The following is a 110,239-nucleotide window of genomic DNA, read 5'->3' as shown; positions in this document are numbered from 1 at the left end:
TCATGTTCGCCACCAGCGTGCGGGACAGGCCGTGGAGGGCCTTGTTCTGACGCTCGTCGTTCGGGCGGGTGACGTTGAGAACGCCGTCCTCACCCTTGGTGACCTCGATCGGCGACGCGACGGTGTGCGTGAGGGTGCCCTTGGGGCCCTTCACCGCGACCGTGCGGCCATCGATGGTGACGTCCACACCGGCGGGAACCTGGATGGGGAGCTTGCCGATACGCGACATGAGCTATTCCTCCGTTCCCGACTACCAGACGTAGGCGAGGACTTCCCCACCTACGCCCTTCTTCTGAGCCTGCTGGCCGGTCAGGAGACCGTGGGACGTGGAGATGATCGCCACGCCCAGGCCGCCGAGGACCTTCGGCAGGTTGGTGGACTTTGCGTAAACACGCAGACCCGGCTTCGAGATGCGCTTGATGCCGGCGATCGAGCGCTCGCGGTTCGGACCGAACTTCAGCTCGAGGACGAGGTTCTTGCCGACCTCGGCGTCCTCGACCTTCCAGCCGGTGATGAAACCCTCCTGCTTGAGGATTTCCGCGATGTGCGACTTGATCTTGCTGTGCGGCATCACGACGGAGTCGTGGTACGCCGAGTTCGCGTTGCGCAGACGCGTGAGCATGTCTGCGATGGGATCAGTCATGGTCATGAATTGGCCTTCGGCCTCTCTCGCCGGGGTTTCCTGTATGCGCCATCCCTCTCCCCACTCAGTGGCGGGACGGGTGCGGTGCGGGGACCTACGGCGTAGTAAGTCGGTCATGGGCGGCAGGCGCCCAACCCTTCAAGCCTACGGCATGAAAGGCGGGGCTCCTGCCGACCAGATGCTTACCGAGAGCTTCCGGGTACTTCCAACGCCCGGGGGGCGGAGGAGAGTTACCAGGAGCTCTTGGTCACGCCCGGCAGCTCGCCACGGTGAGCCATCTCACGGAGGCACACGCGGCACAGGCCGAACTTGCGGTAGACGGAGTGGGGCCGGCCGCAGCGCTGGCAGCGGGTGTACCCGCGGACGCCGAACTTCGGCTTACGGGCGGCCTTAGCGATCAGAGCCTTCTTCGCCACGGTCAGTTCTCCTTGAACGGGAAGCCGAGGTGACGAAGGAGAGCACGACCCTCGTCGTCGTTGGTCGCCGTGGTGACCACGGTGATGTCCATGCCCCGGACCCGGTCGATCTTGTCCTGGTCGATCTCGTGGAACATGACCTGCTCCGTGAGACCGAAGGTGTAGTTGCCACGGCCGTCGAACTGCTTCGGCGACAGACCGCGGAAGTCACGGATACGCGGCAGCGCGAGCGACAGCGTACGGTCCAGGAACTCCCACATCCGGTCACCGCGGAGGGTGACGTGGCAGCCGATCGGCTGGCCCTCGCGCAGCTTGAACTGCGCGATGGACTTGCGGGCCTTGGTGACGGCGGGCTTCTGGCCGGTGATCGTGGTGAGGTCGCGCACGGCGCCGTCGATCAGCTTGGAGTCGCGGGCGGCGTCGCCCACACCCATGTTGACCACGATCTTGACCAGGCCGGGGATCTGCATGACGTTCTCGTAGGAGAACTCCTCACGCAGCTTGCCGGCGATTTCCTCGCGGTAGCGCGTCTTGAGACGCGGCGCAGTGGTGGCAGTCATCAGATGTCCTCACCGGTCCGCTTGGCAACGCGGATCTTGTTGCCCTCGTCGTCGAAGCGGTAGCCGACGCGGGTGACGACCTTCTTGCCGTCCTTCTCCACAACCAGCTGTACGTTGCTGACGTGAATCGGGGCCTCGGTGGTGACGATGCCGCCGGTCTGCGAACCGCGAGCCGTCTGACCGGCCTTGGTGTGCTTCTTGACCCGGTTGACACCCTCGACGAGGACACGGTCCTGAGCCGGGTAGGCCACGATGACCTTGCCCTGCTTGCCCTTGTCCTTACCGGTGATGACCTGGACCAGGTCGCCCTTCTTGATCTTCATGCTTACAGCACCTCCGGCGCGAGCGAGATGATCTTCATGAACTTCTTCTCGCGCAGTTCCCGGCCCACGGGGCCGAAGATGCGGGTGCCGCGGGGGTCACCGTCGTTCTTCAGAATGACGGCGGCGTTCTCGTCGAAGCGGATGTACGAGCCATCCTGACGGCGACGCTCCTTGACGGTGCGAACGATGACGGCCTTGACGACGTCACCCTTCTTCACGTTGCCACCGGGGATCGCGTCCTTGACGGTGGCGACGATGACGTCACCGATGCCCGCGTAGCGGCGACCCGAACCACCGAGAACACGGATGGTGAGGATTTCCTTCGCACCCGTGTTGTCGGCGACGCGAAGTCGCGACTCCTGCTGGATCACGTCTATCTCCTGATCGTCTGCCGGTTCCCGGCGGGGGCTGCGCAAGTCGATGTGCGCAGCTCCCCGCCGAGCCTGGCGGAACTTGCCTGAGGGGAATGCCCCTCAGGAATTACTTGGCCTTCTCGAGGATCTCGACGACGCGCCACCGCTTCGTGGCGGACAGCGGCCGGGTCTCCATCAGGAGGACGCGGTCGCCGACGCCGGCGGCGTTCTGCTCGTCGTGCGCCTTGAGCTTGTTCGTACGGCGGATGACCTTGCCGTACAGCGCGTGCTTGACACGGTCCTCGACAGCGACGACGACGGTCTTGTCCATCTTGTCGCTGACGACCAGACCCTCACGGGTCTTGCGGAAACCGCGGTCGGTGTTCGTCTCAGTCACAGTCTTCTCGCTCATCAGGCGCTCTCCACCGTCTCGATGCCCAGCTCGCGCTCGCGCATCAGGGTGTAGATCCGGGCGATGTCCTTACGGACGGACTTGAGCCGACCGTGGTTCTCGAGCTGCCCGGTCGCCGCCTGGAAGCGGAGGTTGAACAGCTCTTCCTTGGCCTCGCGGAGCTTGTTGAGCAGCTCCTCGTTGCCCAGCTCGCGCAGCTCGGACGCCTTGGTTCCGGCCGACATCACGCCTCACCTGCCTCGCGCCGAACGATGCGGCACTTCATCGGAAGCTTGTGAGCAGCGCGGGTGAGCGCCTCACGAGCAATCTTCTCGTTCGGGTAGGACAGCTCGAACATCACCCGACCGGGCTTGACGTTCGCGATCCACCACTCGGGAGAACCCTTACCGGAACCCATGCGGGTCTCGGCGGGCTTCTTCGTCAGGGGGCGGTCCGGGTAGATGTTGATCCAGACCTTGCCGCCACGCTTGATGTGGCGGGTCATCGCGATACGAGCTGCCTCGATCTGGCGGTTCGTCACGTACGCCGGGGTCAGCGCCTGGATGCCGTACTCGCCGAACGCAACCTGCGTGCCACCCTTGGACATACCGCTGCGCTTCGGGTGGTGCTGCTTGCGGTGCTTGACCCTACGGGGGATCAGCATTTCGGTCAGGCCTCCGTTCCGGTGCTCTCGGCGGCCGGAGCGGCAGCGGCGGGAGCCTCGGCCTTGGTGGCCTCGGCAGCCGGAGCCGACTGCTGCTGCGGCTTGCGGCCGCGACCGCCACGCTCGCCACCGCGGCCACGACCGGCCGGACGGTCGGCGCCGCCACGGGCCGGGCGGTTGCCGGCGCGGGCAGCGGCGTTCTCGGCGCGGACCTCGGCGATGTTCTTGACGTCGCCCTTGTAGATCCAGACCTTCACGCCGATGCGGCCGAAGGTCGTCTTGGCCTCGAAGAAGCCGTAGTCGACGTTCGCGCGGAGGGTGTGCAGGGGCACACGGCCCTCGCGGTAGAACTCCGAGCGGGACATCTCGGCGCCGCCGAGGCGGCCACCGCACTGGATCTTGATGCCCTTGGCGCCGGCCTTCATCGAGCTCTGCATGCTCTTGCGCATGGCCCGACGGAAGGAGACGCGGGAGGAGAGCTGCTCGGCGACGGCCTGGGCCACCAGCTGGGCGTCCACCTCGGGGTTCTTGACCTCGAGGATGTTCAGCTGGACCTGCTTGCCGGTCAGCTTCTCCAGCTCGCCGCGGATGCGGTCGGCCTCGGCGCCGCGGCGGCCGATGACGATGCCCGGGCGAGCGGTGTGGATGTCAACGCGGACGCGGTCGCGGGTGCGCTCGATCTCCACCTTGGAGATGCCGGCCCGCTCCATGCCCTTCGTCATCATGCGACGAATGGCGACGTCTTCCTTGACGTAGTCCTTGTACAGCTTGTCGGCGTACCAACGGGACTTGAAGTCCGTGGTAATGCCGAGTCGGAACCCGTGCGGGTTTACCTTCTGGCCCATTACCGGGTTCCTTCCTTGCTGCTGACGACCACGGTGATGTGGCTGGTCCGCTTACGGATCCGGTAGGCACGGCCCTGGGCACGCGGACGGAACCGCTTCAGGGTCGGGCCCTCGTCCACGTACGCCTCGCTGATGACCAGCGTGGAGGCGTCGGTGTGGTCGTAGTTGTGTGCGGCGTTGGCGATGGCGCTGTCCAGCACCTTGCCAACCGGCACGCTCGCGGCCTGCGGGGCGAAACGCAGGACCGCCTGAGCCTCCGTGGCATCCATGCCACGGATGAGGTCCACCACGCGGCGGGCCTTCATGGGCGTGACGCGGATGTACCGCGCCTGGGCCCTGGCTTCCATGGTTGTCCCTTCGGTGTAAGTCATCAGTCGTTCCACTCCGCGGTTAGCGGCGCTTCGACTTCCGGTCGTCCTTGACGTGGCCTCGGAAGGTGCGAGTCGGCGAGAACTCGCCGAGCTTGTGGCCGACCATCGACTCGGTGACGAACACCGGGACGTGGATCTTGCCGTTGTGCACCGCGATGGTGTGACCCAGCATGGCCGGGACGATCATCGAGCGACGGGACCAGGTCTTGATGACGTTCTTGGTGCCTGCCTCGTTCTGTGCGTCCACCTTCTTGATGAGGTGGCCGTCGACGAAGGGCCCCTTCTTGAGACTGCGCGGCATCTAAACCCGCTCCTAGCGCTTCTTGTTCGTCTTGCGGCGGCGGACGATGTACTTGTTCGATGCCTTCTTCGGCGAACGAGTACGACCCTCCTTCTGACCCCACGGCGAGACCGGGTGGCGACCACCGGAGGTCTTGCCCTCACCACCACCGTGCGGGTGGTCAACCGGGTTCATCGCGACACCGCGGACGGTCGGGCGGACGCCCTTCCAGCGCATGCGGCCGGCCTTGCCCCAGTTGATGTTCGACTGCTCGGCGTTGCCGACCTCGCCGATCGTGGCGCGGCAGCGGGCGTCGACCAGGCGGATCTCACCGGACGGCATGCGGAGGTGGGCCATGGAGCCCTCCTTCGCCAGCAGCTGCACGGAGGCACCCGCGGAGCGGGCGAACTTCGCGCCGCCGCCGGGCCGCAGCTCGATGGCGTGGATGGTCGTACCGACCGGGATGTTGCGCAGCGCCAGGTTGTTGCCGGGCTTGATGTCGGCGGCCGGGCCGTTCTCGACACGGTCGCCCTGCGACAGGCCACGGGGGGCGATGATGTAGCGCTTCTCGCCGTCCGCGTAGTGCAGGAGCGCGATGCGCGCGGTGCGGTTGGGGTCGTACTCGATGTGCGCGACCTTGGCCGGCACGCCGTCCTTGTCGTGACGACGGAAGTCGATCACTCGGTAGGCGCGCTTGTGGCCACCGCCCTGGTGGCGAACGGTCACACGACCGGCGTTGTTACGGCCGCCCTTGCTGTGCAGGGGGCGGACCAGCGACTTCTCCGGCGTGGACCGCGTGATCTCGACAAAGTCGGCGACGCTGGAGCCACGACGGCCCGGGGTCGTCGGCTTGTACTTGCGGATACCCATTTCTCAGTCCTCGTCCGATTCCGGACGACTCGACCTCCGTCAGGAGGTCGGGCCGCCGAAGATGTCGATACGGTCGCCCTCGGCGAGGGTCACGATGGCGCGCTTCGTGTCGGCGCGCTTGCCGAAACCGGTGCGGGTGCGCTTGCGCTTGCCCTGCCGGTTGATCGTGTTGACCCCGGTGACCTTGACCGAGAAGACCGCTTCCACGGCCTGCTTGATCTGGGTCTTGTTGGAGCCGGGCGCGACGATGAACGTGTACTTGTTCTCGTCGAGCAGCGCGTAGCTCTTCTCGGAAACAACCGGCTTGACGAGAACGTCGCGCGGGTCCGTGAAGGTCTTGCTGGTAACGGTCGCCTCGCTCATCAGGCGTCGCTCCCTTCGGTCTCAGCGGTCTGGGGGCCAGACACGAAGGACTCGAAGGCGGCCTGGGTGAAGACCACGTCGTCAGAGACGATCACGTCGTACGTGTTCAGCTGGCCCGGCTCCAGGATGTGCACCTGGGGCAGGTTGCGGGCGGACAGCCACGCGGCCTCGTCGGAGCGGTCGGCGACCAGGAGCAGGTTCTTGCGCTCCGAGATCTTGCCGAACAGCGTCCGGGCGGCCTTGGTGGAGACGGCACCCTCGACCACGCCGGTGACGACGTGGATGCGGGAGTGACGGGCCCGGTCCGAGAGGGCACCGCGCAGGGCGGCGGCCTTCATCTTCTTCGGGGTCCGCTGCGAGTAGTCACGCGGCACGGGGCCGTGGACGACGCCACCGCCGGCGAACTGCGGAGCGCGGGTCGAACCCTGACGGGCGCGGCCGGTGCCCTTCTGGCGGTACGGCTTCTTGCCGCCACCACGGACTTCGCCGCGGGTCTTGGTCTTGTGCGTGCCCTGACGGGCAGCTGCCAGCTGCGCGACAACGACCTGGTGGATCAGCGGAACGCTGGTCTTGGCGTCGAAGATCTCCGCGGGGAGCTCGACGGTCCCGGCCTTGTCGCCTGCCGGCGAAAGGATGTCAATGGTGCTCATCGGTTCCTCAAGCCCCCTTGGCCGCGGTACGGACCAGGACGAGGCCGCCGTTCGGACCGGGGACTGCGCCCTTGATGAGGAGCAGGCCCTTCTCCGCGTCAACGGCGTGAACGGTCAGGTTCTGGGTGGTGACCCGCTCGTTGCCCATGCGGCCCGCCATGCGGAGGCCCTTGAACACACGGCCCGGGGTGGCGCAGCCACCGATGGAACCGGGAGAGCGGTGCTTGCGCTGGGTGCCGTGACCGGCGCCGAGGCCCTTGAAGTTGTGACGCTTCATGACACCGGCGAAGCCCTTGCCCTTGCTCTTGCCCGTGACGTCGACCTTGACGCCGGACTCGAACACCTCGGCGGTGACTTCCTGGCCGAGCGTGTACTCGCTGGCGTCGGCGGTGCGGAGCTCCACCAGGTGGCGGCGCGGGGTCACGTCGGCCTTGGCGAAGTGACCCTTGAGGGGCTTGTTCACCTTGCGGGGGTCGATCTCGCCGAAGGCGATCTGGACTGCCTCGTAGCCGTCGGTGTCGTTGGTGCGGACCTGGGTGACGACACAGGGCCCGGCCTTGACGACGGTCACCGGGACGACCCGGTTGTTCTCGTCCCAGACCTGGGTCATGCCGAGCTTCTCGCCCAGGACGCCCTTAATGTTCTTAGCCATCTCGCGCGTCACCTCAGAGCTTGATCTCGATGTCGACGCCCGCCGGCAGGTCGAGACGCATCAGCGAGTCAACCGTCTTCGGCGTGGGGTCGAGGATGTCGATGAGGCGCTTGTGCGTGCGCATCTCGAAGTGCTCGCGCGAGTCCTTGTACTTGTGCGGCGACTTGATGACGCAGTACACGTTCTTCTCAGTGGGCAGCGGCACCGGGCCCGCGACCGACGCACCAGTGCGGGTCACCGTCTCGACGATCTTCTTCGCCGAGGAGTCGATGACCTCGTGGTCGTAGGCCTTGAGCCGGATGCGGATCTTCTGTCCCGCCATGGCTACTAGTAGTCCTGTCTCTCTCTAACGCTCTGGGACCCGAGGGTTCTTACGACTCCACCTCCGACCCACGCGGTCGGGCGTGTCGCATCCCCTCTACGCAGATCTCCCGAAGGATTTCCCAACCAAGGGGGTGCGGGCCCGAGGACCGCAGGACCGGGGGCGAAACACCCACCGGGCGCCTGGCCGATGCCCCGCTGACGCTTCCCGGAAGATTCCCGTACGTCCGACCCGCAGGGGGTCGACGAGTACTGTGGGACTCGCTTCCAGTCCTCCCGGCGGGAGGCGCGCAGCATTGACACTCAACCGAGCAACCTGGTCAGTGTGCCACACGGGGTGTGGGCCTGGCCAATCGGGCGGAGGATCTTACCCCGCGTGGTCGCCCGGTCAAACGCGGGCACGTGGCGACGGCCCGGAGGCTCCGCTTCCGCCGCCGCCCCACCGACCGCGCCGAGTGTCGCGAGCCGACACCCCACCGACCGCACCGGGTGGCATGAGCCGCCGCTCCCCCACCAGCCGCGCCAGGTGTCGCGAGCCGACACCCCACCGACCGCACCGGGTGGCATGAGCCGCCGCTCCCCCGCTCGCCCGGCCCGCCGCTCCTCCGTCCGCCCCGCCCTCCGCCGCTCCCGGAAATCCGGTCGAGCGCCGTGCCGCCCCGTCCTACAGTGACCGGTCGGGCACACCGTCGGCACCAGGGGCTTCCATCATGCGTACGCACTATCCGCGCACCGCGCACCTGCCCTGGTCCCCCGGCGCCGCCTCGGACGACGTGCGGATCGCGGACCTCTCCGGGCTGACCGGCCGCGAGGTCGTCGTCACCGAGAAGCTGGACGGCGAGAACACCACGCTCTACCCCGACGGGCTCCACGCCCGCTCCCTCGACTCCGCCCACCACCCCTCGCGAGGCTGGGTGAAGGCCCTCCAGGGCCGGATCGGGGCCCGCATCCCCGCCGGCCGGCGGATCTGCGGCGAGAACGTGTTCGCCCGCCACTCCCTGCCGTACGACGGTCTGGAGAGCTACTTCTACGGCTTCTCCGTCTGGGACGGGGAGCGGTGCCTGGACTGGGACCGGACCGTGGCGTTCCTGCGCGACCTGGGGATACCGGTGCCGCCCGTGCTGTGGCGCGGGGTGTTCGACGCCCGTGCCGAGAAGACCCTGCGGGCGCTGCGGCCGGACACCGGGCGGCAGGAGGGGTACGTCGTGCGCCCCGCCGACGGCTTCGACGCCCCGGACTTCGGCCGCCTGGTCGCGAAGTGGGTGCGCCCCGGCCACGTACGGACCGACACGCACTGGATGCACGCCGCCGTGGTGGAGAACGGGCTCGGGCCGGCCGCCGCCCTGTGGGCCGTACGGTCCGGGGCCCCCGTCGACGCGGCGGCGCTGGCCGCCGCGACGGGCACGGAGCCCGGGGCCGCGGACGCCGGCGCCGCCCGCGCGACGGCCGCGGCCCTCGACGCGGCGGGCCGCACCGGCGACGACCGGCTCGCCGGGGTGCTGGCCGCGCTGCTGCGCCGCTCGCCCCGCGCCGCGCTGGCGCCCGCGCTGGCCCGGACGGTGGGGATGCCGCTGGCCCGGCGCGTCGCCGACCTCGTCGGCCTCCACCCCTCGCTGCACCGCCCGTACCCGGACGAGGAGCGCCGCACGGGCCTGGTCCGGATGTCGTTCGCCGCCGATCTGCCCCTGCTGCACGCGCTGGCCGCCGCGGTCGCGGAGGACGACGGGGCCCGCGATCAGGTGGAGTGGTCGGCGCTGCACGCGGAGGAACTGCGGGAGCCCGAGGGGCTGCGGGAGGCCTTCGCGGACCTGGCGCCGGACGCCGCCGACCGCTGCCTGGCGCAGGCCCGCGAGGCGTACGCGCTGGGCCGGGTCAGCACCGCCGAGGAGGCGGTCGCGGCGACCTGGCGGTGGCGGTCGGGGGACTTCCCGCGCCTGGTCCACATGGTCGGCCCGTCCGGCAGCGGCAAGAGCACCTTCGCGCGCGGGCTGCCCGGGGTCGGCGCGTACGTCTCGCTGGACGACCTGCGGCTGGCCCGGGGTTCGCGCGCCGACCAGAAGGCCAACGGCGAGGTGCTGCGCGAGGGGCTCGATCGGCTGGACGCCGCGCTCGCCGCGGGCGGCACGGTCGTCTGGGACGCCACCTCGCTCAACGCGCACCAGCGCTCCCTGGTGCACGCGGTCGCCCGGCGCCGGGACGCGCTGCTCACGCACGCCGTGGCCCTGGTCGACGAGGCGGAGCTGCTGCGCCGCAACGGCCTGCGCGACCACCCCGTGCCCCCGGAGGTGCTGACCTCCCAGCTGCACCGGTTCGTCCCCCCGTACCCCGGCCAGGCGCACCGCACCTGGTACATCGGCGCGAGCGGAACCGTGGAGGACAGGGCGTGACGGAGGACAGGGCACGGTAATGAAGGGCGACACGTAGATGCGTACCAGCGAGGAGATCTACCACCGGGTCCGCTGGGACGCCCGGTTCGACCCGGCGCGCTTCGTGATGGGCGTGGCGCAGCGCGGGACGGTGCCCAAGCGGGTGCCGCTGCCCCGGTTCACGCCGGGCGGGGAGATCCCCTGGCACCGGGTGCTGTTCTTCGAGGCGGACGGCGAGGTGGTGTGGGACCGGGCCTCGGGGGTGGACCGGATCGACGCGACGGACGCAGGGCGGGTGCGCGCCCCGCGCCGTCTGCCGTCCCCGTACTTCACCTCCCGCACGCCCCACGCGTACGCCGCCTCGCGGGCCGCCTGGACGCCGGTGCCCGAGGACGCGCCCGCGCCCCCGCCGGCCTCCGCTCCCCCGCTCCTGCTGACCTGGAACACCCTCTGGGACCGCTACGACAGCGACCGCATCGACACCGCCCGCCGCAGGCCGCTCCTGCTCGACGCGCTGCGTGCGGCGGACGCCGACGTCATCGCCCTCCAGGAGGCCGAACCCGCCCTGCTCGCCCTGCTGCTGGCGGCGCCGTGGGTCCGCCGGGACTACACGTTCTGGGCCGATCCGGCGGGCCGGGACGTGGCCGACTGCGGTCTACTGCTGCTCAGCAGGCTTCCGGTGCGGGAGGCGGGGCTGCACGCGCTCGGCCCGCACAAGGCGGTCGCGGCCGTCGTCGTGGAGACCTCGGAGGGGCCCTGCACGGTCGCGGTCACCCATCTCAGCAGCGACCACTCGTCGAACGGCGCCGCCCGGCGCGATGCCGAACTGACCGATCTGGCAACGGGGTTGGCGGCGGTCGAGGGCGATGTGGCGCTGCTCGGCGACTTCAACGACGGCGGGGACACCCCGCAGGAGCGGCTGGGCATGGCGGACGCCTGGAGCCGGGTGCACGGCGCCGGCGACCGGACGCCGACCTTCGACCCCTCGGTCAATCCGCTGGCCGCGGTCTCCTCGCTGACCGGGCGCGCGTCCCGGCTGGACCGGGTGCTGCTCCGCTCGGAGCGGCTGCGCCCGGTGTCGGCGGTGCTGCTGGGCGACACGGCGGCGCCGGACGGGCTGTACGTCTCGGACCACTTCGGGGTCCGGGTCGAGCTGGCCCGTGCCGCCGGGACGCCCGGGGCTGATGATCCGGCGGAAACGGAAGCCGCCGCCGCGGAAGCTGCCGCGTCGGAAGCTGCCGCCGCCGCGGAGGGCGCGCTCGCGGCGGAGGGCGCGCTCGCCGCGGAGGACGTGCTCGCGGCGGAGGACGTGCTCGTGGCGGAGATCGTGCGCCGGGTGGCCGCCGCCCTGCCCGAGGGGTGCGTCCACCTGGTCGGTTCGCGCCGGACGGGGTGCGCGCTGCCCGGCGCCGACGTGGACCTGGTCGCGGCGCTGCCGGGCGACGGGGACCTGCCGGGGTGCGGGCGCGCCTGGCCGCCGCGCTGCCGGAGGCCGTCGGGGCGCGCGAGGTGACCGGGGCCCGCGTGCCCGGCCTGCGCTTCGAGGTGGACGGGCTCGGAGTGGACCTGGTGACCGTCGCGACGGGCGACGTGCCCCGGCCGAGGCGGTCGCCCGCCGCGCCGGGCCGGGTGCGGCGGCGGCCGTCGCGCTCAGCGCGGTGAGCGACGCGGACGCCGTGCTCGCGGCGGCGGAACCGCACCGGGAGGCGTTCGTCCGGCTCGCCCGCGACGTGAAGGCGTGGGCGCGGGCGCGCGGCCTGGACTCCGCCCCGTGCGGCGGGCTGCCCGGCCTCGCCTGGTCGGTGCTCGCGGCCCGTACCGCCCACGAGGCGGGCGACCTGCCGCCGCTCGCCCTGCTCCGGCACTTCTTCGCGACCTGGGCGGCGTGGGACTGGGCCCGCCCGGTCGGCGGCGAACCGCCTTCCGGCGACACCGGCGGCCTCCCCCTCACCGTGCTGACCCCGACCGCCCCCGTGCGTTCCTGCACCACGCAGGTCTCGGCGGCGGGCCGCGACCTCGTCGCCGAGGAGCTGTTCCGCGCCTGGGAGATCCTGGACTCCGCCGCCGACTCCGGCCCCGTGCCGCGTTCCCGGCTCTGCGCCCCGCCGCCCCTGCGCGAACGGCACGCGGCCTGGGCGGTCGTCCCGGTACGGCGGGGCGAGGACGAGGGCCGTTTCCGGGGCCGCCTCCTGGCCCTGCTCGCCGCCCTCGCCGACGCGGGCTCCCCGGACGCCCACGCCTGGCCCCGGCCGTACGCCACCGACGCCTCCCACGTCCAGTACGCGATCGGCCTCGGCCGCACCCCGCCCGACGCCTCACGGCTCGCGGAGATCGGCGGCGAGCTGCTGCGCGGCATTCCGGGGGCGGAACTGCGCCGGGTGGACGGGGTCGAGGTGCGGGGGCTGCGGTGAACCACGGAACCACGCCCGCCACGGTCTGGTCCCTGCGCCCCGCGCGGCCCGGGGACGTCGAGGAGCCGGCCGAGCTGCGGGCCGTCGTGATGCGTCCCGACCTGGGGCGGCTCGGGCGCTACGACGAGCACCGGGTGCGGCAGCGGTTGCGGGACTGCTACGCGCCGGAGCACACCTCGATCGTGGTCGTGGACGGCGCCCTCGCGGGCTCGGTCACCCTGCGCCCGGTCGAGGACGGGCTGTGGCTGGAGAACTTCTACCTCTCCCCCGCCCTCCAGGGGCGCGGCATCGGCACCGCCGTGCTCCGTCCGCTGCTCGCGCGGGCCGACGAGGAGGGCGCGACCGTCCGCCTGGACGTGCTCCGGGGCAGCGCCGCCCGCGCGCTCTACGAGCGCCACGGCTTCACCGAGGAGCGGCGGGACCCGATCGACGTGTTCATGATCAGGCCGCCGGCCCGCCCGGCCTGATCGGATCCGGGCCCCGAAGAACCGCCCGGCCGCCGGGAACGTACGACCCGTTCAGCTGCCGCAGACGTACGAGACGAAGCCTTCCCACGCCCCCGCCGTGAAGGAGAGCCGGGGCCCCCGGCAGTCCTTGGAGTCACGGACCCGCACCGCCCCCGGCGCGGACGCGACCTCGACGCAGTCGTTCCCGTCGCCGCTGCTGCTGTAGCTGCTCCTGAACCACGCCGGCTCGGAGCCGTTCCCGACAGAGGTCTTCCGGATCATGTCTCCCCCAGCAGTTTTTCGATGAAGGCCAGCGATTCCCGTGGCGTCAGCGCCTGGGCCCGGATCATCCCATAGCGCATCTCAAGGATCCTGACCTGCTTCGGGTCGGAGACCGGACGGCCACTGAACGCTCCCTCGGAACGACCCACGGCGGTGCCATCGGGAAACCTCAACACTTCGATCAGCCCGCCCGTTCCGGGGTGTTCCTCGCACAGGGTCGGCAGCGCCTGGATCACGACATTCCGCAACTGCCCCATCTCCAGGAGGTGTTCGAGCTGTCGGCGCCACACCGTTCTGCCTCCGACCGGACGACGGAGTGTCACCTCTTCCTGTACGAAACTGAGCGCCGGGAGGGAAGCCCGGTCGAAGATCGAACGACGTGCCATGCGGGCGGCCACCACCCGCTCCAACTCGTCCACCGTGTAGGCGGGAAGCCACGATGCGAACAGGGCCCGCATGTGCTCCTCGGTCTGCAGGAGGCCGTTGATGTTGTGGTTGTGGTAGGCCTCCAGCTCCACGGCTTTCGCTTCCAGCTTCGCCAAGTCCCGGATCTTCTTCGGGTACCGGACCTCCGCCACGTCCTCCTTCATCGCGGCGATCTTCCCGCCCGCCCCGAGTACCTCGTCCGCCATGTCCAGGAACTCCGGCCGAGGGATGCGACGCCCGCCCTCCACCTTGTAGACCAGGTCCTCCCCGTACCCGATCGCCGCGCCGAACTCGCCGGCCCGCAGCCCCGCGGCCTCCCGCCACGCCTTGATCTGCCGCCCCACGGTGGCGACCACCGCGACGCCCGACTCGTCATCGGGGTCGACGTCCCAGCCCGGCTCGTCCGCCCCGCGGTCCCCGCGTTCCGCACCCACTTCATTCACGCTCATCCGTGCCCCGCTTCCGACGCGCCTACCGTTCCTGGCCCAACGGCCGGTGTCCCCGCCACGTCACCCCGGACAGCCGGGACAGCACTGGACAAGCCCCGGACAACCTCCGCACACATTTAAGAACCTGGGGAAACAACCCTCCCCAACCAAACCCCACCCTGTCACCCACTCAGGTGACATGGGACAACTCAGCTGGATTTCGGGTGGGTTGATCAATTTATGCTCGCCGCGACAACTCCAGACACGCGAGGGACCCACTGAAAACCCTGTCCGCCGCACTGCGGGACGCACCGGAAACCATCGCCAACCCCATCGTCGAACTCACCGCACAGGGCCTGGGCAACCGCCCGGCCGCACAACAGTGGAGGAACCTGGTGGCCGTGGACCTCTCTTTCTACAAGTCCTTCATGTCGGAAGAAATCCGGGACGAAGGCCGAGCCGAAGGCCGGGCACAAGGCCGCGCCGAGGACGTCCTGCTCGTACTGGAGCAGCGCGGCATCGCCGTCACCGACAGGGTTCGCGAGCGGATCACCGATTGCGGTGACCCCGAGGTTCTGCGCCGGTGGCTCATGCGAGCCGTCACCGCCACCTCCACCGGGGAGATCTTCGCCGAGGAGTAACCGCCTCCCGGTGGCGCTTCCGCACAGCGGGGAACTCTCAAGCGAAGCGACGCTGCGTCAGAAGTGGCCGTGCCCGACATCCGAAGTGGCCGGACGCCACCGGTCCGTTTCTCTCGCACCGCCCCGCTGGGCGGAAGCGCCAACTTCTTCCTGGCCCGCCCTCCTTGGACATCAGCCGTTGTGCTCCTCGTGCTCGGCCGGCACATCGAAGAAGTCGGCGATGTCCTCGTCGAGCAACTGCTCGTTGCTCCGTTCCGGATCCAGATCCGGATCCGGTGCCTGGGCCTGGGCCTGACCGAGCCCGAGCCCGGGCCCCCGCCCTGCCCCCTCCGGTGGCGCCGACCAGGCAACCTTCCCCCGTCGATCTCCGTCTATCCCCCCGCGGCAACCGCTCACCCCCCTCCGGCGGTCCGCACGCGAATCGGCACGCAGCGCAGGGTCCGCCCGGCCGCCCGCTGCGGGGGAACGGACGGAGCACGGTGTGACGGATCGACCCTTGTCGCGCGCATCCCGCACGGGAACGACGCGGCGCACCCTGATGACGGCGGCGGTCGGCGCGAGCGGACTCGCGGCCCTCACCGCCTGCGCGGCGCCCTCCTCGCCCCGCCGTCGCGATCCGGCCGCGAACCCCCTGCCCGGCCTGCCGATCAGCACCGCGCACCCGGCCCTGATGATGCAGTTCCTCGCCCACCCGGACGACGACCTGTACTTCATGAACCCGGACACCCAGCAGGCCCTGGACGCCGGTACGCCCCTCGTCTGCGTCTATCTGACCGGTGGCGAGGCCAACGGCGTCAACCGAATACCCGGCCGCCCGCTGCCCCCGCCCGACAAGGCCGCGTACTCCTCCTCCCGCCACCAGGGGCTCCGCCAGGCGTACGCGACCCTGCTCGGCCTCGACCGGTTCACCGCGTGGGACAAGTCCGTCGCCGAACTGCACGACGGTCACCGCGCCGAGATCAACACCCTCTCCTCCGGCGGCCGCAGGGTCGAACTGATCTTCCTCAACACCGCCATGCACACCTCGTACGGCCGTCTCGGGCTGCCCAGCCTCTGGCAGGACCGGCGGCTCGTCCTGCGCACCGTCGTCGCCGAGGGCTCCCCGCTGGAGAAGGCGGGCTCGTACACCTACGACGGGCTGATCGACGTCCTGGTCGGGCTGCTGGGCCGGTACCGGCCCAGCGTCGTGCACACCCTGGACCCGGACCCGGACATCCAGCACAGCAGCGAGGCCGTCCGCCGCCGGGACAGCGAGCAGCCGGGCTACTCCGACCACCCCGACCACACCGCCGCCGCGTCGTTCACCTGGGCGGCGCTGATCCGATGGGTGGCGCGGTCCACCCGGGACGGCAACGGGATACCGGCCTTCGCCACCACGTCGTTCCGGGCCTACTACAACCGGCACTGGCCGAAGAACCTGCCGCCCGCGGTACTGGCCGAGAAGGCCTCGCACCTGGTGCCCTACGGCGGCTCGGTGGACTGGCGGTGCGGCAACCCCGCGGGCTGCGGGGACTACAACGTGGGCGGCGACCGGCCGTTGACCAACCGCAAGGGCTGGGTGCGGTCCACCCACCACCGCCACCCGGGCCCCCGAGCACGGGTCGCCGCCGGGGCGGACGGCCGGCTCACCCTGTACGGGGTGCTGGGGCTGCGCGCGGCCCGGTGGCGCGAGAGCGCACCCGGCAGCGGGCTCTTCGAGGCAGCGGACGACCTCGGCGGCGGTCCGCTCGCCCCGGTGCTGGGCTCGGCGGCGACGGCGGACGGGCGGCACCTGCTGTTCGGGCTGCGGTTCGCGGCGCTCGGCGGGCGCGGTTCGGACAACGAGCGCGAGATCGTGCTGCTGGAGCAGGGCGCACCGGGCGGCCCCTTCCGCGCCTGGCGCGGGCTCGGCAACCCCTCCGCCGGAGCGGACCACGGGCGGCGGATCGGCGTGCCCGTCGCCGTGGCGGCCCCGGACGGCCGCGTCCACCTCTTCGTACGGAACGCGGAAAAGGGGCTGAGCACCCGGGTGCGCGACGCGGGGTCGGGGCGCTGGAGCGAGTGGCGCGATCTGGGCGGCGGCGAGGTGCAGGACGGGCTGACCGCAGTCGTGGACACGGCGGGGTGCGTCCATGTGTACGCGGCCGGGCACCACTTCGTGCACCACTGGACCCAGGACACCCCGGACACCGACGTCACCGCCCGTACCCAGCTCACGGACGCTCCCACACCGGCGCACGCCCCCGGCGCGCTCCCCGCGCCGGACGGGTCCGTGGAGCTGTACTACCGGCCTGCCGCACAGTCAGGACTCGCCGTCGTACGGTCCGGTGGCGGTCCCGCGCCCCGCTTCGGGGGGTACGGTCCGGTGACCGCCGCCGCCGCGCCGGGCGGCCTGGTCCTGCTGGGCCGGACCCCGGAGGGCCACATCCGGCTGCGGACCGCCGAGGGCTCCGCCGTACGGTCGCGGGGGCCGGTCGCCCTGGACGGCACCGCGCTCCACGTCGGCGCTGGCGGGCAGCCGGTCGTCGTGGGGTTCGGGGCGGACGCCGCACCCTGGGCGTGGCGCCCGTAGAGGCGGGCGACTCCGCCCCAACTTCCTTTCCATAAGGCCGTGTTATTCCCAAACGCTAGTACCTCTGCCTCGTCGCGCTCCGGCACCCTGTTGCCCACCATCCCCCATGGACACGCCCACCCCAGCGTGTCGCGCGAAACGAGGAAGCATGCGTATATCCAGGCTCGTGCCCGCTGCCGCCGCCGCAGCGGCCTGTGTCCTCGCCCTCTTCGCACCATCCGCGTCGGCCGCCCCGGAGCCCCCGCTCCAGGACTCCCCGCCGCCCACCACCCAGATCATCGGCGGCGGTCAGGCGACCAACGCCCCCTGGGCCGCCCGCCTCTTCTCGAACGGCAGGGAGACCTGTTCGGCGACGATCATCGCGCCGACCTGGATCCTCACCGCCAAGCACTGTGTCGCCGGCGGCGGCCTGTCGTTCCGCATCGGCAGCCTCGACCAGCACAGCGGCGGTGTGGTCGCCAACGGCACCCAGACCTACACGCACGGCTCGGACCTGGCACTGGTGCGCCTGGACCGTTCCGTGCAGACGACCTACTCCCGCCTCGGCTCGCCCGGCTCGGTGAGCATCGGGCAGAGCGTCCAGGTCTGGGGCTGGGGCGCCACCTCGCAGTGCGGCTCCGAGGCCAACTGCCAGTCGCGCTACCTGAAGGTCGCCAACGTGACGGTCACCGGCGGCTGCAGTGACGCGTACGGCGGCTCGGCGATCTGCGCCCGGCGCGGCAACGGCATCACCGCGGGCGGCGACTCCGGCGGCCCGATGACCGCGAACGGCATCCAGGTCGGCGTGGCCTCCACCAGCGACCGGCAGACCACGACCGCGTACACGAACGTCACCGCGTACCGGTCCTGGATCCAGTCGATCGCGGGCGTCTGACCCACGCCGCCGACCGGGACGGCGGGCACCCGACCGCACCGCCGTCCCCGTGAACCGCAGGGCCCCGGTACCTCGCCGCTCCGAGGTACCGGGGCCTGCGCCCGTTCCTGGCCCCGCATCCGGGGGTCGACGCCCCGGCCGCCCGCGGCAGTCCGCCGGATGGCGGGCGGTCTGCGCGGGGTGGCGCTCCTGAGCAGGCACCCGGCGGCCCCGCGCACCGTACTCGTCGGCCTGTCGGGCCTCGACGGGTACGGTGCGGTGGCCGCGGCCCGCACGCCGCGCGGCCCGGTGCTGCTCGGCCGCACCGCGAAGGGCCTGATCCGGCTCCGTACGTCCGACGGGACCGTCGTGCGTCGGACGGGCCCGCGCTCCACGTCGGGAAGGACGGGCGGCCGGTGGTGGCCCTGGGCCCCGACGCCCTGCCCCGGGTCCGGCGGCCCGGACAGGCCGCCCGGCCCCCGATCCGGGCCCCCCTCGACTCCGGCCCCCGAGCCGGGGTTGACCCTCGACCTGGTCAAGGGCCCAGAGTTCCGGACGTGGAGAACGACATGCGCAGCATCGGCGAGATGGCCCGTGACAGCGGACTGGGCGTGAGCGCCCTGCGGTTCTACGACCGGGCCGGCGTGCTGGTCCCGGCCCGGGTGGACCCGGACAGCGGCTACCGCTGGTACGGGCCCGAACAGCTCGCGGAGGCCGTGCTGCTGGCCGGGCTGCGCCGGACCGGCATGCCGCTGGCGGACATCCGGCTGGTGCTGGCCGGGTGGTCCGCCGCCGACACCGAGCTGATCCGGACGCTGCTGCGGACGCATCTGCACCGGCTCGAAACAGGTCTGTCCGAGGCCCGCGCCGAGTTCTCCAGGATCCGAGCCGTACTCGAACGCAGGGAGAACCCCATGGCCTCGCTCCGCACCACGACGCTCCGGTCGGCCGTTTCCGGCCCCGGGCTGGCCGCCGCCCTGGACGCGGTCCGCTTCGCCGCCGGTACCGACCCCGAGCTCCCCATGCTGCACGGCGTCCTGTTCGACTTCGAGGACGACGGTCTCCGGGTCGTGGCCACCGACCGGTACCGGCTGGCCGTCGCGCACACCGGTGCGACCGGGCACGAGGGCCCCGGCGTGCAGGTCGTCGTGCCGTCCCCGCTCGTCGACGCCATGCGGGCGCTGCTCACCGACGACGCGGTCACCCGCCTCACCGTGGACGGCGACCGCGTAACCCTGGAGGCGGGCGACCGCCAGGTGGCGGGCCAGTGCCTCGACCACGGCTTCCCCGACTACCGCCGCCTCGTCCGGCTGCCGGCCGGGCGCCGGGTGACCGTCGACGTCCCGGCCTTCCGGCGGGCCGTCGAGAACGGCCCCGTCCGCACGGACCCGGGCCACGAACAGGACGGGCCGCGCGGCGCACTCACCCTGCTCGCGCCGGCCGACGACGGCACCGTGGCCGTGCACGGAGACGCCGACGGCCACCGGGACGGCCTCGTCGCCCTCAACCGGGAGTTCCTGCTGCACGCCCTCGCCGCCGGGGCCCGGGACCGGCTGGTCCTGGAGCTGGGCGCGCCGACCGCCCCCGTCGCGATCCGCCGGACCGACTCCGAGGACACCTTCTCCCTGCTGATGCCCGTCCGCCTGGAGAACTGACCCGAGGCCTCCGCCCCGTACCCGTACGCACCGAACGGGCCCCGGACCCACCGCAAGAACTTCCGGACACACCGAAGGGCCCCGGTCCACCGCTCGCGCGGCGGGCCGGGGCCCTTCTTGGTGCTCTGTGCGGAGCAACCAGGTCAGACAGTCGAGTAATTACTTAATTACTTGACGATCTTGGTGACCTGGCCGGCGCCCACGGTCCGGCCACCCTCACGGATGGCGAACTTCAGGCCCTCCTCCATGGCGACCGGCTGGATCAGCTGGACCGACATGACGGTGTTGTCGCCCGGCATGACCATCTCGGTGCCCTCGGGGAGGGTCACGACGCCGGTCACGTCCGTGGTACGGAAGTAGAACTGCGGGCGGTAGTTGTTGAAGAACGGGGTGTGACGGCCACCCTCGTCCTTCGACAGGATGTAGGCCTGGGCCTCGAACTCGGTGTGCGGCGTGACCGAACCGGGCTTGATGATGACCTGGCCGCGCTCGACGTCCTCGCGCTTGATGCCACGGAGGAGCAGACCGACGTTCTCACCGGCCTGGCCCTCGTCGAGCAGCTTGCGGAACATCTCGATGCCGGTGACCGTGGTGGTGGTCTTCTCGTTCTTGATACCGACGATGTCGACGGTCTCGTTGACCTTGAGGACACCACGCTCGATACGACCGGTGACGACGGTGCCACGACCGGTGATCGTGAAGACGTCCTCGATCGGCATCAGGAACGGCTTGTCGACGTCACGCTCGGGCTGCGGGATGGCCTCGTCGACGGCCTTCATCAGCTCGAGGACCGAGTTGCCCCACTCCTTGTCGCCCTCGAGGGCCTTGAGCGCGGAGACCTTGACGACCGGAACGTCGTCGCCCGGGAACTCGTACTCGGAGAGCAGCTCACGGACCTCGAGCTCGACGAGCTCCAGGATCTCCTCGTCGTCCACCATGTCGGCCTTGTTCAGGGCGACGACGATGTACGGAACGCCGACCTGGCGGGCCAGGAGCACGTGCTCCTTGGTCTGCGGCATCGGGCCGTCGGTGGCGGCGACCACGAGGATGGCGCCGTCCATCTGCGCGGCACCGGTGATCATGTTCTTGATGTAGTCCGCGTGACCCGGGCAGTCGACGTGCGCGTAGTGACGCGACTCCGTCTGGTACTCGACGTGCGCGATCGAGATGGTGATACCGCGCTGGCGCTCCTCGGGAGCCTTGTCGATCTGGTCAAAGGCCGAGGCCTCGTTCAGGTCCGGGTACGCGTCGTGCAGCACCTTGGTAATGGCGGCCGTGAGGGTCGTCTTACCGTGGTCGATGTGACCGATGGTGCCGATGTTGACGTGCGGCTTAGTCCGCTCGAACTTCGCCTTCGCCACTGGGTCCTCCTGTGGAGTGGTTCTGTACGCCTTGCTTCATCGGCGCCAGGTGATCTTTGCTGGGATGCCGGGCCCGGGGGCATTCAACGCATTGCTCTCGCTCTGCGAGGAATGCCCCACCAGGCTCCGGTGACAAGCCTAAAGCGTGAGCTCGGGAGAGTTACTCGCCCTTGGCCTTCGCGATGATCTCCTCGGCGACGTTCCGCGGAACCTCGGCGTAGGAGTCGAACTGCATCGAGTAGCTTGCGCGACCCGAGGTCTTGCTGCGGAGGTCTCCGACGTAGCCGAACATCTCCGAGAGGGGCACGAGGCCCTTCACGACGCGAGCGCCGCTGCGCTCCTCCATGGCCTGGATCTGGCCACGGCGGGAGTTGATGTCGCCGATGACGTCACCCATGTAGTCCTCGGGCGTGGTGACCTCGACGGCCATCATCGGCTCGAGGAGAACCGGGGACGCCTTCCGCGCGGCCTCCTTGAAGGCCTGCGAACCGGCGATCTTGAAGGCCAGCTCGGAGGAGTCGACCTCGTGGTAGCCACCGTCGAGAAGAATGACGCGAACGCCCGTCATCTCGTAGCCGGCCAGGATGCCGAACTGCATGGCTTCCTGGGCACCCGCGTCCACCGAGGGGATGTACTCCCGGGGGATGCGGCCACCGGTGACCTTGTTGACGAACTCGTACGAGGCCTCGCCGCCCTCGATGGGCTCGATCGCGATCTGCACCTTGGCGAACTGACCGGTACCACCGGTCTGCTTCTTGTGGGTGTAGTCGACGCGCTCGACGGCCTTGCGGATCGTCTCGCGGTACGCGACCTGCGGCTTGCCGACGTTCGCCTCGACGCGGAACTCGCGCTTCATGCGGTCGACGAGCACTTCGAGGTGGAGCTCGCCCATACCGCCGATGACGGTCTGGCCGGTCTCCTCGTTGGTGTGCACCTGGAAGGAGGGGTCCTCCTCCGAGAGACGCTGGATGGCGACACCCAGCTTCTCCTGGTCGCCCTTGGACTTCGGCTCGATCGCGACCTCGATGACCGGCGCCGGGAAGTCCATGGACTCCAGGATCACCGGGTTCTTCTCGTCGCAGAGCGTCTCACCGGTGGTGGTCTGCTTCAGGCCCATGACGGCGATGATGTCGCCGGCGCCCACCGAGTCGATCTCCTCACGCTTGTTCGCGTGCATGCGGTAGATCTTGCCGATGCGCTCCTTCTTGCCCTTGACGGAGTTCAGCACCGAGGTGCCGGACTCCAGGCGGCCCGAGTAGACCCGGACGAAGGTGAGCTTGCCGAGGTGCGGGTCGCTCATGATCTTGAACGCCAGCGCCGCGAGGGGCTCGTCCTCGGACGGCTTGCGCTTGACGACGACCTCGGGGTCCTTGACGTCCTGGCCCTCGATGGCCTCGACGTCCAGGGGCGAGGGGAGGTAGCGCACGACGGCGTCGAGCAGGGGCTGAACGCCCTTGTTCTTGAACGCGGTGCCGCAGAACACCGGGGTGACGGTCGTCTCGCCGCCCTTGCCGGAGTTGATGGTGATGCGACGGATGCCCTCGTAGAGCTGCTCCGCGGAAGGCTCTTCGCCCTCCAGGTAGAGCTCCATGAGCGCCTCGTCGTTCTCCGCGGCGGCCTCGAGGAGCTTGGCGCGGTACTCCTCGGCCTGCTCCGCGAGCTCGGCGGGGATGTCGACGATGTCGTACGCCTCGCCCTTGGTGGCTTCCGCGGGGTAGACGAACGCCTTCATCGTCACGAGGTCGACGACACCCGTGAAGTCGGCCTCGGCACCGATCGGGAGCTGCATGACGATCGGGGTCGCACCGAGGCGGTCCGTGATCATGTCGACGCAGCGGAAGAAACTGGCACCGGTGCGGTCGAGCTTGTTGACGAAGCAGATGCGCGGCACGCCGTAGCGGTCCGCCTGACGCCAAACGGTCTCGGACTGCGGCTCGACGCCCGCGACACCGTCGAACACGGTGACGGCGCCGTCGAGGACGCGGAGCGAACGCTCCACCTCGACGGTGAAGTCGACGTGACCCGGGGTGTCGATGATGTTGATGGTGTGGTCAACATCGTTGAGCGGCCAGTGGCAGGTCGTCGCGGCGGACGTGATCGTGATGCCGCGCTCCTGCTCCTGCTCCATCCAGTCCATCGTGGCGGCGCCGTCGTGGACTTCACCGAGCTTGTACGAAACGCCGGTGTAGAACAGGATCCGCTCGGTGGTGGTCGTCTTGCCCGCGTCGATGTGGGCCATGATCCCGATGTTGCGGACCTTGGCCAGGTCAAGCGAAGTGGTGGCCATAAGGCTCAGTCTTCTCTCGGTCTCGATGTGGGTAGCGACTACCAGCGGTAGTGCGCGAAGGCCTTGTTGGACTCGGCCATCTTGTGGGTGTCCTCGCGCTTCTTGACGGCAGCGCCAAGACCGTTGGAGGCGTCGAGCAGCTCGTTCATGAGGCGCTCGGTCATGGTCTTCTCGCGACGGGCGCGGGAGTAACCCACGAGCCAGCGCAGCGCGAGGGTGGAGGCGCGACCGGGCTTGACCTCGATCGGCACCTGGTAGGTGGCGCCACCGACACGGCGGGACTTGACCTCGAGCGAGGGCTTGACGTTCTCAAGCGCGCGCTTCAGCGTGATGACCGGGTCGTTGCCGGTCTTCTCGCGGAGGCCTTCCATGGCGCCGTACACGATCCGCTCGGCGGTGGAGCGCTTGCCGTTGAGCAGGATCTTGTTGATCAGCGAGGTGACAAGAGGAGAACCGTAGACCGGGTCGATGATGACCGGGCGCTTCGGGGCGGGGCCCTTACGAGGCATTCTTACTTCTCCTTCTTGGCGCCGTAGCGGCTGCGGGCCTGCTTGCGGTTCTTGACACCCTGGGTGTCGAGCGAGCCGCGGATGATCTTGTAACGAACACCCGGCAGGTCCTTCACACGGCCACCACGCACGAGCACGATGGAGTGCTCCTGCAGGTTGTGTCCCTCACCCGGGATGTAGGCCGTGACCTCGATACCGGAGGTCAGACGCACACGCGCGACCTTGCGGAGTGCCGAGTTCGGCTTCTTCGGGGTGGTCGTGAACACACGCGTGCAGACGCCGCGGCGCTGGGGCGAACCCTCGAGTGCGGGCGTCTTGTTCTTTTCGACCTTGTCCTGCCGGCCCTTGCGGACCAGCTGCTGGATCGTAGGCACTACTTCTCCGGTTTCTGTGTGCCGTTCGTGAAACTAACCTGGAACGTCACCGACCCACGCGGTCGGGTGTGTCGAATGCTGCAGACTTCTGCCGCAAGGCAGAGGGAGCGCAGATCACGGTGGCCCCTGACGGACTCGCCATGCGGTTGAGGACACGCACACGAGCCCAGGCACACCCCAGGCACAAGGTCTGAGCGTACCTACCTCACCGACTCCGGTCAAAACAAATGCTGTCCACCGGAACACGCCGGACGCCCAGGACACACGGCGGGCGGAATCGAGACAGGGGGCGGCGGCCCGGCGGCAGGAATACGACCTTGCCGGTACGGGCACGGACGTTCTCAGTACATTGAACCGCTGATGGGCGACCGGGGGGACGGGATGGCGGCGACGTACGTACCCGAGGGCGACGGACTCGACGACCAGGTGCCCTTCCTCGCCCGTCTGGAGCGTGCGGACCGGGTGGCCCTGCTCGCCCTGGGGCGCGAGCTGCGCTTCGCCTCCCGGACCGCCCTGCTCCGGCAGGACGAACCGTCCGCACACGTCCTGCTGATCCTCCACGGCTGGACGAAGATCACCACCTCCGCGCCCAACGGCTACGAGGCGCTGCACGCCCTGCGCGGCCCCGGCGACATCGTCGGCGAGTCGGCCGCGCTGACCGGGCGGCCGCGCTCGGCGACGGTGACCGCGCTCTCCCCCGTGCGGGCCGCGGTCGTGACGCACGAGAAGTTCCGCACCTTCGTGGCCGGCTCCCCCGAGGTGTCGCTCTCGCTCCTGGCACTGACCTCCGACCGGACGCGGGCCGCGGACCGGCGCAGCCTGGAGTTCGCGGCGATGACGGTGCGCGAACGCTTCGCCGTCCTGCTGCTGGACCTGGCGCGCACCCACGGGGCCCGTACGGACGAAGGCATCGAGCTCGACATACCGCTCAGCAAGCAGGAGCTGGCCGGGGCGGTCAGCGCCTCCCGGGAGATGGTCCAGCGGCTGCTGAAGGACCTGCGCGAACGGGGAATCGTACGGACCGGGCGGCGGGCGCTGGTGATCGTGCGGCCGGACGCGCTCCGCCGGATCGCCCGGACCGGGGAATCCGCCCTCCCGGCCGTCCGCCAGGAGGCCCCGCAGGCTCCGTAGCGCGGGCGGCCGGAGCGGCCGACGGCCGTCCCTCTGTGCACACGGTCACACACCGAGTGCGTCATCGTTCCTCACCGCCGCACCCCGCCCTGGCCCACGCTCGTGTCCCGGCCCACGGAGACCCGAGCGAGAGGCACCCCATGAACGATCCGGTGAACAGCACGATCCTGCTGCTCGACATCGAGAAGTACAGCGAGCGGGACGACGTGGAGCAGGCGTATCTGCGCCGCATGCTCTACGACCTGACCGACCGGACCCTGCTGGCCGCCGGGATCGACGAGACCCGGCGGCGGCGGGCGGACCGCGGTGACTCCGTGATGGAGCTGATCGACGCCAACTGCTCGGTGATCGCCCTGCTGCGGGCGCTGCTGACCGAGATGCCGGCCCGGTTGCGCAGCCAGAACCGGCGTGCCTCCGCCGCCGCGCGGATGCGGCTGCGGGGAGTGGTGGCCTCGGGGTACGTCGCGGTGGACCCCGACGGCTGGGTGGGCAGCGACCTCAACCACGCGTGCCGGCTGCTGGACGCGGACGCGCTGCGGGCAGCGCTGCGGGACCGCAGGGACGACTTCGCGCTCTGCGTGTCCGACCCGGTGTACCAGGGGGTCGTACGGCACAGTCACACGGGCGTCCCGGCGGAGGAGTTCCGCTCCGTCACGGTGGACAGCAAGAACGGGCCGCTCGACGCATGGCTGCACGGCCCGCTCCCGCAGGAACTCCCGCAGGCCGCGGACGCACACCCGGCCGCCCCGGCGGCGCCGATCCCCGCGCCCGGTCCGGGCGGTGCCCCGGTCAACGGCGGCGTCTTCGGCGGGACCAACCACGGCATCGGCGGCGGCGTCTTCCACGGAACCGTCCAGTTCGGCGGCGGCCGCGGGGACCACCGGTGAGCGCCGGGGAACCGGCGCAGGAAGCCCCGTCCCCGCCCGGGGACGACCAGGGCGACGGGCCGGAGGGCCCGCAGACCGAGGAGGAGGGTGCGGACGCGGAGAAGAGGACCGACCAGCCGCAGCCCGCCTGGGCCGCCCGGCGGGACCTGGCGAGCCACACCCCGCGGACCATGGGGTTCGGCGACGGCTCCCAGGTCGGTGGAGGGATCTTCGGCGGGACCAACCACGGCATCGGCGGCGGCACGTTCTACGGGGACGTCCTGCAGCGGACCGAGATCATCTACCAGTTCGACGCACCCTCCGCCCTCCGTGCCCCGGGCGCGATCGCGCCGTCCGCCCTGGCGGGGCTCGCCGCGTGCTTCGTCCCCGGGCGGGACGACTTCGAGGCGCTGGCCGACCGGCTCCGCGACGAGCACGTGCTGGTCCTCTCGGGGCCGTACTACTCGGGTCGTCGGACCGCCGCGCTCATGCTGCTGCACCGGATCGGCGCCGCTCCGGTCCGGGCGATGAACCGGGACACCACCCCCGAACAGCTCACGGCCGGCCTCAAGGGCGGTGAGCCGGACGGCGGCCGGACCGGGCACGTCCTGTGCGACCTGGTCACCTCGGCGGGCCGGCCGCTGCGAGAGGCCGATCTGCTGGCCGCCCGCGAGGAGCTGGGCGAGGACGCGTACCTGGTGATCACCACGGGACCGGCCGCCCTGCTGGAGGACGTGCCGGTGGTGGAGTGGCGGGCGCCCGCACCTCGGGACGTCCTCGCCGGGCACCTGAAGGCGCTGCTGGACGGCGAGGAGCGCGTGCCGGAGCTGCTGGCGCTGCCCGCCGCGGCCGCTTTCCTCGAACGTCACCATCAGCCGCGCGAGGCCGCCGAGTTCGCCCGGCTCCTGGCCGGATGCGCGGACGGCACGGCCGACACCGCGCGTCTCGACAGCTTCTCCCTGCTCGCGCTGGAGAGCCAGGTCCAGGAGTGGTTCGAGGACGACGGGACCGTACTGCACCTGCGCGAGAAGGCGTTCCTCGTCGCGCTGGCCGCCTTCGACGAAGGACCGTACGCCCTGACGGCCGAACTGGGCGATCTGCTCTACGCCGCCCTGGAGAGGACCGAGAGCCGGCTGCACCCCGCCGTCCCGGTCTTCGGTACGCACATCGGCAAACGGCTCCAGCTGGCACGGGCGCACCGGTTCGAGGCCGAGGAACCCACCGAGTGGGGCCCGGTCCGGCAGGTGAAGGCCGCCTTCCGCGACGAGCGGGCCCCGCTCGTGCTGCTGCGCGAGATCTGGACCGGGCACCCCTCGGCGCGGCCCGCGCTCGTGCAGTGGCTGCGGCAGCTGGCCGGGGACGGGCGGCCCTTCGTCCGCACCCGGGCCGCCTCCACCGTCGCCGTGTTCGCCCACACCGACCTGCCGTCCGCGATGGCGCTGATCGTCGAGCCGTGGGCGTCGTCCCGCCTCTACCGGCACCGGAGCGTCGCCGTCGGCGCGCTCACGCTCGCCCATGTGCTGGGCACTCCCCATGTGCCGCGCATCCTCGACGCCTGGTGCGAGAGCGAGGAGCCGTCGCTGCGCTGGGTGGCCATCCGGGCACACGGGATGATCGGGCCGGAACGCCCGGTGCAGGCCCTGGCCGCGCTGCGCGCGGCGGCCCGGCACGAGGCGGGGCGGCCGGAGCCCGATCCGGAGCTGACGGGGCAGCTCGCGGAGTCCGTGGAGCTGTTGCTGCTGTCGCCGGCGGGCGAGGAGGTGATCGCGGAGCTGGTGCGGACGGTGCACGACGACCGGCCCGCGACCGACCTCGCGCTCGGCGGCTTCCTCGGCGCCTGCCGCCGCGTCGAGCAGGACGAACGCCATGGCCTGCCGAGCATGCTGGCCCGGTACGCGCGGGCGTCGACGGCACACGCCTCCGAGGCGTCCGGCATCGCCGGGCTCTGGCGTACCGCCCTGGGCAGCCGGGACCACACCCGGGACGCCCTCGACGTGCTCCGCCGCTGGGTGCTCGCGGCGGACCTCGCCGCCGCCACCGAGTGGGCGCTCGCCGCCCTGCTGCCCATGCTCGTCACCACACCGTCGGAGTACCAGCGGATCAGCCACCTCCTGCGGACGATGCCCGGCGAGGACGGTGCCGGTCCCCCGCTCGTGGCTGCCCGGCTGCTGACCGTACTGCCGCGCTCCTGACCCCCGTCCCGTCCCTTTCCTCCGCGACAGGAGAACTCCCATGCCCGAATTCCGCCGAGCACCCGACTGGGACCAGCGGGCCGACCGCGGGACGCGGTTGACCGACCCGGTCGTCACCGTCCGGCAGCTGTCCCGCTTCGGCTTCTCCCGCCGTCCGCTCACCCGGATCGACCATGCCCTGGTCTTCTCGGCCCGGGACGGTTCGTACGACCCCTATCTCCCCCCGCTGAGGCCCAGCAGGGCCGAGGCAGCCGCGAAACGCTACACCGCGGTGTACGAGGTCGACATGGGGGTCCACCCGGTACGCGAGGAGATCGCCCTGCCCAGCGACGACGACGCCTTCGAGTTCGTGGCGGCCGTCGAGCTGGCGTGGCGGGTCGTCCGTCCCGAGCTGTTCGTGGCGAGCCGGTACCGGGACGTGCCTCGGCTGCTGATCGGCGAACTGGAGCAGGCGGCCCGCGCCGTCACCCGCCGCTATCCCGCCTCCCGGAGCGCGGCGGCCGAGGAGGCGCTGCTGCGGGAGGTCGCCGCCCGGGGAACGCTCGGTGCCCGGGTCGGGCTCACGGCCGACTGGACGGTTCGGCTCCGCGGCGATCAGGAGGTCGTCGACCACGTCCGGCGCATGCGCTCCATCGACCACGGGGCCACCGAACAGATCCGGACCGAACTCCTCGGCAGGGAAATCGATGCCGCGACCGACCGGCGGGCCAGGGAGCAGGACGTGCTCCGGTCGGGCCGCGCGGCCGAGTTCGAGGAGCAGCAGCACCGGCTGAGGCTGCGCCGGCAGCGGTGGCAGCACACCGAGGAGGTCGACCGGGCGCGGGCCCTGCTGGAGCTCCAGCAGGTGAACGCGGAGAAGATCGCGTTCTACGAGAAGTACCTGGAACAGGGCGGAATCCGGGCGTGGGCCCTCCACCTCGTGGACCATCCCGGCGACACCGAGCTCGTGGCGTCCAACCTCCGCCAGGAACAGCTCCAGGTGATCAGGTCCCAGTTGGAGCTGGCGAAGGAACTGCTGAAGGGCGACAGCGCGGAGAGCCACGAGCTGGAAGCGCCGAAGCAACATGCGTTCCAGGCCGTCATCGACGTACTGGACCAGTACCTTCCCGGAGTCACCGCCCACAGCACGGCCGCGGGGCGGCTGACCGTGTCGATGTCGAAGGACCCCGTGGAGGCGGCACCGGGCGTGCGGCTGCCGGGCATGCGGTCCGACGCGCCCACGACGTTCCCGGACTGGCAGCCCCCGCCCGGCTACGGCAGCGCCCCCCTGGCACCGGCCGACGACGAGGACGCGGCGGAGGCAACGGGTGGGCGGAAGGCGGGCGAGGAAGGAGCGGGCACATGACCGGCCGCACGCCGGAGCCCCCCACCACGGCCGGGGAACGGCTCCTCCTCAATCTGCGGGCCGAGATCGCGCGGGCCGACAGCAAGGCATCCGTACTGGTCGCCGCGCTCGGCATGACGGCGGGCGTGCTCAGCGGCTGGCTGGCGGGCCGGGGCTGGCGACCGGGCTCGCTCGACGCCCCCGGGACGGCCCTGTGGTGGACGGGCGTCGGCGGTCTGGCGGCCGCGCTGGTCGCCCTGCTGATGGCCGTGATCCCGCGCTACCGCCGCAGCGTCTGGATCCCCGGGGAGCCACTCACCTACTTCGGGGACATCCAGGACGCCGCCCGGCGGGGCCGGCTGCCGGAAGCGCTCGACGCCACCGCGAACTCCCGGACCGCCGCGCTCGTCACGGCCCTGGCCGAGACCAGCCGGATCGCCCTGTGCAAACACCGGTGGATACGGGCCGGGCTGCTCGCCTACTCCGTGGGCACCGTCCTGCTCCCCGCCTCGCTGCTCCTCGGCTGACGCCCCGACCGCCAAAGGATGATCACGATGTCTCCGACCTCCGGGACCCCGGACCCGGGCGACGGCCCCGTACCGCCGCCGTCCCCGCCGCCCGAACCCGATCCGGCCGCCGGCGCCCCGCCCTGGCACGACGACCTGGTCCACGAGCACGGCCCCGGCCGGCGTGTGTACTACACGGCGCACCAACGGCGGATGGACATCACCGCGCTGGGACAGCTGGCGCTGGCCCTGCCCGCCTTCCTGACGAGCGCGCTGGTGGTACTGCTCGTGGGCGTGCTCCTGGAGATCGGGACCGGGGTGCCGTTCTGGATACCGGTCGCCCTCTGGGCGGCGTCCGGCGCCCTGGTCTTCCACCGGCCCACCGAGGACCTGCTCGCCCGCTACCTGTTCGGGCTGCGGCGTCCGATGCCCCAGGAGGCCGCCCGGCTGGAGTCGGTGTGGCGGGAGGTGACGGCGATCGCCGGGGTCGAGGGGGGCCGGTACCGGCTCTGGGTCGAGGAGAGCGACGGCATCGACGCGCTCGCTGCCGCGGGGCACGTCGTGGGGGTCACCCGGTATGCGCTGGAGCACCTGTCGAGCCGTCGGCTGGCCGCCGTGCTCGCCCATGAGCTGGGGCACCACACCGGAGGCCACGCGTGGTCGTTGCTGCTCTGCCACTGGTACGGGCTGCCCGGCCGGCTGGTGCGGCGGGTGCTCCGCGCGACGGCGCTGTCCCTGGTCACGCCCGTCCGGTGTGCCGCCTACCTGACCGGGGGCGTGCTGCTCCTCGCGCTGGGCGGGCTCGACTCCACCGCCGCCCGGATTCTCTACGGGCTCCCGCTGCTGCTCGTGCTCCCGTACCTGTCGGCGGCCGTGGGGCGTCGCTCCGAGCTCCGTGCCGACCGGCATGCCGCGGTGCTCGGGTTCGCCCCGGAACTCGCCGACGTGCTGGAGACGCTGCACGCGGACGGTCCGCCGGAGCACGAGTCGGTACCCGCCCGGCTGCTCTCCAGCCACCCCGACGTCCCGACCCGGCTGCACCACCTGCGGCGCTACCTGTAGTCCCGGGCACGCCGGAGGGCGGCCACCCCGTGCGATACGGGGTGGCCGCCCTCCGGTTCGTTCAGGCGACTCGCATCTGCCTACTGGTTGTACGGACCGTAGTCGTAGTCCTCCAGCGGAACGGCCTGGCCGGAGCCCGTGCCGAACGGCGAGTACTCCATGTCGTCGTAGCCGACGGCCGAGTACATCGCGGCCTTGGCCTCCTCGGTCGGCTCGACCCGGATGTTGCGGTAGCGGGACAGGCCCGTACCGGCCGGGATGAGCTTACCGATGATGACGTTCTCCTTGAGGCCGATGAGGCTGTCGGACTTGGCGTTGATCGCCGCGTCCGTCAGGACTCGGGTCGTCTCCTGGAAGGAGGCGGCCGACAGCCAGGATTCCGTCGCCAGCGAGGCCTTGGTGATACCCATCAGCTGCGGACGGCCGGAGGCGGGGTGACCGCCCTCGGTGACCACACGACGGTTCTCGGTCTCGAACTTCGAGCGCTCGACGAGCTCGCCCGGCAGCAGTTCCGCGTCGCCGGACTCGATGATCGTCACGCGGCGCAGCATCTGCCGGATGATGATCTCGATGTGCTTGTCGTGGATCGACACGCCCTGCGAGTTGTAGACCTTCTGGACCTCGCCGACCAGGTGGACCTGGACCGCGCGCTGGCCGAGGATGCGGAGCACGTCGTGCGGGTTGGTGGCACCCACGGTGAGCTTCTGGCCCACCTCGACGTGGTCGCCCTCGCCCACCAGCAGACGGGCGCGCTTCGAGATCGGGAACGCCGTCTCGTCGCTGCCGTCGTCCGGGGTGACGACGATCTTCTTGGTCTTCTCGGTCTCCTCGATGCGGACGCGGCCGGCCGCCTCCGAGATCGGGGCGACACCCTTGGGCGTACGGGCTTCGAAGAGCTCGACGACTCGGGGCAGACCCTGGGTGATGTCGTCACCGGCCACACCACCGGTGTGGAAGGTACGCATCGTCAGCTGGGTACCGGGCTCACCGATGGACTGGGCGGCGATGATGCCGACCGCCTCACCGATGTCGACCAGCTTGCCGGTGGCGAGCGAGCGTCCGTAGCAGAAGGCACAGGTGCCGACCGCGGACTCGCAGGTCAGGACCGAGCGGGTCTTGACCTCCTCGACGCCGTGCATGACCAGCTGGTCGATGAGCACGTCACCGAGGTCGACGTTGGCGGGCGCGATGACCTTGCCGTCGACGACGACGTCCTCGGCGAGCATGCGGGCGTAGACCGAGGTCTCGACGTCCTCCGTCTTGCGGAGCACGCCGTCGGGGCCCTTCTCCGCGATCTTCAGCTTCAGGCCGCGGTCGGTGCCGCAGTCCTCCTCGCGGATGATCACGTCCTGCGAGACGTCCACCAGACGACGGGTCAGGTAACCCGAGTCGGCGGTACGCAGGGCGGTGTCCGCCAGACCCTTACGGGCACCGTGCGTGGAGATGAAGTACTCCAGAACGGTGAGGCCCTCGCGGAAGGACGCCTTGATGGGACGCGGGATCGTCTCGTTCTTGGCGTTGGACACCAGACCACGCATACCGGCGATCTGACGCATCTGCATCATGTTTCCTCGGGCACCCGAGTCAACCATCATGAAGATGGGGTTCGTCTTGGGGAAGTTCGCGTTCATCGCCTCGGCGACCTCGTTGGTCGCCTTGGTCCAGATCGCGATGAGTTCCTGCGTGCGCTCGTCCTTGGTGATCAGACCGCGCTCGTACTGCTTCTGGACCTTCTCGTCCTGCGCCTCGTAACCGGCGACGATCTCCTTCTTGGCCTCGGGGACCACGACGTCGGAGATGGCCACGGTGACGCCGGAGCGGGTCGCCCAGTGGAAGCCGGCCGCCTTCAGGTTGTCGAGCGTCGCCGCCACGATGACCTTGGGGTAGCGCTCGGCGAGGTCGTTGACGATCTCGGAGAGCTGCTTCTTGCCGACCGAGTAGTCGACGAACGGGTAGTCCTCGGGCAGCAGCTCGTTGAAGAGCGCGCGGCCCAGGGAGGTCCGCAGCCGGAACGAGTCGCCCGGCTGGAACTCGCGCTCCCCGACGCCGTCGTCCCCTTCCTCGGAGACCGGCGGCACCCAGCCGCGCGGCGGGATGGTGCCCACCGGGAAGCGGATGTCGACCTTCGCCTGGAGCGACAGCTCGCGGGCGTCGAAGGCCATGATCGCCTCGGCCGTGGAGCCGAAGGAGCGGTCCTGTCCGACGACGTCGCGCTCGTCCTCGTCCGTGGTGAGGAAGAACAGGCCCAGCACCATGTCCTGGGTCGGCATGGTGACGGGACGGCCGTCGGCCGGCTTCAGGATGTTGTTCGAGGACAGCATCAGAATGCGGGCCTCGGCCTGCGCCTCCGCGGAGAGCGGCAGGTGGACGGCCATCTGGTCACCGTCGAAGTCCGCGTTGAACGCGGTGCAGACGAGCGGGTGGATCTGGATGGCCTTGCCCTCGACCAGCTGCGGCTCGAAGGCCTGGATGCCGAGGCGGTGCAGCGTGGGCGCACGGTTCAGCAGCACCGGGTGCTCGGCGATGACCTCTTCGAGGACGTCGTACACCACGGTGCGACCGCGCTCGACCATGCGCTTGGCCGACTTGATGTTCTGCGCGTGGTTCAGGTCGACCAGGCGCTTCATCACGAACGGCTTGAAGAGCTCCAGCGCCATGGCCTTCGGCAGACCGCACTGGTGCAGCTTGAGCTGCGGACCGACGACGATCACGGAACGCGCGGAGTAGTCCACGCGCTTGCCGAGCAGGTTCTGACGGAAGCGGCCCTGCTTGCCCTTGAGCATGTCGGACAGCGACTTCAGCGGACGGTTGCCGGGGCCCGTCACCGGGCGGCCACGACGGCCGTTGTCGAAGAGCGCGTCGACGGCCTCCTGGAGCATGCGCTTCTCGTTGTTCACGATGATCTCGGGCGCGCCAAGGTCGAGAAGCCGCTTCAGGCGGTTGTTGCGGTTGATCACGCGGCGGTACAGGTCGTTCAGGTCGGAGGTCGCGAAGCGGCCACCGTCCAGCTGCACCATCGGACGCAGGTCCGGCGGGATGACCGGCACGCAGTCGAGCACCATGCCCTTGGGCTTGTTGCTGGTCTGCAGGAACGCGGAGACGACCTTGAGGCGCTTGAGCGCACGGGTCTTCTTCTGGCCCTTGCCGGTGCGGATGATCTCGCGGAGGCGCTCGGCCTCCTCGTCGAGGTCGAAGGACTCCAGGCGCTTCTGCAGGGCGGCGGCGCCCATGCAGCCGTCGAAGTACGTGCCGAAGCGGTCACGCAGCTCGCGGTAGAGCAGCTCGTCGCCCTCCAGGTCCTGGACCTTGAGGTTCTTGAAGCGGCTCCACACCTCGTCGAGGCGGTCGATCTCGCGCTGCGCGCGGTCGCGCAGCTGCTTCATCTCGCGCTCGGCGCCCTCGCGCACCTTGCGGCGCACGTCGGCCTTGGCGCCCTCGGCCTCCAGCTCGGCCAGGTCGGTCTCGAGCTTCTTGGCGCGGGCCTCGAGGTCGGCGTCGCGGCGGTTCTCGATCTGCTGACGCTCGACGGAGACGTGCGCCTCCAGCGAGGGCAGGTCGCGGGTGCGGCGCTCCTCGTCCACGAACGTGATCATGTACGCGGCGAAGTAGATGACCTTCTCGAGGTCCTTCGGCGCGAGGTCGAGGAGGTAGCCCAGGCGCGACGGGACGCCCTTGAAGTACCAGATGTGGGTGACGGGAGCGGCGAGCTCGATGTGGCCCATGCGCTCGCGGCGCACCTTGGCGCGCGTGACCTCGACGCCACAGCGCTCACAGATGATGCCCTTGAAGCGGACACGCTTGTACTTGCCGCAGTAGCACTCCCAGTCCCGGGTCGGACCGAAGATCTTCTCGCAGAAGAGTCCGTCCTTTTCGGGCTTGAGGGTGCGGTAGTTGATGGTCTCCGGCTTCTTCACTTCGCCGTGCGACCAGGTCCGGATGTCGTCCGCGGTGGCGAGGCCGATCCGCAGCTCGTCGAAGAAGTTGACGTCGAGCACTTGTCGTCAATCCCTCTTTCGGGGGTTCGAGCCCCCTCGCGTCAAGCGAGAAATGGGGCACTTCAGCAATGGTCTGAACGGGTCCGGGGAGAGCCGGCCGGATCACGGGGATCCGGCCGGCCAACCCGTCAGACCTCTTCGACGCTGCTCGGCTCGCGCCGGGACAGGTCGATACCGAGCTCCTCCGCCGCGCGGAAGACGTCCTCGTCCGTGTCGCGCATCTCGATGGACATGCCGTCCGAGGACAGCACCTCCACGTTGAGGCAGAGCGACTGCATTTCCTTGATGAGCACCTTGAAGGACTCGGGGATGCCGGGCTCGGGGATGTTCTCACCCTTGACGATGGCCTCGTAGACCTTCACGCGGCCGGTCACGTCGTCGGACTTGATCGTCAGGAGCTCCTGGAGGGCGTATGCGGCGCCGTAAGCCTCAAGGGCCCACACCTCCATCTCACCGAAGCGCTGTCCACCGAACTGGGCCTTACCACCGAGCGGCTGCTGGGTGATCATGGAGTACGGCCCGGTCGAACGCGCGTGCAGCTTGTCGTCGACCAGGTGGTGCAGCTTGAGGATGTACATGTACCCGACCGAGACCGGGTCCGGGAACGGCTCGCCGGAGCGGCCGTCGAACAGCTTGGCCTTGCCGGAGGGCTGGACCAGGCGGTCGCCGTCGCGGTTCGGGATCGTGGCGCTGAAGAGACCGGAGATCTCGTCCTCGCGCGCGCCGTCGAAGACCGGGGTGGCGACGTTGGTGCCGGGGGCGACCCGGTCGGCGCCGATGGCCTGCAGGCGCTTGGCCCACTCGTCACCGAGGCCGGACACGTCCCAGCCGCGGCTGGCGAGCCAGCCGAGGTGGATCTCCAGGACCTGTCCCGGGTTCATTCGGGACGGGACACCCAGCGGGTTGAGGATGATGTCGACCGGGGTGCCGTCCTCCAGGAACGGCATGTCCTCGATCGGCAGGATCTTCGAGATGACGCCCTTGTTGCCGTGGCGGCCGGCGAGCTTGTCACCGTCGGTGATCTTGCGCTTCTGCGCGACGTAGACGCGGACCAGCTGGTTCACGCCGGGCGGCAGCTCGTCGCCCTCCTCGCGGTCGAAGACGCGGACGCCGATGACCTTGCCGATCTCGCCGTGCGGCACCTTCAGCGAGGTGTCGCGCACCTCGCGCGCCTTCTCACCGAAGATCGCGCGGAGCAGGCGCTCCTCGGGGGTCAGCTCGGTCTCGCCCTTGGGCGTGACCTTGCCGACGAGGATGTCGCCGGCGACGACCTCGGCACCGATCCGGATGATGCCGCGCTCGTCGAGGTCGGCGAGGACCTCCTCGGAGACGTTCGGGATGTCCCGGGTGATCTCCTCCGGGCCGAGCTTGGTGTCACGGGCGTCGACCTCGTGCTCCTCGATGTGGATCGAGGAGAGGACGTCGTCCTGCACGAGGCGCTGCGACAGGATGATCGCGTCCTCGTAGTTGTGGCCCTCCCACGGCATGAACGCCACGAGCAGGTTCTTGCCGAGCGCCATCTCGCCGTTCTCGGTGGCCGGACCGTCGGCGAGGACCTGGCCCTCGACGACCCGGTCGCCCTCGGAGACGACGACCTTCTGGTTGACCGAGGTGCCCTGGTTGGAGCGCGAGAACTTGGCGATGCGGTACGTGGTGTACGTGCCGTCGTCGTTGGTGACGGTGATGTAGTCCGCGGAGACCTCCTGGACCACACCGTCCTTCTCGGCCTTCAGCACGTCACCGGCGTCGGTGGCGCAGCGGTACTCCATGCCGGTGCCGACGAGCGGGGCCTCCGACTTAATCAGCGGCACCGCCTGACGCATCATGTTCGCGCCCATGAGGGCACGGTTGGCGTCGTCGTGCTCCAGGAAGGGGATCATCGCGGTGGCGACGGACACCATCTGGCGCGGCGAGACGTCCATGTAGTCGACCTCGCCGGCCGGCACGTAGTCGACCTCGCCGCCGCGACGGCGGACCAGGACGCGGGGCTCGGTGAAGCGCAGCTCCTCGGAGAGGGTCGCGTTCGCCTGGGCGATGACGAAGCGGTCCTCCTCGTCGGCCGTGATGTAGTCGACCTCGTCGGTGACCTGGCCGTCGACGACCTTGCGGTACGGCGTCTCGATGAAGCCGAAGGCGTTGACCCGGCCGTACGAGGCGAGCGAACCGATCAGACCGATGTTCGGGCCTTCGGGGGTCTCGATCGGGCACATGCGTCCGTAGTGGGACGGGTGCACGTCTCGGACCTCGAAGCCGGCCCGCTCACGGGACAGACCACCGGGGCCCAGTGCCGAGAGACGACGCTTGTGCGTCAGACCCGACAGCGGGTTGTTCTGGTCCATGAACTGGGACAGCTGGCTGGTGCCGAAGAACTCCTTGATGGAGGCGACGACCGGCCGGATGTTGATCAGGGTCTGCGGCGTGATCGCCTCGACGTCCTGGGTGGTCATGCGCTCGCGCACGACGCGCTCCATGCGGGCGAGACCCGTACGGACCTGGTTCTGGATGAGCTCGCCGACGTTGCGCAGGCGGCGGTTGCCGAAGTGGTCGATGTCGTCGGTCTCGACGACGATCTCCCGGCCCGACTCGCCGATCGTCTCGGTCTCACCGGCGTGCAGCTTGACCAGGTACTTGATGGTCGCGATGACGTCGTCGGTGGTGAGGACCCCGGCGTCCAGCGGCTCGTCCGCGCCGAGCTTCTTGTTCACCTTGTAGCGGCCGACCTTCGCCAGGTCGTAGCGCTTCGGGTTGAAGTAGAGGTTCTCCAGCAGCGTCTGGGCGGCCTCGCGGGTGGGGGGCTCGCCCGGACGGAGCTTGCGGTAGATGTCGAGCAGCGCGTCGTCCTGGCCCTGGGTGTGGTCCTTCTCCAGGGTGGCGCGCATGGACTCGTACTCGCCGAACTCCTCCAGGATCTGCTCGGTCGTCCAACCGAGGGCCTTGAGCAGGACGGTCACGGACTGCTTGCGCTTGCGGTCGATGCGCACACCGACCATGTCGCGCTTGTCGATCTCCATCTCCAGCCAGGCACCCCGGGACGGGATGATCTTGGCGGAGAAGATGTCCTTGTCGGACGTCTTGTCGATGGAGGAGTCGAAGTAGACACCCGGCGAACGGACCAGCTGCGACACGACGACACGCTCGGTGCCGTTGATGACGAAGGTGCCCTTGTTGGTCATGAGCGGGAAGTCGCCCATGAAGACCGTCTGGGACTTGATCTCGCCGGTCTCGTTGTTGGTGAACTCGGCCGTGACGAAGAGCGGGGCGGCGAACGTGAAGTCGCGCTCCTTGCACTCGTCGATCGAGTTCTTCGGGGGCTCGAAGCGGTGGTCGCGGAACGTGAGCGACATCGACCCGGAGAAGTCCTCGATCGGGGAAATCTCCTCGAAGATTTCCTCCAGGCCGGACTTGGTGGGGACGTCTTGTCCACTGTCCAGAGCAGCCTCGACGCGAGCCTTCCAGGCGGCATTGCCGAGGAGCCAGTCGAAGCTCTCGGTCTGCAGCGCGAGGAGGTTCGGAACCTCGAGGGGCTCCTTGATCTTTGCAAAGGAGATGCGCAGCGGGGCGGTGCTGGCACCGTTGTTCGTATTCGCGGTCGAGGCGTTGCGCGAGGCGGCCAAGAGGGGGTCCTTCCGAGGGCTCGGACTCACTACGCGCGTACCGGTCCCAAGCCGGCCACGTAGACAGTCCGTTCCTGAGTCGGCCGGAAAAGGCCAGGTCAGGGGCGTTCGGTCATCGGTGCTCTAGCGTGGGCATGCCCCTGGTGACGGGCAGGGGGCAGCTAACAGGCAGCGCAAAGGGTCAGTGTAGCCAAACGGCACACTGATGTCCAGTCGGGGTTCTCAGAGACCCACGTTGCTCTCAACAGCTGTTTCAACACCCATGACTCGGTTGTCGCGCGTGGTGCGCTCTTCTTTACTGCCCGCTCCGCCCACGATCCATGCCTCGGATTCGGATCGATGTGGCGACGCGTCCTGAGAATTGCGCGCCGCGTGCGGTTCGTCAAGGCCCCCCAACGGGGTCGGCCGCCCCGAGGTCCGCACCCGGGCGCCTCCCGGCGCCGGCCGGCCGTCCCGAGAGGCAACGGCGATGATCACCATACTCGTCAACGCGGGAAGAGCAAGGCAGCCGCCTCGGGTACGCCGAAGGGCGATCACCCCGATGGGTGATCGCCCTTCGTCAGATGACGTCCGTGCCGTGCGGCACGGGGCGCCAGGAGGAGTCAGAGGACTCCCTGAGTCACTTGACCTCGACGGAAGCGCCGGCGGCCTTGAGGGACTCGGCAGCCTTCTCGGCGGCCTCCTTGGCAACCTTCTCGAGGACCGGCTTCGGGGTGCCGTCGACGAGGTCCTTGGCCTCCTTCAGACCCAGCGAGGTCAGCTCACGCACGACCTTGATGACCTGGATCTTCTTCTCGCCGGCGCCGGTGAGGATGACGTCGAACTCGTCCTTCTCCTCGACGGCGGCGGCCTCGCCACCAGCGGCGCCACCGGCGGCGGCAACGGCGACCGGGGCAGCGGCGGTGACCTCGAACTTCTCCTCGAAGGCCTTCACGAACGCGGCGAGCTCGATGAGGGTCATCTCTTCGAACTGCGCGAGCAGGTCGTCCTGGGACAGCTTCGCCATGATGGCGTCCTTCCACTAATTCGGCTGGTGCCGGATGTACATGTAGGCGGGCGTACGTTCGGCCCGCTGCGACCGCCGCCCGGATGGGCTGCGATCAATGCGCGAGCCGAATTACTCGGCACCGCCCTGCTCGGCCTGCTTGGCACGAAGCGCCTCCGCGGTGCGGACGAACTTCGAGGGAAGCGCCTGGAAGAGCGCGGCAGCCTGGGACTGCTTGCCCTTCATGGCGCCCGCCAGCTTGGCGAGCAGAACCTCGCGGGACTCGAGGTCCGCGAGCTTCTTGATCTCATCGGCGGACAGCGCCTTGCCGTCAAGGACACCGCCCTTGATGACGAGGTTGGGGTTCTCCTTGGCGAAGTCACGAAGACCCTTCGCCGACTCCACCGGGTCACCGGTGACGAAGGCAACCGCCGTCGGACCCGTGAACAGGTCGTCGAGCGCGTCGATCCCGGCCTCGTTGGCCGCAATCTTGGTCAGCGTGTTCTTCACCACGGCGTACTGGGCGTTCTCACCGAGCGAACGGCGCAGCTGCTTGAGCTGAGCCACGGTGAGACCCCGGTACTCGGTCAGCACGGCGGCGTTCGAGCTGCGGAACTGGTCCGTCAGCTCGGCCACCGCGGCAGCCTTGTCGGGCCTTGCCATGAGCGTCGGCCTCCTTCCGGGTGATGAGGACCGCTCAGAAGGGGCCGGGAAAGACGAAACGCCCCGGCGCAGGCGCCAGGGCGTAGCTCGACCGAACGTCATCCGGGAGCTTTCCACAGTCACCTGCGCAGGTCGCCCGTACTCAACGGATCCTTCGGTTGCCATCTCCCTCTTGCGAGGGCACGGCAACGACCAGCGGTCTTTGGCTTCTGCAGAAGGTTACGCGACCGGGGTCGCGTCGAGCAAATCCGTCCCTCCGCGGGTGGTCCGGGAGGTTCAGGAGGCGCCGCCGGCGGCTCCCTGCTGCTGCTTCAGGAGCTCCTTGAAGTCGACCGTGTCGGAGGCCGCGGGCATCTCGACCGAGGCGTCGACGCCGTAATCGCTGTAGTACACCGTGGAGTTGAGCTCCCCGGTCTTCATCTGGCCGCGTTCGGTCTTCTTGACCAGGAGGTCGTTCTTGTCGACCCAGATGTCGACCTGCTCCGTGGTGATGCCGGCGTCGCTCAGCTGCTTCTTCAGCTGGGCGAGCTGGTCGGCGTCGAGCTCGGAGTTCTTCGCGGTCAGCTCGGCGACGTCGACCGTGCCCGAGTAGTGCGTGGTGGGGACACCGCGCACGTCCTCCTCGCCGACCTTCTTCACGTCACCGGAGGCCAGCAGCGACTTCACGCCCTGGTCGGGGGTGGTGTTCTCCATCTGCTGCTTCATCGCCTCGCCGGAGGCGCCCGCCATCTCGGCGATGTCGGCGTAGCTGTAGTTGATCCAGTGCTTGCCGCCGCTCTGCCGGGCGAAGGCGTCGCCCATGTTCACGACGTAGCCGTTCTTGAAGTACCGGGCCTGCATCGTGCCGTTGCCGCCGGACTGCTTGATGGCGTCCGCCATGGTGCCGCCGGTGTACGTGATCTCCATGGCGCCGGTGAGGCCGTCGGACCAGTCGATGGAACCGGTCTGCTTCATGGACATGGTGGTGCCCATCTGCGTGGTGCCCTCGACCTTGGCCGAGCTCTGCCCCTGGGTCTTCTTCTGGACGTCGAGCAGCGCGGCTATGGGGTCGGCCTTCGTCACGCCGCTGCTGCGGTCCGTGCCCTTGGCGCCCTTGTCGCCGTCGGACCCGCTGCAGGCCGCGACCGACGTCAGCGCCGCCGCCACCGCCACCGACAGGCACACGCGTCGTACGGTATTGGTCCTCATGTCAGCTTCCACCCCTCGTTCGGCTCTGTCGGGGGCTCACGCTAACGCACGGGTCCGACAGCGCCCTTCGGTACGTGCATACGAAGACGGACCCCGCACCTCGAAAGGTTGCGGGGTCCGTCGATGTCACACGTGACACGGCGTGCTGTCGAGCGCGAGGGCTCAGACGGCGGCCGGGTCCTCCTCGACGAGGAGGTTACGGGTGCGGTTGGCGTCCAGCGGGATGCCGGGGCCCATCGTGGTGGTCAGGGCGGCCTTCTTGATGTAGCGGCCCTTGGCGGCGGACGGCTTCAGACGGAGGACTTCCTCCAGCGCCGCCGCGTAGTTCTCCACCAGCTTGGTGTCGTCGAACGAGACCTTGCCGATGATGAAGTGCAGGTTCGAGTGCTTGTCGACGCGGAACTCGATCTTGCCGCCCTTGATGTCGGTGACGGCCTTGGCGACGTCGGGGGTGACGGTGCCGGTCTTCGGGTTCGGCATCAGACCACGCGGACCGAGCACGCGGCCGAGGCGGCCGACCTTGCCCATGAGGTCCGGGGTCGCGACGACGGCGTCGAAGTCCAGACGGCCCTTCGCCACCTCGTCGATGAGCTCGTCGGCGCCGACGATGTCGGCGCCCGCGGCTTCCGCGGCCGCAGCACGGTCACCGGTCGCGAAGACCAGGACCCGGGCGGTCTTGCCGGTGCCGTGCGGGAGGTTCACGGTGCCACGGACCATCTGGTCGGCCTTGCGGGGGTCGACACCCAGACGGAAGGCGACCTCGACAGTGCCGTCGAACTTCGTGGTCGCGGTCTCCTTGGCGAGGCGGACGGCCTCGAGCGGGGCGTAGAGGCGCTCCCGGTCGACCTTGGCGTCCGCAGCCCGGAGGTTCTTGCTGCGCTTCACTTCTGCTCCTGTGGTTTCAGGTGTGGAGTCGTGGTGCGGGCCAGCGCTTGGCCCTACCACTGAGGACGTGCGGGGCTGATTCAGCCTTCGACCGTGATGCCCATGGAACGGGCGGTGCCAGCGATGATCTTCGACGCGGCGTCGAGGTCGTTGGCGTTCAGGTCGGGGAGCTTCGTCGTGGCGATCTCGCGGACCTGGGCAGCCGTCAGCTTGGCGACCTTGGTCTTGTGCGGCTCGCCGGAGCCCTTCTCCACGCCCGCGGCCTTGAGGATCAGCTTGGCGGCCGGCGGAGTCTTGGTGACGAAGGTGAAGGAACGGTCTTCGTAGACCGTGATCTCCACCGGCACGACCATGCCGCGCTGCGACTCGGTCGCGGCGTTGTAGGCCTTGCAGAACTCCATGATGTTGACGCCGTGCTGGCCGAGCGCGGGGCCGACCGGCGGGGCCGGGTTGGCGGCGCCGGCGTTGATCTGGAGCTTGATAAGCCCCGTGACCTTCTTCTTCTTGGGAGGCATTGCTCTCTCCGGGTCCTAGTGAGAGTGTTTCGCCGCCGTCCGGTCATCCGGATGGAGGCATACCGCACAACGATAACGGGTATGGCTGCGCGTCCAAAAACCGAGCAGGTCAGACGGGCTTCTCAGCCGGTCTGACCTGCTCGGTAGGCATGTGCCCAGAAACTGCCGCCGGTGGCGTCAGTTCTTCTGGATCTGGTCGAAGCTGAGCTCCACCGGGGTCTCGCGGCCGAAGATCTCGACGAGGCCCTTGACCTTCTTCGAGTCGGCGTTGATCTCGTTGATCGTCGCCTGCAGCGTGGCGAACGGGCCGTCGGTGACGGTGACCGAGTCGCCGACCTCGAAGTCGAGCACCTGGACCTCGACCTTGCGGGCCGGAGCCGGCTTGCCCTCGGCCTCGGCGGCCTCGCGGGCGGCCTTCTCCTCGGCCTCCGGGGCGAGCATCTTGACGATCTCGTCCAGGGTCAGCGGGTAGGGGTCGTAGGCGTTGCCCACGAAGCCGGTGACGCCGGGGGTGTTGCGGACGACGCCCCAGGACTCGTTCGTCAGATCCATGCGCACCAGGACGTAGCCCGGGAGCTTGTTCTGGCGGACGTTCTTGCGCTCGCCGTTCTTGATCTGGACGATCTCTTCCTCGGGCACTTCGGCCTGGTAGATGAACTCCTCGACGTTGAGCGAGACGGCGCGCTGCTCCAGGTTGGCCTTCACGCGCTTCTCGTACCCGGCGTACGTGTGGATGACGTACCACTCGCCGGGAAGGCCGCGCAGCTCCTCGCGCAGGGCCGCGACGGCGTCGACGGGGGCGGCCGGCTCGGCCTCCTCCGCCTCGTCCTCGTCGCCCTCGGTCTCCGCCTCGTCGTCCTCGGTGTGCAGGGCTGCCTGCTCGGCGGGCTCGCCCGCGGCGGCGTCGGCAGCCTCGGCCTGGTCCGGCTCCTCGGCGTCCGCCGCCTCGACGATGTCGAGCTCGTCCTCGGCGGACTCGAAGGCGCCCGCCGTCGGCTCGACGGCGTCGTTCAGGTTCGGGTCAGACACGGTGGCTGCTTCTTCCTGGATACAAATGGGTGGAACATGCGAAAGGGGCGCCCTGAGAGGCGCCCTCCGCGGGATCAGCCGAAGACGTACTTCATGACCCGCTGGAAACCGAAGTCAACCACGGTGACCAGACCGATCATGACGACGACGAAAATAATCACCACTGTGGTGTACGTCGTCAGCTGGCTCCGGGTGGGCCAGACGACCTTGCGCAGCTCGGCGATGATTTGGCGGTAGAACAGCGCGAGGCGGCCCAGGGGGCCCTTCTTTCCGCGCTTCCCGCCCTTCCGGGTCTTCTTCTTCGACTCGGGTACTTCGTCCTCGGCATCAGGCATGTCGATGGAGCCCACGGCGTCCGTCACGCTTCTCACCTGATTCCGGGTCATGGCCGTGCCGCGCCCGGTGGAGCCGCACGGCGGTGCATTGAAGTACGTACATGCGCACACATCCTGGCGAAGGAGTGTGTAGCAGGGCCGGAGGGACTTGAACCCCCAACCGCTGGTTTTGGAGACCAGTGCTCTACCAATTGAGCTACGACCCTTTGTGGTTTCCACCAACCTACCGCATCTCCCCGGACGACCCGAGTGCAGGAACGGTGCGGCTGGTGAAGGCCAACGACAGGTGAGTGTACGTGCTCAGCGGCCCGGCGTCGAACAGATAGCTCCGGGCGGCTCACGAGCGGGGCCCGTCCGCATGCTGTCCGGTCCCTGAAACCCGTGTGCCGCCCGGGATCGGGGTCTGGGACCATGGGGCCATGAGCGCTGCAACTTCTCCCTCCGAGCGCCGGGTCTCCGCCCGCATCGGTGCGATCTCCGAATCCGCCACCCTCGCCGTCGACGCCAAGGCCAAGGCCCTCAAGGCCGCCGGTCGTCCGGTGATCGGCTTCGGCGCCGGCGAACCCGACTTCCCGACCCCCGACTACATCGTCGAGGCCGCCGTCGAGGCCTGCCGCAACCCGAAGTACCACCGCTACACCCCGGCGGGAGGGCTCCCGGAGCTCAAGGCCGCCATCGCGGAGAAGACGCTGCGCGACTCCGGTTACGAGGTCGACGCCTCCCAGATCCTGGTGACCAACGGCGGCAAGCAGGCCATCTACGAGGCGTTCGCCGCGATCCTCGACCCGGGCGACGAGGTCATCGTCCCGGCCCCGTACTGGACCACCTACCCCGAGTCGATCCGCCTCGCGGGCGGCGTCCCGGTGGAGGTCGTGGCTGACGAGACGACCGGCTACCGCGTCTCGGTGGAGCAGCTGGAGGCGGCGCGCACGGAGCGGACCAAGGTCGTCCTGTTCGTCTCCCCGTCCAACCCGACCGGCGCCGTGTACAGCGAGGCCGACGCCGAGGCGATCGGCCGCTGGGCCGTCGAGCACGGCCTGTGGGTGCTGACCGACGAGATCTACGAGCACCTGGTCTACGGGGACGCGAAGTTCACCTCGCTGCCCGCGATCGTGCCCGAGCTGCGCGACAAGTGCATCGTGGTCAACGGTGTCGCCAAGACGTACGCGATGACCGGCTGGCGGGTGGGCTGGGTCATCGGCCCGAAGGACGTCGTCAAGGCCGCGACCAACCTCCAGTCGCACGCCACGTCCAACGTCTCCAACGTGGCCCAGGTCGCCGCACTGGCCGCCGTCTCCGGGAACCTGGACGCGGTCGCCGAGATGCGCACCGCCTTCGACCGGCGCCGGCGGACCATCGTCCGGATGCTCAACGAGATCGACGGCGTGCTGTGCCCGGAGCCCGAGGGAGCGTTCTACGCGTACCCGTCGGTGAAGGGGCTGCTCGGCAGGGAGATCCGCGGAAGGCGCCCGGCCACCTCGGTCGAGCTGGCCGCGCTGATCCTGGACGAGGCCGAGGTCGCGGTCGTGCCGGGCGAGGCCTTCGGCACGCCGGGGTACCTGCGCCTCTCGTACGCCCTGGGCGACGACGACCTCGTCGAGGGCGTCTCCCGGATCCAGAAGCTGCTGGCGGAGGCCAAGGCGTAGGCGTTCCCGGGAACTCATGGGCGACCCCCGGCCCCGGCCGGGGGTCGCTCGTTTGTTCCGACTTCACCCCCGATTGCCGAAGCGGCTACCGGAGCACCCCGCGCATGCGGCAAGATCCGGGGATGGAGCGTGATGTACGGCTGTTGCCCAAGGCCCACCTGCACTTGCATTTCACCGGGTCGATGCGGCCCACCACCCTGCTCGAACTCGCCGACAAGTACGGCGTGCACCTGCCGGATGCGCTGACCGGCGGCGAGCCGCCCAAGCTGCGGGCCACGGACGAACGCGGCTGGTTCCGCTTCCAGCGGCTCTACGACATCGCCCGCTCCTGTCTGAGGGAGCCCGACGACATCCGGCGGCTGGTGCGCGAGGCCGCCCAGGAGGACGTCGCGGACGGCTCCGGCTGGCTGGAGATCCAGGTCGACCCCACCTCGTACGCCCCGCTGCTGGGCGGGCTGATCCCGGCCATCGAGATCATCCTGGACGCGGTGGACTCCGCGTCGCGCGAGACGGGGCTGCCGATCCGGGTGGTGATCGCGGCGAACCGGATGAAGCACCCGCTGGACGCCCGGACGCTCGCCCGGCTCGCGGTGCGGTACGCCGACCGGGGCGTGGTCGGGTTCGGGCTCTCCAACGACGAGCGCCGCGGGATGGCCCGGGACTTCGACCGGGCCTTCGCCATCGCCCGCGAGGGCGGTCTGCTGGCGGCCCCGCACGGCGGCGAGCTGTCCGGCCCCTCCAGCGTGCGGGACTGCCTGGACGACCTCGACGCGGCCCGGATCGGGCACGGGGTGCGGGCCGCCGAGGACCCGCGGCTGCTGCGCAGGCTGGCGGAGCGCGGGGTGACCTGCGAGGTCTGCCCGTCGTCGAACGTGGCGCTCGGCGTCTACGACAAGCCCGCCGACGTCCCCCTGCGCACGCTGTTCGAGGCCGGGGTGCCGATGGCGCTGGGCGCGGACGACCCGCTGCTCTTCGGTTCCCGGCTGGCCGCGCAGTACGACCTCGTGCGGCACCACCACGCGTTCACGGACGAGGAACTGGCGGAGCTGGCCCGGCAGTCGGTGCGCGGGTCCGCCGCCCCGGCCGCGGTGCGGACGGAACTCCTGGCGGGCATCGACGCCTGGCTGGCGAAGCCCACGGGCTGAGGTCCCGGCCCCGGGGCCGCCCGGCCGGAAAGGGGCCGCCCGGCCGGAGCGGGGCGGTGCTTCCCGCCTACGCCCCGACGCCGCGCATCAGCACCCGGGCCAGGGAGGCGGCGAACTCGTCGAGGGGCTGCGGGGGTTCCCCGCCCGCCAGGGCGTCGTAGGCGAACGCCCGCTGCGCGCAGGCCCCGATCAGCAGCGACGCGGCCGCGTACGTGTCCGCATCGGCCCGCACCCGTCCGGCGGCCTGTTCGGAGCGCAGATACGCGTCCAGGCCCCGGATGGGCATGTGCGGGCCGGTACCGAGCTCCCGCATCGCCTCGTGGTGGCGTTCCTTGAGCCGGGGGTCGGCGTACAGCGAGGCGGCGATCGGGAAGCTCTGCTCGTAGAAGAGGGCGGCCTGGCGGGCGATCTCGGTGAGGTTCTCCTCGACGCTCCGCTCCCCCGCCCCCGGGGAGACCAGGAGCTGCTTCAGCAGCGGGTTGAGCCGGGGCAGCCGCTCCTTGAGCACGGTCACGAACAGCTCCTCCTTGCTCGTGAAGTGCTTGTAGAGCGCGGCCTCCGAACAGCCGGCCGCGCGGGCGATCTCCTTGGTCGTGGCGCGGGCCAGGCCGATGGTGAGCATCAGCCGGTGGGCGGCGTCGACGATCCGGGCGCGGGTCGGCTTCTGCTCCATGTGCGCTCCCGAGGCTTGACGAGGTGGTGAGTGTCCACTCACTCTAGAGGTAAGTGAATACTTACTCACCTTGGGAGAGTGCGCAATGAGGATCACGGTGTTCGGCGCGACGGGCGGTGTGGGGCAGGAAATCGTGCGCCAGGCAGTGGCGGCGGGGCACGAGGTGACGGCGGTGGTCCGTGATCCGGCGGGCCTGCCCGTGCCGCTCTCCGACGTCCAGGTGTGCGCGGTGGCGCGGCTGGACGATCCGGAGGCGCTGCGCGAGGCGGTCGCGGGCCGGGACGCGGTGTTCTCCGCCCTCGGGTCGCGCACCCGGAAGGCGGACGGCGTCGCCGAGCGGCTCACCGGTTCGGTGCTGGCGGCGATGGAGGCGGCGGGGACGCGGCGGCTGCTGGTGGTCAGCGCGTCCCCGGTCGGCCCCTCGCCGGCCGACGACCCGCTGCTGGACCGGCTGATCCGCAAGGGGGTCGGGGCGGTCCTGAGGGAGGTCTACGCGGATCTGGCGCTGATGGAGGCCGCGCTGGCCCGCAGCGCGACGGACTGGACGTCGGTGCGGCCGCCGAAGCTGACCGACGGGCCGCTCACCGGGAGGTACCGCACGGTCGTCGGCGGCTTCCCGCGCAGCGGCCGGACGCTCTCCCGGGCCGACGTGGCGCACGCGATGCTGGCGCTGAGCGACGACCCGGCGACGGTGAAGCAGGGCGTGGGAGTGGCGTACTGAGCCGGCACGGCGGATGGCCCGAAGCCCCGGGAGCGGCACGGCGCGAAGCCCGGGAGCTGCGCGGTGGGCGGCGGGCCCGCCACGGCCCGTGGGGCCGAGGGGCCGGTTGCAGGCGCTCAGCCGGTCACAGGCTCACGCCGACCGTCACGGGCTCGTTGACGAGCGTGACGCCGAACGCCTCGTGGACCCCGGCGACGACCTCGCGGGCGAGCGCGAGGAGGTCCTCGGTGGTCGCCTCGCCGCGGTTGGTGAGGGCGAGGGTGTGCTTGGTGGAGATGCGGGCCGGGCCCGTGCCGTATCCCTTGGTGAAACCGGCCCGGTCGATGAGCCAGGCCGCGGAGGTCTTGACGCGTCCCCCGTCCGCGGGGAAGGCGGGGGGCGTCACGTCGGGGCCGAGCCGGTCCTCGACGCGGGCGAGGAACGCCTCGTACTCGGCCTGTTCCAGAATCGGGTTGGTGAAGAAGGAGCCGGCCGACCAGGTGTCGTGGTCCTCGGGGTCCAGCACCATGCCCTTGCCGGCGCGGAGTCCGAGCACCGTCTCGCGGGCGGCCGCGGCGGGCACCCGGTCACCCTGTTCGACGCCCATGGCGCGGGCCGTCTCGGCGTACCGCAGCGGTGCGGACAGCCCGCCCGCGTCCTCCAGCCCGAACCGGACCCGCAGCACCACGAAGCGGTCGGGATCGGCCTTGAAACGGCTGTGCCGGTAGGAGAACGCGCAGTCGGCGTTCGGGATGGTGACCGTCTCGCCGGTGCGGCGGTCGTGGGCGACGACCTCCGTGATGGTGGCGGAGACCTCCTGCCCGTAGGCGCCGACGTTCTGGATCGGCGTCGCCCCCGCGGAGCCGGGGATGCCCGCCAGGCACTCGATGCCCGCGAGGCCGGCCTCGACGGTGCGGGCCACGGCGTCGCTCCAGACCTCGCCCGCGGCCAGCTCCAGGGTCGTGCCGTCCAGGGCGAAGCCCTTGGTCGCGATGCGCAGGGCGGTGCCCTCGAAGCCCTTGTCCCCGATGACCAGGTTGCTGCCGCCGCCGATGATCAGGAGCGGGGTACCGGCGTCGTCGGCCTCGCGCACGGCTTCGATCACCTCGGCGTCGGTCGTCGCCGTGATCAGGCGGGTGGCCGGACCGCCGAGCCGGAAGGTGGTCAGGGGGGCGAGGGGGGCGTCATGGAGTTCCTGCACGGGGACAAGAGTACGGTCCGGTGCCCCGCCGCTCGGGCGGGGCACCGGACCGTACCCGGGGGGAACGCGGCTCGGGCGACGGCCGGGAGGGGCCTCCCGGCCGCCCCGGGCCCCGGTGCCGGGGCACTGCGACGGCGCGGGAGCGACGGAGGCGGGGGCGGCGTCCGACGCCACCACCGCCTCCGTCGCGCGGTGCGGCCTCAGGCGAGCTGCACCACGGCGCGGGACATGCCCAGCACCTTCTTGTCCTCGCTCGTCACCGTCAGGTCCACCCGCACCCGCCGGTCGTCCAGCAGGGCGGCGACCTTGGCGCCGACCTCGATCAGGGCGCCCTCGTCGTCGTTCGGCACGACGACCGGCTTGGTGAACCGCACCCCGTACTCGACGACCGCGCCCGGGTCGCCGGCCCAGTCCGTGACCACCCGGATCGCCTCGGCCATGGTGAACATGCCGTGCGCGATGACGTCCGGCAGGCCGACCTCACGGGCGAACTTCTCGTTCCAGTGGATCGGGTTGAAGTCGCCGGAGGCACCCGCGTACTTCACCAGCGTCGCCCGGGTCACCGGGAAGGACTGCGCCGGCAGCTCCGTACCGACCTCGACCGACTCGTATGCGACCTTCGCCGTCATCACGCCTCCTCGGCGGCACGCGCCACCAGCTTCGTCCACGCGGTCACGACGTGCTCGCCGGACTCGTCGTGGACCTCGCCGCGGACGTCCAGGATGTCGTTGCCCGCCATGGACTTGATGGCCTCGATCGTCGAGGTGACCGTCAGCCGGTCCCCCGCCCGCACGGGGCGCGTGTAGGCGAACTTCTGGTCGCCGTGCACCACCCGGCTGTAGTCCAGGCCCAGCTGCGGGTCGTGGATCACCTGACCGGCGGCCTTGAAGGTGATGGAGAAGACGAACGTCGGCGGCGCGATCACATCGCTGTGGCCGAGCTCCTTGGCGGCCTCGGGGTCGACGTACACCGGATTCGTGTCGCCGACCGCCTCGGCGAACTCGCGGATCTTCTCCCGGCCGACCTCGTAGGGCGGGGTGGGCGGATAGGTCCGCCCGACGAAGGACTGGTCGAGCGCCATGGGCTCGCTACCTCCTGGTGAAAGATGAACAGGCCGAAGTACAGCCTTCATACGAAGTACAGCCTTCATACAACGACACGAGGCCGCCCCCTGAGGGGGCGGCCTCGTGTACGAGCCTGATTCAGCGCGTTTCGCGGTGCGCGGTGTGCGAGTTGCAGCGCGGGCAGTGCTTCTTCATCTCAAGACGGTCCGGGTTGTTGCGCCGGTTCTTCTTGGTGATGTAGTTCCGCTCCTTGCACTCCACGCAGGCCAGCGTGATCTTCGGGCGGACGTCGGTGGCAGCCACGTGAGTGCTCCTTGGACGGACGGATGGACGGATGAACGCAAAGAAGAGTAGCCGATCGAAGGACCGACCCCACAATCGGCTACCGTAAGTAGCGGTGACCGGACTTGAACCGGTGACACAGCGATTATGAGCCGCTTGCTCTACCGACTGAGCTACACCGCTTTGATGAAACAGGTCCCCTCGCCGAAGCGAGGATTCCCGATCACCAGAGCCCCAATGCGGAATCGAACCGCAGACCTTCTCCTTACCATGGAGACGCTCTACCGACTGAGCTATTGGGGCGAGCGATGAAGACATTACACGGTCTTTCGCCGATCGCCCAAATCCGTATCCGGGCCCCCGCCGGAGCCCTTGATCGACGTCCCGCCGATCCCCCGCCGATCCGTTGTCGGCCCCTCTCGGATTCCGCGGCCGCCGGTCCCCGTACCGCCCCGGCAGCGCCGTGAGCAGCGCCTCCGCCGCCCCGCGGCGCACGCCCTCCCCGGCCGTGCACCGGCGCCCCAAGTACCCCTGCGGCCACACCGGTACGACTATTTCGCTCCTCCTCGAACCGGACCGAACACGCCCCTAGGCTCGACTCACTCTGCGTGATCTTGTCCCCATATTTCTCAGGAGCGCGATGCCCGACAGCCAGCCGTGGCAGCCGGACGACCACCCCGCCGACGCGGCCGACGACACCGACCCCGCGGCCGGGACCGGCACCCTGGTGCTCTGCGGGGCCCGCCTCACCGACGGACGCGTCGTGGACGTACGGCTCGGCGGCAGCCGCATCGAGGCCGTCGGCACCGCGGGCAGCCTGACCGTGTCCGGTCCATGCCTGGATCTGCGCGGCTACCTGCTGCTCCCCGCCCCCGCCGAACCCCACGCCCACAGCGACACCGCGCTCACCGCCGCCGGGGCGGGCCCCGGCGGCCCCGGACCGGTGTCGCACCGCCCCGAGGACATCCGGCGCCGCGCCACCGAGGCCGCCCTCCTCCAGCTCGCCCACGGCGCGACCGCGCTGCGCTCGCACGTACGGATCGGGGACGTCCGGGGCCTCACCTCCTTCGAGGCCGTCCTGCAGGCCCGCCGCTCGCTGCGCGGGCTCACCGACCTGACCCCGGTGGCCGTGCCCCGGCTGCTCACCGGCCTCGCGGGCGCCGACAACCTCGCCCTGCTGCACGATGCGGTGCGGATGGGGGCCGGGGCGGTCGGCGGCTGCCCCGACCTCGATCCCGACCCCGCCGGGTACACCGAGGCCGTCCTGGGGATCGCCGCCGAGCAGGGCTGCCCCGTCGACCTGCACACGGACGGCGAGGACCCCGCCCGGCTCGGCCGGCTCGCCGCCATGGCCGGCGGGCTGCGGCCCGGCGTCTCCATCGGCCCGTGCGCGGGCATCTCCCGGCTTCCCGCGCACGCCGCGGCCCGGGTCGCCGACCAGCTGGCCGCGGCCGGTGTGACGGTGATCTGCCTCCCCCAGGGCGGCTGTTGCGGGGTGGAGGGGTCGGGCACCGCGCCGGTGCGGCTGCTGCGCGCGGCCGGGGTGCGGGTCGCGGCGGGCGGCGGGGCGCTGCGCGACGTCGCGAACCCCGTGGGGCGCGGCGACCCGCTGGAGGCCGCCTACCTGCTGGCCTCGCAGTACGGGCTGCGGGCCGGCGAGGCGTACGGAGCGGTGTCCTCGGTCGCACGGAAGGCGATGGGGCTGCCCGAGGTCAGGGTCGAGGCGGGTTTCCCGGCCGAGCTGGTCGCCGTGCGCGGGGAGGAGCTCTCCGGGGTGCTCTCGCTCGCCTACAGCCGGATCGTGGTGCACCGCGGCCGGGTGGTGGCGCGGACGAGCGCGGTGCGCGAGTACTGCGACTCGGAGGCCGTCGTCGCCCTCGATCTGCCCCGCCAGGGAAGATCCGATCCCGGCCCCTGCGGCGGGCCCTGAGCACGGTCGGCCGGTGCGGCGTACGGTCGGGAGCATGCGCATTGTCATCGCAGGTGGACATGGTCAGGTCGCGCTGCGGCTGGAGCGGCTGCTCGCCGCGCGCGGGGACGAGGCCGTGGGCGTCATCCGCAGTCCGGAGCAGGTCGGGGACCTGCGGGCGGCGGGTGCCGAGCCGGTCGTGCTGGATCTCGAATCGGCCTCCGTGGAGGAGACCGCGCAGGTGCTGCGGGGTGCCGACGCGGCGGTCTTCGCGGCGGGCGCGGGCCCGAACAGCGGCGCGGAACGCAAGGGGACGGTGGACCGCGGGGCGGCGGTGCTGTTCGCGGACGCGGCGGTGCTGGCGGGCGTACGGCGGTTCCTCGTGGTCTCGGCGATGGGCGCCGACCCCGATCATCCGGGCGACGAGGTCTTCGACGTGTACCTGCGGGCGAAGGGCGCGGCGGACGCGTACGTGCGCTCCCGGGAAGCGCTCGAGTGGACGATCCTGCGCCCCGGCATGCTGACGAACGACGCGGGCACGGGGCTGGTCCTGCTGACCGCCTCGACCGGGCGCGGCCCGGTGCCGCGCGACGACGTGGCGGCGGCGCTGCTGGAGCTGCTGGACACCCCGGCGACGGCGGGGCTGACGCTGGAGCTCATCTCGGGGAACGTGCCGGTGTCGGTCGCGGTGAAGGACATCGCGGGGAACTGACCGCCGGGACCGGGCGGTGACGGCCGACCGGGGCCGCGCCCCGTGGTTCCTGTAGTTCCTGTGCTTCCCGGTCCTTTTGGGCCGCCGGTCCCGGGTACAGGGCTTTGCGGCCCGGTTCAGTCGCGCCGGTTCAGTCGCCCGGGGCCGGGCGGACCGTGATGCCGTGGCGTTCCAGCAGGGCGACGGTGACGCCGTCGCCCTCGCGGAGCGTGCCCGTGAACGTGCCGTCGTAGAGCGTTCCGCACCCGCAGGACGGGCTGCGGGGCATCAGCAGCGCCTCCGTGCAGCCGGCCCGGCGCGCGGCCTCCAGGGCGCGTTCGGCACCGTCCACGAACTGCGCCGTCACGTCCTGTCCGGTGTCGTCGACGACGCGGGCGCGGCCGTCGAGCACGTCGTGGCCGTCGCCGCCGACGATCTCCGCGGGACGGCGCGGGGTGGACAGTCCGGCGGCGACCTCGGGACAGAAGGCGACGGGACGGCGGCCGGCGAGCACCTCGGCCACCGCTCCGGACGCCCTGCCCCGGCCGTCGTAGCGGCAGGGCACGCCGCGCAGACAGGCGCTGACCAGTACGGGTTCCATGTCCACGCCCTTCGTGGTCCGCCCCTTCGCGGGGGCTCGCGGGGAAACGAAGAAGGCCCCTGTCCTGGGACAGGGGCCTTGTTCCGTGGCGGCGCCAGGATTCGAACCTGGGAAGGCGAAGCCGGCAGATTTACAGTCTGCTCCCTTTGGCCACTCGGGCACACCGCCGGGAATTGCTGCCGTGAGAACCGTTTTTCGCGGTGCTCCCTGGCAACGACGTAAACGATACCTGATGCCCAGGGGTGCTACGCCACCGGATTGATCAGCGGTCCGATCGGGCGCGGGTGGCTAGGCTTTGAGCGGCGGGGCCGGGCGGACAGGCCCGCCGCCGCCGCTGTTTGTGCACCCCGTTTCCAGCACCCCCGATACAAGGAGCCACACGTCATGGCCGACTCCAGTTTCGACATCGTCTCGAAGGTCGAGCGGCAGGAGGTCGACAACGCCCTCAACCAGGCCTCCAAGGAGATCTCGCAGCGCTACGACTTCAAGGGCACCGACGCCTCGATCTCCTGGTCCGGCGAGAAGATCCTGATGCAGGCGAACGGCGAGGAGCGGGTCAAGGCGATCCTCGACATCTTCCAGTCCAAGCTGATCAAGCGCGGCATCTCGCTGAAGTCGCTGGACGCCGGTGAGCCGCAGTTGTCCGGCAAGGAGTACAAGATCTTCGCCACGATCGAGGAGGGCATCTCCCAGGAGAACGCCAAGAAGGTCGCGAAGACCATCCGCGACGAGGGCCCGAAGGGCGTCAAGGCGCAGGTCCAGGGCGACGAGCTGCGGGTCAGCTCGAAGAGCCGGGACGACCTGCAGGCCGTGCAGGCGCTGCTGAAGGGCAAGGACTTCGACTTCGCGATCCAGTTCGTGAACTACCGCTAGTCCGCGCGGTTCACCGGTTCGTCCGTGCCGTCGTCCGGGGCCGGGGTGGGGCCGTCCGCGGCTCCACCCTCCCGCCGGGACGCGATGTCCGAATACCGCCGGTCCCGGCGCGGCGGGCGACGCAGACTGGGGCGTGCCGGAGGGCGGCCGGGCCGAACGGCGACCCGGCCGGGCCCCGGCCCGAGGGGCGAGGAGAGGGACGAGCCATGACCATGTACGCGACGGTCGACAGCCCGCTGGGCGAACTGCTGCTGGTCGGCGAGGAGACCGCGGACGGCGGGATCGCGCTCGCCTCGCTCTCGCTGCCCGGCCAGAAGGGCGCGGCGGTCGTCGAGGAGGGCTGGGTCCACGCGCCGGACGCCTTCGCCGGGATCGCCGCGCAGCTGCGCGAGTACTTCGAGGGGCGGCTGACCCGCTTCGACATGGTGTACGCGGACGGCGCGGGCACCGACTTCCAGCGCCGGGTGTGGGCCGCGCTGGACACCGTCCCGTACGGGGAGACGGTGTCGTACGGGCAGATCGCCGAGCGGGTCGGCGCTTCCGGCGCGGGTGTCCGGGCCGTGGGGACGGCGATCGGGCGCAATCCGCTGCTGGTGGTCCGGCCCTGCCACCGGGTGATCGGTGCCGACGGGGCGCTGCGGGGCTACGCGGCGGGCGTGGAACGCAAGGAGCGGCTCCTGGGGCTGGAAGGCGCCCTGGCGGTGCGCTGAGGTGTCCGGGCTCTTCCCGCGTCCGCGGACCGTCGTCGCACCGGGGGCCGTGCACGTACCGGAGTGGCTCCCGCCGGAACGCCGTCGGCAGCTGGTGGCGGCCTGCCGGGAGTGGGCGCGCGGTCCGGTGCCGCTGCGGCATCCGGTGCTGCCGGGCGGCGGGGTGATGTCGGTGCGGACGGTCTGCGTGGGCCGGCACTGGCAGCCGTACCGGTATGCGCGCACGGCCGACGACGTGAACGGCGCGCGGGTGGCCGAGTTCCCCGACTGGCTGGCGGAGCTGGGCCGGGAGGCGCTGGTGGCGGCGTACGGGGACGGGGACGGGAGCCCCGTGGAGACGTACGCGCCGGACACCGCGATCGTCAACTTCTACGACGGCGCGGCGCGGATGGGCATGCACCAGGACAAGGACGAGCGGTCGGGCGCCCCGGTGGTGTCGCTCAGCATCGGTGACACCTGTGTCTTCCGCTTCGGGAACACGGAGAACCGCGGGCGCCCCTACCGGGACGTGGAGCTGGCCTCCGGCGACCTGTTCGTCTTCGGCGGGCCGTCGCGCTTCGCGTTCCACGGCGTGCCGAAGGTCTTTCCGGGGACGGCCGGTCCCGAGTCGGGGATGAGGCGCGGCCGGCTCAATCTGACCCTGCGCGAGACCGGCCTGGACTGAACCGGATCGTGCCGGGCAGGGGCGCCCTTGTCCGGACCGTGCCGGTCGGGGCCGGTCGGACGGGGGCGGCGGGGCTTGGTGATCATTCGGACGGGGCGGCGGGGCTTGGTGATCATGGGGTCGTACGGTCGTGGCAACCGTACGGCCCCGGAGTGCGTCTTGCCCCGGACGCCGTTTCGTCGCGGCGTGCGGGCCAGGGGGCCGGGAAGGCCGGGGCCGGGGTCGTCCTCCAGTGCGTCCGGGCGCTCCGCGGCTCTGTTCCGGTTCCCGTCGTCCGCGCCCGGGACCGATACTGACGATGCACAGCGACGACGGGCAACACCCGTGGAAGGCGAGTGACCATGAAGCTCCTGCAGCTGATCCTGAACATCCTGTGGGTGGTGTTCTGCGGATTCTGGATGGCCCTCGGGTACCTGGTCGCCGCGATCATCTGCTTCGTGCTGATCGTGACGATCCCGTTCGGCATCGCGTCCCTGCGCCTCGCGGGCTACGTGCTGTGGCCGTTCGGGCGGACGACCGTGGAGCGGCCCGACGCGGGTGCGCCCTCCTGCGTCGGCAACGTGATCTGGCTCGTCTTCGCCGGGTGGTGGCTGGCGCTGGGGCACCTGCTCACCAGCATCCCGCTGTTCGTGTCGATCATCGGCATCCCCTTCGGCTGGGCGAACCTGAAGCTGATCCCCATCTCGCTCATGCCGCTGGGCCGTGAGGTGGTCCCGAGCGACCAGCCCTTCGGGGCCCGGTAAGGACCTTCCCGCCACCGCCCGTGATGGTGTTCGGCCGCTGCCCCCGGGGGCAGCGGCCGAACACCATCACGGGCGGTGGCCCGCCATTTGTTCCAGTCTGGCGATCCGCTCCGCCATCGGCGGGTGGGTCGAGAACAGCTTGGACATGCCCTGTCCGGGCCGGAACGGGTTCGCGATCATCATGTGGCTCGCGGTCTCGATCCGCGGCTCCGGGGGCAGCGGGAGCCGCTTCGTGCCCGCGTCGAGCTTCCGGAGGGCACCGGCCAGGGCGAGCGGGTCGCCGGTCAGCTGGGCCCCGGAGGCGTCCGCCTCGTACTCCCGGGAGCGGCTGACGGCGAGCTGGATGACGGAGGCGGCGACCGGGCCGAGGATCATGATCAGCAGCGTGCCGAGGAAACCGGGGCCCTCGTTGTCGTTGGACCGGCCCGCCGGGATCAGCCAGGCGAAGTTGACCAGGAACATGACGACGGAGGCCAGCGCCCCGGCGACGGACGAGATCAGGATGTCGCGGTTGTAGACGTGGCTCAGCTCGTGGCCGAGCACCCCGCGCAGCTCCCGCTCGTCCAGGATCTGCAGGATGCCCTCGGTGCAGCAGACCGCCGCGTTGCGCGGGTTGCGGCCGGTGGCGAAGGCGTTGGGGGCCTGCGTCGGGGAGATGTAGAGCCGGGGCATGGGCTGCCGGGCGGCCGTGGACAGCTCCCGGACCATGCGGTAGAGCTGTGGGGCCTCGAATTCGCTGACGGGCCGGGCCCGCATGGCCCTGAGCGCCAGCTTGTCGCTGTTCCAGTACGCGTAGGCGTTGGTGCCGACGGCCACGAGGACCGCGACGATCAGACCCGTACGTCCGAAGAAGCTCCCGATGACGATGATGAGGGCGGACAGGCCCCCCAGGAGTACGGCGGTTCTCAGCCCGTTGTGCCGGCGGTGCACGGTACGCCCTCCAAGTGGTGCGGCAGGGGAACCCTTTGCTCGGTGGTCTCCACTCCCCCAGTGGAGCCTCCCGTACAGGTCAACGCCAGGCGGGAGGAGCTGGTTCCCCGGCTCCGCGCTGCCGCGGGGCGGGGCCGGTGCGGCGCTCACGGCCCGGAGAGGGCGATGGGCCGTACGGGTCGGCTGACCGCGCGTACGCCCTCCGGCACCGGGACACCCGGCACCGGGCGGTGTGGTCCGGTGCCGGGTGTCCCGGTGCCGGAGGGGGTGGCTCAGCGCTGGGCGGGGAGTCCGGCGGCCGCGAGGGCCTCGGGCTCCGGCGTGACCTCGCTGGTGCAGTGGGCGCAGCGGGAGGCGATGGCCGGGATCTCGGTGTAGCAGCGGGGGCAGTCGCGCAGGGCGGCCTTGATGTCGGCCTTCTCCTCCGCCTTGGTGAAGCGGTTCTGGACCTTCGTCATGGGGACGACGACGCCGAAGTAGAGCACCGCCGCGGTGATCAGGAACGCGATGGCGGCGGCCAGGAACTTCCCGTAAGGGAAGATGGCGCCCTCGACCGAGAACTGGGCCGAGCTGAAGTCGCCGACGGACCCGGTGGCGAGGCCGATCAGCGGGGTGATGAAGGCCGTGCTGAACCCGGTGACCACTGCGGTGAACGCCGCTCCGACGGCCAGACCGATGGCCATGGAGATGATGTTTCCGCGCAGGATGAAGTCCTTGAACCCGTTCAGCACTGCTCTTGCTCCTCTTGGAATGGCTCTGGTGGGGGGATGTGCGGGCAAGACCATGCCCTGTATGAGCCTTTCGGGGCAAACCGATCTTCAGTAATTCGGAAGAGTCGGGTGCGTGCGGGAGAGCGTCAGAAGAGGCTGCCGGCGGCGAACCTGAGAACGGTCTGCGGGACGCCGGAGAGCACGATGCCGGCCACGGCGGTGAGGGCGATCGCCGCGGTGAGGGAGGCCGGGACGCGGTGCTCGGCGGAGGTGGGGGCGGGGGCGGTCGCCGGGGTCGTGGTCACGGGTTCCGGGGCCTCCTCCCCGGCCTCCCCGGGGACGCCCTCCGGGGAGCGGAAGAGCGTCGCGGTCCACTGGAGGTAGTAGTAGAGCGCGATCACGACGTTGACGGCCATGACGACGGCGAGCCAGCCGAGTCCGGCGTCCACCGCCGCGGAGAAGACCGTGACCTTGGCGAAGAGGCCGATGATGCCGGGCGGCAGGCCGGCCAGGCAGAGCAGGAAGAAGGCCATCGCCAGGGCGGCGAGCGGGCGGGTGGCGTACAGGCCGCGGTGGTCGGTGATCCGGTTGCCGGGGTTCGTACGGGAGACGAGGGCGGCCACCGCGAAGGCGCCGAGGTTCACGACGGCGTACATGAGGGCGTACGCGACGGTGGAGCCGATGTGCTCGTCGCTGGAGTACCCGGCCGCGGCGATCGGCACCAGGAGGTAGCCGGCCTGGGCGACGGACGACCAGGCGAGCAGCCGTACGGCGCTGCGGGCGCGGCCGGCGTCCTGACGCAGGGCGGCGACGTTGCCGACCGTCATCGTGAGCGCGGCGAGGACGGCGAGGGCCGGTCCCCAGACGTCGGCGTACGCCGGGAACGCGATCACGGTGACGAGGACGAGGCCGGAGAAGCCGACCGCCTTGCCGACGACCGAGAGGTACGCGGCGATCGGCAGGGGGGCGCCGACGTAGGTGTCGGGGACCCAGAAGTGGAAGGGCGCGGCGGCCGTCTTGAACGCGAAGCCGACCAGGGTGAGGGCGACGCCCGCCCCGGCGAGGGTGGTGAGCCGGCCGGGCACGTCGTCGAGCCGGGCGGCGATCTCGGTGAGGTGCAGGGTGCCGGTGGTCGCGTACACGAAGCTGACGCCGAGCAGCATGACGGCGGTCGCGACGACGGAGGAGAGGAAGAACTTCAGCGCGGCCTCGGAGGAGCGCCGGTCGCCGCGCTTGATGCCGACGAGGGCGAAGGCGGGCAGCGAGGCGACTTCGAGGGCGATGACGAGGGTGGCGAGGTCGCGGGCGGCGGGCAGGAGGGCGGCGCCGGCCGCGGAGGACAGCAGCAGGAACCAGAACTCGCCCGCCGGGAGCCTGCGGGTGTCACCGGCCGAGAGCAGGGCGGTGAGCAGGGCGCCGCCGAGCACGAGGGCCTGGATGACCAGGGCGAAGTGGTCGGCGGTGTAGCTGCACGCGGTGCCGCCCGTCGCGGCGGCGGCCTCGGTGAGGCAGAAGGTGGAGCGGTCGCCGGCGCGCAGCGGGACGAGGAGGGCGAGTGCGGCGACGAGCCCGGTGATGGTCAGCGGGCCGAGGAGCGGCTTGCGTTCCTCGGGCAGGAACAGGTCGGTGACCAGGACGATCAGGGCGAAGGCCGCCACGACGACGGGGGGCGCGATGGCGAGCCAGTCGACGGACTGGACGAGGCCGGTCACGCCCTCGGCCGCGGTGGTGACGAGGTCGGGGGTGCTCCCGGCCGCGGTGGTGAGGACGTCCGGGGTGACGGCGTCCGAGGTGACGAGGTCCGGTGTGAGGACGGCTGCGGTCACGACTTGCCTCCTGCGAGGAGCTTCTGCACGGCCGGGTCGGTGAGGCCGAGGAGGACGGCGGGCCACAGACCGGCGAGGACGGTGAGCGCGACGAGCGGGGTCCAGGCGGCGAACTCGTACGCCTGGACGTCGGCGAGCCGCGGCTCCTCACGCTTCTCGCCCATGCAGACCCGGCGCACGACCATGAGCATGTACGCGGCGGTGAGCAGGGTGCCGAACGCGGCGATCGACATGAAGGTGAGGAAGGCCGGGCGGCTGAGCCCGTCGGCGGGGTCGAAGGAGCCGAACAGGGCGAGCATCTCGCCCCAGAACCCGGCGAGGCCCGGCAGTCCCAGGGAGGCGACGGCGGCGAAGGCGAGGAGGCCGCCGAGGCGGGGGGCCCGGCCGTAGAGGGCGGCTCCGGTGGCGCCGGAGAGGGTGTCGAGGTCGGCCGTGCCGTACCGGTCCTTGACCGCGCCGACCAGGAAGAACAGCAGGCCGGTGATGAGGCCGTGGGCGATGTTGGCGAAGAGCGCGCCGTTGACCCCGGTGGGTGTCATGCTCGCGATGCCGAGGAGCACGAAGCCCATGTGGCCGACGGAGGAGTACGCGATCAGCCGCTTGAGGTCGCCCTTCGAGCCGGGGCGGACCAGGGCCAGGCAGGCGAGCGATCCGTAGATGATGCCGACGACCGCGAAGGCGGCGAGGTAGGGCGCGAAGGTCCGCATGCCCTCGGGGGCGACGGGGAGCAGGATGCGGACGAATCCGTAGGTGCCCATCTTCAGCAGGACGCCGGCGAGGAGGACGGAGCCGACGGTCGGGGCGGCGGTGTGGGCGTCGGGCAGCCAGCTGTGCAGCGGCCACATCGGGGTCTTCACCGCGAGCCCGATGCCGATCGCCAGAACGGCGATGACCTGCACGGACGTGGTGAGCCCACGGCCGTTGTCAGTGGCGAGTGCCACCATGTCGAAGGTGCCGCTCTTCAGCCCGACGAGGAGCAGGCCCAGCAGCATGATCACCGAGCCGAGCAGTGTGTAGAGGATGAACTTCCAGGCCGCGGCCTGCTTCTGCGCACCGCCCCAGCGGGCGATGAGGAAGTACATCGGGATGAGCACCATCTCGAACGCCAGGAAGAACAGCATCAGGTCGAGGACGGCGAAGGTCGCGAGGGTGCCGGACTCCAGGACGAGGAGGAGCGCGACGAATGCCTTCGGGGAGGGGCCCGAGGGCATCTTGAAGTAGCTGTGGAGCGCGCAGAGGAAGGTCAGCAGCGCGGTCAGCACGAGAAGGGGGAGCGAGATGCCGTCGGTGCCGAGGTGGATGCGGACGTCGAGCGCCGGGATCCAGCTGATGTCGGTGGTGGCCTGCATCTTCGACGGGTGGCCGTGGTCGAAGCCCGCGGCGAGCAGGATCGCGGCGAGCAGGACGGCGCCGGTGACGGTGACGCCGTGGCGGAGCACGGCCTGGTCGGGGCCGGTGCCCTTCAGCCCGGGCGGGGCGGGCAGCAGGGCGGCCACGGCGCCGAGGAGCGGGGCGGCGACGATGAACGCGAGAAGGAACTGCATCACGGATTCGCTGATATCGATCACGGCTCACGACCCGGCGTTGAGGTTGGCGAGGACGACGGCGGCGATCGCCAGGACCAGGGAACCGGCGAGCAGCGCGCCGAGGTAGGTCTGCACGTTGCCGGTCTGGGCGCGGCGGACGGCGGTGCCGAGCAGGCGTGCGCCGGCTCCGGAGCCGTGGACGTAGGTGTCGACGACCTCGCGGTCCAGGAAGCGGACGAGGCTCGCCGCGGCCCGGACGGGGCGGACGAAGAGCGTCGTGTACAGGGCGTCGAGGTGGAAGCCCGCGGCGGCCGGGCGGTGGAGCGGGCCGAGCAGCAGGCGGCCGGGGTCGGCCGGGTCGGGGACCTCGCCGTCGGTCCCGTAGGCGGCGGTGTGCGCCGACAGGGCCTGGGCCTCGACGAGGGCGGGTTCGGCCTCGGGGTGGGCGACGACCGTGCCGACGGGGGTGCGGGCGGCGAGCGCCGAGGTGTGGCGCCAGGCGGCGTAGGTGACGAGGCCGCCGACGAGGCCGACGCCGGTGGAGAGGACGGCGGTGGTCACGGACGGGGTGAGGGTGTTGCCGTCGAACCATTCCGTGAGCGCGCCGGCGGCCAGTCCGAAGGCGATGGTGGGGGCGGCGAGCACCCACAGGGTGGCGGTCATCGCGGTGGGCTGCCGGCCGTGGTCGGGGGCCTCGGCGCCGCGGCCCCGGAAGGCGAGGAGCCAGAGGCGGGTGGCGTACGCGGCGGTGAGGGCGGCGGCGAGCAGTCCGGCGACGAGTACGGTCCAGCCGGCGGCGGCCGGGGCGACGTCCCGGTCCCCGAGCGCGGTGTGCTCGGCGGCGACGAGGACGGCTTCCTTGGAGAAGAAGCCGGCGAACGGCGGGATGGCGGCGAGGGCGAGCAGGGCGACGGTCATCGTCCAGTAGGCGTCCGGGACGCGCTTGGTGAGGCCGCTCATCCGGGACATGGCGGCCAGCGAGTTGGTCCCGGCGGCGTGGATGACGACGCCCGCCGCGAGGAAGAGGACGGCCTTGAACGCGCCGTGCGAGAGGAGGTGGAAGACGGCGGCCCCGCGGTCGCCGACGGCCAGGGCGCCGGACATGTAGCCGAGCTGGCCGATGGTCGAGTAGGCGAGGACGCGTTTGATGTCGTCCTGGGCGAGGGCGGCGAGGCCCGAGCCGATCATCGTGACCGCCGCCATGACGGCGAGGACGACGAGGGCCGCGCCGGACGCGGCGAAGACGGGGAGGAGGCGGGCCACGAAGTAGATGCCGGCGGCGACCATCGTCGCGGCGTGGATCAGCGCGGAGACGGGGGTGGGGCCGGCCATCGCGTCGGGCAGCCAGGTGTGCAGGGGGAACTGCGCCGACTTGCCCGCGACGCCCGCGAGGAGCAGCAGGGCGATGAGGGTGGGGTGGTCGAGGCCGCCGTTGGCGACGGCGGCCAGGATGCCGGTGATGCGGAACGTGCCGGTGTCGGCGGCGAGCGCGAACAGGCCGATCAGGAAGGGGACGTCGCCGAGCTTGGTGACCAGGAAGGCCTTGAGGGAGGCGGCGCGGGCCTCGGGCGTCTCCCAGTAGTGGCCGACGAGGAAGTACGAGCAGATGCCCATGATCTCCCAGCCGACCAGGAGCACCATCACGTCGCCGGAGTAGACGACGAGCAGCATCGCGGAGGTGAAGAGGGAGACGAGCGCGGCGTACGAGGGGTAGCGGGGGTCGTCGCGCAGGTAGGCGGTCGAGTAGATCTGCACGCAGGTCGCGACGAGTCCGACCAGGACGGCGACGAGGACGGCGAAGCCGTCGAGGTGCAGGGCGAGGTCGATCGGGACGGAGCCGGTGGGCGTGAGCTGTGTCGCCGCGTCGATGGCCCGGCCGCCGCCCTGGCGGGAGGCGACGAGCACGGCGAGCACGAAGGAGGCGAGGGTCGGCAGTACGGCCAGGGGGCGTACGTATCCGGGGGAGAAGAGGAGCGCGCGAAGCCCCTTCCCGGGGCGGTGGCAGGAGGCGGGCGGGCCGAGGAGAAGACCGGCCGCGGCGCCCAGGAAGGGAAGGAGGGGGACGAGGACGGCGAGGGTCGTGGTGGTCACGCGGTGGCCTCTGCCTTCTTTGCCTTCCCTGCCGCAGCAGTGGCCTGGTCTTCGGTGCCGGTGTCGGGTTCGGTGCCGGGTCCGTCGTCGGGTCCGTGGTCGGGGAGGGATTCGGCGGCGTCGGTCTCGGCGGTGTCGCGGAGGCGGTCGATGTCCGAGGTGCCGCGGTTGCGGTACACGGCGAGGACGATCGCCAGGCCGATGCCGATCTCCGCCGCCGCGACGGCGATGGTGAAGAGGGCGAGGGCCTGGCCGGCGTGCAGGGTGTCGCGGAGCCAGACGTCGAAGGCGACCAGGTTGAGGTTGACGGCGTTGAGCATCAGCTCGACGGACATCAGGACGAGGATCGCGTTGCGGCGGGCGAGCACGCCGTACAGCCCGACGCAGAAGAGGAGGGCGGCGAGCACCGCGGGGTAGGCGAGGTGCATCAGCTCTGCTCCTTACCGCGCTTGCGGGACAGGACGACCGCGCCGACCAGGGCGGCGAGCAGCAGGACGGAGAGCGCTTCGAACGGCAGCACCCAGTGTCGGAAGAGGGAGGAGCCGGTGACCTCGGTCGAACCCCGGGCGGGTCCGTCCAGGTCGATCCAGGTGGTGCGGAAGGCGTCGACGACGACCCAGACGAGTGCGCCGGCGGCGGCGACCGCCACGCCGAGGGCCGCCCACCGGTTGCCCGAGTCGGCGTCCGGGGAGCGGCCGATGGGGGCCTTGGTGAGCATCAGCCCGAAGAGGAGGAGGACGACCACGGAACCGACGTAGATCAGTACCTGCACCCAGGCGATGAACTCTGCGGTGAGCAGGAGGTACTCGACGGCGAGCCCGCCGAGCGCCACGACCAGCCAGAGGGCTGCGTGCACCAGTTGCCTGGTCGTGACGGTGACGAGGGCCGCGCCGAGGGTGGCGAGGCCGACGAGGAGGAAGGCGATCTCGACGCCGGTCGGCGAGAGGAAGCCGGAGGGAGCCGTGGTGGTCGCGGGGGTCGCGGTGACCGCTGTGGCCGCGGTGACCGCGGTGGCTGCGAGTGTCACTCCTCCCCCTCTGCTTCCTGCTGGTTCTGCCGGGTTTCCCGAGTCTGGTTCTGCTGGGCTTCCTGGGCGCGTTGGGCTTCGAGTTTCTCCGCGGTCTTGCGGGCGGCGGCGATCTCCTTCGGCTCCTCGGCGCCGGGGTCGAGCGCGGGCGGTTCGGGCACCGTCCACATCCAGGCGCGGAGTTTGTCGCGCTCGTGGGTGAGTTCGAGGATGTCCGTCTCCGCGTACTCGAACTCCGGTGACCAGAACAGCGCGTCGAAGGGGCACACCTCGATGCAGATGCCGCAGTACATGCAGAGCGAGAAGTCGATCGCGAAGCGGTCCAGGACGTTGCGGCTGCGTTCGCGGCCCCCGGGAGCGGCGGCGGGCACCGTCTCCTTGTGGGAGTCGATGTAGATGCACCAGTCCGGGCACTCGCGGGCGCAGAGCATGCAGACCGTGCAGTTCTCCTCGAACAGCGCGATGACGCCGCGGGAGCGGGGCGGGAGCTCGGGCTGGACGTCGGGGTACTGGGCGGTGACCGTCTTCCGCGTCATCGTCCGCAGGGTGACGGCCAGCCCCTTGGCCAGGCCGGAGCCGGGGATGCGGGGCCGGGAGGGCGGGTGCGACGCGGTCATCAGTTGATCGCCACCTTCACGATGCCGGTGAGCGCGATCTGCGCGAGGGCGAGCGGGACGAGGGTGGTCCAGGCGAGCTTCTGCAGCTGGTCCTCGCGCAGCCGGGGGTAGGTCACCCGCAGCCAGATGACGACGAAGGCCAGGACCGCGGTCTTGAGGAGCGTCCAGACCCAGCCGAGTCCGTCGGCGCCGAGCGGGCCGTGCCAGCCGCCGAGGAAGAGGACGCTGGTCAGCGCGCACAGGACGACGATGCCCGCGTACTCGGCGAGCAGGAAGAGCGCGAAGCGCAGCCCGGTGTACTCGGTGTACGCGCCGAAGATGATCTCCGAGTCGGCGACCGGCATGTCGAAGGGCGGGCGCTGGAGTTCAGCGAGCCCGGCCACGAAGAAGACCAGGGCGCCGACGATCTGCCAGGGCAGCCACCACCACTCGAAGGCGTCGAGGATGCCCGTGAGGGAGACGGTCCCGGCCGCCATCGCGACGGACGCGGCGGCGAGCAGCATCGGCAGTTCGTACGCGAGCAGCTGGGCGGCGGTGCGCAGGCCCCCGAGCAGGGAGAACTTGTTGGCCGATGCCCAGCCCGCCATCAGCGAGCCGAGCACCCCGACGCCCATCACGGCGAGCACGAAGAAGATGCCCGCGTCGACGACCTGCCCGACCGCGCCCTCGCCGGGCCCGACCGGGATGGCGACGAGCACGAGGAGGTACGGCAGGAGCGCGACGGCCGGGGCGAGCTGGAAGACCCGGCGGTCGGCCCGCTCCGGGACGATGTCCTCCTTCTGCGCGAACTTCACGCCGTCCGCGACGAGCTGCGCCCAGCCGTGGAAGCCGCCCGCGTACATGGGGCCGAGGCGGCCCTGCATGTGGGCCATCACCTTGTGCTCGGTCTGCCCCACGACGAGCGGGAGGACCATGAACGCGGCGAAGACGATGACGAGCCGGAGGGCGACGTCGAGTACGTCGTTCACGCGGTATCGCCTCCGTCGGGGGTGTCGGGGGTGTCGGGACTGTCCGGGGCCTCGGAGGCTCGGGGAGTCTCGGGGGCTTTGGGTGCCTCAGGAGTCTCGGGTGCCGGGGGTGCCGGAGGTGACGCGGGTGCCTCGGGGGGCGTGTCCGGGTCGAAGGCCGGGCGGGCGTGGTGCCAGGGGGCGTCGCTCGTGCCCGCGCCCGGCTTGTCCGTGCCCGTGGCCGGCTTCGCCGGGGCGGGGGACGGTTCGGCCGGGGCGGGGGTCGGCTCGCGGTGCTGGCTCGCCGAGCCCTGCGAGGCGCTCCGGTTGCGGCGCGGCCGCGCGGCGCGCGCCGGGCCCGTGCCGGGGCGCCCGCCTCCGGAGCGCCCGCCTCCGGGGCACCGGCCCCGAAAGCGCCCGTCTCCGGGGTGGCCGTCGCGGCGCGCTGGCCCGCCGAGCCCTCGCTCGCGCTGCGGCTGCGGCGCACGGGGCGGTCGCCCGCCGCACGCGGGGTGCGGGCCGGGCGGGACGGGGCGGGCGGGAGCTGCCCCTTCAGGGGGCCCCACTCGTTCGGGTCGGGGACGCCGGGCGGCAGCATCGTGCGCCGCTTCGGGCCGCCGTGCTCCGACTCGCCCGGTTCCTTCGCACCCGGCCACGCCTTGGCGACGCGTGCCGCCAGCACGAAGTCCTTGCGCAACGGGTGGCCCTCGAACCCCTCGGGCAGCAGCAGCGGCACCAGGTGCGGGTGGCCCTCGAAGCCGATGCCGAACATCTCGTGGGTCTCGCGCTCGTGCCAGGCGGCGCCCGCGTAGACGCCGACGGCCGTGGGAAGGGCGGCGGCCTCGTGCGGAACGGTCGTACGGATCAGGAGCCGCCGGACCCCGCTGCCGGTCAGGGCCACGACATGGGCGCAGACCCGGAAGCCGGTGCCCGGTTCATCGACCGCGCTCAGCCAGTCGAAGTAGGTGCAGCCCAGCCGGTCGCGGGCCGTTTCGAGGGCGGGGATCCAGGAGTCGGCGGGTACGTCGACGGTCAGCAGCTCGTAGGCGCGCTCGGCCGTTGCGCCCTCGCCGAAGAATTCGGCGGCGGCGTCCGGCAGCCGGTCGTGGGCCTCGGCGACGTCAGGCAGCCGGTCGTGGGCCTCGGCGGCTTCGTTGCCGGTCATGCGCGCTCCTCTCCCGGGCTCTTTCGCCCGCCGTCCGCTCCCGGAGATCGCGCGTCATCCGTCCCAGGAGCCTGCGGGGCTTCCGGGCTCTCCGGGGCTTCCGGAGTCTCCGGGACCTGCGGAGCCTGCGGGGCGGTGATCAGGCCGCTGCGCAGTGCGGCGGTGGAGGGACGGCCGCCGCCGCCCGTCGCGTACCGCTCCCCCAGCGACTCGCGGGCGATCTTCTCCTGGAGCTTGAGGATGCCCTGGAGCAGCGCCTCGGGCCGGGGCGGGCAGCCGGGGACGTAGACGTCGACCGGGATGATCTGGTCGACGCCCTTGGTCACGGAGTACGAGTCCCAGTAGGGGCCGCCGCAGTTGGAGCAGGCGCCGAAGGAGATGACGTACTTGGGCTCGGGCATCTGCTCGTACAGCCGCTTCACGGCCGGGGCCATCTTGTCCGTCACCGTGCCGGAGACGATCATCAGGTCGGCCTGGCGGGGGCCGGGCGCGAACGGGATCACGCCGAGCCGGATGAAGTCGTGCCGGGCCATGGAGGCGGCGATGAATTCGATGGCGCAGCAGGCGAGCCCGAAGTTGAAGACCCAGAGGCTGTAGCGGCGGCCCCAGTTCAGGACCACCTTCATCGGCTCGGGTGCCAGGCGCGACAGGACGCCGAGCCGCTTGGGCTCCGGCAGGAAGGTCGGCACGGGCTGCTGCTCGGCTCCCCCGTCGGCCGGCGTACTGGTCACGTCCATTCGAGGACGCCCTTCTTCCATGCGTAGAGCAGTCCCACGGCCAGGAAACCGAGGAAGATGAACATTTCGATCAGCGTCGTCGCCCCGTATCCCGGCGCGGCGAATACCGTCGCCCACGGGAACAGGAAGATCGAGTCGACGGCGAAGATCACGTACAGGAAGGCGTAGACGTAATAACGGACCTGGGTGTGCGCCCAGCCCTCGCCCACCGGGTCCACGCCGCATTCGTACGTCAGGAGCTTCTCCGGCGTCGGCACCACGGGGCGCAGCAGTCGGCCGGCCCCGAAGGCGACGGCGACGAACAGCACGCCGATCACGGCGAGCAGTCCGACCACTGAATATCCGTCGAAGTAGTCCGACGCGAGAACGGCCGGTGTCGATTCCGGCAGGTTCGACAGGTCTGCCATGTCCGCCCCTCGCTCCCCTGGAATCCGTGAATACGTCCGGTGGTCCGTACGCACGGGAGTCTAGGCCCTGTTAAAGGAAGGGTAAGCAGCCACATCGGGCAAAGAGCCCTCCGGGAATGCCCCGGGGTGGGGTTATCCCCACCCCACCTCACCCATGAGCCCCATGGCGTGCGCCGATCCGTACCGGCAGGCTGGGCGCATGACCATGAGCCCCCAGGTGCCGGACGAAGACCGGCCGCCGCCCGCCCGCATCATTCCCGACCGGTGGACGTGGAAGGAGATCGGCCATCTTCTGGCCGACCTGCCGCTGACCATCGTCGGGTTTGTCTACGCGGTGTGCATGATCGGTGTCGGTGTGGCGCTCTCGGTCACCGTGGTCGGTCTGCCCATGCTCGCGGTCTCGCTGCACGGGGCGCGGCTGATCGGCCGGGCCGAGCGGGGCCGGGCGCGGGCGCTGCTCGGGGTCCGGATCGACGAGCCGAGCCCGATGGTCCTGTCGCGCCGGGAGACGGGGTTCTTCCCGTGGCTGTGGTCGAGCATCAAGGACCCGGTGGGCTGGCGGGCCGTGCTCTACTGCTTCATCCGGCTGCCCTGGGGGGTGGTCGCCTTCGGGGTGACGTTGGTGAGCCTGCTCGTGCTGTGGCCGGTGCTCCCGTACATCACGCGGTTCCTCGGCAACGCGGACCGGCTGATGGTGCGCGGGCTGCTGTCGCCCTCCGACGAGCTGGAGCGCCGGATCGCAGAGCTGGAGGCGGACCGGGGCGTGGTCGTCGACACCGCCGCCGCCGACCTGCGCCGCATCGAACGCGACCTCCACGACGGCGCCCAGGCCCGCCTCGTCGCCCTCGCCATGGGCCTGGGCCTGGCGAAGGAGAAGCTCACCGCCGACCCGGAGGCAGCCGCGCGCATGGTCGACGAGGCCCACGGCGAAGTCAAGATCGCCCTCCAGGAACTCCGCGACCTCGCCCGCGGCATCCACCCCGCCGTCCTCACCGACCGCGGCCTCGACGCCGCCCTCTCCGCCATCGCCTCCCGCTGCACCGTCCCCGTCACCGTCACCGTGGACCTCCCGGCGCGCCCTGCGGAGGCGATCGAGGGCATCGCGTACTTCACCGTCTCCGAGCTGCTCCAGAACGTGAGCAAGCACAGCGCGGCGCGCTCGGCGACCGTCGAGGTCTGGCGCACCGACGACCGGCTCATGCTCCAGGTCACCGACGACGGCCGGGGCGGCGCCAGGATGGACGGCGGTACGGGGATGGCGGGGCTGGCCGAACGGCTGGGCGCCGTGGACGGGCTGTTCGTCCTGGACTCGCCGGTCGGCGGGCCCACCACGGTCACCGCCGAACTGCCCTGGCGCGACCGCGACAGCGGCCCGTCGAAGCCGAAGAAGGCCGGGGCAGAACCGAAGAAGGCCGGGACGGAGCGCCTCCGGCACGGCTGAGCGCCCGTACGGACCACGACAAAACTCCCCCGGCGGACCCGCACCACCGCCAGCACCCCGCACCGCCGACGCCCCCGCACCCCGACCAGCAGCAGGAACCGAGAGGAAACGGACACACCCATGGCCACGGCATACGGACCGGACACGCGGGACCCCCAGCGGTCCGGGGCCGGTCCCGGGGAAGCCTCCCCGCTGAAGAGACTGCTGCCCGCCGCGCTGCGGGCCCCGTTCGAGGCCAGGACCTGGCGCGAGCTCACGTACCAGGTGCTGAGCCTGCCGATCGGCGTGGTCCTGTTCAGCTTCTCGATCACCCTCATGACCCTGGGCGTGGGGACGCTGATCACCTTCCTCGGGGTCCCGATCCTGGCCGGCACGCTGGCCCTGTGCCGGGGCTTCGGCGCGCTGGAGCGGGCGCGGGCGCGGGCGCTGCTCGGGGTGGACGTGGCGGCCCCGGCCCCGGTGCGCGGGGCCACCGGCGGCCTGACGTCGTGGATGGGCGCGTCCCTGAAGAGCGGGGCGTCCTGGCGGCACCTGCTCTACACGCTGCTGCACCTGCCGTGGACGCTGTTCGCCTTCTCCCTCGCGGTGCCGCTCTGGATCTGCGGCTGGGCCCTCCTCACGTATCCGCTGTGGCGCTGGACCCTGCCCTCGCACCTGACCCGCGACGGCATCCAGCTGTACTCCGACCGCAACCACACGACGACCGTCGACACCCCGGTCGAGCTGGCGCTGGCCTTCGCGACCGGCCTGGTGCTCCTGCTGGTCACGGCGTGGGTCATCCGGGCGCTGGCGGGCGTGGACCGGATCCTGGTGCGCGGGCTGCTCGGCCCGTCCCGGCTCGCGACCCGGGTCTCGGAGCTGGAGTCGGACCGGGGGGTCGTCGTCGACACCGCCGCCGCCGACCTGCGCCGCATCGAACGCGACCTCCACGACGGCGCCCAGGCCCGCCTCGTCGCCCTCGCCATGGATCTGGGCCTGGCGAAGGAGAAGCTCACCGCCGACCCGGAAGCCGCCGCCCGGATGGTCGACGAGGCCCACGGCGAAGTCAAGATCGCCCTCCAGGAACTCCGCGACCTCGCCCGCGGCATCCACCCCGCCGTCCTCACCGACCGCGGCCTCGACGCCGCCCTCTCCGCCATCGCCTCCCGCTGCACCGTCCCCGTCACCGTCACCGTGGACCTGGCCGACCGTCCGGCCCAGGCGATCGAGGGCATCGCGTACTTCACCGTCTCCGAACTGCTCCAGAACGTGAGCAAGCACGCCCGGGCCACCCACGCCTCCGTCGAGGTCTGGCGCACCGGCGACCGCCTCATGCTCCAGGTCACCGACGACGGCCGGGGCGGCGCCGATCCCGCGGCGGGCAGCGGGCTGGCCGGGCTGACGGAGCGGCTGGACGCAGTGGACGGCGTACTGGCCGTGGACTCCCCGCCGGGCGGCCCGACCCGGATCACCGCCGAGCTCCCCTGGCGCGGCTGAACCGGGCCCGGAGGACGGAGGGGCCCGTACGGACGGAAGGGCCTGTACGGACGGAAGGGCCTGTACGGACGGAGGCGGGCGCCCCCGCAACAGGACAAGGAAAAACCGCACCGCCGATACTGGGATGCTGGGGACCGTACGAACGGGACCGAACAGCTGGGACGGACCAGTGGGGGGACGCGGCTTCATGGTGGAGGACAGGGTGCGAGTGGTCATTGCCGAGGATTCGGTGCTGCTCAGGGAAGGGCTGACCCGGCTGCTGACCGATCTGGGGCACGAGGTCGTCGCCGGGGTCGGGGACGCCGAGGCCCTGATCAAGACGGTGAACGACCTGGCGGGGCAGGACGCCCTGCCCGATGTGGTGGTCGCCGACGTGCGGATGCCCCCGACCCACACCGACGAAGGGGTGCGGGCGGCCGTGCGGCTGCGGAAGGAACACCCCGGGATCGGGGTCCTGGTCCTATCGCAGTACGTGGAGGAGCAGTACGCGACCGAGCTGCTGGCCGGTTCCAGCCGGGGCGTGGGCTACCTGCTGAAGGACCGGGTCGCCGAGGTCCGGGAGTTCGTGGACGCGGTGGTCCGGGTGGCGCAGGGCGGGACGGCTCTGGACCCGGAGGTGGTGGCGCAGCTGCTGGGCCGGAGCCGCAAGCAGGACGTCCTGGCCGGGCTGACGCCGCGCGAGCGCGAGGTGCTCGGGCTGATGGCGGAGGGCCGGACGAACTCCGCGGTGGCCAAGCAGCTGGTGGTGAGCGACGGCGCGGTGGAGAAGCACGTCAGCAACATCTTCCTGAAGCTGGGGCTGTCCCCCAGCGAGGGGGACCACCGGCGCGTCCTGGCCGTCCTGACGTACCTGAACTCCTGACCCGCCCGCGGCCGGACCCCGTGCCGTGCGTGGTGGTGCAGCCGCACCCTCATGGATAGTTGACGGTACGTCAGATAACGTGCCGCCCCTCGGACCCGCCCGCCCGGATCGAAGCCCGCCCGCATTCCGCCCCACCCCCGGTCCAACCCCGGTCGAACCCGGCGGGAGCAGGGGGGGCCTAGCACCAAAGGATGAGGCCGTGAAGGCTCCGTCGGGCGGCCGAGGGGCGTACAAAATGCGACAAAAAGGGATCGATTTGCGTCCCGAGATCACGTCCATCATGTGATCGGTCCGGGGAAGGGGACCCTTACAGACGTAGGGTGGGCCATGGGGACCGTCGGCGGGCCGGCCGGTCCCGAACCGCCGCCCCGAGGGAGGTCCAGTTCAGTGACCAGCCAGGTCAGTAGCCCAGCCGAACAGGCCGATGAGGCCAACGAGGCGCTCGTCGGGGGACAGCGCGCCCCCCGCCCCGGTCACGCCGAAGCAGGCGAAAAAGAGATCCGCCGTCTGGATCGGGTGGTCATCCGTTTCGCGGGTGACTCGGGGGACGGCATGCAGCTCACGGGGGACCGTTTCACGTCGGAGACGGCGTCGTTCGGGAACGATCTGTCGACGCTGCCGAACTTCCCGGCCGAGATCCGGGCTCCTGCGGGGACCCTGCCGGGGGTGTCGTCGTTCCAGCTGCATTTCGCGGACCACGACATCCTCACGCCGGGGGACGCACCGGACGTGCTGGTCGCGATGAACCCGGCCGCGCTGCGGGCGAACCTCGCCGATGTGCCGCGCGGTGCGGAGATCATCGTGAACACCGACGAGTTCACCAAGCGCCCGATGGCGAAGGTCGGCTACGACACCAGTCCCCTGGAGGACGGGTCGCTGGAGGGCTACCGGGTGCATCCGGTGCCGTTGACGACGCTGACGGTCGAGGCGCTGAAGGAGTTCGGCCTGTCGCGCAAGGAGGCCGAGCGCTCGAAGAACATGTTCGCGCTGGGGCTGCTGTCGTGGATGTACCACCGCCCGACGGAGAACACCGAGGCGTTCCTGCGGCGGAAGTTCGCGAAGAAGCCGCAGATCGCCGAGGCGAACGTGGCGGCGTTCCGGGCGGGGTGGAACTTCGGGGAGACGACGGAGGATTTCGCGGTCTCCTACGAGGTCGCTCCGGCCGCGCATGCCTTCCCGGCGGGGGTGTACCGGAACATCTCGGGGAATCTGGCGCTGTCGTACGGGCTGGTCGCCGCGTCCCGGCAGGCGGACCTGCCGCTGTATCTGGGGTCGTATCCGATCACGCCGGCCTCCGACATCCTGCACGAGCTGTCGCGGCACAAGAATTTCGGGGTGCGGACCTTCCAGGCCGAGGACGAGATCGCGGGGATCGGGGCGGCGCTGGGTGCGGCGTTCGGCGGTTCGCTGGCGGTGACGACGACGTCCGGTCCCGGGGTGGCGCTGAAGTCGGAGACGATCGGGCTGGCGGTGTCTTTGGAGCTGCCGCTGGTGGTGGTGGACATCCAGCGCGGCGGGCCCTCGACCGGTTTGCCGACCAAGACCGAGCAGGCGGATCTGCTGCAGGCCATGTACGGGCGCAACGGCGAGGCCCCGGTGCCCGTCATCGCCCCCCGCACCCCGGCGGACTGCTTCGACGCGGCGCTGGAGGCGGCCCGGATCGCCCTGACCTACCGCACGCCGGTCTTCCTGCTGTCCGACGGCTACCTCGCCAACGGGTCCGAGCCCTGGAGGGTCCCGGAGACTGGTGAGCTGCCCGACCTGCGGGTCCGGTTCGCCACCGGCCCCAACCACCAACTGGCCGACGGCACCGAGGTGTTCTGGCCCTACAAGCGCGACCCGCAGACCCTGGCCCGCCCGTGGGCCGTGCCCGGCACGCCGGGCCTGGAGCACCGGATCGGCGGCATCGAGAAGCAGGACGGCACCGGGAACATCTCCTACGACCCGGCCAACCACGACCACATGGTCCGCACCCGCCAGGCCAAGATCGACGGCATCACCGTCCCGGACCTGGAGGTCGACGACCCGGACGGCGCGAAGACCCTGGTCCTGGGCTGGGGCTCCACCTACGGCCCCGTCACCGCCGCCGTCCGCCGCCTGCGCAACGACAACACCCCCATCGCCCAGGCCCACCTGCGCCACCTCAACCCCTTCCCCCACAACCTCGGCGACGTCCTGAAGCGTTACGACAAGGTCATCGTCCCCGAGATGAACCTCGGCCAGCTCGCCACCCTCATCCGCGCCAGATACCTGGTCGACGCCCGCAGCCACACCCAGGTCAACGGCATGCCGTTCAAGGCCGAACAGCTCGCGAAGGCTCTCAAGGAGGCCATCGATGCCTGACACCACCACCAGCACCACCACCGGCACCGAGACCGCCACCGGCGCCGGCACGGGCAACCAGCTCCTGAACCTGGTCCCCCGGGCCGAGGCCAGACAGACCATGAAGGACTTCAAGTCCGACCAGGAAGTGCGCTGGTGCCCCGGCTGCGGCGACTACGCCGTCCTGGCCGCCGTCCAGGGCTTCATGCCCGAACTCGGCCTCGCCAAGGAGAACATCGTCTTCGTCTCCGGCATCGGCTGCTCCTCCCGCTTCCCCTACTACATGAACACCTACGGGATGCACTCCATCCACGGCCGCGCCCCCGCCATCGCCACCGGCCTGGCCACCTCCCGCCGCGACCTGTCCGTCTGGGTCGTCACCGGCGACGGCGACGCCCTGTCCATCGGCGGCAACCACCTCATCCACGCCCTGCGCCGCAACGTCAACCTCAAGATCCTCCTGTTCAACAACCGCATCTACGGCCTCACCAAGGGCCAGTACTCCCCCACCTCCGAAACCGGCAAGATCACCAAATCCACCCCCATGGGCTCCCTCGACGCCCCCTTCAACCCCGTCTCCCTCGCCCTCGGAGCCGAAGCCACCTTCGTCGCCCGCACCATCGACTCCGACCGCAAACACCTCACCGGCGTGCTGCGCGCCGCCGCCGACCACCCCGGCACCGCTCTGGTCGAGATCTACCAGAACTGCAACATCTTCAACGACGGCGCCTTCGAGGCCCTCAAGGACAAGGACCGCGCCCAGGAAGCCGTGATCCGCCTCGAACACGGACAGCCCGTCCGCTTCGGCCCCGACCACACCCGGGGCGTCGTCCGCAACCCCGACACCGGCGACCTCGACATCGTCACCGTCACCCCCGACAACGAACACCGCATCCTCGTCCACGACGCCCACCACCCCTCCCCCACCACCGCCTTCGCCCTCTCCCGCCTCGCCGACCCCGACACCCTCCACCACACCCCCATCGGCGTCCTGCGCGACATCCAACGCCCCGTCTACGACACCCTCATGGCCGACCAGCTCGACACCGCCGTCGAACAGCACGGCAAGGGTGACCTCGGCGCGCTCCTCGCCGGCAACGACCACTGGACCGTCGTCGGCTGACCACCCGCCACCCGCCCGCACCACCGCACCACCGCCGTTGCCGGACGGGCCCCACGGCCCGCCCGGCAACGCCGTACCGGGACCCGGCCCGGTCGGCGCCCACCATGACGCCATGGCCCCCGACCGCCCGGCGCGCGAGAACTTCGGGCCGAACGCCGCGCAGAGCGTCGCCCTCGCACAGAGGGTCGCCACCGCACAGAGCGTCGCCCTCGTCCTGCTCGTCGACTACGAGGTGCGCGAGGCGTGCGCCTTCTGTGCGTCGTACGTCTCGCGCGCGGCCTGCACCGCGCCCAGGCGGCTCTCCGTCCAGCGCCCCAGCGCGTCCACCCGCTCGGCGGCCTCCCGGCCCAGGGCGGTGAGCGAGTAGTCGACCCGGGGCGGGATCACCGGCTTCGCGTCCCGGTGCACGAAGCCGTCGCGCTCCAGCGTCTGGAGGGTCTGGGCCAGCATCTTCTCGCTGACGCCGCCCACCTCGCGGCGCAGTTCGCTGAAGCGGTACGAGCGCTCCAGCAGCACGACCAGGATCAGGACGCCCCAGCGGCTGGTGACGTGTTCGAGCACCAGCCGGGAGGGGCACATCTCCCCGTTCGCCATCACTCCGGGCCACCGGCCCCTGTTACTTACGTCCATGCCAGTACCTTACTTCAAAGTGGGTACTTTCGATTGGTTAGTGCAGGTCTTACGGTGAGCTCAGGGGCCCGGACAAGTGCGGGCACCACCCCCCAGGAGGAGAACCACATGAGCATCGTCGTCACCGGAGCCACCGGAGCGCTCGGCCGTCTCGTCGTCGAGGAGCTGCTGGCCACCGTGCCCGCGAGCGGGATCGCCGCCGTCGTGCGCGACGCGGAGAAGGCGGCCCCGCTGGCCGGACGCGGCATCGAGCTCCGCGTCGCGGACTACGACCGGCCGGAGTCGCTGAAGGACGCCTTCCGGGCCGGCGACCGGGTGCTGCTCATCTCCGGCAGCGAGGTCGGCCGCCGCGTGCCGCAGCACACCGCGGTCATCGGGGCGGCCGGGGCGGCGGGCGTCGCCCAGCTCGCGTACACCGGCATCCTGGGCGGCCCCGACGCCGACTTCCGGCTGGCCGACGAGCACCGGGCCACCGAGCGGCTGATCCTCGAATCCGGCCTGCCCCACACCTTCCTGCGCAACGGCTGGTACACCGAGAACTACACGGCCAACCTCGCCCCGGTCCTGGCGCACGGCGCCGTCGTCGCCAACGCGGGCGAGGGCCGGGTCGCCTCCGCCACCCGCGCCGACTACGCAGCCGCGGCCGCCGCCGTACTGACCGGCGAGGGCCACATCGGCGCGGCCTACGAGCTGAGCGGCGACGTCGCCTGGTCGCTGGCGGAGTACGCGGCCGAGGTCGCGCGGGCCACCGGCAAGGAGATCGCGTACCGGAACGTCCCCGCCGCCGAGCACCGGGAGATCCTGGTCGGCGCCGGTGTGCCCGAGCCCTTCGCGGAGCTCCTCGTCGACGTCGACGAGGCGATCGGACGCGGCCGGCTCGCCGGCACGAGCGGTGACCTGGCCCGGCTGATCGGCCGCCCCACGACCCCGCTCGCCAAGACCGTGGCCGAGGCCGTCGCCGCAGCATGACCACGATGCGATCCGCGTACGCGGCCCGGTACGTGTACGGGGCGCGATCCGTGACACGGCCCGATCCGGGACCACGACGCGATCCGTGTACGCGGCCCGGTCCGTGACCACGGCGGGATCCATGGACACGCGCGGCCCGTGACCACGACGCAATCACGGCGGTCCGGGCGTCTCGCCGGCCGGGAGTCCCGGCTCGCGGGGCGCCTCCCGCGCGCCCCGTCGGCCGACCGGCGCCCCGGCGCACCACCTTCGCCGCGAAAGCGACCCTGCCGCATCACCGCTCCCGCCCGCCCCGCCCGTCGGACGTCATGACCGTAATGCGATACGGGTATGACTTGCGGTCCTCACGGCGCTACCGTCATGCAGTTGACGGAGCAACCGAATCGACAAGCCGGGAGGGCCCGTGAAGGGGAACAACGAACAGCGGGCCGGACTCCTGTCCGGCTTCGCGGCGTACGGCATGTGGGGGCTCGTCCCGCTCTTCTGGCCGTTGATGAAGCCCGCCGGGGCGGTCGAGATCCTCGCCCACCGCATGGCCTGGTCCCTCGGGTTCGTCGCGATCGCGCTGCTGGTGCTGCGCCGCTGGGCCTGGATCGGCGAGCTGGTGCGCCAGCCCCGCAAGCTCGCCCTGATATCGGTGGCCGCGGCCGTGATCACGGTCAACTGGGGCCTGTACATCTGGTCCGTGAACCACGACCACGTCGTCGAGGCCTCGCTCGGCTACTTCATCAACCCGCTGGTCACCATCGCCCTGGGCGTGCTGGTCCTGGGCGAACGGCTGCGTCCCGCCCAGTGGGTGGCGGTGGGCATCGGTGCCGCGGCGGTGCTGGTGCTGGCGATCGGCTACGGGCGACCGCCGTGGATCTCGCTGACGCTGGCGTTCTCCTTCGCGCTGTACGGGCTGGTGAAGAAGAAGGTCAACATGGGCGGCCTGGAGTCGCTCACCGCCGAGACCGCCGTGCTGTTCGTGCCCGCGCTCGGCTATCTGCTGTGGCTGGGGGCGCGGGGCGAGTCGTCGTTCACCTCCGAGGGGCTCGGCCACGCGGCCCTGCTGGCCTCGACGGGCCTCGTCACGGCGGTCCCGCTCGTCCTGTTCGGGGCGGCGGCGATCCGGGTACCGCTCTCCACGCTGGGCCTGTTGCAGTACCTGGCGCCCGTCTTCCAGTTCGCCCTGGGCGTCCTGTACTTCCACGAGGCGATGCCGCCGGAGCGGTGGGCCGGGTTCGCCCTGGTGTGGCTGGCCCTCACCCTGCTGACCTGGGACGCGTTCCGGACGGCGCGGCGCACCAGGATGCGGGTGCGGGAGGCCCGGCCGGCGACGGAGCGGCCGGAGCACCGGGAGCAGCGGCCGTCGCCGTCCCCCGTTCCCCACGAGGCCACAGACACACAGATTTAGTTACCCGGTTGCTTTTTTAACTCGGTTACGTTTCTCTGGAGGTCCACGGAAACACGACCGAGGAGTCCGCATGCCCGCGACAGCACCCGTCGCCTCCGAACTCACCTCCGAACCCGCCTCCGCACCCGTCCCCGTGCTCGTCGTCGGTTCGGGCCCGACGGGTCTGACCCTCGCCTGCGACCTGGCACGGCGCTCGGTCGACGTACGGATCATCGACCGGTCCGAGGAGTTCCCGCGCAGCTCGCGGGCCAAGGGCCCCAACCCCCGGTCCCTGGAGGTCCTGGAGGACCTGGGCATCGTCGACCGGGTGCTGGCGGAGGGTTCCGCGCCGCTGCCCATGCGCAAGTACCGCGACGGGCTGCCGATCGCCGACGCCGACCCGTCCGCGGGGGTGCACCCCACGCCGGACGCCCCGTACGCCCACGGCCGGCTGATCGCCCAGTGGCAGCTGGAGGAGATCCTGCGCGACCGGCTGGCGGAGTACGGCGTCCACGTCGAGCTGGGCACCGAGGCGGTCGGTCTGTCGCAGGGGCCCGGGTCCGTGACCGTCGCCCTGGCCGACGGCCGGAGCATCGGGGCGCGGTACGTGGTGGGCTGCGACGGCGGCCACAGCCCGGTGCGCAAGATGCTCGGCCTCCCGTTCGAGGGCAGGACGGCCGAGGAGCAGGTGATGGTCTGCGGGGACGTCGAGGTGGAGGGGCTCGACCGCTCCCTGTGGCACCAGTGGTTCGACGAGGACGGGGCCGTGATGCTGTGCCCGATCCCGGGTACGCGGGCGGGCTGGTGGTTCCAGGCGGGGCCCGAGCGGGACGGGGCGGGGGCGCCGGTGCCGCCCTCCCCGGAGAGCTTCCGGCGGCTGTTCGCCAAACACACCCGGCTGCCGGCCGACCGCCTCACCCGGGCCGCCCTGCTGTCCACGTACCGGGTCAACGAGCGCATGGTGGACCGCTACCGGGTGGGCCGGGTGTTGCTGGCCGGGGACGCCGCGCACGTCCACCCCATCGCGGGCGGGCTGGGCATGAACACCGGCATCCAGGACGCGTTCAACCTGGGCTGGAAGCTCGCCCGGGTCGCCACCGGCCGGGCGTCGTCCGCGCTGCTGGACACCTACGAGGAGGAGCGGCTGCCGGTGGCCGCCTGGACGCTGGGCGTCTCCTCGGAACGGCTGCGGGCCACCCTCGAAGCGATCGAGCGGCCGGGCGGCGGCCTGGACACGGCGATCACCGAGCAGACGACGGGGCTGGACCGGGGCTACCGCTGGAGCTCGCTCTCCCCCGCCGGTGCCACTGGTGCCGCCGATGCCGCAAGCGACCTGCGGGCCGGTGACCGCGCCCCCGACGCCCCCTGCCGCGACACGGCGACGGGCGGGCCGGTCCGCCTGTTCGAGGCGTTCGCCGGGCCGCACTTCACGCTGCTGGGCTTCGGCCCGGACACGGCGGACGCGCTGCGGGCGGTGGAGGCGGCGTACGGCGACACCGTGCGGGCGTACGGGGTGGACGCGGGAGCCCCGCGCGACCTGGCCGACGACGCGGGCCACGCCCGTACCGCGTACGGGGTCGGACCGGGCACCGGCGCCCTCGTGCTGGTCCGCCCCGACAACCACGTGGGGCTGATCGCCCCGGCGACGGGGAGCGGGGCGGTCGAGGACTACCTCGACCGGCTGGTGGGGACGGCCGGCGCGGCCTGACCCCGGGCGGCGGGACGCTCAAAAGGCGCCCCGCCGCCCGGACTCCACCTTCTTGCTTCCTTGCTTCCCTGTTTCCTCGCCCCCGGCCCCTGCTCCCTGCCCCGGTCAGCAGAGCGCCCCGGCGACCTCGTCCATCACCCGCCGCCAGTGCGCGCGGCGCTCCTCGCGTTCCGCCGCGCTCGCCAGGTGTTCCTGGTGGAAACGCAGGACCGACTTCGCGCCGCCCGCGCCGGGCGCGGGCGAGACGGTGACCTGGACGGTCGTGGACCCGTGGGTGAGCCTGATCCGGCTGCCGGGGCGGTGGCCGCGCAGCTCACCGGCCACCCCGTCGGCCGTGCGGTACGGCTCGCCCTTCTCCGTGGGCAGCCCGCCCGCCCCCTCGACCGGCCCGAGCCAGAGCCGTACGCCCTCCCGGCCCGTGAGGAAGTCCCAGACGGCCGCCGGGGGCAGGGGCAGGGTCCGCGAGACGCCGATCTCCCAGCCCGCGTCCTTCGTCAGTCCGGTGGGCATCATGACTCCTTCGGGGTGTGCCGGGCACGGTGGGCCCGTACCTTGTGGAGGTTTCCGCAGCGCTCCATCGCGCACCAGCGCCGCCTGCCCGGCCGCGAGGTGTCGACGAAGAGCAGCTTGCAGCTGTCGGAGCCGCATTCACGGACGCGGTCGGCGTACGGGCCGGTGAAGAGCTCCACCACGTCCCGGGCGACCGTCGACAGCAGGGCGGCCCCGGTGGCTCCCGGGGCCCAGGCCAGGGCCCCGGTGGCGGGGTCGATACGGGGGACGAGCGGCGGTTCGGCCGCCACCGCGTTCACCACGGCGAGATCGGACCGGGCGAGGGCGCGGCCGTGCGCCTTGTCGGCGGTCAGGCGCCACAGCGCGGCCCGCAACTCGTGCGTCCGCGCCAGCTCCTCCTCGCTCACCGACAGGGACAGCCCGCCCGGCAGCCGGCTCTCGCCCGCCCAGCGCACCAGGTCGTCGGGGGTGTGCAGCACCTCGTACGCGGTGTACCGCGCGTGCCCCCCGGTGGGCAGCAGCTCCAGGCACAGGGCGCCGGGATCGAAGCGGTAGGGACGGCCCTCCGGCGTGTGAAGTACCAGCCCCGGAGCGTCCGTTGACGACTCACTCATGTAACCACTATAAACGGTTTCCATGACCTTGCACTGGAAAGTCGTCATCGACTCGACCGACCCGCACGCCCAGGCCGCCTTCTGGGGCGAGGCCCTCGGCCACCTCGTGGAGGACCACAGCGTCCTGATCGAGCGGCTGCTCGGCTTCGGCGCGGTCCCCGAGGACGTGACGCTGATGGCGCACGACCGCCGCGCCTGGCGCGACCTCGCGGGGGTCCGCCACCCGGACGACCCGTACGACGAGGACAGCGGGGCGGGCCTCGGCCGGCGGCTCCTGTTCCAGCGCGTCCCGGAGGCCAAGACGACGAAGAACCGCCTCCACCTGGACGTGCACGCCGAGCCGGGCCGGCGCGAGGCCGAGGTCGAGCGCCTGGTGGCCCTGGGCGCGACGGTGGTCCGCGAGGTCGCGGACCAGGGCGGCACCTGGACGACGCTCACCGACCCGGAGGGCAACGAGTTCTGCGTGCATTAGCCCCGCCCCCGTTCACCCGCCCGGACCGCCTCCGGCCGCCCGGACTGCCTCCGGCCGACCGGGGGCGGTTCGGGCCGGCCGGGGCGGTGGCGGAACGCCGGACGGGGCGGGCCCGTCGGCGGTTCTCAGACGGGCCAGGCCCGGTCCGGGGTGTCCAGCCAAGCGGTCTGCCCTTCCGCCGTCACGGTGAGCCCGAACCGCTCGTACCCGGGGCGCCCCTCGCCCTCCCACCAGCCGTGTGCGGCCTCGGCCTCGTCCCAGAGCCGGCGGGAACCCGACTGCCAGACGCGGGCGGTGCCGCCGTCGCGGAACATCACGCACGCCCAGGAGCGGTCGGTGAGTCCGTAGAACCAGACGGGCCGCGCTCCGTCCCGTTTCTCCGCCACCACGTGGTGGCAGTGGGGCACCCGGAGACCGACCGCGAACCGCCGGGGACCGAACCGCTCCCCCAGGAACGCGTCCTCCGTGAGCCGGGTGGACGACGTGTCCCGGTCCTCCGGGCCGCCCACCACGTAATCACCATGGACGACCGGGGAGAGCCGCTGGGCCCGGAGCTTCATGAACTCGACCGGTCCGGTGAAGAACCCGGACGCGCTCCTCCCGTCCGGGGCGACGACGAGCCGGGCCACGCAGTCGCCGTTGCCGTAGTGCGTCCCCCAGGGAACGACGATCAGCCCGCCCGGCCGGGTCTGCTCCACCCAGGCGAAGGGGACGCGGCGCGTCCCGGCGGTGACGACGACCCGGTCGTACGGGGCGGCCCCGGGGTGGCCTTCGCACCCGTCCCCGTGGATCACCCGCACCGCGGCCCCGAACCGGCCCAGCGCGGCCCGCGCCCGCCCGGCGACCGCCCCGTCCACTTCCACCGTGACGACGTTCTCCGCACCGGCCCGGTGGGCCAGCAGGGCGGCGTTCCACCCGGTCCCGGTGCCGATCTCCAGCACCCGGTGCCCGGGGCGCACGTCCAGGTCCCGGAGCATCCGGAACACCACGCTCGGCATGGATGCCGACGACGTGGACACCTGCCCGGGTTCATGCCCGACGTGCCGCCCGTCGTCCCACTGGGTGACCACGGGCACGTCCGCGTCCGCGTACCGGTACCAGGTCTCCGGATCGTCCGCGCGGGACACGGCGGTACTCGCCCCCGCACCCATGTCGAAGGGCCACATCAGCTCGGGGAGGAACGCCGACCGGGGCACGGCCCGGAAGGAAGGCGCCCATTCCGGGAGGAGAGCCCCGCCCGACATGAGGACGCGCCCCAGTTCGGTCCAGCCGGGACGCTCCTGACACGTGTCGGCAATCATGGGATGGCCACCTCACTTCTTGGGCGGGTTGGGGACGCCAGGGCCTCCGTCCGGAGTCGGCGGAAGCGGCGGTCCGGGCCACGGCTCACCCGGCAGACCATCGCCCCCGCCGCCACCATTGTTCTGAAGAGTGCAGTCGGTCATGCCCCATTCCTTCCGGTTGTCGTTCAGTCGGTTGTGCTCGGCGAGGCGGTTACGGATCAGACGGTTCGTTCGGGGTGCATGGAGAGGACGTACGGAGAGGGTGTACGTGCAGTCGCCGTCGGGGACGACGACGAGGAGCGGGTTGCCGTTCTTGAGGTGGGCGTGGGCGGCGCGCTGGCCGGCACGGTCCTGGTACCAGGCGCGCAGCTCGGTGGGGTGGTCGGGGCCGGGGGTGCCGGGGAGGCGCATGGAGGGCTGGACCCAGGCGGAGCGTTCGGGGTCGGGATCGAGCCGGTCCACGATCCACAGCGCCTGCCCGCCGAGCCAGCGCAGGGCGAGGACGGGGGAGATGGTCCGGAAGGTGCCGAGGACGTACCGCGCGGTCTCCCCGGTGCCGTACACCAGCCCCTCGGCGACGGCCTCGCACCGGTAACTGCCGGGCTGCCAGGTCGCGTTCACAGGATCCGCCCCGCGCTCCGGGCGTTGCACCGGGCGGTCTCGGCTCGCAATCGCTCTATGGGCTCCGGGGGCCGTACATGCGCCGGCTCGGCCTCCCACTCCGTCCCGCCGCAGACCGGCCGCAACGACCAGTACGGACCGGACACCCCACGGAACTCACCCACCCGATTCCGGTGGCCGGTATCCACCAACAGCGTGCCAGGGGAAGGGACTTGTGGGGGTTCCTGCTGATGCTCAGCAGCATTCACTCCAGACACCACCGACTCCTCTCCGTAACGGTTCCGCTACCAAGGGGGATCAGCGTGGCCTAGAGTTGGGGTGTCTTCAACCTGCGCCGCTTGAGCGGAGAGATGGGACTTCTGGATGGTGAATCGCAAGGAGCTGGACCCCGACAAGTCGCCCGCTGCCCGATTCGGGCAGCGTCTGCGCCAGTTACGTGACGAACGCGGCTGGACTCAGGACGAGCTGGCGGCTCGTATGGGGTGCTCCGGAACGCATATTTCTGCTGTGGAAACTGGTCGACGCCCACCAACTCCTCGCTTTGCTGCAAGTGCTGACAAAGCATTGGGAACAGGCGACCGACTCGAACGTCAGGAGCGGGCTGTCCGAAACACCGCGATACTCGAAGGGTTTCCGGAGTTCGTGGCGCACGAGGTGCGTGCGGCAGAGATCAGGCTCTTCGAACTCGGGATCATCCCCGGCCTGCTCCAGACACCGGAGTACGCCGCAGCCATCACCACAGGCGCCGTGCGACGCGGAGCGATCACGGAGCAGCAAGCAGAAGAGCGGCTGTCCCTATTTGCACAGAGGCAGGCGTCATTGCAGCGTACTCCGCCACCGTTGGTGTACGTCGTTCTCGACGAGAGCTGCATTCGGCGCCCCGTGGGCGGCTCCAGAGTCATGGCGGAACAACTGGACCAGCTCATCGCGTTCGCCGAGTTGCCCTCGACCGTCGTGCAAGTGGCTCCGTTCGACCTCGGGGAACGTCGTGCATTCGATCTACCTGTAACGCTGGTGACCCTTGCTGATCGGTCTCAGATTGCGTACGCCGAGTCTGCACAACAAGGGCGCCTGGAGCGCGATATGAGGTTCGTGCAGCCTCTGGCAACGGCCTACCATCAGATGCAAGCCGAAGCACTGTCCCAAGCGGCCTCTGTGGCCGTGATCGAGCAGGTACGAAAGGGCTCCCTGTGACGACCGAATCCCCTCGCTGGTTCAAGTCCTCCTACAGCAGCAACGGCGGCCAGTGCATCGAGGTTGCCGCCAACCTCGCCAGCTCGCTCGGCGTGGTTCCCGTTCGTGACTCCAAAAACCTGAACGGCCCAATGCTGAAGACCTCCGTCGCCTCGTTCGCCACCTTCGTGGCAGGCGTCAAGGCCGGAGAGCTCGGCGCCATCTGACCAGCAGGTCCAGCACATCCGATCCGAGAACACCTCGCCGTACAACACATGGCGGGGTGTTCTCGTTGTTGTCTACCGGAAGTCTGTCGAGTTCCGGCCGAAGGAGTCCGCCGACAGTTTGCCCCGCCGGCCTGGAGGGCACCTGGCACCCGACACGACCTCGGACTCGAAAGGTCTCCCCGTGACGACCGGATCCCCCCACTGGTTCAAGTCCTCATTCAGCGAGAACGGTGGCCAGTGCGTGGAGGTCGCCGCCAACCTCGTCACCTCGCGCGGCATCATCCCCATGCGCGACTCCAAGAACCCGCACGGCCCCACCCTGAACACCTCCCCCACCTCCTTCGTCGCAGGCGTCAAGGCTGGAGAGTTCGGCACCACCTGACGGCAAACGGCGGGCAGCTCACCCACGGCTCGAACGACGTCAGCGGTCGAGGGCGGACAGGTCCTCGTCGCACAGGCCGGTCCGGCAGCACACGGGCAGCCAGTCGGCTGCAACCTCCCGGACGCGTTGCAGGCGTGCCCTGTCCGGCTCCACCACCGTGAGGATCTCGAACGCGGCGCCGGCGGTGCCGAGGGACCGGTTCGCCATCACCTCTCCGTAGAGCAGCCAGAGGCCCTGCCGGGCGAGGCCCCGGCACCGTTCCGGGAGATCGAAGCCCTGCCGGGCGGACTCCCCGTCCGTGCCCTCGCCCGCCACCAGACGCTGCAGCAGGTCGAGGAACCGTTCCCGAACCGTTGGTGCGGCATCGTCCGCGAGGGCGGCCAGGGCGACGGATGCCACCGCGGGGGCCGGTTCCCAGAGGACCGCTGCGGACCAGACGTGCGCTTCGAGATGGAAGTGGTCCAGTCCCCGCCCGGGTTCCCCGCCGGCGAGCCGCAGCAGGTCCCGGGCCAGGTGTTCCGCCGAGCCGCCGCATCCGCACAGCATGCCGTCCCAGTCGTGCCGGGCGATCTCCATCTCAACAAGTCGCATGGCTGCCGTACCTCAGGTGGTCTCGTCGGTCGATGATGCGGCGGCGGGCGGGACGGGTGTGGCCTGGTGGTAGTACATCTGCCACGTCGCGGCCGGACCCCGCTTGCGCCAGAGCGAACTGCGCCGCGCCCGGTTCCCGTCCAGCGTGGTCTCGTAGGTGAGGTGCACCAGTCCGGGTGCCAGCAGGACACCGGTGAAATCCGAGGGTTCGTAGCGCGGACCGCTTTCCGTCGCACCGTCCATCTCGGGCAGCGCGGCGAGCATCTCGTCGTACGTCCACCGCCGTCCCGAAGCGCCGACCTCCACGAAGTCCGGGTCCAGAAGCCGTCGGGCGAGCGCGCGTGACATGCGTACGTGGGGGTCCATGAGGCGCAGCTCGCCCGCGATCGCTTCGCCCACCTCATCCGTCTCCCGGCTCATGCGGGCATCTTCGCCCGGGTGACCGGGCCCGCCGCAACCGGGTTACGGGGCGGAAGCCGCGACGGGCCGGTCGACCGGCAGCCCGATCACCCCTCTGCGGGGCTCGCGGAGTCGGCCGCTCGGTCGAGGCGGGCCATCTCGTCCACCGAGAGCCGCAGCGCGCCGGCCGCCACGTTCTGGGCGAGGTGGTCCGGATCGCCGGTGCCCGGGATCGCCAGGACGTGCGGGCCCTGGTGCAGGGTCCAGGCCAGCCGGATCTGTGCGGGGGTCGCGCCGTGAGCGCGGGCGATGGTGCGCACCTCCTCATCGGCGTCGGGGGCCGGGCCCGTCTCGCGGCCGGAACCGGCGATCGCGAAGAACGGGACGAAGGCGATGTCGAGTTCGCCGCAGTGCCGCAGGAGCGCCCGGTCCTCGCTCGGCGCGCCGATCCCGTACGGGTTCTGCACGCAGACGACCGGGGCGATGGCCCGGGCCTCGGTCAGTTGCGCGGAGGTGACGTTGGAGACGCCGAGGTGGCGGATCAGTCCGGCGTCGCGCAACTCGGCCAGGGCCCCGAAGTGTTCGCCGATCGATCCGTTCCGCCTGCTCGGCGGGACGCGCAGGTTCACCACGTCCAGGTGGTCGCGGCCGAGCTGGCGGATGTTCTCCTCGACCTGGCCGCGCAGCTGCTCCGGGTCGGCCCACCACCACGCGCCCGAGGGGTCGCGGGCCGGCCAGACCTTGGTGGTGATGACCAGGTCGTCCGGGTACGGCGCCAGTGCCCGGTTGATCAGTTCGTTGGCGGAGCGCGTCGCGGAGAAGTAGAACGCGGCGGTGTCGAGGTGGTTCACGCCGAGTTCGACCGCCCGCCGGAGCACGCCGATCGACTGCTCGCGGTCACGCGGCACCCCGCCGTCGAAGGGCTCGGTACCGGTCAGGCGCATCGCGCCGAATCCGACGCGGTTGACGGTCAGGTCACCGAGTCGCCAAGTACCGGATGCGGCCGGGGCGTTCGTCCTTGTGCTCATGGCATGGCTCTTCTCTTGCGGGTCGGGAAACGAGGAACCGGTGGGTGGGCGCGGTGGGTTCGGGCCGCTCGGGGGTGCCTTACGACAGGTCCCCTCACCGGTGCCGGGGCAGGGCCCCGGACATGCAAAAAGCCTCCCCGGCGGATCGGAATCCGCGCCGAGAAGGCCCATCTGTCAGTTGCATTCTAACAGGCGTTCGATCCTCTCCTCTTGGGCCGAAGCCGGGAATGCGGCAGGGCTTCCGGCCGCGGGCGCGGAACCCGTACGGCCGGTCATCTGCAGCGGGAGGCCGGACGTACGGGTTCCTGGTCCGGTTACCGGCAGCAGCCTCCGGTCTCGGGCGCGGTCCCGGGCGCGGCCTCGGGCGCGCAGCAGCCGCTGTCGGCCTGCTGAGGGCCGGGAGCGTCGAAGAGGCCGGCACCGCCGCAGACTCCGGTCTCGGGAAGGGTGAGTTCCACGCGGTCGGCGGACTCGATGTCGCCGGCGATGGCGGCGGCGACGGAGCGGACCTGTTCGTAGCCGGTCATGGCGAGGAAGGTGGGGGCGCGGCCGTAGGACTTCATCCCGACCAGGTACACCCCGGGCTCGGGATGGGAGAGTTCACGGTGGCCGTGCGGGTAGACGGTGCCGCAGGAGTGCTGGTTGGGGTCGATCAGCGGAGCGAGCTCGACGGGGGCCTGGAGGCGTTCGTCGAGGCCCAGGCGCAGCTCACCGAGGAAGGACAGGTCGGGGCGGAAGCCGGTCAGCACGATCACCTCGTCGACCGGGTCCAGGCGGCGCCCGTCCTCGCCGACCAGGACGAGGCGGCCGTTGGCGTCGCGCTCGATCGCTTCGGTACGGAAGCCGGTGACCGCATCGGCGTGTCCCTCGTCCACGGCGGCCTTCGCCGCCAGGCCCAGGGCGCCGCGGGCGGGCAGCTGGTCGGCTTCGCCGCCGCCGAAGGTGGAGCCGGAGATGCCCCGGCGCAGGATCCACACGCCCTTCGTTCCCGCACCGTCGTCGGACTCGGCGAGGTCGGCGAGAAGGGCGAGGGCGGTGAAGGCGGAGGCGCCGGAGCCGATGACGGCGGTGCGCCCGCCCGCGTACCGGGCGCGCACGGCCGGGTCCTTCAGGTCCGGGACGCGATAGGCGATCCGGGCGGTGGCCGCGCGCTCACCGAGGGCCGGGAGGCCGCTGCCGCCGGCCGGGCCGGGGGTGGTCCAGGTGCCGGAGGCGTCGATGACGGCGCGGGCGAACAGCCGCTCCTCACGGCCGTCGGCGTGGGTGACGTGCACGACGAACGGCTGGGCCTCGCGGTCGGCATCGACGATCCGGTCGCGGCCGGTCCGGGACACGCCGGTGACCGTCGCGCCGGTGCGGACGCGGTCGCCGAGGGCGTCGGCGAGCGGCTGGAGGTAGAGGTCGGCCCAGTCGCCGCCGGAGGGGTAGGCGGCCGGGTCGGGGCGTGTCCAGCCGGTGGGGGCGAGGAGCTTCTCGGCTGCGGGGTCGACGACCTCGCCCCAGGTGGAGAACAGGCGTACGTGTGCCCACTCGCGCACCGCGGCGCCGGCGGTGGACCCGGCCTCCAGGACCAGGGGCTCGATGCCCTGGTCGAGCAGGTGGGCGGCGGCGGCCAGGCCGACGGGTCCGGCCCCGATCACGACGACGGGCAGCTCGGTGGCAATGGGCGCGTTCACGGCGACTCCTTGCTTGTTTCGACATTTGTCGATGGATTGCGCGACCCAGCATGGCACCTACATCGACAAGCGTCAACATAGACATTCATCGATATAGATGCTCGCCGGTGAGGCACATCGACGCAGCCACCATCGGCGACGCTCCCGGCGCCCGGAAACCTCGGCATCGCGAGGACCTCGCCACCGACACCCCCGGATCGGCACCCGTCGGGCCGGACCCGCGACGCACCCCCTCGCCGAACTCGCCGCGCGGCGCGGGCCGGAACGCAGGCCACGCCATCCGGCGCCCGACGCCCGCCACCCGGCCGCCCTTCTCGCGCACCGACAGCCAACCCTCCGCGCTGGTTCGACATGTGTCAACATAGACACATGTCGAATACAAAGGTGCTGCCGCTGCTCGAACCCGCCGACGGCCGGAGCGTGGTGCCGTGCTGCCCGCCGCTGACCGAACGCCCGATGACCGCGGAAGAAGCGGAGACGGCCGCGCGGATGTTCAAGGCGCTGGGTGACCCGGTCCGACTGCGGCTGTTCTCCGCCGTGGCCTCGCACGAGGGCGGCGAGGCATGCGTGTGCGACATCTCCGACGTCGGTGTCTCCCAGCCCACCGTCTCCCACCACCTGAAGAAGCTGAAGGAGGCCGGGCTGCTCACCTCCGAGCGGCGCGGTACCTGGGTGTACTACCGCGTCGAGCCCTCGGTGCTCGCCGCGATGGGCAAGTTGCTGACTCTGCCGGCTGCGGCCTGACGACGGTCGTCGGGCCGGAGGAGAAGCGTTGAGCGGAGCATCGAGCACGGTGGTCGTGCCGCTGACGGCGGAGTACGCCGATCAGGTACTGGCCATCTACCGGGCGGGCATCGACGAGGGCAACGCCACCTTCGAGACCAGCCCGCCGACCTGGGAGGAGTTCGACGCCGTGAAGCTGCCCGAACACCGCTTCGCCGCCCTCGACGAGGCGGGGGCGGTGCTGGGCTGGGTGGCCGCGAGCCGGGTCTCGGACCGGTGCGCGTACGCAGGGGTGGTCGAGCACTCCGTCTACGTGCATCCCGCCGCCTGCGGCCGGGGCATCGCCTCCGCCCTGCTCAAGGCCCTGGTCCACTCCACCGAACGGGCCGGGATCTGGACCATCCAGTCGGGGATCTTCCCCGAGAACGCCGCCAGCCTCGCCGTCCACCGGCGCGTCGGCTTCCGGGTCATCGGCACCCGCGAGCGGATCGGACGCCACCACGGCGTCTGGCGCGACGTGGTCCTCGTCGAGCGCCGCAGCCCCGCCGTCACCTGACGGTCGGTCCCGCCACCGCCTGACGGCCAGCCCCGCCGTCACCTGGCGCTTTCAACCCCGCCCGGCGGTCGCGCGGGCGGCGTCACGGGCCGGGTGGCCGACGCAGGTGGTGACCGGCGGCGGGCCCGGCCCGGCCGCCACCGAGCACCCCCACATCGGCGTGCCGGGTCAGGGGGCCGTCGTCACCGCGTCGGCGGCGAACCTCCTTCGCCAGGCGAGCGCGACGTAGACCAGACCGATCAGGACGGGTACTTCGATGAGCGGTCCGACGACGCCGGACAGCGCCTGGCCGGAGGTGACGCCGAAGGTGGCGATGGCGACCGCGATGGCCAGCTCGAAGTTGTTGCCCGCCGCCGTGAAGGCGAGGGTCGCGGTGCGGTCGTAGGCCAGCCCCAGGCCCTTGCCGAGCAGGAAGGTGCCGAAGAACATGACCGCGAAGTACACCAGCAGCGGCAGCGCGATCCGGGCGACGTCCAGCGGCTGGGAGGTGATCGTCTTTCCCTGGAGGGCGAAGAGGACGACGATCGTGAACAGCAGCCCGTACAGGGCCCACGGGCCGATCCTCGGCAGGAACTTCGCCTCGTAGTCGGCGCGGCCCAGCTTCTGCTCGCCGATGCGGCGGGTGAGGAAGCCGGCCAGGAGGGGGATGCCGAGGAAGATGACGACGTTCAGCGCGATGTGCCAGACGGACACGTCCAGGCCCTGGCCGTCGCCCAGGTTCATCCATCTCGGCAGCAGGTCGAGGTAGAACCAGCCCAGCAGGCCGAACGCGAGCACCTGGAAGACGCTGTTGAGGGCGACGAGGACGGCGGCTGCTTCGCGGTCGCCGCACGCGAGGTCGTTCCAGATGATGACCATGGCGATGCAGCGGGCGAGCCCGACGACGATCAGGCCGGTGCGGTACTCGGGCAGGTCCGGCAGGAAGATCCACGCGAGGGCGAACATGACGGCCGGGCCGACGATCCAGTTGATGACCAGCGAGGAGATCATCAGCTTCTTGTCGCCGGTGACGGTGTCGAGCTTGTCGTAGCGAACCTTGGCCAGGACCGGGTACATCATGACCAGCAGGCCGAGCGCGATCGGCAGAGAGATCCCGCCGATCTCGATCTTCGCGAGCGCGTCGTTCATCCCCGGGATCAGCCGCCCCAGGCCCAGGCCGACGGCCATGGCGAGCAGGATCCACACCGCGAGGTAGCGGTCGAGGGTGGAGAGCTTCCTGACGATCGAGTCGTCCCCGGTCGCCGTGGCGGTGGTGGTGGGTTCGGTGGAGGTCACGGGCAGGCCCTCTTGTTCTCGGCTGCGGTACGGGCCGAGGCGGCGAGAGCGGCGAACTGCTCGGACAGACCGGCCAGGACCTCGGGCTTGAGCCTGTAGTAGGTGAACCGGCCGCACGGCTCGGTCTCCACGATCCCGGCCTCGCGCAGCACCTTCATGTGGTTGGACAGGTTGGTCTGCCTGGCTCCGGTCTCCTCGACCAGGTGTGTCGTACAGAGCGTCTCGCGCGCCAGCAGGGTCACGATCTTCAGGCGGAGCGGATCGCCCAGCACCCGGATCACATCAGCATCGACTGAAGTCAGCATGTACTGATACTTTCACATCACCAATCGCTGATACCAGCGGGAGCTGAAGTCATTGGCGGCCGGGTTCCGCCACGCGACGAAAGAGAACGATCAACATGGCCGAGTCCTCCGGCAAGCCGTCCGTCCTGTTCGTCTGCGTCCACAACGCCGGCCGTTCCCAGATGGCCGCGGCCTGGCTCGCCCACCTCGCCGGGGACCGGATCGAGGTCCGCTCGGCCGGTTCCGCCCCGGCCGATTCGGTCAACCCGGCCGCCGTCGCCGCGATGGCCGAGGTCGGCATCGACATCTCCGCCGAGGTCCCCGAGGTCCTGACCGTCGACGCCGTCCGGTCCTCCGACGTCGTCATCACGATGGGCTGCGGGGACGCCTGCCCGGTCTTCCCCGGCAAGCGCTACCTCGACTGGCGGCTCGACGACCCGGCGGGCCTGGGCGTCGAAGCCGTCCGTCCGATCCGGGACGGAATCAGGTCCCTGGTGGAGGAGTTGATCGCCGGGATCGCGCCCGCCTGAGCGGACCCGGCCCCGGGGGGAACGTACTCGCCGCTGCGGGTCAGGTGGGTCAGGTGGGATCAGGCGCCGGTGTACTGGGCCGCGTACTCCTCACCGGGCGGGACGACCGTGATGACGTCGATCAGCACGCCGTCCGGAGCGGCGACGATGAAGTGGCGCTGGCCGAACTCCTCCGTGCGCAGCGACAGCACCTCGGGGAGGCCGGCCGCCGTCACGAGCCGCCGGTGCTCGGCGTCCACGTCGTTCACCTCGAAGTTCAGCAGCAGGCCACCCCGGAGCGCGCTCCGGTGGCTCTCGGGGTAGGTCGGGTGGGTGTGGTCCAGCAGGGCCAGCTCGTACTGCGGGGCGTCGGGGCGGCGCAGGCTCACGTACCAGTCCGCCTCGAAGGTCACCTCGAACCCGAAGTGGCGGGTGTAGAAGTCGCGGGAGGCGGCCACGTCACGGGTGGCGAGCACCGGGTAAAAGCCGCCGAGCACGGCCGTGCGGTCGTTCGTGACAGCGGAATCGTTCGTCGTCGCAGGTGACTTCGTCATGGCAGGGTCCTTCCGTCAATTTCGCATACCCCGGGTATGCGAACCGTGATGTTAGCGTACCCCGGGTATGTGAATGGAGAGGGAGGTTCGCAACGATGGCGGTCAACCGGGCGGAACAGCGGGCGGCCACGCGGCGGGCGCTGCTGGACGAGGGGCGTCGCCGGTTCGCCGCCGACGGCTACCACCACGTGGTGCTGGCCGAGGTGGCGCGGGCCACCGGGGTCACCAAGGGGGCCGCGTACCACCACTTCGACAGCAAGGCGGGGCTCTTCCGGGCCGTCGTCGCCGAGGTCCAGCAGGAGCTGGGCGAGCGGGTGGCCGCCGCGGCCGAGCGGTACGAGGACCTCTGGGAACAGCTCCGGGCCGGTTGCCGGGCCTTCCTGGCCGCGGGGACCGATCCGGCCGTGCGGCAGATCCTGCTGGTCGACGCGCCGACCGTGCTGGGCTGGGACGAGTGGCGGACCATGGACGAGGAGTCCTCCGCCCGACACCTGACGGAGGCCCTGGCGGCACTCGCCGAGGCCGGGATCATCGCCGATCAGCCGGTGGAGCCCCTGGCCCGGCTGCTTTCGGGGGCGATGAACGAGGCCGCGCTCTGGATCGCGCGGGGCGGGGATCCGCAGGCCGCCGAGCAGGCGCTCGACCGGCTCCTGGCCGGGCTGCGCGCCCCGGCCTGATCTCTCACAGCCGCCCGGAGGGCCGGGGTTCGGAGGGCCGGGGCTCGGAGGCCGAAGCCCGGAGGGCTGGAAGGCCCCGGCCCCCGGCGGCCCCGGCGACCCCGGTCACCGCCCGGCGGGCCCCTCCGTCACTTGCGCCAGAACAGGTGGTGCGTCACACCGCTCGGGCTGGGCACGACGTCGAGGTGGAACCGGTCGAGCAGCTCGTCCGGGGACTCCCAGAGCCGCGAACCGGATCCGAGCTTCACCGGCGAGACCGCCACGTGCAGGGTGTCGACGAGGTCGGCTTCGAGGAACTGCCGGATGGTGGCGGCCCCGCCGCCCAGCCGGACGTCCTTGCCCTGCGCCGCCCCCCGCGCCTTTTCGAGCACTGCGGCCGGTTCGTCGTCGACGAAGTGGAACGTGGTGTCGGAGAGCGTGAACGAGGGCCGCAGGTGGTGCGTCATCACGAACACCGGGGTGCGGAACGGGGGTTCGTCGCCCCACCAGCCGAGCCAGTCGTGGTCCTGCCAGGGCCCGCGCTGAGGGCCGAACTTGTTGCGGCCCATGATCTCGGCGCCGATGTTGTTCGTGAAGTCCCGCGTGAAGTAGTCGTCGAGGCCGCGGCTCCCGCCGGGGTCGGTGCGGTTGGGCCAGCTCGCCGTGGCCCCGGCCCAGCTGAACATGGTCCCCGGATCGGCGTGCCCGAACGGCCTCTCCAGGCTCTGGCCCTCGCCGGCCCCGAAGCCGTCGCTCGACACGTTGAAGTTCTGGACCCTCAGCAGCTGTTCCACGTGCTTCCTCCTGTTGTACGTAGGCGGTGAAGGGGACTGGGAAGGAGACTGTTCGAACCGGGAGAACTCATCGGGGGCGGTCCGGCGGTGCGGCGATCCGCTTCTCGAACCAGTGGTGGGCGTACGGCTCGTCGTTGAAGGCCGCGACCTCCTGGAAGCCGAAGGACCGGTACAGGCCGATCGCGGCGCCGAGCGCCTTGTTGGTGTCCAGCCGCAACGTGTCACAGCCGTGCCGGGCGGCCCGCGCCTCCAGTTCGGTCAGGAAACGGCGGCCGAGTCCGAGCCTGCGGGCCCGGGGGGCGACCCACATGCGCTTGATCTCCGCCGGACCCCCGGGCGGCAGCTTCACACCGGCGCAGCCGACGGGCTCGCCGTGCAGCCGGGCGACCAGGAACAGGCCGCGCTCCGGCCGGAGTTCGCCCGTGTCGGGGAGGAGACTGAGCGCGGGGTCGAAACCGGTCTCGAAGAGCCCGCGCACCTCGTCGAAGTAGGACGAGAGGCAGCACCGGGCGTCGGGGTGGTCGGGGTCGACGACGTCCAGGGCGACCGTCGCGGCGGTCAGCAGCCGGTCGACCTCGGTCATGGCCGCGACCAGCCGGGCGCGTTGCGCGGGGTTGAGCGGTTCGAGGAGGGAACCGGCCAGCTCGTTGCTGCGCTCGTCGATCAGGGACCGCTCCGCCCGTCCCCTCCCCGTGAGCCGCACCGTGCGCACGCGCCCGTCCCGGGGGTGCGGCTCCACCGTCACCAGGCCGTCGGCCTCCAGGGAGCGCAGCAGCCGGCTGACGTAACCGGAGTCGAGCCCGAGACGTTCGCGCAGCCGCCGCACGTCCAGGCCCCGTTCGCCGATCTCCCAGAGCAGCCGGGCCTCGCCGACCGGCCGGTCGCGGCCCAGGTAGTGGCCGTGGAGCACGCCCACGCGTTCGGTGACGGTGCGGTTGAACCGCCGTACCCGGTCGATCTGTTCATCCATTCTCTGACCTTAGTCAGAGAATCCTGTGCTGAGCCATGACCGGGACGGGCGGACCGCCTTCCGTGCCCCGGACGGGGGTGTCTCCCGTCCGGGGCCGCCCGGCCGGTCAGCCCTGCGTCACGTCCTGCGGGTACCAGCGCAGCTCGACGGTGTTGCCGTCCGGGTCCCGGACGTACACCGACTGCGCGTCGCCCCGGGCGCCGGAACGGGTGACCGGGCCCTCCAGCACGGTGAAGACGCCCGAGTCGATGACCTCCTGCCAGTCCAGCGGCTCGACGACCAGGCAGATGTGGTCGACGTTCGACTCATGGCGCGGCCGGCCCAGCAGATCGATGATCATCGTCGGGCTGACCCGTACCGACGGGAACGGGGCCTTCCCGGCCCGCCACTCGTCCACCTTGACCGGCTCCAGGCCGAGGAGACCGCAGTAGAACTCCAGGGACTGTTCGACGTCCTGCACGTTGAGCACCAGATGATCGAAGTCCTTGACTCTCACTCGCACGGCACGGCCTTTCCACCGCCGGAAGCGGTTCGGTTGGTTCGGTTCGTTCGGTTGGTTGGTTTGGTTCGGTTGGTTCGTTCGGTTGGTTCGTTCGGTTCGGATGTCTCAGGGGGCCTGAGGCGCAGGAGGCCAGGGAATGCCGGCCAGTAGGGGCAGCAGTTGCTCCTCCTCGTGGTCGAGGTGCGCGTTCAGCTCCGTGGACATCCTGTCGAGTTCGGCGCGGAAGTGCTCGGGGTCGGCGGCCGCGATGTCCGCCAGCAGGGTCACCAGATCGCCCTGGAGGCGGGCGACCGTGCGGTGCTCCTCGGCGAGCCGGTCGAAGGTGGCGGTCAGGTCCGGGTGGTACCGGGCGATCCCGGGGAACAGGTGCGCGTCCTCGCTGGTGTGGTGGAACTCCAGGGTCCGGCAGAACGCCAGGCAGCGCTGCCTGATCTGCAGCCCGAGCCCCGGGGCCGGGGGCGCGCCGGGGCCCCGGTGGGCGGCCCGGGCCGCGAGGTGGGCGTCCACCTCCGTCCGTACCTGGCGCAGCTGGTCGCGCAGCCAGGTGTGGACCTCCATGAGCTTTCCGGCGAGGGTGGTGATCTCGCGGGGCTCCCAGCCGTCGGGCTCGGCGCGTTCCAGCGCCACGACCGGCAGGAGCCGGGTGGTTCCGGCCTGGTAGTCGGCGTATCCGGGGGACGTGCGCACGACGTGCTCGAACAGTTCCCCGCGCCGCTCCCCCTCCGCGGGGACCGCGAGGGCCTCGAACGCACGGGTGCCGACCTCCACCCGGACCACGGGGTGGGCGAGCAGGTTGTGGTACCAGTCCGGGTGCTTCGGAGCGCCGAGGTTGGAGCCGACGACCAGCAGTGTGTCGCCGTGCCGGACGTAGCCGAGGGGGGTGGTGGTCTCCTTGCCCGACCTGGCGCCGGTGGTGGTCAGCAGGAGCAGGTCCCCGCCTTCGAAGGGGCCGCCGACCTTCCCCTCGTTGGCGCGGAACTCGTCGATGACGGATTGGTTGAACGGTGTGGGCATACGGGTCTGTGTCTCCGTGGATCCGGATGCGGCCGGAGCCGCACCGAGCTGCGGGCAGCTGCGGTCAGTCGCGATGAACTGCGGTCAGCTGCGGGAACGGGTGGTCATGACGCGCGATCGCGTACCGGTCGCGCGTGGATCGCGCACGCGGGACGGCGGGCGGCACCCGGGACGACCGCACACGGCCTCCGGCGCCGGACGCGGGGCGTGGACGGCGACGGGGCAGGAGCGGAACGGGGTGCCCGGAACGGAACCACGGGCGCGGGGCGCGGACGACGACGTGCGGCTGCGCCGCCGCGTCGGGCGTCGGCGTCAGATCCAGGGCGCGGAGTACGAACTCATGAGGGCCCCCTCGTGCAAAGAAGGGTGTTCACCCGACCACCGGCCGGCCCACTGCTCTTGGCCGGCGTCACGTGACACCGCGCCCATTACACGCACCCCGGCAGGACCTGTCAACGCGGGCCCGGTCGCCCACCGGGCGCTTCTACCCTTTGCACCATGCACTTTCCGCCCGCACATGCGCTCGTGGCCACCGACCTGGACGGCACGCTGCTGCGTCGCGACGACACCGTCAGCCCCCGCACCCGTGCCGCGCTCGCCCTGGCCGCCCGCGCCGGGGCCCGGCACCTCGTGGTCACCGGGCGGCCCGTGCCCGGGATACGCGCGCTGCTCGCGGGGCTGGGGTACCGGGGCCCGGCGGTCTGCGGACAGGGCACCCAGCTGTACGACGCCGGCTCCGGGCGGCTGGTGCGCACGGTCACCCTGGACCGGGAGGCGGCCCACACCGCGCTCGGCAAGATCGAGGCCGAGGTGGGGCCGGTCTTCGCGGCCGTGGACCAGGACGGGCCCGAGGGCCGCACTCTGATCGAGCCGGGCTACCGGATGCCCCACCCGACGCTGCCCGCCCAACGCACCCGCAACCGCCACGAGTTGTGGTCCGCCCCCGTGATCAAGGTCCTCGTCCGGCACCCGGAGCTCACCGACGACGCGCTGGCCGAGGCGGCCCGCGGGATCGTCGGCGACCTCGCCACCGTCACGCACTCCGGCCCCGGCACGGTCGAGCTGCAGCCGTACGGGGTCGACAAGGGGACCGGTCTCGCGCTGGCCGCCGAGTACCTCGGGGTGGCCGCGGACACCGCGGTCGCCTTCGGGGACATGCCCAACGACCTGCCCCTGTTCCGTGCGGCCGGGCACGGCGTCGCCATGGCCAACGCCCACCCGGACCTGCGGGCCGCGGCGGACGAGGTGACGTCGTCGAACGAGGACGACGGGGTCGCGAAGGTGCTGGAGCGGGTGTTCGGCTGAGCGGAAGCGGCGCGGGCACAGAACACTCGGGCGCGGTACACGGCGGACGCGGGCACGGGACACGGAGAAGCCCCTGCCCGTGGCGGGACGGTCAGAGCGACATCAGGCAGTACAGCCGGTGCGGCTCGCTCCGGGACGCGGCCCCCTCGGCCAGGTCCGCCAGTCTCCCGAGGAAGTCGGCCAGGTCCTCCGGCCGGGCCTCCCCGCCGAACTCCTCGATGCGCGACCAGGATTCGGCCACCGTCGCGAATCCGCCGGGCCGCGCGGCCACCAGGGCGTCACGCAGCTCGTCGGTGAGCGTGACCAGCCAGCAGGACTCGTCCTCGGGGGAACTGAGCAGCCGGTTGAAGCGCGGCAGCGGCGTGATGTCCTCGTACGGCGTGCCGGTGAGCAGGCTCTCGGCCTGCCCCAACTGCACGTACGGGTCGATGCCCTTGACCGGGAGCACCGGGAATCCGGCGGCCCCGGCCCCCTGGCCGAACGCCGTCAGGGCCGCCGGGTCGTCCGGTGCGCTGAAGTAGTCGTACAGATTTCCCATACGCGCATGCTCGCACGGCCCTCTGACAACGGGGCCGGGCGCGGCACACCGCCCCGTGAGGAATCCCGGCGCGGGGCGTCCCCCGCCCTCAGGGTTCCGGCGGCGCCCCGATCGCCCGCAGCACGTGCGCGACCAGCGCGGCGATCTCCTCCTCGTCCTGGATCGGCATGCGCAGGACGTGGCGGTAGTACATCGGGCCGTACAACATCTCCACGGCCAGCGGGAGATCGGCGTCCGGCGGGATCTGGCCCTGCTCCTGGGCCCGGCGCAGCCGGTCGACGGCCTCCTCGACGCGGGGGGCGATCAGCTTCGACCTGACGATCTCGGTGAGGACGTCGTCGTGGTGCATCTCGGAGAGGATCCCGGAGTACGCGGGGCCGAAGGGCGGCGTGGAGATGAGCCGTACCGCGCCCATCACATTGCTCCGCAGGTCGGCGGCGATGTCCCCGGTGTCGTCGAACGGCGTCGTGTCCACCAGGGCCTCGGTGAAGGCCTCCAGGATCACCGCGCTCTTCGACGGCCACCAGCGGTAGATCGTCTTCTTGCTGACGCCCGCCCTGGCCGCGATGGCCTCGATGGTGACGCGCCCGTACCCCTTCTCCGTGCACAGTTCGAGGGCAGCCTCCAGGATCGCCCTGCGTGATCTCTCGCTGCGGCGCAGTGAACTCGGCGATGTGATCATTCGGTGAGCATAGGGGTGTTGGGAAAGGGCCTTGTTGACAGCCCGTCGCCAGAGATCGAACAATACCCAGGCGGAAACGGAACGTGCCGTGTCGTGTCGTGTCGTTCCCGTCCATCCGCACCGTTCGTGCCGTTCGTGCCGCGACGAGCCGATCGGGGGACGGCTCGCCCGGCCGACGGCGCGGGCGGTGACCGCTCCGCACCCGGCATAACCCCCGCTTACCGGACCGGGGCCGCCTCGCCTCTCCTGTGCCTGACCGGGGCCGCCTCCGTCCTCGCACCTCCCGTGCCTGACCGGGGCCGCCTCCGTCCTCGCACCTCCCGTGCCGGACCGGGGCCGCCTCCGTCCTCGCACCTCCCGTGCCGGACCGGGGCCGCCCCGTGCGTCAGGCGGTGATGTCCTTCGTCGTGAAGCGGGCCCAGGCCGCCGAGCCGAACACCGCCGCGTACAGGCCCTGGAGCCCCAGGTTCCTGACCACTTCGTCCCAATGGACCGGGGCCCGCATCAGGTCCGCGTACGACATCCAGTAGTGCGGGAAGAGATACGGGTGGATTCCGCTCAACTGCGGGATGCCGTCCACGATCTGAATGGTGATCAGGATCCCGACGGTGGCGGCCATGGCCGCGATCCCGCTGCCGGTCAGGGTCGAGATGAACAGGCCCACGGCCGCGAACCCGATCAGCGACGCGGCGACGACCACCGCGACCAGTCCGGCCCGCAACAGCCCCTCGCCGAAGCTGATCCGCGTCCCCGAGATGGTCGTGACCTCCCCGACGGGGAAGAGCAACACCCCCACGGCGAGCGCGGACAGGGCCACGACCAGGGTCGCGACCAGGCAGAACACCAGCACCGAGGCGTACTTCGTCAGCAGCAGCCGGGTCCGGCCGGCCGGGGCGACCAGCAGGTAGCGCAGCGTTCCGGCGTTCGCCTCGCCCGCGACCGAGTCACCGGCGACGACCCCGACGGCCATCGGCAGGAAGACCGGGAGGGTCACCGCGAGGGCCGCGAAGACCAGGAAGAGCCCGTTGTTGGTGACCTGGGAGAGGAACGCCGGGCCCGCCCCGCCGCCGCCCGGTCCGTGCCCGGAGTCGCCGCCCGTCTCGATGCGCACCGCGATGCCGATCAGCACGGGTACGGCGGCCAGCACCCCGAGCAGGGCCAGGGTGCGCCAGCGGCGGAGGGTGGTGACCAGCTCGGAACGGAGGATCCCGAAGGTCCACAGCGGACTCCTCCCGAGCGGACTCCTCCCGAGCGGACTCCTCCCGATCCCCGCGACCCGGGGCGTGCTTTCAGCCTGCGACATCGAAACCCTCTCCGGTGAGTGCGACGAAGGCGTCCTCCAGCGAGGCCCGTTCGACGCCGAAGGACCGCAGGCGCACCCCTGCGTGGACCAGTGCCGCGCTGAGGTCGGCGAGTTCGACGTCGCCCGGCGGCGCCTCGGCGCTCACCCGGTCGCCGTCGGCCGTGACGCCGGTGACGCCCAGTTCCGCCAGGACCCGGGCGGCGTCGCCCGGGTCGGGGGTGGTGACGGTCAGCCGGCCGCGGGTGCCCGCCGCCAGTTCCGCGACCGGGCCCTGGACGACCAGCCGGCCCCGGGCCATCACCGCGGCGTGCGTGCAGACCTGTTCGATCTCGTCGAGGAGGTGCGAGGAGAGGAAGACCGTGGTGCCCTCCGCCGCCAGTTCCCTGACCAGGGCACGGATCTCCCGCATGCCCTGCGGGTCGAGGCCGTTGGTCGGTTCGTCGAGGACGAGCAGGCGGCGCGGCTGGAGCAGGGCGGCGGCGAGCCCGAGGCGCTGCTTCATGCCCAGGGAGTACGCCTTGGCCTTCTTGCCGGCCGCCGCGGCCAGCCCGACCCGTTCCAGGGCCTCCCCCACCCGGGCCCGGCGGGTGCGCGGGTCGGCGGTCGGGTCGGCGGAGTCGTACCGCAGCAGGTTGTCCCGGCCGCTCAGGAAGCCGTACAGCGCGGGCCCCTCGATCAGCGCGCCGACCTGCGGGAGCACGGTGCGGGCGGCGTCCGGCACGGGGTGGCCGAGGAGCCGCGCGGTGCCGGCCGTCGGGGTGATCAGGCCCATCAGCATCCGGATGGTGGTGGTCTTGCCCGAGCCGTTGGGGCCGAGGAAGCCGAAGACGCTGCCGGCGGGGACGTCGAGGTTGAGGCCGTCCACGGCGAGCTGTCCGCCGCGGTAGCGCTTGGTGAGGCCCCGGGTCTCGATCACGGCCGCCGGGCCGTCGCCGGGGCCGGGGCCCTCACCGGTCCGGGGCCCTTCGGACGCCCCGGGGTGGCCGGACGCCCCGGGTCTGCCGACCGGGCCGGTGGCCGCATCCGGCTCGGTGGCCCCTCCCTGGCCGGTGGCCGCTCCCGGCCCGGGGGGCTCTTTCGGCTCGACCGCGGTCCCGGGCTCTGTCATGCGTACTCCCCATGGGTCGGCAGGGTTCGTTCGTCCGGCCAAGCAAACCGGACGTTCCTGGGTCGTGCTCCGGCGGTGCCGTCCGTCCGAGTCCGAGGGGCGGACGCGGCGAACCGCCCCGCCGTACGGAGCGTACGGCGGGGCGGGTACGTGGTGTCCGGGGCGCGCGGCACGCCCCCGGCGTCAGGAGGCGTTGTTCGCCGCCTGGACCAGCGCGTCCTTCGTGACCGCACCGACGTAGACCTTGCCGTCGTCGGTCAGCAGCGCGTTGACCAGGCGGGTCTTGAAGACCGTGCCCGAGCCGAACGTGCCGGTGACCTTGTCGCCGAGCGAGTCCAGGAACTGCTGGGCCTCGGCCGGCATCTCGTCCGAGCCCTTTTCCGACCCCTTCGAGGGGAGAGCGGCGCCGCCCGGGGCGCCGATCTCCGCGATCGCGTTCCAGCCCTCGCCGATGACCTTCACGCTCCCGTCCTCGGCGCCCAGCCCCTCGGCGCCCGGGAACAGGCCGTCGAGGCCCTTGCCCAGACCCTTGCCCAGGTCCTTGTCCGAGCCCTTGCCCTGTTCGTGCTGTGCCTTCGCGTCGTCGGCCTCGGTCACCTCGGTGCCCTTGGGCGGGGTGAACGTGAACAGGGAGGCGTCCGGCTTCGCGAAGTCGACCTTGGTGAACCCGGCGTCGACGACGGGCTTGCCGCCGGCGCTCGCGAGGAGGGTGAACTTCAGCGGCACGCCGTTCTCCGCGTCGACCGCGACCGTGGCCGAACCGATCGTGGAACCGCTCTGCTTCGGCTTGACGACCAGCTTGTACGCGTCGCGTCCGGCGACCCGGGCGGTGCCGTCGACCGTCACGGACGTGGTGGGGCCCGCCGCCTCCAGCAGCTGTTCGGCCAGCTCCTTCGGGGTGGCCGGGGCGCCCTCGGGAGCGGGGTGCACGGGCTTCTCGCCGGAGTCCCGTGCGGACTCGTCCGCGGTGGCGTGGTACGCCTGGTCGGAGCCGCTGTCGTAGGCCCAGACCTCGTCGCCGTTGCGGATCAGGCTGTACTCCGAGGCGTTGTCCAGGATCGACAGCCGCTGCTTGTCGGGGCCGTCCGCGGCGACCCGGAGCGTGTGCGTGCCGGACGCCAGCTCCGTCATCCGCTCCTGCGGGTCGGCGCTCGCGCCGCCCCCGCCGGCCCCGCCGCCCTGGACGAAGGCGTCGGCCAGGCCGCCGAGCGCGGGGATGCCGAGGTCCGTGCTGATGCGCACCGTGCCGGAGAGCCGCTCGGTGTCCGAGGCGGCGATCCTCTCGATGAGTTCCTGTGCGGTGATCTTCGGCAGCTCGGGGTCACCGGTGCTCGCGAGCGCCGGCACGAGCCCGATCGTCGCGGCCGCCACTCCCGCCACCGCGACCGGGACGATGTAACGCGCCGCCTTCCGGCGGCCGGCGGCGGTGCCCTTGGTCCCGCTGCCGGTCTCTGCGCTGTCGTTCGGTGCCATGTGTGCCCTACCTCCGTGGTCGGCGGCTTTCCGTCCGGTTGCACTCGTCCACTCCGTGCCGCCATTCTCACCGGGTTGGTCAGGAGTGGACGTTCTCCATCCGACCAAACCCGTGGTGCGAAAGCGTCAGCCCGCGGGAGCAACTCCGCCTACCTCTTCGGTATGACACCGCGCGGGTCCGGCTCCCCCATCCCGTAGGGGAGGACGTGCGACGGGAGGAGCCGGGCGGAGACGGACGCGGTGGCCGCCGCCCACGGGGCCGCGGCCACCCGACGGGCTTCCCTCAGCCCGCCCGGTGCACCACCGCGTCGCACAGCTCCTCCAGCGCGGCCTTCGCATGGCCCTCGGGCAGCGGCGCCAGCGTGGCCCGCGCCTCCTCCGCGTACCGGATGGTGTCCCGCTTGGCCTGCTCCAGCGCCGGGTGGACGCGCAGCCTGCGCAGTGCCTCGGCGTGCCGGGCGTCGTCCTCCAGGCCGCCGTCCAGCAGCGCGACGAGCTCCAGGTCCTCCGGCCGGCCCTCGGCCGCCGCCCGCGCCCGCAGGTGCAGCACGGGAAGGGTCGGAATGCCCTCGCGCAGGTCGGTGCCCGGGGTCTTGCCGGACTCGTGCGAGTCGGACGCGATGTCGAGCACGTCGTCGGCCAGCTGGAAGGCGACGCCGAGCCGCTCGCCGTACTGGGTGAGGATGTCGACGGTCGACTCGTCCGCACCGGCCATCATCGCGCCGAACCGGCAGGCCACCGCGATCAGCGAGCCGGTCTTGCCGCTCAGCACGTCCAGGTAGTGCTCCACCGGGTCGCGGCCCTCGTCCGGGCCGGCGGTCTCCAGGATCTGGCCGGTGACCAGCCGCTCGAACGCCTCCGCCTGGATGCGTACGGCCTCCGGGCCGAGGTCGGCCAGTATGTGCGAGGCGCGGGCGAAGAGGAAGTCGCCGGTCAGCACGGCCACCGAGTTGCCCCAGCGGCTGTTGGCGCTGTCGACGCCGCGGCGCACGTCCGCCTCGTCCATCACGTCGTCGTGGTAGAGCGTCGCGAGGTGCGTCAGCTCGACGACGACGGCGGCGGGCACCACGCCCGGCGCGTCGGGGTCGCCGAACCGGGCCGCCAGCATCGCCAGCAGTGGCCTGAAACGTTTGCCTCCGGCGCGGACGAGATGCTGTGCGGCCTCCGTGATGAAGGGCACGTCGCTCTTGGTGACGTCGAGCAGCCCGGCCTCGACAGCAGCCAAACCGGCCTGGACATCGGCCTCAAGAGCATGGTCCCGCACGCTCAGTCCGAACGGCCCGACGACGGTCACGAGGGGATCTCCTGTCTGCTGACGATCACACGGAATGTCGATGTGTCGCTGCCATCACTCAAGTCAGCGTATCCGGTCCCCTTTGGATCACCGTGGGCGCCTTCCCGCCGCCGCCGGTATGTTCGTGGTCAGCTCATACGATCAGGAGTACCCCTTTTGTCCAGCACGGCCGCAGACACCGAACCGACTCAGCCTCCCCCGGGCGATGACCAGGCCTTTTTCGGCCAACCCCGGGGGCTGATGACCCTGTCCGGCCTGGAGGTCTGGGAGCGGTTCTCGTTCCTCGGCATGCAGGCGATCCTGGTCCTCTACTTCGCCGACACGGTCGCCCGCGGCGGCATGGGCATGGAGCCTGGCACCGCCGCGTCCGTCTCGGCCGCCTACGGCACCCTGGTCTACCTGGTCTCCGTGGCGGGCGGCTGGCTGGCCGACCGGATGCTCGGCTCGTACCGTGCCGTCCTGTACGGCGGCATCCTCATCGCCTGCGGGCATTACGCCATGGCGGTGCCCACCGACGCGATGACCTGGACCGGCCTCGGCCTGATCAGTGCCGGCACCGGTCTGCTCAAGCCCAATGTGGCCACCATGGTCGGCAAGCTCTACCGCACCGAGGACGAGCGCCGCGACGCGGGCTTCGCCCTCTACTACATGGGCATCAACATCGGGGCGTTCCTCGGCCCGCTGGTCACCGGTTGGCTCGGCGACCACGCGAGCTGGCACTGGGGCTTCTCGGCCGCCGCCTTCGGCATGACCCTCGGCCTCGTCCAGTACGTACTGGGCCGGCGTCACCTGGCCGGGCGAAGGCACGGCGCCGAATTCGCGCTGGCACCGGCCCCCATGCGCCGTGCCGTCCGGCTGATCGTCGCCGGTGCCGTCGTGGTCGCGGTCCTCGCCACCGTCCTGGCCCTGACGGGGTGGCTGACCATGGACCGCTTCGTGGACCTGCTCACCCTCGTCTCGGTGATCGCGCCGGTCGTGTACTTCGTGGTGATGTTCCGCAGCCCGCGGGTCACCGCCGAGGAACGCGGCAGGCTGCGCCCGTACGTGGTGCTGTTCCTGGCCTCCGTCGTCTTCAACTTCATCCTGTTCCAGGCGTACTCGACGATGATGCTGCTCGCGTCGACCAACGCCCGCACCGAGATCCTCGGCTTCCACTTCCCGGCGAGCTGGTACGCCTCCGCGCTCGGCGCCTTCGAGGTCGCGCTCGCCCCGGTGGTCGCCGCGGTCTGGGCCCGGATGGGCCCGCGCCAGCCGCACGTCTCCAACAAGATCGCCCTCGGGGTGATCCTCGGCGGGCTGTCCTTCCTGCTGATGGTGCTGCCGACCTCCGGGCACTCCGGCGACGCCTACCGGATGGCCGCCTGGTGGATCGTCGGCTCCTACCTGCTGCTCGGTCTCGGCGACATCCTGCTGGAGACCTCCGGCATGTCCGCGACCACCAAGCTCGCCCCCGCGGCGTTCGCCAGTCAGACGATGGCGCTCTGGTTCCTCTCGCTGGCCCTCGCCAACGGCATCCAGGCCCAGGTCGTGAAGGTGTACGGCGAGGTCTCCAACCCCGTCTACTTCGGCGTCAACGGCGCGATCGCGGTGGTGGCCGGTCTGGCCGTCGTCGCCGCCGCGCCCTGGCTCAGGCGCACCATGCACCCCGTCCACTGAGGTGAGGCCATACACGTCCGCACCACGCACCCCCTCCACTGAGGTGACGCCATGCACATCCGCACCACGTTCCCGTACGAGACCACCCATGAGGACGTCCGCATCCCGCTGCCGGACGGCACCCGGCTGTACGCCCGGATCTGGCGGCCCGTCACCGACGAGCCGGTGCCCGCGCTCCTCGAATACCTGCCGTACCGGCTGAGCGACTGGACCGCGCCGCGCGACTGGCAGCGCCACCCCTGGTACGCGGGCCACGGCTACGCCTCCGTCCGGGTGGACGTGCGCGGCCACGGCAACAGCGAGGGCCTGCCGGGCGACGAGTACGACGCGACGGAGCTGGCCGACGGCGTCGCGGTCGTGCACTGGCTGGCCCGGCAGGACTGGTGCTCCGGCCGGGTCGGCATGTTCGGCATCTCGTGGGGCGGCTTCAACGCGCTCCAGATCGCCGCCCTGGCCCCCGAACCGCTGAAGGCGGTCGTGACCGTCTGCTCGACCGACGACCGCTACGACAACGACGTCCACTACATGGGCGGCTCGGTGCTCGCCGTCGACATGCACGCCTGGGCGGCCACCATGCTGGCCTTCGTCGCCCGGCCGCCGGACCCCGCGCAGGTCGGCGCGGAGTGGAAGGACATGTGGCGCAAACGGCTGGCGTCCGTCGAGCCCTTCATCCACACCTGGCTGGCCCACCAGACCCGCGACGACTACTGGAAGCACGGCAGCGTCTGCGAGGACTACTCCGCGATCCGGGCGAACGTCCTCGCGGTGGGCGGCTGGCACGACCCGTACCGCGACACGGTCCTGCGGCTCGTCGAACACCTCGACCCGGACCGGGTGCGCGGGCTGATCGGGCCCTGGTCGCACCAGTACCCGGACCGCGGGCTGCCGCCGGGCCCGTCGATCGGCTTCCTCCAGGAGACGCTGCGCTGGTGGGACCAGCACCTGAAGGACGAGGACACCGGCGTCATGTCCGAACCGCTGCTGCGGGCCTGGATCAGCGACTCGCACCGCCCCGCCACCGTGTACGAGACGCTCCCGGGCCGCTGGGCGGGCGAGACCCGCTGGCCGTCGCCGAACGTCACGCCGGTGGCGTACGCCCTCCAGGGCGGGCCGCGCATCGTCGACTCGCCGCAGCACACCGGACTGGACGCCGGGCGGTTCTTCCCGTTCGGCAACGACGGCGACCTGCCGCCCGACCAGCGCGACGAGGACGCCAAGTCGGTCTGCTTCGAGTTCCCCGTCGAGGGCGAGCCGATCGAGATCCTGGGCCGCCCCCGGGTGAGGCTGCGCATCCGGATGGACGCCCCGCGCGGCCAGGCGATCGCCCGGCTCTGCGACGTCGCGCCGGACGGCTCCTCCACCCTGGTCACCCGGGGCGCGCTCAACCTGGCCGCCCGGCACGGCCGCGACCGCACCGACGACTGGCCGGTCGGCGACACCGAGGACGTGACCTTCGAACTGAACGGCATCGGGCACTCCTTCCCGCCCGGCCACCGGATCAGGCTCGCGGTCTCCTCCTCGTACTGGCCGTGGATCTGGCCGCAGGCCGGATCGGCCGGATTTACCCTGGACGCCGAGGGCAGCCTCCTCGAACTGCCGGTGCGCCGCCGCACCCAGGACCCGAACATCCGCTTCGAGCCCCCGGAGCAGTCCGAACCGCTCGGCGTCGTCCACCCGGTGACGCTCGACGAACAGCGCCCCGAACGGCTGGTGATCCGCGACGTCGCCAAGGGCGAATGGCGGCTGGAGGTGGACCCGCGCTACGGCGGCACCCGCATCTACCCGGACGGCCTGGAGTTCACCGAGGACGCCCTGGAGACGTACACCATCCGGGAGGGCGACCCGCTCGGCGCGCACGCCCGCTCCGACTGGGCGATCCGGCTGCACCGGCCGGAGATGGCCTGGGACGTGCGGATCGAGACCCGCTCCGAGACCGGCGCGGACGCCACCGACTTCATCACCTCCAACGAGGTGATGTGCAAGGAGGGCGGCGAGGTGGTCTTCCACCGCACCTGGGAGAAGCGGATCCCGCGCACGGCCGGCTGAGCCGCCGCGCACCGCGCCCCGGGAGGGGCACGGCAGAACTTTCCGGGCATCAGGGGTGGTTGGGACACTCCCGCCGGGTGGCGGCAGCCACGTAACGTGTCCCCCAAGCGACCTGGAAAGCGAGGCAGCAACACATGCCCGAGCAGAGCAGCCCGCTCGATCTGGCCGAGGGCGACCCCTTCGGTCCGCACAACCTTCCGTACGGAGTGTTCTCCACCCCCGACCACCCCGAGGACCGCCGGGTCGGCGTGCGCATCGGCAACCACGTCCTGGACGCCGGGGCCGCCGCGCACGCGCTCGGCTCGCCCTACGCGCAGCTCCTCGGCCGGCCGGACCTGACCGCGCTGCTGGCGGCGGGCCGCACCGCCTGGCGGGACGTCCGGCGGGCGCTGACCGCCTGGGTCACGGTTCCGGCGCACCGCGCCGACATCGAGCCGTTGCTGCACCCGCTCGACGCCGTGACGCTGCACCTGCCCTACGCGGTCGGGGACTACGTCGACTTCTACGCCAGCGAGCACCACGCCACCAACGTCGGGCAGATCTTCCGGCCGAACGGCGAGGCGCTGACGCCCAACTGGAAGCACCTCCCGATCGGCTACCACGGCAGGTCCGGCACCGTCGTCGTGTCGGGCACGGACGTGGTGCGCC

General features: G+C 71.1%; 112 protein-coding genes, 4 tRNA genes and 3 pseudogenes (2 of these 119 running past the window's edge). 42 read left to right on the top strand and 77 right to left on the bottom strand.

Annotated elements, in window-relative coordinates:
- From rplF to rpsJ, 17 genes are all read right to left on the bottom strand, one after another.
- On the bottom strand, positions 1–229 hold the 5' end (the start) of the coding sequence (gene rplF / locus OCT49_RS21250; RefSeq protein WP_073786788.1) for a 50S ribosomal protein L6. 311 nt of this gene lie to the left of the window's left edge; the window shows 229 of its 540 coding nt (coding positions 1–229); it begins with the start codon at positions 227–229; its stop codon lies off the left edge, out of view.
- A 21-nt stretch (positions 230–250) separates the two neighbouring features.
- On the bottom strand, positions 251–649 hold the full coding sequence (rpsH, locus tag OCT49_RS21245; RefSeq protein ID WP_042812335.1) for a 30S ribosomal protein S8: 399 nt from the start codon (positions 647–649) through the stop codon (positions 251–253).
- A 224-nt stretch (positions 650–873) separates the two neighbouring features.
- The gene (locus tag OCT49_RS21240) at positions 874–1,059 is read right to left on the bottom strand and encodes a type Z 30S ribosomal protein S14 (protein ID WP_003948630.1); all 186 of its coding nucleotides are present in this window, start codon (positions 1,057–1,059) and stop codon (positions 874–876) included.
- Between the two features lie 2 nt (positions 1,060–1,061).
- Positions 1,062–1,619: a 50S ribosomal protein L5 gene (gene rplE / locus OCT49_RS21235; RefSeq protein ID WP_037688009.1), complete on the bottom strand. Its 558-nt coding sequence runs from the start codon at positions 1,617–1,619 to the stop codon at positions 1,062–1,064.
- Positions 1,619–1,942 carry a 50S ribosomal protein L24 gene (rplX, locus tag OCT49_RS21230; RefSeq protein WP_073786786.1) on the bottom strand — a complete coding sequence of 108 codons (324 nt, stop codon included), beginning with the start codon at positions 1,940–1,942 and terminating at the stop codon, positions 1,619–1,621. Before rplX ends, rplE begins: the two co-directional genes overlap by 1 nt.
- A 2-nt stretch (positions 1,943–1,944) precedes the next feature.
- The gene (gene rplN, locus OCT49_RS21225; protein WP_003966950.1) at positions 1,945–2,313 is read right to left on the bottom strand and encodes a 50S ribosomal protein L14; all 369 of its coding nucleotides are present in this window, start codon (positions 2,311–2,313) and stop codon (positions 1,945–1,947) included.
- Positions 2,314–2,422: 109 nt separating this feature from the next.
- Positions 2,423–2,707 carry a 30S ribosomal protein S17 gene (gene rpsQ / locus OCT49_RS21220; protein WP_030977953.1) on the bottom strand — a complete coding sequence of 95 codons (285 nt, stop codon included), beginning with the start codon at positions 2,705–2,707 and terminating at the stop codon, positions 2,423–2,425.
- Positions 2,707–2,931: a 50S ribosomal protein L29 gene (gene rpmC, locus OCT49_RS21215; RefSeq protein ID WP_015035581.1), complete on the bottom strand. Its 225-nt coding sequence runs from the start codon at positions 2,929–2,931 to the stop codon at positions 2,707–2,709. The genes rpsQ and rpmC overlap by 1 nt, the downstream gene beginning before the upstream one ends.
- Entirely contained in the window at positions 2,931–3,350 is a 420-nt protein-coding gene (rplP, locus tag OCT49_RS21210; RefSeq protein WP_072485538.1) for a 50S ribosomal protein L16, read from the bottom strand. Before rplP ends, rpmC begins: the two co-directional genes overlap by 1 nt.
- Before the next feature lie 5 nt (positions 3,351–3,355).
- On the bottom strand, positions 3,356–4,195 hold the full coding sequence (gene rpsC, locus OCT49_RS21205; RefSeq protein ID WP_283853426.1) for a 30S ribosomal protein S3: 840 nt from the start codon (positions 4,193–4,195) through the stop codon (positions 3,356–3,358).
- Positions 4,195–4,542, bottom strand: a complete 348-nt coding sequence (gene rplV / locus OCT49_RS21200; RefSeq protein WP_009997296.1) for a 50S ribosomal protein L22 — start codon at positions 4,540–4,542, stop codon at positions 4,195–4,197. Before rplV ends, rpsC begins: the two co-directional genes overlap by 1 nt.
- A 43-nt stretch (positions 4,543–4,585) precedes the next feature.
- Positions 4,586–4,867 carry a 30S ribosomal protein S19 gene (gene rpsS / locus OCT49_RS21195; protein ID WP_283853425.1) on the bottom strand — a complete coding sequence of 94 codons (282 nt, stop codon included), beginning with the start codon at positions 4,865–4,867 and terminating at the stop codon, positions 4,586–4,588.
- A 12-nt stretch (positions 4,868–4,879) separates the two neighbouring features.
- On the bottom strand, positions 4,880–5,716 hold the full coding sequence (gene rplB / locus OCT49_RS21190) for a 50S ribosomal protein L2 (RefSeq protein ID WP_283853424.1): 837 nt from the start codon (positions 5,714–5,716) through the stop codon (positions 4,880–4,882).
- A gap of 39 nt (positions 5,717–5,755) precedes the next feature.
- Positions 5,756–6,079: a 50S ribosomal protein L23 gene (rplW, locus tag OCT49_RS21185; RefSeq protein ID WP_148838706.1), complete on the bottom strand. Its 324-nt coding sequence runs from the start codon at positions 6,077–6,079 to the stop codon at positions 5,756–5,758.
- Positions 6,079–6,729, bottom strand: a complete 651-nt coding sequence (gene rplD / locus OCT49_RS21180; RefSeq protein WP_283853423.1) for a 50S ribosomal protein L4 — start codon at positions 6,727–6,729, stop codon at positions 6,079–6,081. The genes rplW and rplD overlap by 1 nt, the downstream gene beginning before the upstream one ends.
- Before the next feature lie 7 nt (positions 6,730–6,736).
- Entirely contained in the window at positions 6,737–7,381 is a 645-nt protein-coding gene (gene rplC, locus OCT49_RS21175) for a 50S ribosomal protein L3 (protein ID WP_148838704.1), read from the bottom strand.
- Between the two features lie 13 nt (positions 7,382–7,394).
- Positions 7,395–7,703 carry a 30S ribosomal protein S10 gene (rpsJ, locus tag OCT49_RS21170; protein ID WP_003948644.1) on the bottom strand — a complete coding sequence of 103 codons (309 nt, stop codon included), beginning with the start codon at positions 7,701–7,703 and terminating at the stop codon, positions 7,395–7,397.
- Positions 7,704–8,412: 709 nt separating this feature from the next.
- On the opposite strand from rpsJ, the gene OCT49_RS21165 reads away from it, so the two are divergent.
- The 3 genes and pseudogenes from OCT49_RS21165 to OCT49_RS21155 all read left to right on the top strand — a co-directional run bounded on the left by OCT49_RS21165 (position 8,413) and on the right by OCT49_RS21155 (position 12,946).
- Positions 8,413–10,089, top strand: a complete 1,677-nt coding sequence (locus tag OCT49_RS21165) for an RNA ligase family protein (protein ID WP_283853422.1) — start codon at positions 8,413–8,415, stop codon at positions 10,087–10,089.
- A gap of 37 nt (positions 10,090–10,126) precedes the next feature.
- Positions 10,127–12,479 (top strand): annotated as a pseudogene (locus OCT49_RS21160) (poly(A) polymerase).
- Positions 12,476–12,946, top strand: coding sequence for a GNAT family N-acetyltransferase (locus tag OCT49_RS21155; RefSeq protein WP_283853421.1), 471 nt, complete (start codon positions 12,476–12,478; stop codon positions 12,944–12,946). Before OCT49_RS21160 ends, OCT49_RS21155 begins: the two are co-directional and overlap by 4 nt.
- A gap of 51 nt (positions 12,947–12,997) precedes the next feature.
- Here OCT49_RS21155 and OCT49_RS21150 read toward each other — a convergent pair whose 3' ends face one another.
- Positions 12,998–13,207 carry a DUF397 domain-containing protein gene (locus OCT49_RS21150; RefSeq protein ID WP_283853420.1) on the bottom strand — a complete coding sequence of 70 codons (210 nt, stop codon included), beginning with the start codon at positions 13,205–13,207 and terminating at the stop codon, positions 12,998–13,000.
- Positions 13,204–14,082, bottom strand: coding sequence for a helix-turn-helix domain-containing protein (locus OCT49_RS21145; protein WP_283853419.1), 879 nt, complete (start codon positions 14,080–14,082; stop codon positions 13,204–13,206). The genes OCT49_RS21150 and OCT49_RS21145 overlap by 4 nt, the downstream gene beginning before the upstream one ends.
- 242 nt (positions 14,083–14,324) lie before the next feature.
- Here OCT49_RS21145 and OCT49_RS21140 point away from each other — a divergent pair.
- From OCT49_RS21140 to OCT49_RS21125, 4 genes and pseudogenes are all read left to right on the top strand, one after another.
- Positions 14,325–14,702 (top strand): annotated as a pseudogene (locus OCT49_RS21140) (hypothetical protein); the annotation flags it as partial.
- A 538-nt stretch (positions 14,703–15,240) separates the two neighbouring features.
- Positions 15,241–17,253, top strand: coding sequence for a PIG-L family deacetylase (locus OCT49_RS21135; protein WP_283855886.1), 2,013 nt, complete (start codon positions 15,241–15,243; stop codon positions 17,251–17,253).
- 148 nt (positions 17,254–17,401) lie between these two features.
- Positions 17,402–18,127, top strand: coding sequence for a S1 family peptidase (locus tag OCT49_RS21130; protein ID WP_283853418.1), 726 nt, complete (start codon positions 17,402–17,404; stop codon positions 18,125–18,127).
- Between the two features lie 536 nt (positions 18,128–18,663).
- Complete coding sequence (locus OCT49_RS21125) at positions 18,664–19,761, top strand: DNA polymerase III subunit beta family protein (RefSeq protein ID WP_283853417.1); 1,098 nt, start codon at positions 18,664–18,666, stop codon at positions 19,759–19,761.
- A gap of 167 nt (positions 19,762–19,928) precedes the next feature.
- Here the strand turns inward: OCT49_RS21125 and tuf are convergent, their stop codons facing one another.
- The 4 genes from tuf to rpsL all read right to left on the bottom strand — a co-directional run bounded on the left by tuf (position 19,929) and on the right by rpsL (position 24,292).
- Complete coding sequence (tuf, locus tag OCT49_RS21120; RefSeq protein ID WP_283853416.1) at positions 19,929–21,122, bottom strand: elongation factor Tu; 1,194 nt, start codon at positions 21,120–21,122, stop codon at positions 19,929–19,931.
- A 160-nt stretch (positions 21,123–21,282) separates the two neighbouring features.
- Positions 21,283–23,409, bottom strand: coding sequence for an elongation factor G (fusA, locus tag OCT49_RS21115; RefSeq protein WP_283853415.1), 2,127 nt, complete (start codon positions 23,407–23,409; stop codon positions 21,283–21,285).
- A 38-nt stretch (positions 23,410–23,447) separates the two neighbouring features.
- A complete protein-coding gene (gene rpsG, locus OCT49_RS21110) occupies positions 23,448–23,918 on the bottom strand; it encodes a 30S ribosomal protein S7 (RefSeq protein WP_093897234.1) in 471 nt (156 codons plus the stop codon).
- 2 nt (positions 23,919–23,920) lie between these two features.
- Entirely contained in the window at positions 23,921–24,292 is a 372-nt protein-coding gene (gene rpsL, locus OCT49_RS21105; RefSeq protein ID WP_003948652.1) for a 30S ribosomal protein S12, read from the bottom strand.
- A gap of 360 nt (positions 24,293–24,652) precedes the next feature.
- Here rpsL and OCT49_RS21100 point away from each other — a divergent pair, with 360 nt between their 5' ends.
- From OCT49_RS21100 to OCT49_RS21075, 6 genes are all read left to right on the top strand, one after another.
- Entirely contained in the window at positions 24,653–25,423 is a 771-nt protein-coding gene (locus OCT49_RS21100) for a Crp/Fnr family transcriptional regulator (RefSeq protein ID WP_283853414.1), read from the top strand.
- Between the two features lie 140 nt (positions 25,424–25,563).
- Positions 25,564–26,310 (top strand): hypothetical protein, encoded by a 747-nt coding sequence (locus OCT49_RS21095; protein ID WP_283853413.1) that lies wholly within the window; start codon positions 25,564–25,566, stop codon positions 26,308–26,310.
- A complete protein-coding gene (locus OCT49_RS21090) occupies positions 26,307–28,481 on the top strand; it encodes a hypothetical protein (protein WP_283853412.1) in 2,175 nt (724 codons plus the stop codon). Before OCT49_RS21095 ends, OCT49_RS21090 begins: the two co-directional genes overlap by 4 nt.
- 40 nt (positions 28,482–28,521) lie before the next feature.
- Entirely contained in the window at positions 28,522–29,826 is a 1,305-nt protein-coding gene (locus tag OCT49_RS21085) for a hypothetical protein (RefSeq protein ID WP_283853411.1), read from the top strand.
- Complete coding sequence (locus OCT49_RS21080) at positions 29,823–30,332, top strand: Pycsar system effector family protein (protein WP_283853410.1); 510 nt, start codon at positions 29,823–29,825, stop codon at positions 30,330–30,332. The genes OCT49_RS21085 and OCT49_RS21080 overlap by 4 nt, the downstream gene beginning before the upstream one ends.
- A 27-nt stretch (positions 30,333–30,359) precedes the next feature.
- On the top strand, positions 30,360–31,373 hold the full coding sequence (locus tag OCT49_RS21075) for a M48 family metalloprotease (RefSeq protein ID WP_283853409.1): 1,014 nt from the start codon (positions 30,360–30,362) through the stop codon (positions 31,371–31,373).
- Positions 31,374–31,453: 80 nt separating this feature from the next.
- On the opposite strand, the gene OCT49_RS21070 is transcribed toward OCT49_RS21075, so the two are convergent.
- The 10 genes from OCT49_RS21070 to OCT49_RS21025 all read right to left on the bottom strand — a co-directional run bounded on the left by OCT49_RS21070 (position 31,454) and on the right by OCT49_RS21025 (position 44,788).
- Positions 31,454–35,368 carry a DNA-directed RNA polymerase subunit beta' gene (locus OCT49_RS21070; RefSeq protein ID WP_283853408.1) on the bottom strand — a complete coding sequence of 1,305 codons (3,915 nt, stop codon included), beginning with the start codon at positions 35,366–35,368 and terminating at the stop codon, positions 31,454–31,456.
- Positions 35,369–35,496: 128 nt separating this feature from the next.
- Positions 35,497–38,982 (bottom strand): DNA-directed RNA polymerase subunit beta, encoded by a 3,486-nt coding sequence (gene rpoB, locus OCT49_RS21065; RefSeq protein WP_283853407.1) that lies wholly within the window; start codon positions 38,980–38,982, stop codon positions 35,497–35,499.
- Positions 38,983–39,601: 619 nt separating this feature from the next.
- Positions 39,602–39,988, bottom strand: coding sequence for a 50S ribosomal protein L7/L12 (gene rplL, locus OCT49_RS21060; protein ID WP_283853406.1), 387 nt, complete (start codon positions 39,986–39,988; stop codon positions 39,602–39,604).
- 111 nt (positions 39,989–40,099) lie between these two features.
- The gene (gene rplJ, locus OCT49_RS21055) at positions 40,100–40,630 is read right to left on the bottom strand and encodes a 50S ribosomal protein L10 (protein ID WP_283853405.1); all 531 of its coding nucleotides are present in this window, start codon (positions 40,628–40,630) and stop codon (positions 40,100–40,102) included.
- A gap of 276 nt (positions 40,631–40,906) precedes the next feature.
- Complete coding sequence (locus OCT49_RS21050; RefSeq protein ID WP_283853404.1) at positions 40,907–41,818, bottom strand: SCO4651 family lipoprotein; 912 nt, start codon at positions 41,816–41,818, stop codon at positions 40,907–40,909.
- A 162-nt stretch (positions 41,819–41,980) separates the two neighbouring features.
- Positions 41,981–42,703, bottom strand: coding sequence for a 50S ribosomal protein L1 (rplA, locus tag OCT49_RS21045; RefSeq protein ID WP_148838688.1), 723 nt, complete (start codon positions 42,701–42,703; stop codon positions 41,981–41,983).
- Positions 42,704–42,783: 80 nt separating this feature from the next.
- Positions 42,784–43,218: a 50S ribosomal protein L11 gene (gene rplK, locus OCT49_RS21040; protein WP_006126872.1), complete on the bottom strand. Its 435-nt coding sequence runs from the start codon at positions 43,216–43,218 to the stop codon at positions 42,784–42,786.
- Positions 43,219–43,395: 177 nt separating this feature from the next.
- Positions 43,396–44,247, bottom strand: a complete 852-nt coding sequence (gene nusG, locus OCT49_RS21035; protein ID WP_283853403.1) for a transcription termination/antitermination protein NusG — start codon at positions 44,245–44,247, stop codon at positions 43,396–43,398.
- 74 nt (positions 44,248–44,321) lie between these two features.
- The gene (gene secE, locus OCT49_RS21030; RefSeq protein WP_283853402.1) at positions 44,322–44,609 is read right to left on the bottom strand and encodes a preprotein translocase subunit SecE; all 288 of its coding nucleotides are present in this window, start codon (positions 44,607–44,609) and stop codon (positions 44,322–44,324) included.
- 106 nt (positions 44,610–44,715) lie between these two features.
- Positions 44,716–44,788: transfer RNA gene (locus tag OCT49_RS21025), tRNA-Trp, on the bottom strand.
- Positions 44,789–45,001: 213 nt separating this feature from the next.
- On the opposite strand from OCT49_RS21025, the gene OCT49_RS21020 reads away from it, so the two are divergent.
- A complete protein-coding gene (locus tag OCT49_RS21020; protein WP_283853401.1) occupies positions 45,002–46,228 on the top strand; it encodes a pyridoxal phosphate-dependent aminotransferase in 1,227 nt (408 codons plus the stop codon).
- Between the two features lie 122 nt (positions 46,229–46,350).
- On the top strand, positions 46,351–47,373 hold the full coding sequence (locus tag OCT49_RS21015) for an adenosine deaminase (protein ID WP_283853400.1): 1,023 nt from the start codon (positions 46,351–46,353) through the stop codon (positions 47,371–47,373).
- Between the two features lie 67 nt (positions 47,374–47,440).
- Here OCT49_RS21015 and OCT49_RS21010 read toward each other — a convergent pair whose 3' ends face one another.
- Positions 47,441–48,046, bottom strand: a complete 606-nt coding sequence (locus tag OCT49_RS21010; RefSeq protein ID WP_283853399.1) for a TetR/AcrR family transcriptional regulator — start codon at positions 48,044–48,046, stop codon at positions 47,441–47,443.
- Positions 48,047–48,131: 85 nt separating this feature from the next.
- On the opposite strand from OCT49_RS21010, the gene OCT49_RS21005 reads away from it, so the two are divergent.
- Entirely contained in the window at positions 48,132–48,767 is a 636-nt protein-coding gene (locus tag OCT49_RS21005) for an NAD(P)-dependent oxidoreductase (protein ID WP_283853398.1), read from the top strand.
- Positions 48,768–48,891: 124 nt separating this feature from the next.
- Here the strand turns inward: OCT49_RS21005 and OCT49_RS21000 are convergent, their stop codons facing one another.
- The 6 genes from OCT49_RS21000 to OCT49_RS20975 form a co-directional block, all read right to left on the bottom strand.
- Positions 48,892–49,947, bottom strand: coding sequence for a UDP-N-acetylmuramate dehydrogenase (locus tag OCT49_RS21000; RefSeq protein ID WP_283853397.1), 1,056 nt, complete (start codon positions 49,945–49,947; stop codon positions 48,892–48,894).
- A 200-nt stretch (positions 49,948–50,147) separates the two neighbouring features.
- Positions 50,148–50,576: a MaoC family dehydratase gene (locus tag OCT49_RS20995; RefSeq protein ID WP_283853396.1), complete on the bottom strand. Its 429-nt coding sequence runs from the start codon at positions 50,574–50,576 to the stop codon at positions 50,148–50,150.
- Positions 50,576–51,028, bottom strand: a complete 453-nt coding sequence (locus tag OCT49_RS20990; protein ID WP_283853395.1) for a MaoC family dehydratase N-terminal domain-containing protein — start codon at positions 51,026–51,028, stop codon at positions 50,576–50,578. The genes OCT49_RS20995 and OCT49_RS20990 overlap by 1 nt, the downstream gene beginning before the upstream one ends.
- Before the next feature lie 121 nt (positions 51,029–51,149).
- Positions 51,150–51,314 carry a 50S ribosomal protein L33 gene (gene rpmG / locus OCT49_RS20985; protein ID WP_003956487.1) on the bottom strand — a complete coding sequence of 55 codons (165 nt, stop codon included), beginning with the start codon at positions 51,312–51,314 and terminating at the stop codon, positions 51,150–51,152.
- Positions 51,315–51,403: 89 nt separating this feature from the next.
- Positions 51,404–51,476 (bottom strand) — tRNA-Met (locus tag OCT49_RS20980).
- A gap of 47 nt (positions 51,477–51,523) precedes the next feature.
- A tRNA-Thr gene (locus OCT49_RS20975) sits at positions 51,524–51,596 on the bottom strand.
- A gap of 337 nt (positions 51,597–51,933) precedes the next feature.
- Here OCT49_RS20975 and OCT49_RS20970 point away from each other — a divergent pair.
- Entirely contained in the window at positions 51,934–53,223 is a 1,290-nt protein-coding gene (locus tag OCT49_RS20970; protein ID WP_283853394.1) for an amidohydrolase family protein, read from the top strand.
- Between the two features lie 34 nt (positions 53,224–53,257).
- On the top strand, positions 53,258–53,914 hold the full coding sequence (locus OCT49_RS20965) for an SDR family oxidoreductase (protein WP_283853393.1): 657 nt from the start codon (positions 53,258–53,260) through the stop codon (positions 53,912–53,914).
- Positions 53,915–54,044: 130 nt separating this feature from the next.
- Here OCT49_RS20965 and OCT49_RS20960 read toward each other — a convergent pair whose 3' ends face one another.
- Together OCT49_RS20960 and OCT49_RS20955 are read right to left on the bottom strand one after the other, a co-directional pair.
- On the bottom strand, positions 54,045–54,494 hold the full coding sequence (locus OCT49_RS20960) for a 2-thiouracil desulfurase family protein (protein WP_283853392.1): 450 nt from the start codon (positions 54,492–54,494) through the stop codon (positions 54,045–54,047).
- Between the two features lie 86 nt (positions 54,495–54,580).
- Positions 54,581–54,662 (bottom strand) — tRNA-Tyr (locus OCT49_RS20955).
- A gap of 216 nt (positions 54,663–54,878) precedes the next feature.
- Between OCT49_RS20955 and OCT49_RS20950 the strand changes: the two genes are divergently transcribed.
- The 4 genes from OCT49_RS20950 to OCT49_RS20935 all read left to right on the top strand — a co-directional run bounded on the left by OCT49_RS20950 (position 54,879) and on the right by OCT49_RS20935 (position 57,484).
- Positions 54,879–55,367 (top strand): YajQ family cyclic di-GMP-binding protein, encoded by a 489-nt coding sequence (locus tag OCT49_RS20950; protein WP_283853391.1) that lies wholly within the window; start codon positions 54,879–54,881, stop codon positions 55,365–55,367.
- A 206-nt stretch (positions 55,368–55,573) separates the two neighbouring features.
- Positions 55,574–56,077: a methylated-DNA--[protein]-cysteine S-methyltransferase gene (locus tag OCT49_RS20945; protein ID WP_283853390.1), complete on the top strand. Its 504-nt coding sequence runs from the start codon at positions 55,574–55,576 to the stop codon at positions 56,075–56,077.
- 1 nt (position 56,078) lies between these two features.
- Positions 56,079–56,741: an alpha-ketoglutarate-dependent dioxygenase AlkB family protein gene (locus tag OCT49_RS20940; RefSeq protein WP_283853389.1), complete on the top strand. Its 663-nt coding sequence runs from the start codon at positions 56,079–56,081 to the stop codon at positions 56,739–56,741.
- A gap of 341 nt (positions 56,742–57,082) precedes the next feature.
- Complete coding sequence (locus OCT49_RS20935) at positions 57,083–57,484, top strand: YccF domain-containing protein (RefSeq protein WP_283853388.1); 402 nt, start codon at positions 57,083–57,085, stop codon at positions 57,482–57,484.
- Positions 57,485–57,550: 66 nt separating this feature from the next.
- Here the strand turns inward: OCT49_RS20935 and htpX are convergent, their stop codons facing one another.
- The 12 genes and pseudogenes from htpX to OCT49_RS20875 form a co-directional block, all read right to left on the bottom strand.
- Positions 57,551–58,414, bottom strand: a complete 864-nt coding sequence (gene htpX / locus OCT49_RS20930) for a zinc metalloprotease HtpX (protein WP_283853387.1) — start codon at positions 58,412–58,414, stop codon at positions 57,551–57,553.
- A 272-nt stretch (positions 58,415–58,686) separates the two neighbouring features.
- Positions 58,687–59,145, bottom strand: coding sequence for a large conductance mechanosensitive channel protein MscL (gene mscL / locus OCT49_RS20925; protein WP_283853386.1), 459 nt, complete (start codon positions 59,143–59,145; stop codon positions 58,687–58,689).
- A 125-nt stretch (positions 59,146–59,270) separates the two neighbouring features.
- The gene (locus OCT49_RS20920) at positions 59,271–60,836 is read right to left on the bottom strand and encodes an NADH-quinone oxidoreductase subunit N (protein WP_283855885.1); all 1,566 of its coding nucleotides are present in this window, start codon (positions 60,834–60,836) and stop codon (positions 59,271–59,273) included.
- A 110-nt stretch (positions 60,837–60,946) separates the two neighbouring features.
- Positions 60,947–62,494: a complex I subunit 4 family protein gene (locus tag OCT49_RS20915; protein WP_283855884.1), complete on the bottom strand. Its 1,548-nt coding sequence runs from the start codon at positions 62,492–62,494 to the stop codon at positions 60,947–60,949.
- Between the two features lie 27 nt (positions 62,495–62,521).
- On the bottom strand, positions 62,522–64,567 hold the full coding sequence (locus OCT49_RS20910) for an NADH-quinone oxidoreductase subunit 5 family protein (RefSeq protein WP_283853385.1): 2,046 nt from the start codon (positions 64,565–64,567) through the stop codon (positions 62,522–62,524).
- Complete coding sequence (gene nuoK, locus OCT49_RS20905; RefSeq protein WP_283853384.1) at positions 64,564–64,995, bottom strand: NADH-quinone oxidoreductase subunit NuoK; 432 nt, start codon at positions 64,993–64,995, stop codon at positions 64,564–64,566. The genes OCT49_RS20910 and nuoK overlap by 4 nt, the downstream gene beginning before the upstream one ends.
- On the bottom strand, positions 64,995–65,594 hold the full coding sequence (locus OCT49_RS20900) for an NADH-quinone oxidoreductase subunit J family protein (RefSeq protein WP_283853383.1): 600 nt from the start codon (positions 65,592–65,594) through the stop codon (positions 64,995–64,997). Before OCT49_RS20900 ends, nuoK begins: the two co-directional genes overlap by 1 nt.
- Positions 65,591–66,211: a NuoI/complex I 23 kDa subunit family protein gene (locus OCT49_RS20895; protein WP_283853382.1), complete on the bottom strand. Its 621-nt coding sequence runs from the start codon at positions 66,209–66,211 to the stop codon at positions 65,591–65,593. The genes OCT49_RS20900 and OCT49_RS20895 overlap by 4 nt, the downstream gene beginning before the upstream one ends.
- Positions 66,211–67,179 carry a complex I subunit 1/NuoH family protein gene (locus OCT49_RS20890; protein ID WP_283853381.1) on the bottom strand — a complete coding sequence of 323 codons (969 nt, stop codon included), beginning with the start codon at positions 67,177–67,179 and terminating at the stop codon, positions 66,211–66,213. Before OCT49_RS20890 ends, OCT49_RS20895 begins: the two co-directional genes overlap by 1 nt.
- Positions 67,176–68,323, bottom strand: a pseudogene (locus OCT49_RS20885) (NADH-quinone oxidoreductase subunit C). Before OCT49_RS20885 ends, OCT49_RS20890 begins: the two are co-directional and overlap by 4 nt.
- Entirely contained in the window at positions 68,320–69,060 is a 741-nt protein-coding gene (locus OCT49_RS20880; protein WP_283853380.1) for an NADH-quinone oxidoreductase subunit B, read from the bottom strand. Before OCT49_RS20880 ends, OCT49_RS20885 begins: the two are co-directional and overlap by 4 nt.
- Positions 69,051–69,467 (bottom strand): NADH-quinone oxidoreductase subunit A, encoded by a 417-nt coding sequence (locus OCT49_RS20875; protein ID WP_283853379.1) that lies wholly within the window; start codon positions 69,465–69,467, stop codon positions 69,051–69,053. The genes OCT49_RS20880 and OCT49_RS20875 overlap by 10 nt, the downstream gene beginning before the upstream one ends.
- 199 nt (positions 69,468–69,666) lie before the next feature.
- Here OCT49_RS20875 and OCT49_RS20870 point away from each other — a divergent pair, with 199 nt between their 5' ends.
- The 5 genes from OCT49_RS20870 (at position 69,667) to OCT49_RS20850 (ending at position 76,691) form a co-directional block, all read left to right on the top strand.
- Positions 69,667–70,908, top strand: coding sequence for a sensor histidine kinase (locus tag OCT49_RS20870; protein WP_283853378.1), 1,242 nt, complete (start codon positions 69,667–69,669; stop codon positions 70,906–70,908).
- A gap of 120 nt (positions 70,909–71,028) precedes the next feature.
- The gene (locus tag OCT49_RS20865) at positions 71,029–72,384 is read left to right on the top strand and encodes a sensor histidine kinase (RefSeq protein ID WP_283853377.1); all 1,356 of its coding nucleotides are present in this window, start codon (positions 71,029–71,031) and stop codon (positions 72,382–72,384) included.
- Between the two features lie 187 nt (positions 72,385–72,571).
- Positions 72,572–73,246 carry a response regulator gene (locus tag OCT49_RS20860; protein WP_316248378.1) on the top strand — a complete coding sequence of 225 codons (675 nt, stop codon included), beginning with the start codon at positions 72,572–72,574 and terminating at the stop codon, positions 73,244–73,246.
- Positions 73,247–73,633: 387 nt separating this feature from the next.
- Positions 73,634–75,589: a 2-oxoacid:acceptor oxidoreductase subunit alpha gene (locus OCT49_RS20855; protein ID WP_283853376.1), complete on the top strand. Its 1,956-nt coding sequence runs from the start codon at positions 73,634–73,636 to the stop codon at positions 75,587–75,589.
- 100 nt (positions 75,590–75,689) lie between these two features.
- On the top strand, positions 75,690–76,691 hold the full coding sequence (locus OCT49_RS20850; RefSeq protein WP_283855883.1) for a 2-oxoacid:ferredoxin oxidoreductase subunit beta: 1,002 nt from the start codon (positions 75,690–75,692) through the stop codon (positions 76,689–76,691).
- A gap of 225 nt (positions 76,692–76,916) precedes the next feature.
- Here the strand turns inward: OCT49_RS20850 and OCT49_RS20845 are convergent, their stop codons facing one another.
- Positions 76,917–77,321 (bottom strand): winged helix-turn-helix transcriptional regulator, encoded by a 405-nt coding sequence (locus tag OCT49_RS20845; RefSeq protein WP_283853375.1) that lies wholly within the window; start codon positions 77,319–77,321, stop codon positions 76,917–76,919.
- Positions 77,322–77,429: 108 nt separating this feature from the next.
- Here OCT49_RS20845 and OCT49_RS20840 point away from each other — a divergent pair, with 108 nt between their 5' ends.
- The 3 genes from OCT49_RS20840 (at position 77,430) to OCT49_RS20830 (ending at position 81,373) form a co-directional block, all read left to right on the top strand.
- Positions 77,430–78,290 carry an SDR family oxidoreductase gene (locus OCT49_RS20840; RefSeq protein ID WP_283853374.1) on the top strand — a complete coding sequence of 287 codons (861 nt, stop codon included), beginning with the start codon at positions 77,430–77,432 and terminating at the stop codon, positions 78,288–78,290.
- 403 nt (positions 78,291–78,693) lie between these two features.
- The gene (rarD, locus tag OCT49_RS20835; RefSeq protein WP_283853373.1) at positions 78,694–79,686 is read left to right on the top strand and encodes an EamA family transporter RarD; all 993 of its coding nucleotides are present in this window, start codon (positions 78,694–78,696) and stop codon (positions 79,684–79,686) included.
- 70 nt (positions 79,687–79,756) lie between these two features.
- Positions 79,757–81,373, top strand: a complete 1,617-nt coding sequence (locus OCT49_RS20830; protein WP_283853372.1) for an FAD-dependent monooxygenase — start codon at positions 79,757–79,759, stop codon at positions 81,371–81,373.
- A 105-nt stretch (positions 81,374–81,478) separates the two neighbouring features.
- Here the strand turns inward: OCT49_RS20830 and OCT49_RS20825 are convergent, their stop codons facing one another.
- On the bottom strand, positions 81,479–81,883 hold the full coding sequence (locus tag OCT49_RS20825) for an SRPBCC family protein (protein WP_283855882.1): 405 nt from the start codon (positions 81,881–81,883) through the stop codon (positions 81,479–81,481).
- The gene (locus OCT49_RS20820) at positions 81,883–82,497 is read right to left on the bottom strand and encodes a CGNR zinc finger domain-containing protein (RefSeq protein WP_283853371.1); all 615 of its coding nucleotides are present in this window, start codon (positions 82,495–82,497) and stop codon (positions 81,883–81,885) included. Before OCT49_RS20820 ends, OCT49_RS20825 begins: the two co-directional genes overlap by 1 nt.
- A 22-nt stretch (positions 82,498–82,519) precedes the next feature.
- Here OCT49_RS20820 and OCT49_RS20815 point away from each other — a divergent pair, with 22 nt between their 5' ends.
- A complete protein-coding gene (locus OCT49_RS20815) occupies positions 82,520–82,969 on the top strand; it encodes a VOC family protein (RefSeq protein WP_283853370.1) in 450 nt (149 codons plus the stop codon).
- A gap of 125 nt (positions 82,970–83,094) precedes the next feature.
- Here OCT49_RS20815 and OCT49_RS20810 read toward each other — a convergent pair whose 3' ends face one another.
- From OCT49_RS20810 to OCT49_RS20800, 3 genes are read right to left on the bottom strand one after another with little or no spacing between them, the layout of a single operon-like run.
- Positions 83,095–84,270, bottom strand: a complete 1,176-nt coding sequence (locus tag OCT49_RS20810) for a methyltransferase domain-containing protein (RefSeq protein ID WP_283853369.1) — start codon at positions 84,268–84,270, stop codon at positions 83,095–83,097.
- 12 nt (positions 84,271–84,282) lie between these two features.
- Entirely contained in the window at positions 84,283–84,873 is a 591-nt protein-coding gene (locus OCT49_RS20805) for a hypothetical protein (RefSeq protein ID WP_283853368.1), read from the bottom strand.
- Positions 84,870–85,130: a hypothetical protein gene (locus OCT49_RS20800; RefSeq protein WP_283853367.1), complete on the bottom strand. Its 261-nt coding sequence runs from the start codon at positions 85,128–85,130 to the stop codon at positions 84,870–84,872. Before OCT49_RS20800 ends, OCT49_RS20805 begins: the two co-directional genes overlap by 4 nt.
- A 106-nt stretch (positions 85,131–85,236) precedes the next feature.
- Here OCT49_RS20800 and OCT49_RS20795 point away from each other — a divergent pair, with 106 nt between their 5' ends.
- From OCT49_RS20795 to OCT49_RS20785, 3 genes are all read left to right on the top strand, one after another.
- Positions 85,237–86,067, top strand: coding sequence for a helix-turn-helix domain-containing protein (locus tag OCT49_RS20795; protein WP_283853366.1), 831 nt, complete (start codon positions 85,237–85,239; stop codon positions 86,065–86,067).
- Entirely contained in the window at positions 86,064–86,273 is a 210-nt protein-coding gene (locus OCT49_RS20790) for a DUF397 domain-containing protein (protein WP_283853365.1), read from the top strand. Before OCT49_RS20795 ends, OCT49_RS20790 begins: the two co-directional genes overlap by 4 nt.
- Positions 86,274–86,454: 181 nt before the next feature.
- Positions 86,455–86,655: a DUF397 domain-containing protein gene (locus tag OCT49_RS20785; protein ID WP_283853364.1), complete on the top strand. Its 201-nt coding sequence runs from the start codon at positions 86,455–86,457 to the stop codon at positions 86,653–86,655.
- Between the two features lie 39 nt (positions 86,656–86,694).
- Here the strand turns inward: OCT49_RS20785 and OCT49_RS20780 are convergent, their stop codons facing one another.
- The 4 genes from OCT49_RS20780 to OCT49_RS20765 form a co-directional block, all read right to left on the bottom strand.
- Positions 86,695–87,246, bottom strand: coding sequence for a hypothetical protein (locus OCT49_RS20780; protein ID WP_283853363.1), 552 nt, complete (start codon positions 87,244–87,246; stop codon positions 86,695–86,697).
- Between the two features lie 12 nt (positions 87,247–87,258).
- Positions 87,259–87,666, bottom strand: coding sequence for a nuclear transport factor 2 family protein (locus tag OCT49_RS20775; protein WP_283853362.1), 408 nt, complete (start codon positions 87,664–87,666; stop codon positions 87,259–87,261).
- Positions 87,667–87,752: 86 nt separating this feature from the next.
- The gene (locus OCT49_RS20770; protein ID WP_283853361.1) at positions 87,753–88,673 is read right to left on the bottom strand and encodes an aldo/keto reductase; all 921 of its coding nucleotides are present in this window, start codon (positions 88,671–88,673) and stop codon (positions 87,753–87,755) included.
- Positions 88,674–88,987: 314 nt separating this feature from the next.
- Positions 88,988–90,349, bottom strand: a complete 1,362-nt coding sequence (locus tag OCT49_RS20765) for an NAD(P)-binding domain-containing protein (RefSeq protein WP_283853360.1) — start codon at positions 90,347–90,349, stop codon at positions 88,988–88,990.
- 369 nt (positions 90,350–90,718) lie between these two features.
- Here OCT49_RS20765 and OCT49_RS20760 point away from each other — a divergent pair, with 369 nt between their 5' ends.
- Both OCT49_RS20760 and OCT49_RS20755 read left to right on the top strand, forming a co-directional pair.
- Complete coding sequence (locus tag OCT49_RS20760) at positions 90,719–91,093, top strand: ArsR/SmtB family transcription factor (RefSeq protein WP_283853359.1); 375 nt, start codon at positions 90,719–90,721, stop codon at positions 91,091–91,093.
- A 28-nt stretch (positions 91,094–91,121) separates the two neighbouring features.
- Positions 91,122–91,628, top strand: a complete 507-nt coding sequence (locus OCT49_RS20755) for a GNAT family N-acetyltransferase (RefSeq protein ID WP_283853358.1) — start codon at positions 91,122–91,124, stop codon at positions 91,626–91,628.
- A 168-nt stretch (positions 91,629–91,796) separates the two neighbouring features.
- Here OCT49_RS20755 and arsB read toward each other — a convergent pair whose 3' ends face one another.
- A complete protein-coding gene (gene arsB / locus OCT49_RS20750; protein ID WP_283853357.1) occupies positions 91,797–92,903 on the bottom strand; it encodes an ACR3 family arsenite efflux transporter in 1,107 nt (368 codons plus the stop codon).
- Positions 92,900–93,208 carry an ArsR/SmtB family transcription factor gene (locus OCT49_RS20745; RefSeq protein WP_283853356.1) on the bottom strand — a complete coding sequence of 103 codons (309 nt, stop codon included), beginning with the start codon at positions 93,206–93,208 and terminating at the stop codon, positions 92,900–92,902. The genes arsB and OCT49_RS20745 overlap by 4 nt, the downstream gene beginning before the upstream one ends.
- A gap of 95 nt (positions 93,209–93,303) precedes the next feature.
- Between OCT49_RS20745 and OCT49_RS20740 the strand changes: the two genes are divergently transcribed.
- Positions 93,304–93,717: an arsenate reductase ArsC gene (locus OCT49_RS20740; RefSeq protein ID WP_283853355.1), complete on the top strand. Its 414-nt coding sequence runs from the start codon at positions 93,304–93,306 to the stop codon at positions 93,715–93,717.
- Between the two features lie 59 nt (positions 93,718–93,776).
- Here the strand turns inward: OCT49_RS20740 and OCT49_RS20735 are convergent, their stop codons facing one another.
- Entirely contained in the window at positions 93,777–94,250 is a 474-nt protein-coding gene (locus OCT49_RS20735) for a VOC family protein (protein ID WP_283853354.1), read from the bottom strand.
- 95 nt (positions 94,251–94,345) lie between these two features.
- Here OCT49_RS20735 and OCT49_RS20730 point away from each other — a divergent pair, with 95 nt between their 5' ends.
- The gene (locus OCT49_RS20730; protein WP_283853353.1) at positions 94,346–94,927 is read left to right on the top strand and encodes a TetR/AcrR family transcriptional regulator; all 582 of its coding nucleotides are present in this window, start codon (positions 94,346–94,348) and stop codon (positions 94,925–94,927) included.
- 128 nt (positions 94,928–95,055) lie between these two features.
- Here the strand turns inward: OCT49_RS20730 and OCT49_RS20725 are convergent, their stop codons facing one another.
- The 4 genes from OCT49_RS20725 to OCT49_RS20710 form a co-directional block, all read right to left on the bottom strand.
- A complete protein-coding gene (locus tag OCT49_RS20725) occupies positions 95,056–95,700 on the bottom strand; it encodes a dihydrofolate reductase family protein (protein WP_283853352.1) in 645 nt (214 codons plus the stop codon).
- Between the two features lie 67 nt (positions 95,701–95,767).
- Positions 95,768–96,670: a bifunctional helix-turn-helix transcriptional regulator/GNAT family N-acetyltransferase gene (locus OCT49_RS20720; RefSeq protein ID WP_283853351.1), complete on the bottom strand. Its 903-nt coding sequence runs from the start codon at positions 96,668–96,670 to the stop codon at positions 95,768–95,770.
- A 106-nt stretch (positions 96,671–96,776) separates the two neighbouring features.
- Entirely contained in the window at positions 96,777–97,166 is a 390-nt protein-coding gene (locus tag OCT49_RS20715; protein WP_283855881.1) for a VOC family protein, read from the bottom strand.
- A gap of 111 nt (positions 97,167–97,277) precedes the next feature.
- Positions 97,278–98,186, bottom strand: coding sequence for a nitroreductase/quinone reductase family protein (locus tag OCT49_RS20710; RefSeq protein ID WP_283853350.1), 909 nt, complete (start codon positions 98,184–98,186; stop codon positions 97,278–97,280).
- Between the two features lie 498 nt (positions 98,187–98,684).
- Between OCT49_RS20710 and OCT49_RS20705 the strand changes: the two genes are divergently transcribed.
- Entirely contained in the window at positions 98,685–99,491 is an 807-nt protein-coding gene (locus tag OCT49_RS20705) for an HAD family hydrolase (RefSeq protein ID WP_283853349.1), read from the top strand.
- Between the two features lie 91 nt (positions 99,492–99,582).
- On the opposite strand, the gene OCT49_RS20700 is transcribed toward OCT49_RS20705, so the two are convergent.
- From OCT49_RS20700 to OCT49_RS20675, 6 genes are all read right to left on the bottom strand, one after another.
- On the bottom strand, positions 99,583–100,029 hold the full coding sequence (locus OCT49_RS20700) for a hypothetical protein (RefSeq protein WP_283853348.1): 447 nt from the start codon (positions 100,027–100,029) through the stop codon (positions 99,583–99,585).
- An 88-nt stretch (positions 100,030–100,117) separates the two neighbouring features.
- Positions 100,118–100,711 (bottom strand): TetR/AcrR family transcriptional regulator, encoded by a 594-nt coding sequence (locus tag OCT49_RS20695; RefSeq protein WP_283853347.1) that lies wholly within the window; start codon positions 100,709–100,711, stop codon positions 100,118–100,120.
- A 385-nt stretch (positions 100,712–101,096) separates the two neighbouring features.
- Positions 101,097–102,014 carry an ABC transporter permease gene (locus OCT49_RS20690; protein WP_283853346.1) on the bottom strand — a complete coding sequence of 306 codons (918 nt, stop codon included), beginning with the start codon at positions 102,012–102,014 and terminating at the stop codon, positions 101,097–101,099.
- Positions 102,001–103,122 (bottom strand): ABC transporter ATP-binding protein, encoded by a 1,122-nt coding sequence (locus OCT49_RS20685; protein WP_283853345.1) that lies wholly within the window; start codon positions 103,120–103,122, stop codon positions 102,001–102,003. Before OCT49_RS20685 ends, OCT49_RS20690 begins: the two co-directional genes overlap by 14 nt.
- A 183-nt stretch (positions 103,123–103,305) precedes the next feature.
- Positions 103,306–104,595, bottom strand: a complete 1,290-nt coding sequence (locus OCT49_RS20680; protein WP_283853344.1) for a LolA family protein — start codon at positions 104,593–104,595, stop codon at positions 103,306–103,308.
- Between the two features lie 283 nt (positions 104,596–104,878).
- On the bottom strand, positions 104,879–105,889 hold the full coding sequence (locus tag OCT49_RS20675; protein ID WP_283853343.1) for a polyprenyl synthetase family protein: 1,011 nt from the start codon (positions 105,887–105,889) through the stop codon (positions 104,879–104,881).
- Positions 105,890–106,045: 156 nt separating this feature from the next.
- Between OCT49_RS20675 and OCT49_RS20670 the strand changes: the two genes are divergently transcribed.
- The 3 genes from OCT49_RS20670 to fahA all read left to right on the top strand — a co-directional run.
- Positions 106,046–107,545: a peptide MFS transporter gene (locus tag OCT49_RS20670; RefSeq protein WP_283853342.1), complete on the top strand. Its 1,500-nt coding sequence runs from the start codon at positions 106,046–106,048 to the stop codon at positions 107,543–107,545.
- Positions 107,546–107,596: 51 nt separating this feature from the next.
- Positions 107,597–109,591, top strand: coding sequence for a CocE/NonD family hydrolase (locus tag OCT49_RS20665; RefSeq protein WP_283853341.1), 1,995 nt, complete (start codon positions 107,597–107,599; stop codon positions 109,589–109,591).
- A 134-nt stretch (positions 109,592–109,725) separates the two neighbouring features.
- On the top strand, positions 109,726–110,239 hold the beginning of the coding sequence (fahA, locus tag OCT49_RS20660) for a fumarylacetoacetase (RefSeq protein ID WP_283853340.1). Its footprint extends 716 nt past the window's final position; 514 of the gene's 1,230 nt are visible here — the first part of the coding sequence; the start codon lies at positions 109,726–109,728; the stop codon falls past the right edge of the window.

Source organism: Streptomyces sp. ML-6, from assembly GCF_030116705.1.
GTDB lineage: Bacteria > Actinomycetota > Actinomycetes > Streptomycetales > Streptomycetaceae > Streptomyces.
This window is presented reverse-complemented; position numbering and strand designations above follow the sequence as displayed.

Coding starts and splice junctions, on each gene's coding strand:
- rpsH (WP_042812335.1), bottom strand. CDS start 649: ATGACCATGACTGATCCCATCGCAGACATGCTCACGCGTCTGCGCAAC.
- rplE (WP_037688009.1), bottom strand. CDS start 1,619: ATGACTGCCACCACTGCGCCGCGTCTCAAGACGCGCTACCGCGAGGAA.
- rplX (WP_073786786.1), bottom strand. CDS start 1,942: ATGAAGATCAAGAAGGGCGACCTGGTCCAGGTCATCACCGGTAAGGAC.
- rpsQ (WP_030977953.1), bottom strand. CDS start 2,707: ATGAGCGAGAAGACTGTGACTGAGACGAACACCGACCGCGGTTTCCGC.
- rpmC (WP_015035581.1), bottom strand. CDS start 2,931: ATGTCGGCCGGAACCAAGGCGTCCGAGCTGCGCGAGCTGGGCAACGAG.
- rplP (WP_072485538.1), bottom strand. CDS start 3,350: ATGCTGATCCCCCGTAGGGTCAAGCACCGCAAGCAGCACCACCCGAAG.
- rpsC (WP_283853426.1), bottom strand. CDS start 4,195: ATGGGCCAGAAGGTAAACCCGCACGGGTTCCGACTCGGCATTACCACG.
- rplV (WP_009997296.1), bottom strand. CDS start 4,542: ATGGAAGCCAGGGCCCAGGCGCGGTACATCCGCGTCACGCCCATGAAG.
- rpsS (WP_283853425.1), bottom strand. CDS start 4,867: ATGCCGCGCAGTCTCAAGAAGGGGCCCTTCGTCGACGGCCACCTCATC.
- rplB (WP_283853424.1), bottom strand. CDS start 5,716: ATGGGTATCCGCAAGTACAAGCCGACGACCCCGGGCCGTCGTGGCTCC.
- rplW (WP_148838706.1), bottom strand. CDS start 6,079: ATGAGCGAGGCGACCGTTACCAGCAAGACCTTCACGGACCCGCGCGAC.
- rplD (WP_283853423.1), bottom strand. CDS start 6,729: ATGAGCACCATTGACATCCTTTCGCCGGCAGGCGACAAGGCCGGGACC.
- rplC (WP_148838704.1), bottom strand. CDS start 7,381: ATGGCTAAGAACATTAAGGGCGTCCTGGGCGAGAAGCTCGGCATGACC.
- rpsJ (WP_003948644.1), bottom strand. CDS start 7,703: ATGGCGGGACAGAAGATCCGCATCCGGCTCAAGGCCTACGACCACGAG.
- OCT49_RS21165 (WP_283853422.1), top strand. CDS start 8,413: ATGCGTACGCACTATCCGCGCACCGCGCACCTGCCCTGGTCCCCCGGC.
- OCT49_RS21150 (WP_283853420.1), bottom strand. CDS start 13,207: ATGATCCGGAAGACCTCTGTCGGGAACGGCTCCGAGCCGGCGTGGTTC.
- OCT49_RS21145 (WP_283853419.1), bottom strand. CDS start 14,082: ATGAGCGTGAATGAAGTGGGTGCGGAACGCGGGGACCGCGGGGCGGAC.
- OCT49_RS21135 (WP_283855886.1), top strand. CDS start 15,241: ATGACGGCGGCGGTCGGCGCGAGCGGACTCGCGGCCCTCACCGCCTGC.
- OCT49_RS21130 (WP_283853418.1), top strand. CDS start 17,402: ATGCGTATATCCAGGCTCGTGCCCGCTGCCGCCGCCGCAGCGGCCTGT.
- fusA (WP_283853415.1), bottom strand. CDS start 23,409: ATGGCCACCACTTCGCTTGACCTGGCCAAGGTCCGCAACATCGGGATC.
- rpsG (WP_093897234.1), bottom strand. CDS start 23,918: ATGCCTCGTAAGGGCCCCGCCCCGAAGCGCCCGGTCATCATCGACCCG.
- OCT49_RS21100 (WP_283853414.1), top strand. CDS start 24,653: ATGGGCGACCGGGGGGACGGGATGGCGGCGACGTACGTACCCGAGGGC.
- OCT49_RS21095 (WP_283853413.1), top strand. CDS start 25,564: ATGAACGATCCGGTGAACAGCACGATCCTGCTGCTCGACATCGAGAAG.
- OCT49_RS21085 (WP_283853411.1), top strand. CDS start 28,522: ATGCCCGAATTCCGCCGAGCACCCGACTGGGACCAGCGGGCCGACCGC.
- OCT49_RS21080 (WP_283853410.1), top strand. CDS start 29,823: ATGACCGGCCGCACGCCGGAGCCCCCCACCACGGCCGGGGAACGGCTC.
- OCT49_RS21075 (WP_283853409.1), top strand. CDS start 30,360: ATGTCTCCGACCTCCGGGACCCCGGACCCGGGCGACGGCCCCGTACCG.
- rplL (WP_283853406.1), bottom strand. CDS start 39,988: ATGGCGAAGCTGTCCCAGGACGACCTGCTCGCGCAGTTCGAAGAGATG.
- rplJ (WP_283853405.1), bottom strand. CDS start 40,630: ATGGCAAGGCCCGACAAGGCTGCCGCGGTGGCCGAGCTGACGGACCAG.
- OCT49_RS21050 (WP_283853404.1), bottom strand. CDS start 41,818: ATGAGGACCAATACCGTACGACGCGTGTGCCTGTCGGTGGCGGTGGCG.
- rplK (WP_006126872.1), bottom strand. CDS start 43,218: ATGCCTCCCAAGAAGAAGAAGGTCACGGGGCTTATCAAGCTCCAGATC.
- OCT49_RS21020 (WP_283853401.1), top strand. CDS start 45,002: ATGAGCGCTGCAACTTCTCCCTCCGAGCGCCGGGTCTCCGCCCGCATC.
- OCT49_RS21015 (WP_283853400.1), top strand. CDS start 46,351: ATGGAGCGTGATGTACGGCTGTTGCCCAAGGCCCACCTGCACTTGCAT.
- OCT49_RS21010 (WP_283853399.1), bottom strand. CDS start 48,046: ATGGAGCAGAAGCCGACCCGCGCCCGGATCGTCGACGCCGCCCACCGG.
- OCT49_RS21005 (WP_283853398.1), top strand. CDS start 48,132: ATGAGGATCACGGTGTTCGGCGCGACGGGCGGTGTGGGGCAGGAAATC.
- OCT49_RS20995 (WP_283853396.1), bottom strand. CDS start 50,576: ATGACGGCGAAGGTCGCATACGAGTCGGTCGAGGTCGGTACGGAGCTG.
- OCT49_RS20990 (WP_283853395.1), bottom strand. CDS start 51,028: ATGGCGCTCGACCAGTCCTTCGTCGGGCGGACCTATCCGCCCACCCCG.
- OCT49_RS20970 (WP_283853394.1), top strand. CDS start 51,934: ATGCCCGACAGCCAGCCGTGGCAGCCGGACGACCACCCCGCCGACGCG.
- OCT49_RS20965 (WP_283853393.1), top strand. CDS start 53,258: ATGCGCATTGTCATCGCAGGTGGACATGGTCAGGTCGCGCTGCGGCTG.
- OCT49_RS20960 (WP_283853392.1), bottom strand. CDS start 54,494: ATGGAACCCGTACTGGTCAGCGCCTGTCTGCGCGGCGTGCCCTGCCGC.
- OCT49_RS20950 (WP_283853391.1), top strand. CDS start 54,879: ATGGCCGACTCCAGTTTCGACATCGTCTCGAAGGTCGAGCGGCAGGAG.
- OCT49_RS20945 (WP_283853390.1), top strand. CDS start 55,574: ATGACCATGTACGCGACGGTCGACAGCCCGCTGGGCGAACTGCTGCTG.
- OCT49_RS20935 (WP_283853388.1), top strand. CDS start 57,083: ATGAAGCTCCTGCAGCTGATCCTGAACATCCTGTGGGTGGTGTTCTGC.
- OCT49_RS20915 (WP_283855884.1), bottom strand. CDS start 62,494: ATGCAGTTCCTTCTCGCGTTCATCGTCGCCGCCCCGCTCCTCGGCGCC.
- nuoK (WP_283853384.1), bottom strand. CDS start 64,995: ATGCACCTCGCCTACCCCGCGGTGCTCGCCGCCCTCCTCTTCTGCGTC.
- OCT49_RS20895 (WP_283853382.1), bottom strand. CDS start 66,211: ATGACCGCGTCGCACCCGCCCTCCCGGCCCCGCATCCCCGGCTCCGGC.
- OCT49_RS20880 (WP_283853380.1), bottom strand. CDS start 69,060: ATGGACGTGACCAGTACGCCGGCCGACGGGGGAGCCGAGCAGCAGCCC.
- OCT49_RS20875 (WP_283853379.1), bottom strand. CDS start 69,467: ATGGCAGACCTGTCGAACCTGCCGGAATCGACACCGGCCGTTCTCGCG.
- OCT49_RS20870 (WP_283853378.1), top strand. CDS start 69,667: ATGACCATGAGCCCCCAGGTGCCGGACGAAGACCGGCCGCCGCCCGCC.
- OCT49_RS20865 (WP_283853377.1), top strand. CDS start 71,029: ATGGCCACGGCATACGGACCGGACACGCGGGACCCCCAGCGGTCCGGG.
- OCT49_RS20860 (WP_316248378.1), top strand. CDS start 72,572: ATGGTGGAGGACAGGGTGCGAGTGGTCATTGCCGAGGATTCGGTGCTG.
- OCT49_RS20850 (WP_283855883.1), top strand. CDS start 75,690: ATGAAGGACTTCAAGTCCGACCAGGAAGTGCGCTGGTGCCCCGGCTGC.
- OCT49_RS20845 (WP_283853375.1), bottom strand. CDS start 77,321: ATGGACGTAAGTAACAGGGGCCGGTGGCCCGGAGTGATGGCGAACGGG.
- OCT49_RS20840 (WP_283853374.1), top strand. CDS start 77,430: ATGAGCATCGTCGTCACCGGAGCCACCGGAGCGCTCGGCCGTCTCGTC.
- OCT49_RS20830 (WP_283853372.1), top strand. CDS start 79,757: ATGCCCGCGACAGCACCCGTCGCCTCCGAACTCACCTCCGAACCCGCC.
- OCT49_RS20825 (WP_283855882.1), bottom strand. CDS start 81,883: ATGCCCACCGGACTGACGAAGGACGCGGGCTGGGAGATCGGCGTCTCG.
- OCT49_RS20820 (WP_283853371.1), bottom strand. CDS start 82,497: ATGAGTGAGTCGTCAACGGACGCTCCGGGGCTGGTACTTCACACGCCG.
- OCT49_RS20815 (WP_283853370.1), top strand. CDS start 82,520: ATGACCTTGCACTGGAAAGTCGTCATCGACTCGACCGACCCGCACGCC.
- OCT49_RS20810 (WP_283853369.1), bottom strand. CDS start 84,270: ATGATTGCCGACACGTGTCAGGAGCGTCCCGGCTGGACCGAACTGGGG.
- OCT49_RS20795 (WP_283853366.1), top strand. CDS start 85,237: ATGGTGAATCGCAAGGAGCTGGACCCCGACAAGTCGCCCGCTGCCCGA.
- OCT49_RS20780 (WP_283853363.1), bottom strand. CDS start 87,246: ATGCGACTTGTTGAGATGGAGATCGCCCGGCACGACTGGGACGGCATG.
- OCT49_RS20775 (WP_283853362.1), bottom strand. CDS start 87,666: ATGAGCCGGGAGACGGATGAGGTGGGCGAAGCGATCGCGGGCGAGCTG.
- OCT49_RS20770 (WP_283853361.1), bottom strand. CDS start 88,673: ATGAGCACAAGGACGAACGCCCCGGCCGCATCCGGTACTTGGCGACTC.
- OCT49_RS20760 (WP_283853359.1), top strand. CDS start 90,719: ATGTCGAATACAAAGGTGCTGCCGCTGCTCGAACCCGCCGACGGCCGG.
- OCT49_RS20745 (WP_283853356.1), bottom strand. CDS start 93,208: ATGCTGACTTCAGTCGATGCTGATGTGATCCGGGTGCTGGGCGATCCG.
- OCT49_RS20740 (WP_283853355.1), top strand. CDS start 93,304: ATGGCCGAGTCCTCCGGCAAGCCGTCCGTCCTGTTCGTCTGCGTCCAC.
- OCT49_RS20735 (WP_283853354.1), bottom strand. CDS start 94,250: ATGACGAAGTCACCTGCGACGACGAACGATTCCGCTGTCACGAACGAC.
- OCT49_RS20730 (WP_283853353.1), top strand. CDS start 94,346: ATGGCGGTCAACCGGGCGGAACAGCGGGCGGCCACGCGGCGGGCGCTG.
- OCT49_RS20720 (WP_283853351.1), bottom strand. CDS start 96,670: ATGGATGAACAGATCGACCGGGTACGGCGGTTCAACCGCACCGTCACC.
- OCT49_RS20710 (WP_283853350.1), bottom strand. CDS start 98,186: ATGCCCACACCGTTCAACCAATCCGTCATCGACGAGTTCCGCGCCAAC.
- OCT49_RS20705 (WP_283853349.1), top strand. CDS start 98,685: ATGCACTTTCCGCCCGCACATGCGCTCGTGGCCACCGACCTGGACGGC.
- OCT49_RS20700 (WP_283853348.1), bottom strand. CDS start 100,029: ATGGGAAATCTGTACGACTACTTCAGCGCACCGGACGACCCGGCGGCC.
- OCT49_RS20695 (WP_283853347.1), bottom strand. CDS start 100,711: ATGATCACATCGCCGAGTTCACTGCGCCGCAGCGAGAGATCACGCAGG.
- OCT49_RS20690 (WP_283853346.1), bottom strand. CDS start 102,014: ATGTCGCAGGCTGAAAGCACGCCCCGGGTCGCGGGGATCGGGAGGAGT.
- OCT49_RS20685 (WP_283853345.1), bottom strand. CDS start 103,122: ATGACAGAGCCCGGGACCGCGGTCGAGCCGAAAGAGCCCCCCGGGCCG.
- OCT49_RS20680 (WP_283853344.1), bottom strand. CDS start 104,595: ATGGCACCGAACGACAGCGCAGAGACCGGCAGCGGGACCAAGGGCACC.
- OCT49_RS20665 (WP_283853341.1), top strand. CDS start 107,597: ATGCACATCCGCACCACGTTCCCGTACGAGACCACCCATGAGGACGTC.